This is a genomic window from Paenibacillus sp. BK033 (assembly GCF_004345425.1).
Classification (GTDB): Bacteria; Bacillota; Bacilli; order Paenibacillales; family Paenibacillaceae; genus Pristimantibacillus.
In genome coordinates this window covers 115,343-230,685 of sequence record NZ_SLVP01000005.1, presented here as the reverse complement: position 1 = coordinate 230,685, position 115,343 = coordinate 115,343, and the positions used below count along the sequence as shown (strand labels likewise).

105 protein-coding genes, 2 pseudogenes, 1 riboswitch and 1 other annotated feature (2 of these 109 running past the window's edge) are annotated in these 115,343 nt (G+C 50.7%); of the genes and pseudogenes, 25 read left to right on the top strand and 82 right to left on the bottom strand.

Annotated elements, in window-relative coordinates:
* Window positions 1–106, top strand: partial view of a LysE family transporter gene (locus tag EV294_RS18410; RefSeq protein ID WP_132309363.1) — the 3' portion only. It extends 524 nt beyond the left edge of the window; the window shows 106 of its 630 coding nt (coding positions 525–630); its start codon lies beyond the left edge, outside the window; its stop codon occupies window positions 104–106.
* Window positions 107–177: 71 nt separating this feature from the next.
* Entirely contained in the window at window positions 178–1,512 is a 1,335-nt protein-coding gene (locus EV294_RS18405; RefSeq protein WP_132309361.1) for an amino acid permease, read from the top strand.
* A 21-nt stretch (window positions 1,513–1,533) separates the two neighbouring features.
* On the opposite strand, the gene EV294_RS18400 is transcribed toward EV294_RS18405, so the two are convergent.
* From EV294_RS18400 to EV294_RS18365, 8 genes are all read right to left on the bottom strand, one after another.
* A complete protein-coding gene (locus tag EV294_RS18400; protein WP_165930727.1) occupies window positions 1,534–1,986 on the bottom strand; it encodes a DinB family protein in 453 nt (150 codons plus the stop codon).
* A 156-nt stretch (window positions 1,987–2,142) separates the two neighbouring features.
* A complete protein-coding gene (locus EV294_RS18395; RefSeq protein WP_165930726.1) occupies window positions 2,143–3,183 on the bottom strand; it encodes a phosphodiester glycosidase family protein in 1,041 nt (346 codons plus the stop codon).
* Between the two features lie 231 nt (window positions 3,184–3,414).
* Complete coding sequence (locus EV294_RS18390; protein WP_132309355.1) at window positions 3,415–4,341, bottom strand: YwqG family protein; 927 nt, start codon at window positions 4,339–4,341, stop codon at window positions 3,415–3,417.
* Entirely contained in the window at window positions 4,331–5,194 is an 864-nt protein-coding gene (locus EV294_RS18385) for an imm11 family protein (protein ID WP_132309353.1), read from the bottom strand. Before EV294_RS18385 ends, EV294_RS18390 begins: the two co-directional genes overlap by 11 nt.
* Before the next feature lie 91 nt (window positions 5,195–5,285).
* Window positions 5,286–5,489 (bottom strand): SgrR family transcriptional regulator, encoded by a 204-nt coding sequence (locus EV294_RS18380; RefSeq protein ID WP_132309351.1) that lies wholly within the window; start codon window positions 5,487–5,489, stop codon window positions 5,286–5,288.
* Between the two features lie 162 nt (window positions 5,490–5,651).
* The gene (locus EV294_RS18375) at window positions 5,652–5,873 is read right to left on the bottom strand and encodes a hypothetical protein (RefSeq protein WP_132309349.1); all 222 of its coding nucleotides are present in this window, start codon (window positions 5,871–5,873) and stop codon (window positions 5,652–5,654) included.
* Window positions 5,874–5,887: 14 nt separating this feature from the next.
* Complete coding sequence (locus tag EV294_RS18370) at window positions 5,888–6,646, bottom strand: hypothetical protein (protein WP_132309347.1); 759 nt, start codon at window positions 6,644–6,646, stop codon at window positions 5,888–5,890.
* An 87-nt stretch (window positions 6,647–6,733) separates the two neighbouring features.
* A complete protein-coding gene (locus EV294_RS18365) occupies window positions 6,734–7,585 on the bottom strand; it encodes an AraC family transcriptional regulator (RefSeq protein WP_132309345.1) in 852 nt (283 codons plus the stop codon).
* Between the two features lie 161 nt (window positions 7,586–7,746).
* Between EV294_RS18365 and EV294_RS18360 the strand changes: the two genes are divergently transcribed.
* Window positions 7,747–9,465, top strand: a complete 1,719-nt coding sequence (locus tag EV294_RS18360; protein WP_132309343.1) for a glycoside hydrolase family 2 TIM barrel-domain containing protein — start codon at window positions 7,747–7,749, stop codon at window positions 9,463–9,465.
* Between the two features lie 43 nt (window positions 9,466–9,508).
* On the opposite strand, the gene EV294_RS18355 is transcribed toward EV294_RS18360, so the two are convergent.
* From EV294_RS18355 to EV294_RS18345, 3 genes are all read right to left on the bottom strand, one after another.
* Window positions 9,509–11,239: an alpha-1,3-galactosidase-related protein gene (locus tag EV294_RS18355; RefSeq protein WP_132309341.1), complete on the bottom strand. Its 1,731-nt coding sequence runs from the start codon at window positions 11,237–11,239 to the stop codon at window positions 9,509–9,511.
* A 45-nt stretch (window positions 11,240–11,284) separates the two neighbouring features.
* A complete protein-coding gene (gene dgoD / locus EV294_RS18350) occupies window positions 11,285–12,433 on the bottom strand; it encodes a galactonate dehydratase (RefSeq protein ID WP_132309339.1) in 1,149 nt (382 codons plus the stop codon).
* Window positions 12,434–12,639: 206 nt separating this feature from the next.
* Entirely contained in the window at window positions 12,640–12,888 is a 249-nt protein-coding gene (locus EV294_RS18345; RefSeq protein ID WP_132309337.1) for a YolD-like family protein, read from the bottom strand.
* Window positions 12,889–13,123: 235 nt separating this feature from the next.
* Here EV294_RS18345 and EV294_RS18340 point away from each other — a divergent pair, with 235 nt between their 5' ends.
* On the top strand, window positions 13,124–14,509 hold the full coding sequence (locus EV294_RS18340; RefSeq protein WP_243711718.1) for a catalase: 1,386 nt from the start codon (window positions 13,124–13,126) through the stop codon (window positions 14,507–14,509).
* A gap of 73 nt (window positions 14,510–14,582) precedes the next feature.
* Here the strand turns inward: EV294_RS18340 and EV294_RS18335 are convergent, their stop codons facing one another.
* Window positions 14,583–17,270, bottom strand: a complete 2,688-nt coding sequence (locus EV294_RS18335; RefSeq protein WP_132309333.1) for an alpha-L-rhamnosidase — start codon at window positions 17,268–17,270, stop codon at window positions 14,583–14,585.
* Window positions 17,271–17,446: 176 nt separating this feature from the next.
* On the opposite strand from EV294_RS18335, the gene EV294_RS18330 reads away from it, so the two are divergent.
* Entirely contained in the window at window positions 17,447–18,319 is an 873-nt protein-coding gene (locus EV294_RS18330) for an AraC family transcriptional regulator (protein WP_132309331.1), read from the top strand.
* 15 nt (window positions 18,320–18,334) lie between these two features.
* On the opposite strand, the gene EV294_RS18325 is transcribed toward EV294_RS18330, so the two are convergent.
* From EV294_RS18325 to EV294_RS18315, 3 genes are all read right to left on the bottom strand, one after another.
* The gene (locus tag EV294_RS18325) at window positions 18,335–18,670 is read right to left on the bottom strand and encodes a hypothetical protein (protein WP_132309329.1); all 336 of its coding nucleotides are present in this window, start codon (window positions 18,668–18,670) and stop codon (window positions 18,335–18,337) included.
* A gap of 28 nt (window positions 18,671–18,698) precedes the next feature.
* Window positions 18,699–19,670 carry a glycoside hydrolase family 43 protein gene (locus tag EV294_RS18320; RefSeq protein WP_132309327.1) on the bottom strand — a complete coding sequence of 324 codons (972 nt, stop codon included), beginning with the start codon at window positions 19,668–19,670 and terminating at the stop codon, window positions 18,699–18,701.
* A 92-nt stretch (window positions 19,671–19,762) separates the two neighbouring features.
* A complete protein-coding gene (locus tag EV294_RS18315) occupies window positions 19,763–20,650 on the bottom strand; it encodes an AraC family transcriptional regulator (protein ID WP_132309325.1) in 888 nt (295 codons plus the stop codon).
* Between the two features lie 127 nt (window positions 20,651–20,777).
* Between EV294_RS18315 and EV294_RS18310 the strand changes: the two genes are divergently transcribed.
* On the top strand, window positions 20,778–21,557 hold the full coding sequence (locus EV294_RS18310) for a phytanoyl-CoA dioxygenase family protein (protein ID WP_132309323.1): 780 nt from the start codon (window positions 20,778–20,780) through the stop codon (window positions 21,555–21,557).
* A gap of 39 nt (window positions 21,558–21,596) precedes the next feature.
* Here the strand turns inward: EV294_RS18310 and EV294_RS18305 are convergent, their stop codons facing one another.
* From EV294_RS18305 to EV294_RS18270, 8 genes and pseudogenes are all read right to left on the bottom strand, one after another.
* Window positions 21,597–22,733 carry an NAD(P)/FAD-dependent oxidoreductase gene (locus EV294_RS18305; protein ID WP_132309321.1) on the bottom strand — a complete coding sequence of 379 codons (1,137 nt, stop codon included), beginning with the start codon at window positions 22,731–22,733 and terminating at the stop codon, window positions 21,597–21,599.
* A gap of 79 nt (window positions 22,734–22,812) precedes the next feature.
* Window positions 22,813–23,439: a class I SAM-dependent methyltransferase gene (locus EV294_RS18300; protein ID WP_132309319.1), complete on the bottom strand. Its 627-nt coding sequence runs from the start codon at window positions 23,437–23,439 to the stop codon at window positions 22,813–22,815.
* 21 nt (window positions 23,440–23,460) lie between these two features.
* Window positions 23,461–24,477: a potassium channel family protein gene (locus EV294_RS18295; RefSeq protein ID WP_132309317.1), complete on the bottom strand. Its 1,017-nt coding sequence runs from the start codon at window positions 24,475–24,477 to the stop codon at window positions 23,461–23,463.
* Window positions 24,478–24,547: 70 nt separating this feature from the next.
* Window positions 24,548–25,459 carry an NAD(P)/FAD-dependent oxidoreductase gene (locus tag EV294_RS18290; protein WP_132309315.1) on the bottom strand — a complete coding sequence of 304 codons (912 nt, stop codon included), beginning with the start codon at window positions 25,457–25,459 and terminating at the stop codon, window positions 24,548–24,550.
* Between the two features lie 109 nt (window positions 25,460–25,568).
* Entirely contained in the window at window positions 25,569–25,952 is a 384-nt protein-coding gene (locus tag EV294_RS18285) for an Rrf2 family transcriptional regulator (RefSeq protein WP_132309313.1), read from the bottom strand.
* 135 nt (window positions 25,953–26,087) lie between these two features.
* Window positions 26,088–26,294, bottom strand: coding sequence for a pentapeptide repeat-containing protein (locus tag EV294_RS18280; protein WP_243867465.1), 207 nt, complete (start codon window positions 26,292–26,294; stop codon window positions 26,088–26,090).
* A gap of 115 nt (window positions 26,295–26,409) precedes the next feature.
* A complete protein-coding gene (locus EV294_RS18275) occupies window positions 26,410–26,976 on the bottom strand; it encodes a TetR/AcrR family transcriptional regulator (protein ID WP_132309312.1) in 567 nt (188 codons plus the stop codon).
* Window positions 26,977–27,093: 117 nt separating this feature from the next.
* Window positions 27,094–27,231 (bottom strand): annotated as a pseudogene (locus EV294_RS18270) (3-ketoacyl-ACP reductase); the annotation flags it as partial.
* Window positions 27,232–27,387: 156 nt separating this feature from the next.
* Here EV294_RS18270 and EV294_RS18265 point away from each other — a divergent pair.
* Complete coding sequence (locus EV294_RS18265) at window positions 27,388–29,133, top strand: fibronectin type III domain-containing protein (RefSeq protein WP_132309310.1); 1,746 nt, start codon at window positions 27,388–27,390, stop codon at window positions 29,131–29,133.
* Between the two features lie 61 nt (window positions 29,134–29,194).
* Here the strand turns inward: EV294_RS18265 and EV294_RS18260 are convergent, their stop codons facing one another.
* The 4 genes from EV294_RS18260 to EV294_RS18245 form a co-directional block, all read right to left on the bottom strand.
* Window positions 29,195–30,160 (bottom strand): acetylxylan esterase, encoded by a 966-nt coding sequence (locus tag EV294_RS18260; protein WP_132309308.1) that lies wholly within the window; start codon window positions 30,158–30,160, stop codon window positions 29,195–29,197.
* Window positions 30,161–30,208: 48 nt separating this feature from the next.
* Window positions 30,209–30,736, bottom strand: coding sequence for a cysteine hydrolase family protein (locus EV294_RS18255; protein WP_132309306.1), 528 nt, complete (start codon window positions 30,734–30,736; stop codon window positions 30,209–30,211).
* 69 nt (window positions 30,737–30,805) lie between these two features.
* Window positions 30,806–31,567 carry a sulfite exporter TauE/SafE family protein gene (locus EV294_RS18250; protein WP_481856084.1) on the bottom strand — a complete coding sequence of 254 codons (762 nt, stop codon included), beginning with the start codon at window positions 31,565–31,567 and terminating at the stop codon, window positions 30,806–30,808.
* Window positions 31,568–31,573: 6 nt separating this feature from the next.
* Window positions 31,574–33,043, bottom strand: a complete 1,470-nt coding sequence (locus EV294_RS18245) for a carboxylesterase/lipase family protein (protein WP_132309302.1) — start codon at window positions 33,041–33,043, stop codon at window positions 31,574–31,576.
* Between the two features lie 119 nt (window positions 33,044–33,162).
* On the opposite strand from EV294_RS18245, the gene EV294_RS18240 reads away from it, so the two are divergent.
* Window positions 33,163–34,062, top strand: coding sequence for a LysR family transcriptional regulator (locus EV294_RS18240; RefSeq protein ID WP_243711699.1), 900 nt, complete (start codon window positions 33,163–33,165; stop codon window positions 34,060–34,062).
* Here the strand turns inward: EV294_RS18240 and helD are convergent.
* The 16 genes from helD to EV294_RS18155 form a co-directional block, all read right to left on the bottom strand.
* Window positions 34,047–36,485: an RNA polymerase recycling motor HelD gene (gene helD / locus EV294_RS18235; protein WP_132309300.1), complete on the bottom strand. Its 2,439-nt coding sequence runs from the start codon at window positions 36,483–36,485 to the stop codon at window positions 34,047–34,049. The two genes, EV294_RS18240 and helD, sit on opposite strands and share 16 nt — an antisense overlap.
* A gap of 282 nt (window positions 36,486–36,767) precedes the next feature.
* Complete coding sequence (locus EV294_RS18230; RefSeq protein WP_132309298.1) at window positions 36,768–38,246, bottom strand: Lsa family ABC-F type ribosomal protection protein; 1,479 nt, start codon at window positions 38,244–38,246, stop codon at window positions 36,768–36,770.
* Between the two features lie 286 nt (window positions 38,247–38,532).
* Entirely contained in the window at window positions 38,533–39,138 is a 606-nt protein-coding gene (locus tag EV294_RS18225; protein ID WP_132309296.1) for a dienelactone hydrolase family protein, read from the bottom strand.
* Window positions 39,125–41,200 carry a transglycosylase domain-containing protein gene (locus tag EV294_RS18220; protein ID WP_132309294.1) on the bottom strand — a complete coding sequence of 692 codons (2,076 nt, stop codon included), beginning with the start codon at window positions 41,198–41,200 and terminating at the stop codon, window positions 39,125–39,127. The genes EV294_RS18225 and EV294_RS18220 overlap by 14 nt, the downstream gene beginning before the upstream one ends.
* Before the next feature lie 132 nt (window positions 41,201–41,332).
* Window positions 41,333–41,659: an AzlD domain-containing protein gene (locus EV294_RS18215; protein ID WP_132309292.1), complete on the bottom strand. Its 327-nt coding sequence runs from the start codon at window positions 41,657–41,659 to the stop codon at window positions 41,333–41,335.
* The gene (locus EV294_RS18210; RefSeq protein ID WP_132309290.1) at window positions 41,650–42,375 is read right to left on the bottom strand and encodes an AzlC family ABC transporter permease; all 726 of its coding nucleotides are present in this window, start codon (window positions 42,373–42,375) and stop codon (window positions 41,650–41,652) included. Before EV294_RS18210 ends, EV294_RS18215 begins: the two co-directional genes overlap by 10 nt.
* A gap of 108 nt (window positions 42,376–42,483) precedes the next feature.
* On the bottom strand, window positions 42,484–42,960 hold the full coding sequence (locus tag EV294_RS18205) for a DMT family transporter (RefSeq protein WP_132309288.1): 477 nt from the start codon (window positions 42,958–42,960) through the stop codon (window positions 42,484–42,486).
* On the bottom strand, window positions 42,960–43,664 hold the full coding sequence (locus EV294_RS18200) for a Crp/Fnr family transcriptional regulator (protein WP_132309286.1): 705 nt from the start codon (window positions 43,662–43,664) through the stop codon (window positions 42,960–42,962). Before EV294_RS18200 ends, EV294_RS18205 begins: the two co-directional genes overlap by 1 nt.
* A gap of 37 nt (window positions 43,665–43,701) precedes the next feature.
* Entirely contained in the window at window positions 43,702–44,127 is a 426-nt protein-coding gene (locus EV294_RS18195; RefSeq protein ID WP_132309284.1) for a DMT family transporter, read from the bottom strand.
* Window positions 44,128–44,243: 116 nt separating this feature from the next.
* Window positions 44,244–44,513 carry a hypothetical protein gene (locus EV294_RS18190; RefSeq protein WP_132309282.1) on the bottom strand — a complete coding sequence of 90 codons (270 nt, stop codon included), beginning with the start codon at window positions 44,511–44,513 and terminating at the stop codon, window positions 44,244–44,246.
* A 94-nt stretch (window positions 44,514–44,607) separates the two neighbouring features.
* Window positions 44,608–45,339, bottom strand: coding sequence for a class I SAM-dependent methyltransferase (locus EV294_RS18185; protein WP_132309280.1), 732 nt, complete (start codon window positions 45,337–45,339; stop codon window positions 44,608–44,610).
* A 169-nt stretch (window positions 45,340–45,508) separates the two neighbouring features.
* The gene (locus EV294_RS18175; protein WP_132309278.1) at window positions 45,509–45,973 is read right to left on the bottom strand and encodes a cupredoxin domain-containing protein; all 465 of its coding nucleotides are present in this window, start codon (window positions 45,971–45,973) and stop codon (window positions 45,509–45,511) included.
* Window positions 45,974–45,995: 22 nt separating this feature from the next.
* Window positions 45,996–46,196 (bottom strand): twin-arginine translocase TatA/TatE family subunit, encoded by a 201-nt coding sequence (gene tatA, locus EV294_RS18170; RefSeq protein ID WP_132309276.1) that lies wholly within the window; start codon window positions 46,194–46,196, stop codon window positions 45,996–45,998.
* 15 nt (window positions 46,197–46,211) lie between these two features.
* On the bottom strand, window positions 46,212–46,967 hold the full coding sequence (gene tatC, locus EV294_RS18165) for a twin-arginine translocase subunit TatC (RefSeq protein WP_132309274.1): 756 nt from the start codon (window positions 46,965–46,967) through the stop codon (window positions 46,212–46,214).
* Window positions 46,964–48,685: a GMC family oxidoreductase gene (locus tag EV294_RS18160; RefSeq protein WP_132309272.1), complete on the bottom strand. Its 1,722-nt coding sequence runs from the start codon at window positions 48,683–48,685 to the stop codon at window positions 46,964–46,966. Before EV294_RS18160 ends, tatC begins: the two co-directional genes overlap by 4 nt.
* Window positions 48,686–48,703: 18 nt before the next feature.
* Entirely contained in the window at window positions 48,704–49,477 is a 774-nt protein-coding gene (locus EV294_RS18155) for a gluconate 2-dehydrogenase subunit 3 family protein (protein WP_132309270.1), read from the bottom strand.
* 201 nt (window positions 49,478–49,678) lie between these two features.
* Here EV294_RS18155 and EV294_RS18150 point away from each other — a divergent pair, with 201 nt between their 5' ends.
* Window positions 49,679–50,044: a YmaF family protein gene (locus EV294_RS18150; protein WP_132309268.1), complete on the top strand. Its 366-nt coding sequence runs from the start codon at window positions 49,679–49,681 to the stop codon at window positions 50,042–50,044.
* A 50-nt stretch (window positions 50,045–50,094) separates the two neighbouring features.
* On the opposite strand, the gene EV294_RS18145 is transcribed toward EV294_RS18150, so the two are convergent.
* The 4 genes from EV294_RS18145 to EV294_RS18130 all read right to left on the bottom strand — a co-directional run bounded on the left by EV294_RS18145 (window position 50,095) and on the right by EV294_RS18130 (window position 54,493).
* A complete protein-coding gene (locus EV294_RS18145) occupies window positions 50,095–51,045 on the bottom strand; it encodes a D-2-hydroxyacid dehydrogenase family protein (protein ID WP_132309266.1) in 951 nt (316 codons plus the stop codon).
* A 108-nt stretch (window positions 51,046–51,153) separates the two neighbouring features.
* Window positions 51,154–52,239: an aspartate-semialdehyde dehydrogenase gene (gene asd / locus EV294_RS18140; RefSeq protein WP_132309264.1), complete on the bottom strand. Its 1,086-nt coding sequence runs from the start codon at window positions 52,237–52,239 to the stop codon at window positions 51,154–51,156.
* Between the two features lie 120 nt (window positions 52,240–52,359).
* Window positions 52,360–52,625, bottom strand: a binding site (T-box leader).
* Between the two features lie 57 nt (window positions 52,626–52,682).
* On the bottom strand, window positions 52,683–53,897 hold the full coding sequence (locus tag EV294_RS18135) for a multidrug efflux MFS transporter (protein ID WP_481856081.1): 1,215 nt from the start codon (window positions 53,895–53,897) through the stop codon (window positions 52,683–52,685).
* 29 nt (window positions 53,898–53,926) lie between these two features.
* On the bottom strand, window positions 53,927–54,493 hold the full coding sequence (locus EV294_RS18130) for a cysteine hydrolase family protein (protein ID WP_132309262.1): 567 nt from the start codon (window positions 54,491–54,493) through the stop codon (window positions 53,927–53,929).
* Window positions 54,494–54,622: 129 nt separating this feature from the next.
* Here EV294_RS18130 and EV294_RS18125 point away from each other — a divergent pair, with 129 nt between their 5' ends.
* Entirely contained in the window at window positions 54,623–55,237 is a 615-nt protein-coding gene (locus tag EV294_RS18125) for a TetR/AcrR family transcriptional regulator (RefSeq protein WP_132309260.1), read from the top strand.
* Between the two features lie 60 nt (window positions 55,238–55,297).
* Here EV294_RS18125 and EV294_RS18120 read toward each other — a convergent pair whose 3' ends face one another.
* Together EV294_RS18120 and EV294_RS18115 are read right to left on the bottom strand one after the other, a co-directional pair.
* Window positions 55,298–56,824 carry an FAD-dependent oxidoreductase gene (locus EV294_RS18120; protein WP_165930724.1) on the bottom strand — a complete coding sequence of 509 codons (1,527 nt, stop codon included), beginning with the start codon at window positions 56,822–56,824 and terminating at the stop codon, window positions 55,298–55,300.
* Window positions 56,825–56,902: 78 nt separating this feature from the next.
* Complete coding sequence (locus EV294_RS18115; protein ID WP_132309256.1) at window positions 56,903–58,090, bottom strand: MFS transporter; 1,188 nt, start codon at window positions 58,088–58,090, stop codon at window positions 56,903–56,905.
* 410 nt (window positions 58,091–58,500) lie between these two features.
* On the opposite strand from EV294_RS18115, the pseudogene EV294_RS31110 reads away from it, so the two are divergent.
* The 4 genes and pseudogenes from EV294_RS31110 to EV294_RS18100 form a co-directional block, all read left to right on the top strand.
* Window positions 58,501–58,608, top strand: a pseudogene (locus tag EV294_RS31110) (carboxymuconolactone decarboxylase family protein); the annotation flags it as partial.
* 105 nt (window positions 58,609–58,713) lie between these two features.
* The gene (locus EV294_RS18110; RefSeq protein ID WP_132309254.1) at window positions 58,714–59,616 is read left to right on the top strand and encodes a sigma-70 family RNA polymerase sigma factor; all 903 of its coding nucleotides are present in this window, start codon (window positions 58,714–58,716) and stop codon (window positions 59,614–59,616) included.
* Between the two features lie 115 nt (window positions 59,617–59,731).
* The gene (locus EV294_RS18105; protein WP_132309252.1) at window positions 59,732–60,469 is read left to right on the top strand and encodes a FadR/GntR family transcriptional regulator; all 738 of its coding nucleotides are present in this window, start codon (window positions 59,732–59,734) and stop codon (window positions 60,467–60,469) included.
* A complete protein-coding gene (locus EV294_RS18100) occupies window positions 60,432–61,652 on the top strand; it encodes a CynX/NimT family MFS transporter (RefSeq protein WP_132309250.1) in 1,221 nt (406 codons plus the stop codon). Before EV294_RS18105 ends, EV294_RS18100 begins: the two co-directional genes overlap by 38 nt.
* 51 nt (window positions 61,653–61,703) lie before the next feature.
* Here the strand turns inward: EV294_RS18100 and EV294_RS18095 are convergent, their stop codons facing one another.
* The 5 genes from EV294_RS18095 to EV294_RS18075 all read right to left on the bottom strand — a co-directional run bounded on the left by EV294_RS18095 (window position 61,704) and on the right by EV294_RS18075 (window position 67,920).
* Window positions 61,704–62,012, bottom strand: a complete 309-nt coding sequence (locus EV294_RS18095) for a hypothetical protein (RefSeq protein WP_132309248.1) — start codon at window positions 62,010–62,012, stop codon at window positions 61,704–61,706.
* Window positions 62,013–62,129: 117 nt separating this feature from the next.
* Window positions 62,130–63,659: a UxaA family hydrolase gene (locus tag EV294_RS18090; RefSeq protein WP_207918165.1), complete on the bottom strand. Its 1,530-nt coding sequence runs from the start codon at window positions 63,657–63,659 to the stop codon at window positions 62,130–62,132.
* Window positions 63,656–65,164, bottom strand: coding sequence for a tagaturonate reductase (locus tag EV294_RS18085; protein ID WP_132309246.1), 1,509 nt, complete (start codon window positions 65,162–65,164; stop codon window positions 63,656–63,658). Before EV294_RS18085 ends, EV294_RS18090 begins: the two co-directional genes overlap by 4 nt.
* Window positions 65,161–66,612, bottom strand: coding sequence for a glucuronate isomerase (uxaC, locus tag EV294_RS18080; RefSeq protein ID WP_132309244.1), 1,452 nt, complete (start codon window positions 66,610–66,612; stop codon window positions 65,161–65,163). Before uxaC ends, EV294_RS18085 begins: the two co-directional genes overlap by 4 nt.
* A gap of 12 nt (window positions 66,613–66,624) precedes the next feature.
* The gene (locus EV294_RS18075) at window positions 66,625–67,920 is read right to left on the bottom strand and encodes a Gfo/Idh/MocA family protein (RefSeq protein ID WP_132309242.1); all 1,296 of its coding nucleotides are present in this window, start codon (window positions 67,918–67,920) and stop codon (window positions 66,625–66,627) included.
* A gap of 137 nt (window positions 67,921–68,057) precedes the next feature.
* Here EV294_RS18075 and EV294_RS18070 point away from each other — a divergent pair, with 137 nt between their 5' ends.
* From EV294_RS18070 to EV294_RS18055, 4 genes are all read left to right on the top strand, one after another.
* The gene (locus EV294_RS18070) at window positions 68,058–68,927 is read left to right on the top strand and encodes an AraC family transcriptional regulator (RefSeq protein WP_132309240.1); all 870 of its coding nucleotides are present in this window, start codon (window positions 68,058–68,060) and stop codon (window positions 68,925–68,927) included.
* Window positions 68,928–69,023: 96 nt separating this feature from the next.
* On the top strand, window positions 69,024–70,271 hold the full coding sequence (locus EV294_RS18065; protein WP_132309238.1) for an MFS transporter: 1,248 nt from the start codon (window positions 69,024–69,026) through the stop codon (window positions 70,269–70,271).
* A gap of 166 nt (window positions 70,272–70,437) precedes the next feature.
* Window positions 70,438–77,151 carry a DUF7507 domain-containing protein gene (locus EV294_RS18060; RefSeq protein WP_132309236.1) on the top strand — a complete coding sequence of 2,238 codons (6,714 nt, stop codon included), beginning with the start codon at window positions 70,438–70,440 and terminating at the stop codon, window positions 77,149–77,151.
* The gene (locus tag EV294_RS18055) at window positions 77,148–78,836 is read left to right on the top strand and encodes a DUF11 domain-containing protein (protein ID WP_132309234.1); all 1,689 of its coding nucleotides are present in this window, start codon (window positions 77,148–77,150) and stop codon (window positions 78,834–78,836) included. The genes EV294_RS18060 and EV294_RS18055 overlap by 4 nt, the downstream gene beginning before the upstream one ends.
* Window positions 78,837–78,875: 39 nt before the next feature.
* Here the strand turns inward: EV294_RS18055 and EV294_RS18050 are convergent, their stop codons facing one another.
* Together EV294_RS18050 and EV294_RS18045 are read right to left on the bottom strand one after the other, a co-directional pair.
* Window positions 78,876–80,267, bottom strand: a complete 1,392-nt coding sequence (locus EV294_RS18050; RefSeq protein WP_208403582.1) for an amino acid permease — start codon at window positions 80,265–80,267, stop codon at window positions 78,876–78,878.
* 168 nt (window positions 80,268–80,435) lie between these two features.
* Window positions 80,436–80,626: riboswitch (Lysine riboswitch) on the bottom strand.
* A gap of 213 nt (window positions 80,627–80,839) precedes the next feature.
* Complete coding sequence (locus tag EV294_RS18045; RefSeq protein ID WP_132309230.1) at window positions 80,840–81,823, bottom strand: SLAC1 anion channel family protein; 984 nt, start codon at window positions 81,821–81,823, stop codon at window positions 80,840–80,842.
* A 209-nt stretch (window positions 81,824–82,032) separates the two neighbouring features.
* Here EV294_RS18045 and EV294_RS18040 point away from each other — a divergent pair, with 209 nt between their 5' ends.
* Window positions 82,033–83,136, top strand: a complete 1,104-nt coding sequence (locus EV294_RS18040) for a GerAB/ArcD/ProY family transporter (protein ID WP_165930723.1) — start codon at window positions 82,033–82,035, stop codon at window positions 83,134–83,136.
* A gap of 212 nt (window positions 83,137–83,348) precedes the next feature.
* On the opposite strand, the gene EV294_RS18035 is transcribed toward EV294_RS18040, so the two are convergent.
* The 15 genes from EV294_RS18035 to EV294_RS17965 form a co-directional block, all read right to left on the bottom strand.
* On the bottom strand, window positions 83,349–84,515 hold the full coding sequence (locus EV294_RS18035; RefSeq protein WP_132309226.1) for a Ger(x)C family spore germination protein: 1,167 nt from the start codon (window positions 84,513–84,515) through the stop codon (window positions 83,349–83,351).
* A 38-nt stretch (window positions 84,516–84,553) separates the two neighbouring features.
* Window positions 84,554–86,134, bottom strand: coding sequence for a spore germination protein (locus EV294_RS18030; RefSeq protein ID WP_132309224.1), 1,581 nt, complete (start codon window positions 86,132–86,134; stop codon window positions 84,554–84,556).
* A gap of 129 nt (window positions 86,135–86,263) precedes the next feature.
* Window positions 86,264–87,175 (bottom strand): hypothetical protein, encoded by a 912-nt coding sequence (locus EV294_RS18025; RefSeq protein WP_132309222.1) that lies wholly within the window; start codon window positions 87,173–87,175, stop codon window positions 86,264–86,266.
* A 524-nt stretch (window positions 87,176–87,699) separates the two neighbouring features.
* Window positions 87,700–88,461 carry a glycerophosphodiester phosphodiesterase gene (locus EV294_RS18020; RefSeq protein WP_132309220.1) on the bottom strand — a complete coding sequence of 254 codons (762 nt, stop codon included), beginning with the start codon at window positions 88,459–88,461 and terminating at the stop codon, window positions 87,700–87,702.
* A 42-nt stretch (window positions 88,462–88,503) separates the two neighbouring features.
* Complete coding sequence (locus tag EV294_RS18015) at window positions 88,504–89,499, bottom strand: CehA/McbA family metallohydrolase (protein ID WP_132309218.1); 996 nt, start codon at window positions 89,497–89,499, stop codon at window positions 88,504–88,506.
* Window positions 89,500–89,503: 4 nt separating this feature from the next.
* Complete coding sequence (locus EV294_RS18010) at window positions 89,504–89,968, bottom strand: hypothetical protein (protein ID WP_132309216.1); 465 nt, start codon at window positions 89,966–89,968, stop codon at window positions 89,504–89,506.
* On the bottom strand, window positions 89,965–90,810 hold the full coding sequence (locus tag EV294_RS18005; RefSeq protein ID WP_132309214.1) for an ABC transporter permease: 846 nt from the start codon (window positions 90,808–90,810) through the stop codon (window positions 89,965–89,967). The genes EV294_RS18010 and EV294_RS18005 overlap by 4 nt, the downstream gene beginning before the upstream one ends.
* Entirely contained in the window at window positions 90,810–92,012 is a 1,203-nt protein-coding gene (locus EV294_RS18000; protein ID WP_132309212.1) for an extracellular solute-binding protein, read from the bottom strand. Before EV294_RS18000 ends, EV294_RS18005 begins: the two co-directional genes overlap by 1 nt.
* 57 nt (window positions 92,013–92,069) lie before the next feature.
* Window positions 92,070–93,095, bottom strand: a complete 1,026-nt coding sequence (locus EV294_RS17995; protein WP_132309821.1) for an ABC transporter ATP-binding protein — start codon at window positions 93,093–93,095, stop codon at window positions 92,070–92,072.
* Between the two features lie 131 nt (window positions 93,096–93,226).
* Complete coding sequence (locus tag EV294_RS17990; RefSeq protein WP_132309210.1) at window positions 93,227–94,051, bottom strand: ABC transporter permease; 825 nt, start codon at window positions 94,049–94,051, stop codon at window positions 93,227–93,229.
* A 35-nt stretch (window positions 94,052–94,086) separates the two neighbouring features.
* Entirely contained in the window at window positions 94,087–95,097 is a 1,011-nt protein-coding gene (locus EV294_RS17985) for a LacI family DNA-binding transcriptional regulator (protein WP_132309208.1), read from the bottom strand.
* A gap of 206 nt (window positions 95,098–95,303) precedes the next feature.
* Entirely contained in the window at window positions 95,304–95,951 is a 648-nt protein-coding gene (locus tag EV294_RS17980; RefSeq protein ID WP_132309206.1) for a hypothetical protein, read from the bottom strand.
* Between the two features lie 281 nt (window positions 95,952–96,232).
* Window positions 96,233–96,385 (bottom strand): macro domain-containing protein, encoded by a 153-nt coding sequence (locus EV294_RS30710; RefSeq protein ID WP_243711698.1) that lies wholly within the window; start codon window positions 96,383–96,385, stop codon window positions 96,233–96,235.
* Window positions 96,386–96,521: 136 nt separating this feature from the next.
* The gene (gene abc-f, locus EV294_RS17970; RefSeq protein WP_132309202.1) at window positions 96,522–98,273 is read right to left on the bottom strand and encodes a ribosomal protection-like ABC-F family protein; all 1,752 of its coding nucleotides are present in this window, start codon (window positions 98,271–98,273) and stop codon (window positions 96,522–96,524) included.
* A gap of 493 nt (window positions 98,274–98,766) precedes the next feature.
* Window positions 98,767–99,174 carry a MarR family winged helix-turn-helix transcriptional regulator gene (locus tag EV294_RS17965; protein ID WP_132309200.1) on the bottom strand — a complete coding sequence of 136 codons (408 nt, stop codon included), beginning with the start codon at window positions 99,172–99,174 and terminating at the stop codon, window positions 98,767–98,769.
* A gap of 114 nt (window positions 99,175–99,288) precedes the next feature.
* Between EV294_RS17965 and EV294_RS17960 the strand changes: the two genes are divergently transcribed.
* Window positions 99,289–99,480 carry a hypothetical protein gene (locus EV294_RS17960; protein WP_132309198.1) on the top strand — a complete coding sequence of 64 codons (192 nt, stop codon included), beginning with the start codon at window positions 99,289–99,291 and terminating at the stop codon, window positions 99,478–99,480.
* A gap of 174 nt (window positions 99,481–99,654) precedes the next feature.
* The gene (locus EV294_RS17955) at window positions 99,655–100,542 is read left to right on the top strand and encodes a YihY/virulence factor BrkB family protein (protein ID WP_132309196.1); all 888 of its coding nucleotides are present in this window, start codon (window positions 99,655–99,657) and stop codon (window positions 100,540–100,542) included.
* A gap of 141 nt (window positions 100,543–100,683) precedes the next feature.
* On the opposite strand, the gene EV294_RS17950 is transcribed toward EV294_RS17955, so the two are convergent.
* The gene (locus tag EV294_RS17950; protein ID WP_132309194.1) at window positions 100,684–101,295 is read right to left on the bottom strand and encodes an alpha/beta hydrolase; all 612 of its coding nucleotides are present in this window, start codon (window positions 101,293–101,295) and stop codon (window positions 100,684–100,686) included.
* 219 nt (window positions 101,296–101,514) lie between these two features.
* Here EV294_RS17950 and EV294_RS17945 point away from each other — a divergent pair, with 219 nt between their 5' ends.
* From EV294_RS17945 to EV294_RS17930, 4 genes are all read left to right on the top strand, one after another.
* Window positions 101,515–102,072 (top strand): DUF420 domain-containing protein, encoded by a 558-nt coding sequence (locus tag EV294_RS17945; RefSeq protein WP_132309192.1) that lies wholly within the window; start codon window positions 101,515–101,517, stop codon window positions 102,070–102,072.
* Between the two features lie 198 nt (window positions 102,073–102,270).
* Window positions 102,271–103,704 (top strand): spore germination protein, encoded by a 1,434-nt coding sequence (locus EV294_RS17940; RefSeq protein ID WP_132309190.1) that lies wholly within the window; start codon window positions 102,271–102,273, stop codon window positions 103,702–103,704.
* Window positions 103,701–104,798: a GerAB/ArcD/ProY family transporter gene (locus tag EV294_RS17935; RefSeq protein ID WP_132309188.1), complete on the top strand. Its 1,098-nt coding sequence runs from the start codon at window positions 103,701–103,703 to the stop codon at window positions 104,796–104,798. Before EV294_RS17940 ends, EV294_RS17935 begins: the two co-directional genes overlap by 4 nt.
* Complete coding sequence (locus tag EV294_RS17930; RefSeq protein ID WP_132309186.1) at window positions 104,795–105,892, top strand: Ger(x)C family spore germination protein; 1,098 nt, start codon at window positions 104,795–104,797, stop codon at window positions 105,890–105,892. Before EV294_RS17935 ends, EV294_RS17930 begins: the two co-directional genes overlap by 4 nt.
* A 98-nt stretch (window positions 105,893–105,990) precedes the next feature.
* On the opposite strand, the gene EV294_RS17925 is transcribed toward EV294_RS17930, so the two are convergent.
* The 10 genes from EV294_RS17925 to EV294_RS17880 all read right to left on the bottom strand — a co-directional run.
* A complete protein-coding gene (locus EV294_RS17925) occupies window positions 105,991–106,884 on the bottom strand; it encodes an ABC transporter permease subunit (protein WP_132309184.1) in 894 nt (297 codons plus the stop codon).
* The gene (locus EV294_RS17920; protein ID WP_132309182.1) at window positions 106,881–107,843 is read right to left on the bottom strand and encodes an ABC transporter ATP-binding protein; all 963 of its coding nucleotides are present in this window, start codon (window positions 107,841–107,843) and stop codon (window positions 106,881–106,883) included. Before EV294_RS17920 ends, EV294_RS17925 begins: the two co-directional genes overlap by 4 nt.
* Window positions 107,840–109,006: a hypothetical protein gene (locus EV294_RS17915; RefSeq protein WP_132309180.1), complete on the bottom strand. Its 1,167-nt coding sequence runs from the start codon at window positions 109,004–109,006 to the stop codon at window positions 107,840–107,842. The genes EV294_RS17920 and EV294_RS17915 overlap by 4 nt, the downstream gene beginning before the upstream one ends.
* Before the next feature lie 13 nt (window positions 109,007–109,019).
* Complete coding sequence (locus tag EV294_RS17910) at window positions 109,020–109,553, bottom strand: sigma-70 family RNA polymerase sigma factor (protein WP_207918164.1); 534 nt, start codon at window positions 109,551–109,553, stop codon at window positions 109,020–109,022.
* A 179-nt stretch (window positions 109,554–109,732) separates the two neighbouring features.
* Complete coding sequence (gene metE / locus EV294_RS17905; protein ID WP_132309178.1) at window positions 109,733–112,021, bottom strand: 5-methyltetrahydropteroyltriglutamate--homocysteine S-methyltransferase; 2,289 nt, start codon at window positions 112,019–112,021, stop codon at window positions 109,733–109,735.
* A gap of 102 nt (window positions 112,022–112,123) precedes the next feature.
* On the bottom strand, window positions 112,124–113,032 hold the full coding sequence (locus tag EV294_RS17900; protein WP_132309176.1) for a LysR family transcriptional regulator: 909 nt from the start codon (window positions 113,030–113,032) through the stop codon (window positions 112,124–112,126).
* Window positions 113,033–113,083: 51 nt separating this feature from the next.
* Window positions 113,084–113,629, bottom strand: coding sequence for a GrpB family protein (locus tag EV294_RS17895; protein WP_132309174.1), 546 nt, complete (start codon window positions 113,627–113,629; stop codon window positions 113,084–113,086).
* Between the two features lie 26 nt (window positions 113,630–113,655).
* Window positions 113,656–114,369 carry an AAA family ATPase gene (locus EV294_RS17890; RefSeq protein WP_132309172.1) on the bottom strand — a complete coding sequence of 238 codons (714 nt, stop codon included), beginning with the start codon at window positions 114,367–114,369 and terminating at the stop codon, window positions 113,656–113,658.
* Between the two features lie 12 nt (window positions 114,370–114,381).
* The gene (locus EV294_RS17885; protein ID WP_132309170.1) at window positions 114,382–114,675 is read right to left on the bottom strand and encodes a hypothetical protein; all 294 of its coding nucleotides are present in this window, start codon (window positions 114,673–114,675) and stop codon (window positions 114,382–114,384) included.
* Window positions 114,676–114,722: 47 nt separating this feature from the next.
* Window positions 114,723–115,343 carry the 3' portion of a DUF2935 domain-containing protein gene (locus tag EV294_RS17880; protein WP_207918163.1) on the bottom strand. 177 nt of this gene lie beyond the right edge of the window, so the window shows 621 of its 798 coding nt (coding positions 178–798); the start codon falls outside the window, past its right edge — the gene reads right to left on this strand; the stop codon is at window positions 114,723–114,725.

Below are 115,343 nucleotides of genomic sequence, written 5' to 3'. Positions count from 1 at the left end.
TTTGAACAACCGAGCGCTTAGCTTTATTTCCGTTTTGTCAGGCCTGTCTTTAATAGGCTTCGGGTTATATTTTGGCATAGAAGCGCTTAAACAATTGTTTCTATAAAAGGGTATATTCCTTGCTCGCTCTCCTCACAATATCACTTGTTATAAAGCGGATTAGGGGAGAGATGGCAAATGAGTCAAAGGAATGGCGCGGACAAGCCCCTCAAATGGTGGCAATTATCTCTTATGGGGGTCGCTTGTACAATCGGTACGGGTTATTTCCTGGGGACCGGGGTTGGCATCAGGATCGGAGGCCCGGGGATTCTTTTGGCCTTTCTGCTTGCCGCCTTTTCGACCTTTGTCGTATTTGATTTACTGGCTCGCATGACCGCCGACGATCCTTTGGACGGATCTTTCTGCGCTTATGCGAACAAAGCATTTGGGCGCTGGGCGGAATTTTCGAGCGGGTGGGTATACTGGTCCTCCGAATTGCTTATTATGGGTAGTCAGATGGCTGCGCTATCCCTATTTACTCGTCTCTGGTTTCCGAATGTTCCTCTATGGATCTTTGCATCCGTTTACGCTTTTTTAGGCATTTGTATTATCGCTATTGGGACAAAGGGCTTTGAACGGATGGAGCACGTCTTTGCGGTCATGAAGCTGGCCGCAATCATTCTTTTTATTCTTATCGCCGCATTAGCGTTATTTGGCGTCTTTGGGACAGGCAAGCACAAGCCCGGCTGGCCGGTTCCTTTATTCCCTCATGGGCTAAAAGGCGGATGGTCGAGCATGATCTACGCGTTTTACTCCTTTGGCGGCATTGAAGTTATGGGTCTATTGGCGATACGGCTCAAGGAGCCGAAAGAAGCGCCTAAAGCAGGCAGGGTCATGATAAGCGTTCTTACCGCTTTATATTTGGTTTCGCTTACTCTAGCGCTGTCTCTTGCACCTTGGAGCACCATAGATCATAAGGAAAGCGCTTTTGTCTCCTCTCTGGAAGGTTACGGGATTGCTTTTGTCCCCCATTTATTTAACGCGGTATTCATAATCGCCGGTTTTTCCACCATGATCGCTTCCTTATTTGCGGTGACGAAAATTATGGTTACTTTGGCTAAAGACGGTAACGCCCCCAAGCTGTTTGCCAAAGTCGGCAAAGGAAAACGCAGCATGCCGTACTTTGCCTTCGGTCTAACGATTGTAATGCTGGCCGGGTCTATTCTGATGGCCTTGCTTATGCCGGACAGCGTCTATGAATACATTACGACCGCAGCCGCGCAAATGCTGCTTTATAATTGGATTTTTACGCTAATGACAGCAGGTAAACTTCTCCGGTTAAGCATGTGGGGGCAAATAAAAAGATGGATTGGCGTTGGAATCATCGTATTGGCGGTGACCGGTACTTTGTTTCATCATACAAGCCGACCGGGATTTTTTATCAGCATCGGGTTCCTCGCTTTAATCGGAGGCTTGACCTTGCTTATGCAAAAAAGATGGAAATCCCCCTCTCTTCAGCCTGCTTCAAAGTAAAATAAACCAACTCCCTATCGGCTATTGAGGGAAGATTTGGCCGAGATGATGCTCCAAATGCTCCAGGTAATCTCTTATCAGCCATTCCAGCGTATGCGTCTCGCCGTTAGCAAGTCTGATCTGGCATGACGTTAACGTTTCGACGGGTACTGCCGACATCACTCTAACCATCGATCGGTTCAGGCTTTCCCATAAGGCTATAATCTCTCCGGCAGGCGCCGATGCATATTGCTGCGCTTTAACCCAATTGTCCTGGTTATAAGGAGTAATCACATACGGCCCAGAGGCAGATGGAGCTTCAATGATCCTTCTCATATTATTAATGGCCGAATCGCATAAATGGCCGAGAATTTGAAGACTGGACCATTTCCCGAGCGCTCGCGGCGTTGTCATCCTCTCCTCGGACCAAGCTCTTAAATGCAATGGTACCGATTCAACGTATCTCTCAAGCTGCGCAACCGTTTGTGTAATCATCCTTATCGCTCCTTCTAACGTAGTTGCTCCATTATAACAATGATGGCTCAAGAGCATTAGGGAAAGTATTCGATGGTTAGCTTCAATGATTTTGATATTAAAAAAACCTCCTGAAGGAATGTTTCCATTCCAACCGGGAGGTTTTTCTAAAACAACTTACAAGCCAAGACCTTCAAACGAAGTGACGCTTTTCCCGTCCACATCCACATGAAGGGTATCGCCGGCTTGCGGAATCAAAGCCCAAATATTCGGCAGATAACGGGGAATATTATTGCGGGAAGAAGGAATCGTAATGTTATCGCCGTTAAAATACATCGAAGAGGAAGAACCGCCGTCCATGCACATGGCATTGACAGCTCCACGCTCGTAGAGCAAATCCTGCACTTCTTTGATACTTGCGCCAACCGAACGGGTCTGACGACCGTCTATCACGACAAAAATGATGCTGCCATCCGCTTTTTGGCCAATGGCCGTGCGTGGACCCCAGCCCCAACCGCCGTCTCCTTCAACCATTTTCTGACCGTTTACGATGAGCTGGGGTTTAAAACCCGCTGCATATTGTACGCCAAGGTTGACCAATTCATTCGCGCTGTACTTGCCGGTAATCATCACGCCATCCTTCGTAATCCCGGCTACAAATTCTTTCGTATTCTTATTCTGGCTTTTAATAACGCCGTCTTCAATAACGACACCGGTTGAAGCTCCTCCGTTGCCATGCCCATCCAAATCGACAAACCCGCTCGCGTTAATAGCGGCAAGGGCTTTCGCCCGCTTAGCAATAACAAAGATTTGTTCGCCGTGGTCGCTCAGCTTCGAGCTAACCAGCTTAACCCGATTCGGATTGGAGATCGTGATGACTTTTCCTTTGTAGTAATGCGTAGGATTGGTGTAACGCTCAATCGACTCTACGTGCACGTACAAATCCTTATCCGACTTTACGTCGACCAGGCCGCCTAAATCGCCTGCTCCCGATGCGCTATTCACGTAATTCGGATTATTTATATTTTCCAGCATAGCGTCCAAGTCACTTTGCGGTAAAAAAGTGTACTTCGCCCACTGCCGATGTTGTGACGATAATATGGTCTCCGCCGCCATCGCCCGGAGACGATATCCGGAATCTGTAAAGAACATAAAGATACCCGAGATAATCGCCCATACGAGAATAAAGACCCCTATAATACCAAAAAATTTCTTCACAAGTTCCATCCTTTCTTTGCGGACTTCACCCTTTCGATGATAGCCCATTATAAATGCAACAGCTGCGTAAATACTAGAAGTAAATATTTTCAGTACAACCATCACGATGACTTCCACATCTATCAGACGCAACAAATCGATAAATATGTGCAGTTTTCCGCAATTTTTTTGTTGAAATTTTTTCCATGCAAAAAAGCAGCCTTCGTATCGAGACTGCTTACCGTGATAACTTTATGTTCCTACCCGTTCCGTATAGGCGTTTTTGAACGACAGCTTTTTGAAGTCATCCTCATTAATAAAGAAGTATAGAAGTCCGGACAAATCCCATTCCATCCCCACTTCAGTGTTCGAATCTGCTTGAAATAATAAAATATCTTTTTGGGGATAACCACCGTATTGCAGAGCTGACATATGCCCTAAAAAACGATAACCAATTCCGACGTCATATGTTTCTTGAAACTTAGATTTAAAAATAAGCGAATATTTATCCAGAACGTCTTTCTTTTTAAGAATTTTATTTTGTTGCAAGTAATCCCCGTCCGGAATCGTTAATTCGAGTTTTTTCTGGATTATTCCCGACTTGAATACCTGTTCTTCCGTTAATGCTTCAGGTGAATCCAGTCTTATTAATTGCGAAGTATCCGCGGTATAATAAACCAAATTGTTTTTTCTTTTTTGTGAATCGAATTTCGGGTTATCATACCATAATTCATAATCATGGACGTAGAAGAAATACAAGATCCCGCTTGCGGGATATTCCGGATTCACGGAATCCATAGGGAATTCTTCCAAATTGATTTGTGCCAGAAAGGACATGGGATGCCCTTCCCAGGATGGCCAAACGAAAGAAGACGGTACATCCGGATGCCCGCCGATTTTACTGGTTCCAACCGCAATCTTATCTTCATCTACTATTTGGGGAACCATATAAAAGCCTGGTCTAATCTGTTGCTTAATAACATTCCAATACGAACCTAAACCCGCTTGATCAACCATGGAACCTATTTCGTCTAAGGTTGGATCGAACCTCTTATCGTTGTATAAAGCTATAAAACTGGATCCCATCTCTATATCTCCCTTCGAACAAGATGACATAGAGAAAATCATGATCATCCCTATAACAACAACGGTGAAAAACCTCATAGCCTTATCTTTCATTTTTAAATATCGCCTTCAAAACCCTATCCAATCTGCCAGACTGGACTTGCTCTTTGATCCCCCATACTTGAACGAGCAATACAGGGGGAATAAAGATGGGATATATCCAAGAATAGGTCCCCTCAAGGACCAGCTCCCCAAGTTGAAAACGTCCTTGATCATCCAGCCGTATTGCCCATCGATCGCTGTAGGCGGTTATTTTTCTCTTCTCCACAAACTTTCTTGCCGTTGTATAATCAAATGTTTTTATGCGTTCTTTATTGCTTTGTTCGACCATAGCATTAAACTTCTTCTGTTTGTCTTGCCAGCTAAAAGTAGAATCCCATACTTCAATTAGCTGATAACCCTTCAGCCCCGAGTTAATAATAGCTTCATGAATATGATCGCTGACAAAAGGATAATGAACGACATTATCTCCCTCATGGAATTTGACGCGCATAATATGATGCGGCTTAACAAGCTCCTCATGAAAGGCATACTCCGTGTATTCCGAGATGATATTGCTTCCGTTTAACCTCTTAATCAGACTGTTCTCGGCGTCAATACAGGATACATGGTTAAGCACGTGCAAGAAGTAATAGGTAACTCCTTCAAATTCAAAAGGAAGGAACTCTGCTTCTCCGGCATGAACGGTTGATTCAAATACAGTCTTTGCTTTCTGATTGATAAGGAGAGCTCCATTATGACAACCCATAATGTCACTTGGTTTGCCATAATCGCGCAAATCAACCTCCGGAGCATTCCACCGATCCCCTAACTGTGTTCCATTAAATTGCAAACGTTTAAAATCATCCATATTGTTAATTTTAAAGTTGTTAAAAGAGGGATGATAATCTAACAGCCAAATTTTCAAAGTTAAAACACTCCCAAATATTTAATCAAACACTCTAATTAGTATCGGATTAAGGAATGTTTAACATTATATCCCTGCTGCTCTATCACTATTAATCATGCTCCTCCAGCCAAACATCCTTGAAGTCAATCCAGCCTAACGGATTTAAATTCACGCCGCGTACGGATGGATGCAAATACGCATTTCGAGGCGTGCAGTATAATAATTCGGATACTTCCTCAAGAGTTACCTCGACAGGCCCCACTTGGCCCCCGAAACGTTCATATAAGGTAAGATACCGTTCATCCAGCAACATGTCGTTAGCCCTCCCTAACTTTCCAGGATAAGAAGTTGGGGCAAGTATACACTTCTTCCAAGCGTTTGGGTAGCATGAAGTTCGCGGATTTTACTTTTCGGGATCCGGGCACCATTTTGCAAGAGGGAGGAAACTGACGTACGCGGCTCCGCTTATATGAAGTTACCTATGAATGAACCAGGAGATTAGAAAAAGCAATGCGCCCAAGACGATAACCGTGTAAAAGAAATACGAGAACCACCGTAATGCCTTTGGCAAGCTTTTTAGGTCTGCCCGTTGACTCGGAACCCCCATTACCTTCTGATAATGTTCGGTAGCATCGTTAAAAGATACAACCGTTGAAGCGCTTGTTTCCGTATTCGGTAATTCTTCGTTCTTATTCATATCTTATCTCCTCCTTAATTGGCGGATAGATCTTGGGGCTGGACTCGATCGGTCTTGCTCAGCTTCATCCTATGCTGCCCGGAATCATAGCGGTAATGCCTCACCTCGACAAACGCTTGCCCAGCGCCTTCGCCGCCTGTAACGACAAGTTCGTCATTTCCGGACACCTGGAGCGGATAATGCGGATGCTGGAAGAAGCTTCCGGTCAGCTGTCCCGCTTCATCTTCGAAGGTAACCGGAAAAACCTGCCCGTCCTTCACTCCGAACAGATAAGCTTCAAGCGCATGACAGTCCGTATAACGCGGATAGTACGTAAAAAAATCGGCATCTCCGACCGTGATCATTTGAAGACTAATCATTGCGTCGGTTGGCTCAATAATCTCGAGGTCTTCCGGAAAAGACATTACTTTCACGGGATCCCCCCCGGCTGCAGGCTGCCAAATCGCTTCATAATCTCCCGTCCAGCTTAGATCGGTTTCCAGCCCGTAACAGCTAGGTGCGCCAAGAGAGACAACCGTCGCATGACTTTTTGGTTGGATAATCAATTGGCCAGCCCGGTGGGAGGCCGTCGCTCTAACCGAAAGATCTTCCTTGCTTAAGTCCGTCAAACCCTCGGTTTCGGATGACTCGGTTGTATCGGTTGAATCACCTGGTTGAGACGTTGAAGGGCTATTTTCCGTGTTTACGCTTTCATTGGCTTGCATGCGATGAGTTGCACATGATGTAAGCATCGTCATTAAAATAACGGTCAGAATAAGCAAATTTACTCTCATTAGCAATCTCCCATTTATAAAAATCTCATTTGCAGTTTAGACGGATGTTACAGCCCCTAGGTTGCTTACATGGTATATCGTATTTCGTTACTGAGCAGTCTCCGCTCTCTTCGTGATCCGATAATGGCTAGGGGACATTCCGTTATGCTGCTTGAACATTTTGCTGAAGTGATATTCTTCGAAATATCCGCACAGCTTGGCCACTTGATTGATGGGATAATCGGTAAAGACAAGATAACCGCATGCCTGACGGTTGCGTATATGATCCAAATATTGTTTGGGTCCCATTCCCGTATGCTTCAGGAACATCTTGCGAAGATAGGAAGGAGAGATGTTATGCGTCTTGGCTAATTGTTCGATCCGCAAATTTTCTTTGTAGCTGCTCTCCAAGGTATGCTTGATCTTCTCATAAGATGCAAAAACGCCCGACTCGCCAATATTCCAATCCGGCGCCTTGCTGTGCTGCAATTTGTTCAATAACAGCTGCAGCTGCGATTCGGGAACGCTGGAACCGTCCGCTATTCGGGCAGTCCAGCTCTGATTGATTTCCCGGAACCAAGCATCAAACTCTTCGGCTTGCGTATCACCGTATTGACTTAAGAATGGAAGGTTTAGCTTGCCAATCGGCATGGCATCCTTCCATACCGCTTCATAGACAAGCTCCGCGCAATCAAACAACACCATGGTCATGCGAAGCGGTGCCTCCGGATCCGAACGCATGGACATTTCCAATCCCGGCCTCAAATACGCCAGCATTCCTGCCTGAACCCGATACTCGGTGTTCGTCAGGAAGGTCCCTCTCCCCTCATGAATCCAATAGAAGCTATGTACATTCACAAGATTGCGAATATCCTTCCAGCCGGGATACGTTAATTTATCGAGAATAAGGTGGATATGGACGACAAGATGCTTTGTTGCATGGCCAAGGTCTGCCACCATTCATAACCTCCAAGAATCATTAAGAGATAAACAGGCTCGAAAATGACAAGCGAAACTCGGTTTCTTCCATTCAGCTGCCCGAGTCGTCATGCTATATTATCCATATTATCAGACGATTCACAAGCTGGCTATGAATAGCTGAAGCCTAAGGAGGATCCGCATTGATTCGTACTTTTCCAGAGCATCTCATTCGTAAAACAACGCTTCTAGACGGACCGTGGGACTTTGTCAGAGATTCTGAAAATAAGGGACAGCAAGAAAACTGGTTCGAGCGATTTCCACATGCCGAGAAATCCCTCTATGTGCCTTCCTGCTGGAATAACGAACTTCATTTATATGATTACGAGGGTATCGCTTGGTACAGGAAAAAGCTGCGGACAGACCAAACTCAGCATGTCCGGCTTATTTTCCATGCCGTATTAGGCCATGCCGATGTCTATCTCGATGGACAACACCTAGGATACCATTATGGCGGATATACTCCGTTTGAAATTATCCTTCCCTCCCTGCCTGCCGGTGAGCATGAGCTGGTTGTCCGGACGGACAGTACCCTCGACCGCTTGACCATACCAACGGAAGTTGTGGATTGGTTCCATTACGGCGGTATTATACGCTCCGTTGAGCTTCAGACTGTGCCCGACATCTATATCGATAGCTTCGCAATTAACTATGAGCTGAATGGAGCAAACGCAGACATTAAGGTTGAGGTGCGTCTTCGCTCCCTCTCGCAAGCCGACGGAACCGCTCATTTCGCTTTATCCGAAAGCGAACGGGATATTTGCTCGAAGCAGATTTCCGTCGGAGCCGGCCAAACGGAAGTGCTTGAATTCGAGTTTCAACTGAACGATGTCCGGCTATGGAACCCCGGTCAGCCTGAGCTCTATCTTTTCCGGGCCGGCATCGAGCAAGACGACAGGTATGAGCGGATTGGTTTCCGCAAAATCGAAACAAAGGATCACCGGATTCTAATCAATGGCGCTCCCGTCTATCTAAGGGGCATTAACCGGCATGAGGAGCACCCGGAATGGGGCTTTGCCTTCCCTCCCAAGCTTATGCAGAAGGATCTCGACATCATTCTTGAGCTTGGCTGCAATACGGTGCGCGGCTCCCATTATCCCCAAAGCCCGTATTGGCTGGATTTGCTCGATGAGAACGGGATTATTTTCTGGAGCGAGATCCCGATTTGGGGTGCTGCACTGCCTAACGAGACCGTCTGCGAGCCTCTGTTTCAAGAGCGTGCGTTAACGATGATGGAAGAGATGGTTCGTATGCACATCCATCACCCTTCCGTTGTATTCTGGTCCGTTCACAACGAGATCGATTCGCGGACGCAAGATGCTTACGAGCTGACGAAGCGGATGGTCGGGCTCGTGAGAAAGCTGGATTCCAGCAGGCTTGTTACCTATGCCACCATGCATCCTCTCGAGGATGTTCTGCTTCCGTTATTCGATGTCATCGGCATCAACAAATATTATGGCTGGTATGAAGGCCAGGTTGAAGGCTTTAAGGAAATGCTTCAACAGTTCCATAAACGGGCGGAACGGTTGGGCGCGGGAGATAAACCGGTTCTGATGACGGAATTCGGCGGGGCCGGGATCTTTGGCGATGTCGGTTGGGAGCCGCGGCTGTTCAGCGAGGATTACCAAGCCCATATTGTCACCGAAGCGCTTGGCCTATTTAAAGAGGATCCCCGCGTAGGAGGCACTTATATCTGGCAATTTGCGGATATCCGGGGCGATCTGAAGAGCAGCGGCAAACATTTCCGCGACCGGGCGAGAAGCTTCAATAACAAAGGACTCGTCAATGAATACCGCAAGCCGAAGCAGTCCTTCCGCGAAGTGCGCCGCATCTACCGGGCTTGGAGCGAGCAGGATTCGTAGACAGGAAAAGAGACAGCCGATGCCGGTTGTCTCTTTTGTTCATTTATTGCTTTTGATAGCGGAACCTGTTATCCGCCATTTCAACGCCGCTGCAGTTTTCAAACCGAACAAGCCCGCCTGCGTCTGGCTCTGCCGTACTTTCTTGGCCCATTTGTTCAAGCAGAATATCGTTTCGACGGAAAACAAGCCCTTCCGTGCTCCGCGCCGATAGCAGCGGAGCTTGGGAGACTTTAAACCGGTTATCTTCTATTCTGATATTCCGGTGCACCGGCATCTCTCCCGTAGAATGCTCGTTCTCGGGAGCGATCCGGAGAATGGGAAACTCCGCTCCGCCGCTGAGATCGAATACATTGCCCGTAATGAGCAAATCCGTCACCGCGCCCGATTCATACCATGAATTCGCATCGGCCGAGACCAGAATGCCGCTCATGTGTATGCTTTCGAACCTGTTATCCCGTATAGTCGTTTTTCTTGGCGATGTTACCAATATGCCGCGGGTCGGAATGCGAGCAAAATGGTTTCTCTCAATAACAATTTCCGGGGTCCACGTCAGATTTTCCAGGACATCCTGTTCCCCAAGCAGGGTTGGAGCCGGCTGCTCCAAGGTCAGGAGGAACTCACGCGGATTAAGACTCTCTACCGCGGCAATCCTTCCGGCAGCGTAGGATGCAAGACTATCCGCGCTAACAAAAGCGACTTCGTCGCCAGGGAAGTAAGCCTGGAATCCATACGTTTGCGGATGCATGAATCTGACTTTCACTTGATTGGGTGCCGGTTGGTCAACCATTCGCAAGTAGGTACCATGAACGTTGATCGCATCGTCATGGGCACCGGCAAACTTGCTGTCCGTAATGGAAACAAGCCCACGGCAGCCGGATAAATGAATGAAGTCGGCGAATCCAGCAACCGTTCTTCCAGTCTCGCGGCGCGGCGCCAATTCCAGGCTGGAGAAGGTCAAGTCTTCGCTGAACTGGCCAACAACGCCTAATCCATGCATGAAATGGATTCCCAGCTCGGTCAGGCGAACCCGCCTGCAGCCTGCAATCAGAACGCCAACCTGGTCGCGTATGCCATCCCGCATTTGAACGGTTATCCCGGGCCTGACATCCGGAATGGCATTGTCACCGAAATGGAATCGAAGCCGGCGACTGCCGGTTTCTTCAATGCGCTTTGCCCGGGACGGCCAATCGTCCACCCGCCAGGTGCGGTTTGCGTCTATGTCGCAATGCTGCACCGGCCCTCCCCGGAAAGTCCAGCCCTCGCCTACCCAGGTAAGCCGCCCGTCTTCCAGCTTGTATTGCGAATCCGGATGCACCTGTACATCGAGTTCCTTTTCTCCGATCCGCTCTACCGTCATCTCCGTTACGGTCGGCCGGGCATAATCGAAGCGCAAATTGCGAATTTCAATATCCTCGCAGTTATCCAGCAGCAGCATCGTTTGTTTGCCATGGATAACGAACAGGGAGCCGTTTCCCTCCAGCGTAAGGCGGCGTTGACCTTTCATCAGCAACGCGATCGTTCTCGTGACGTCAGGATTCTCCTCTTCGCTGGCTGTATTGGTAATAGAATAGGCTGCTTTGTCTGCATGCTCCGGATAGAAATGATACGTTCCGTAAGGCACCTCCAGAACCGCTGGGCCAGCATGAGCGCCAGCGGCCTCAAGGGCTAGCCGCATAATCGTCCCCGCGTTCGCTTGCAAATGCTCCGCATCGCCGAAGTCCGTCAGCGGAATCACCTTCACGGAAGCGAAATCCGGATTTCCGTATGTCGTCATGCCATACTCCTTCTTAGGTGTGGTCTGCTCACCGATATTCCGACTCTACCATTCCGCAATGCTGCCGTCCCGATGGCGCCATACCGGATTTCTCCAGTTATGTCCCACCGCAGCCATTTGTCTGACATGGTCTTCGTTAATTTCAATTCCGAGGCCGGGACCTTGCGGGATTGTCACTTGACCGTCCTTATAATCGAATACCGCCGGATCCTTGAGATAATCGAGCAAATCTCCGGTCTCATTGTAATGAATGCCCAGGCTTTGCTCCTGGATAAAAGCGTTATGGGAGGTCGCATCAACCTGCAGGCATGCGGCCAGAGCGATTGGTCCCAGAGGACAGTGAGGCGCAAGCGCCACATCGTAGGCCTCCGCCATCGAAGCAATCTTTTTGCATTCGGTAATTCCGCCTGCGTGCGACAGGTCCGGCTGGATAATATCCACCGCCCCATCGCTTAACAGCTGCTTGAAGTCCCATCGCGAGAACATCCGCTCGCCGGTCGCAATCGGAATCGACGTATGCTTGGTAAGCTCCTTGAGAGCTTCATTATTCTCCGGCAGTACCGGCTCCTCGATAAACATCGGACGGTACGGCTCCAATTCCTTGGCCAAAATCTTGGCCATGGGCTTATGGACACGCCCATGGAAGTCGATTCCGATCCCAATGGATGATCCAACCGCATCCCGTACCGCTGCTATGCGGGCAACGGCCTGGTCGATTTTGTCGTAGGAATCAATATATTGAAGCTCTTCCGTACCATTCATCTTCACGGCGGTAAATCCGGCAGCAACGATTCTCTTCGCTTCTTCCGCTACCTCGGCCGGACGGTCGCCGCCAATCCAGGAGTATACGCGCATCGTATCGCGGCAGGCGCCGCCAAGCAGTTGATAGACTGGAGCATTAAAGAACTTCCCTTTTATATCCCACAGGGCTTGGTCGATCCCCGAGATCGCGCTCATCAGAATCGGACCTCCCCGGTAAAATCCCGAACGATACATCATCGACCAATGATCCTCAATCCGCATCGGATCTTTGCCGATCAAATATTCCATCAGCTCGTGAACGCAAGCTTTTACCGTTTCCGCGCGCCCTTCCACGATAGGCTCGCCCCATCCCGTGATTCCTTCATCCGTTTCAATCTTGAGGAACAGCCAGCGCGGCGGAACTTGGAACAACTCATAGCTTTGGATTTTCATAATGTCCTCCTGGTAAATGAGTGATTGCAATGCAGCAGTTATGAAAGCGGTCGCAATAATCGGGAAATCGGTTTCAGCTAACTTATTCTTCGCCGGTAAGGAAATTCCCCCTTTAGCACAAAAGAAAAACGTGCTCGTCCAACAGGACGGCACGTTTCGGAAGCCGATCAAGATCGATTGGTTCATGGGAGATCAGGCAGACGGGCTCATCTCGGATAGCTGACATTCATAATATCCATAAACGGAACCTTATCCAATCCCGAGGCTGTCTCGACATGGACCCTGCCCGTTCTTGAATCCATCGCCGCAATAACGCCTTGAACCGGTTCTTCCCTGCCCCATACGGTAAGGACGATCGTGGATGTTTCGTAGAAAGCTTCGCTTAACTGATTCCCTATCTCTTCTAATACGAATTCGTCCCTGGTTGGACGCTTTGGCACCTTTGCTTTCGCCATCTTTGTCTATTACCTCCATTAAACCTTTCCGCTTGTTGTCCAATCATAACATATCCCGGGAGGATTCATGCCCCATTGGAGAGAAAAAAATCTTCCATCCGGTATAGCTGTTAAGAGCCAGCAGCCCGAACGCATTTTACTCCGCTCGCGGGAATAGACATAAAGGTGGCGAGAGATTGACGATGGAGGTAAAAGAATGGACAATACTCAAGGTCGTTCTGACAATAATGCCGCGATGCCTGAGCGGAAATCAGCGAAAAAGGAGCATCACCATGGCTTGTCGGCGTCGCAATGGAGCGCTTTAGACAGCCCGGCCGCTCTCCACTCGCAAACCGTAGGCGCTCGCGGCCCGATTCTCGAGCAAGACAGCGTGCTGCATGAGACGATGGAAGCCTTTATACATAACAAAATTCTCGAAAGACCCGTTCATGTCAAGGGCTGGGGTGCATTTGGCTACTTTCAGACCGTGCATTCCATGGCCGCCTACACCAAGCTCTGCTTCTTGCAGCAACCAGGCTATCAGGTTCCCGTTACGGTCAGGTTCTCGCTGGCGGTCAGCAACAAGGGAACACCGGATACCTCCCGCAACGTACGCGGTTTCTCGACCAAATTTTATACCGAAGACGGCGTCTTCGACCTGGTTTTCAACCATATTCCTGTCTTTCTGATCAGAGACCCTATTCGGTTTCCGGAATCCATAAATGCGTTATCGCCTTCGCCTATTAATAATTTAATTGACCCCGAGAGGTTCTGGAGCTTTGTCGCAAGAGCACCGGAATCCATTCATTTTCTGGTATGGCTGTATTCCGACGCCGGGACGGTTAAGAGTCTACGCCACATCCCGGGGCATAGCGTAAATACGTACGTCTGGAGAAACGCGCAAGGCGTCCGCACCTATGTCAAATACCACTGGCTTCCTTACGCCGGTGTTCAAACCATCGATGCCGGGGAATCTGCAGAACTTAGCTGCAAAAATCCGGATTACGCCGGTCAGGATCTGTACGATACGCTTGCTTGCGGAAAAACGGTAGAGTACGGGTTATACGTTCAGCTCATGGATCCTGCGGATGAGGCCAGCCTTCCCTATGATCCTCTCGACGATACGAAAATTTGGGATGAGGATCAGTTCCCTCTTCTTCCGGTCGGCAAGCTTGTCTTGAACCAGAATCCGGACGATTATCGGGAGCAGGTTGAGAAGCTTGCCTTTTCTCCTTCCAATCTGCTGGAGGGCGCCGAGCTGTCTGACGATAAAATGCTGCAAGGACGCTCGAATATATACGCGGACTCCCAGCGTCACCGGATCGGTCCGGATTTCCGTAAGGTGCCGATCAATCATCAGGCGAACTGGACTCCGGGCTCCATGCAAACCAGCGGCAATGGCCGTTATGTTGAAGGGCATCTTGTGAGGTCCGAAATTCCGAAATCCGATGATTTCACGCAAGCCGGACAGTTTTACGATCGTCTGCAGCCGGTACAGAAGGATCATCTCGTCAGCAATCTCGCCGGTGATCTTGGAGCGGCATGCGAGGAAACCCAAGCCATTGTGCTCGGTTATTTGAACAAGGCATCGGCCGAATTGGGGGAACGCGTTGCCAAGCAGATTCACGCGCAAAAAAGCTGACTTTACATGCAAAAACCGCTCCCGAAAAGGGAACGGTTTTGTTTTTGTCACAACAATAGAATAGATAGATCTGTTATACGGTTACTATGGCTCGAGTCTGAACACGGTAGATGCCTGAGCCGAGGGAAAGCACAAGCAATCCGCCTTCCTCCCGGAAATCAATAACGCCGGAAGCCGTGCGAAGATCGGCGCCATTGACCGAGATGGCATCAGGCAGCGCACCTTGCAATCTCACTTCGGCAGTCGTATTGGGAGGAAGCTCAAACTCGTAGCTCACAGCACCGTCCACTCCTGCACTCCACCCGCTGCGGATCAATCCATAAACGGATTTATAGGAGGCTTTCGCGTAAGTAAGGCCGGAATCCGTGCGCGGACGGAAAATAATATGCTTATAGCCCGGCTGGGATTCATCCAGATCAAGTCCGGCTACCACCCTGTACAGCCATTCCCCGATAGAGCCGTAAGCGTAATGGTTATAGGAGTTCATATCGTCGCTCCAGAAGGTACCGTCCGCTTTTATGCCGTCCCAATGCTCCCAAATCGTTGTCGCCCCTTGATGAATGGAATAGAGCCAGGACGGGTAATCCTCCTGCTGCACCAGCTTAACCGCCACGTCATGATAGCCGTTCTCGGACAATACATGACTCAGGTAAGGCGTTCCCACAAAGCCGGTCGTCAGATGGAACTTTTGCTCCGTTACGTAGTCTGCCAGCGTTTTGGCCAGCCTGTCGCGCACCGAACCTTTGACGAGTCCAAACATCAGCGGCAGTACATGAGCGGTCTGCGTATGAGCGGCAAGCCTCCCGTTAGGGGTTAGGAATTCGCGCTCGAAGGCCGCTACAATACGGTTGTAAAGCTCGCGATAGTGCTCGGCATCGTCCGTGCGGCCAAGCACCTCGGCGGTTTTGACGAAGAGTTCCGTGGAATAGGCATAATAACAGGTTGCGATCAGATCTCTTGGCGTTGCGCCGACGTAGTCCCCTTCCTTGGCGTCCAGGCCCAGCCAATCGCCGAAGTGGAAGCCGGTATTCCAGAGGCATTCGTCGCTGCCTTGTTTGCGAATATACTCGACCCATGCCTTCATGCTGTCATACTGCTCTTCAAGCACGCGCTTGTCTCCGTAGCTGAGGTAGATCGTCCAAGGACAGATTACCGCGGCGTCTCCCCAAGCCGCGGAGGAGTGAGAATTCTCGTCCAGCACATGCGGGATAACAAACGGCACTCCCCCGTCGCTGCGCTGATCCGTCTTCAGGTCGCGCAGCCATTTCGCGAAAAACGGTGCCACGCCGTAATTGAAGGCGGCGGTACGGATAAAGACCTGAGCGTCGCCCGTCCAGCCAAGCCGTTCATCGCGCTGCGGGCAGTCCGTCGGAACATCCAGGAAATTGCCGCGTTGTCCCCATGCAATATTTTGCTGGAGCTTGTTTAATAAGGGATGAGAGCATTCGAAAGCACCCGAAGCCTCCATATCCGTATGAAGGACGTGTCCGGTGAATTGATCCAGATTAAGCGCAGCATCCTGCGGCCAACCCTCGATTTTGACATAACGGAAGCCTTGGAACGAGAAATGCGGTTCGTATTCCTCTTCCCCGCCTTTGCAGATATAACGCACCGTCTGCTTTGCTTTGCGCAAGTTGCCGATATAGAAGTTGCCTTCCCGGTCCAGAACCTCGGCATGCTGAATCGTCAGCTCCGTGTCTGGCGGCAGCTCGATGCGGAAATGCAGTCGCCCGACCATGTTTTGCCCCATATCGAGCACGGTTTCGCCGGCAGGGGTATGAATAAGAGCGATAGGCTTCAGCTTTTCGGTTATGCGCACGGGTTCGTTTTCCTGCATCACCAGGATATCCTTCGATTGAGCTAGCTCCGTTACGCCAGCCCAGGCCTGATCATTGAAGTCCGGCCCCGACCAGCCCTGAATTTCCAGCCGGGCATCATAGGTTTCGCCATGATACAGCTCCGACATGAGGATCGGACCGGTTGAAGCGCGCCAAGAGTTATCGCTGACGACGATTTCGGATGTTCCGTCTTCGTAGTCGATATGAAGCTGAAGGAGCAAGGCTCGAATGCTGCCGTAAATGCTCTTCTGGTTGTTCCAGGCAAGATCTCCCTTGTACCATCCGTTTGCCAGAGAAGCTCCGATTACATTGCTGCCTGCCGCAAGCCGCTTCGTCACATCGTAAGCTTGCACTTGAAGCCTGCTCGAGTAACTCGTCCAGCCCGGCGTATATTCCCAATCGCCAACCCGTTGGCCGTTCAGCTCAAGCTCGTATAGTCCAAGCGAAGTCGCATACAAGGTTGCGCGGCGGATAGGTCCGCGAGCCGCAAAGCTTTTGCGGAGCATAAAAATCTCCTCCGACTGCGGATCGATAGATGACGCTTCGGGCGTTATCCATGATGCTTTCCAATCGGCGGCTTGGAGCAACCCCATCTCCCAATAGGCAGCCTCGCTCCATTGCGATTCGTTGCCTTTGTTATCCCATGACTTCACCCGGTAATAGTAACGGCCTCTTGCTTGCAGCGGCTGCCCGCCGTATTCGATCAACGTCGACTGCTCCGATTCTATGCGCCCCGTATCCCATACCAGCTCCAGCTCATCAAACCCGTCCAATCCGCAGGATACCTGAATCCGATAAGCGAGCTGAAGCACATGAACGTCATTTGATTGAAGCTGCCAGCTGATACGAGGCGATGCAACTCCGAGTCCGATGGGATTGCGCAGGTATTCGCTGCGCAAATGGTTTACTTGCAATAAAGACATATTCGATAGTCCCCTTCCCGCAATCTAGTATGCTAAGCATTAACTTGATTGTAGGGCAGGATAGAATGACATTCAGGGGATGATCCGGACATTTTCATAGGGGTATCTGGACATCTTGCAAACGGTTTCGTACGATAGAGACAGATATTTTCCGCAGTTGAAAAGGAGCCTGAGCGATGAGCGCAAAACGAAGCACCTATGTCATGTCGGCTGCGTCTTTTTTCGAGCCTGGCGTACCGCTTTATGTTAACCGCGCCTACGAAAGCTTTGACATGGATGAGCATTCGCATGAATTCGTGGAAATTACTTACGTCAGCGAGGGTGCCGGCGTTCATTATATTGCCGGCGAAGCCGTGCCGGTTGAGCATGGGACGCTATTTTTTATCCCCGTCGGGCAAAGTCATGTATTCCGGCCGAAAACGCCCAAGAAAGACCGGCCTCTCATCGTTTACAATTGCATATTTCCGGCTTCGTACCTGGCCGAATTGCGGAACGGTTTTCCCCCATTCTCGGAGATCTATGCTTGCTTTGCGGATGAGAATTTGACCTGGTTTTCCGTGAAGGATCCTGCCGGCGAATTTCATTCGATGTTCCGCGAGCTCCATCAGGAGTTTGCGGCCAAGCCGCCTGGTTATCTCGTGATGCTCGCCTCTCTTGTTATGCGAATCCTGACGGAACTTTACCGGCACAAACTGCAGAACGGCGCACCTCCCGGAGAACGTCCGCAATGGATTAGCGTCGACGAGGCTATCGCGTATATCGACGCTCACTATTCAGCCGAGCTTAAGCTTGGAGAGCTGGCCGCGCAGGCACGGCTTAGCGAGCGTCAATTCAGCCGCTTATTCCGCCGTCAGACCGGCATGAGCTTTGTTGAATATATGCAGGGCATCCGCATGGATGCGGCTTGCAAGCTTCTGACCTCCAGCCGAAGCAGCGTGGAGGACATTGCCGGCGCGGTAGGCTACTCGGACCTAAAGTTCTTCTACCGCCTGTTCAAGAAAAAAACCGGGGTTACCCCCCGGCAATTTCGCGATGCTAGGCTTAAATAAGAGACAGGAATCTGTTCATAACGGGTTGCCGCTTCCAGATTCCTTTTTTCTCAAAAGCTCATTAAAAATATTAGTTACTTCCGCATAGCCAATTAACCGGGAGCCTTCCTGAAGCTTAATGATTTTCCCAATCCAAAGACTATTGGGATACACTTCAGGCGTAATAAAGGTAATCGTTCCCTTTACTGTTTCCCCCGGTTCAACGATACCGCTCTCATACTGGTGTTCACCTGTCGTTAAATAGTCGGGTTGCACCAGATGGGCTGGCCGATATCCCGAATATGCCGGCCTTTGTCGGCCAATGTTTTCCTTAAAGCTGAGAATCGTAATGAGTGCTTCTATATCAGCCATGCGTCTGTTCACCTTCAAATTCGAATAGTTACTTAAGCCGGAACGAATCCCCTTCGTCCACCGCATCGTACAGCTTGCAGCGGGAATCGGGCATCTTGAACGGAGAGTGGAGAATCAGCTTCCATTCCCCGTCAAACGTTTGGAAAAGCATGCCGTGACCGCTGTCGTCGAAAACAAGCGGCGCCAGCTGCTCCCACGGTCCTTCCAGCTTGCCCGTCGTTGAACGCGCAATGGTCTGGACATAACTCCCCTTATCGTAGGTAGACCATAACATGGTCAGATTGCCGTCCTTGGTCCGGTAGAGTTGGCAGCCGTCGGTTACATAGACCGACGGTGTACCGTCGACTTTATGATCGCCGTTATCCCACGGGGCTTCCGAGCCGTAAAACAAATGGATGGGATCCGATGCCCGATCGCTCAAATCGTCCGTCAATCTTACCGCTTCGACGGTTCCGTCCGCCGTCTGCACCCACTCATGACAATAAACCATCCAAGGCTTTCCTTCTTCGTCCATGTACAAGGTGCCATCGAGCGTCATATGCTCTTCCGGCGGAACCGGAGCATCCCGCTTGATGATCTCGAACGGTCCCTCCAAAGAATCGGATACGGCGATAACGGAGCCGCGCCATTGAAGCGGATACCCCCCGTTCCCCTGTCCTTCCAGTTTCTTATCGTTATTATGCAAAGTAACAAAAAGATAATATCTGCCTTTGTACGCATGAACCTCCGGCGCCCAAGCGCCATGCATCGGATTCGCCCATATTCCGTCTGGAATCGCGAACACCGCATACGGTCCTTCCCAATTGACGAGATCCTTGCTTTTATAAGCGAGCACGCCATAACGATCCATGCCATGAATCCTCGGTCCGCCGCCCGTATACAAATAATAGGTTTCCGTAGTCTTATCCGCTACGACGAACGGGTCATGCGCCGGAATATCGGCCAGCAGATGGCCTGTGCTTGGGTTTGCAATGTCTGAAGCGTCGTTATACACGTTCATATCAACATTCCCTTCCAATTGGTTGTAATCCCTAAGAACAATTCTGTATCGTTCCGGCTATTCCTTTATCCGCTCCAGAGCTTTCCTGCATGCTAGTCCAGATGCCGTCTCCTGTATTCGCCGGGCGGAATCCCCATCTGTTCCGTAAATACGTTCGTAAAATAATGAACCGACTGAAAGCCGGAATCCGCGGCAATTTCCTTGAGCGAAGCGAGGGAGGTTTTCAATAAGATCTCCGCATGCTTTAACCGCTCATTGCGCAAATAGGCCAAGAAGGTATCTCCCCCGTCCATCTGAAACAAACGCGATAGCTGCCTGGTTGACAAATTCATATAATCCGCAACCTCCTCAATCTTGAGCGGCCTTGAAAGATTGTCTCTAATGTATTGCTTCGACTGGCGTAGAACCGCATAACGGGTGGAATCGGTCGACCTGGCCGGGTTTGGCGCGGATGCGTTTCCATCCTGACCGTAAGGCTGCACCAGACTCGAAAGCAGCAAGCCGGCCATTGTGGTCAGGTCCTCGATCTCGTTGTATGGCTGGCAGGACGCATGATGGTACAATCCAAGCCAATAATGGATAGACCGCGTATAATCGGCATTCTTAAATACCACGTTACCCGATTCCAGGTTACTGCCGTAGCGGCGCAATTCCTCTTCGCGCGAGCCATTCGGGTCGAGCTCGTAAGCCACGTAGATAAGCCCCATCCCGTTCTCGCTGCGGATCTGGTGCCAGACACCAGGCCGTGAAACGAACAACGTCCCTGCCTCAAGGCCATAAACGGTATCCTCATCCTGGTATTCGCCTTCGCCCGAAAAGACATAGCAAACTTCATAATAGGAATGTTTATGGATATGGTTGCTGTAATGCTTCGATCTCCAGTCCCAATAGTGAACCCTGAATGCGAGCCCGCTTGCCTTGCATTTCGTAAGCATTTCGTTTAAAAAACGGCTGCCTTTATCAATGGCTTCTATATTCATTTCTTCACATCCTGGCGTAAATTCTTAAAAGGATGGCTTTTTTAGCTAAATACACCTGATGCCAACAATCCTATAATTAGAGTATAAGTAATCGCTTACCAACCATTCAAGCAGAGGAGCGAAAAAAATGATTAATCAAAACGATGTAGAATTTTACAAAGAAAACGGCTATCTCTTGGTTCAAGGCTTATTCTCGCAGCAAGAGGTTGAGGATATGAGAAAAGCCATTGACGGCATTCTGAATCGTGCCGCTCAATCGAAGTTTGATGCCAACCATACCTGGCAAGGGGAGTACTTGCCGCCGGAGCAGCTGAAGAAGCTCGTCTTGAAGGGCTTCCATGACGTTCAATACCATGACGCGGCCTTCATGCGCGCGGCCATTCATCCGAATATGGCTGCCGTCTTATCCCAATTGATCGGTCCGAACGTTCAGCTGCATCATAGCAAAATGCTCGTAAAGCCTCCCGAAAACGGCGCGGCCTTCCCGCTGCACCAGGATGCTCCTTACTTCCCTCATGCGAGCCACACCATGCTGGCGGCAAGCGTTCACCTGGATGATTCCGATATGGAGAACGGCTGTCTATGCGTCATCCCGGGCACGCACAAGAACGGCATGATGCCGCATGTCGGACGCCATTACCTGGATCACCGGGAATATCCCATCTCGATGGCGACGCCTTGCCCAGCCAAAGCCGGGGACGTTCTCTTCTTCAACTATTTGACGGTTCACGGCTCGGACGTCAACCGCAGTACCCGCAACCGCCGCAACGTGCTGTTCCAATACCGCGATCCGATGGATGTCCCGACTTTGGATACGCATGTCAACTGGGGACAAGGCCTTATGATATGCGGCGAAAACCCGATCTACCGCGAATACCATGCCAATCATACCCTGCAAGCGAAGTAATTATAGCGCCAAAAAGGCAGCCCGCGGGCTGCCTTTGCTCTATTCGGCGCTTGGCTCTCCCAGAGCTTTGCGAATTTCATACGGGGCTTCATCCACTTCCGTGTCCAGCCCCAAAGCCAGCTTCGCCAGCTGGCAGCCGATAAACGGGCCGGCCGTTAGACCGGATGCGCCAAGCCCGTTGCCGATAAGCAAATGATCCCAACCCGGAACGGCGCCAAATACCGGCAGAAAATCCGCGGTAAATGGACGGAAGCCTACGCGTACCTCCAGGAATGTACTGTCGGCAAGCTCCGGAGCAAGAGTTAGCCCCTTATTCAATACCTCCTGCATGCCTCCAGGCGTTATCCGCGTATCATAACCGGCAATATCATTCTCGTGCGTCGCCCCAATGACTATTCGCTGCTCGTCGAAAGCAAGAAGATACTGATCCGTTGGCGGCATAACAACAGGCCAGCTGTCAGTCCGGTGCTCATTGTTCTTCAGCTGTACATGCATGATTTGGGCTTTCTGATAGCTGACTTGGAAATCCAGCCCAAGAGGCTCCAGCAAAGACCCTGCCCAAGCTCCCGCGCAGACGACAACCTTATCAGCCCCATAGAAAATGGAACCGCTCGTAACGCCTGTAACCCTGTTCGCTTCGCAGGCCAATCTAGCATCGCCGAAAATCATTTCCGCTCCATTCCGAATAGCCGACCTAATGAGCGCATCGCGCAGCGCCCGGCCGTCCACTCGTGCAGCCCCGCCGATATGCACGGATGAAAAGCCTTCCGCTAGCAGCGGGAACCGCTCCCTCGTTGCGTTCTCGTCAAGGGAAGTTATGCTGCCGATCTCCGGCGCGTCTTTACGCTTTTCGTAAGCCCGCTCCGCCATTTTTGCGATTTTATCCGGATCCGTATGTATGCCGAGGGCTCCTACCCGGGCGTAACCCGTATCGGTCTCCCCTTCGGCCTCCAATTCCGCAATTAACGCCGGGTAATAACGCGCTCCGCCCTTGACAAGCTCGTACCAGGCTTTATTCCGTCTTTGCGACAGCCATGGGCAGATGATGCCGGCAGCGGCATCCGTAGCCTGTCCCTTGTCCTTGCGATCTATAAGAAGAACCTCGGCGCCGTTCTTCGCCAAGTGATAAGCCGTTGAAGCGCCAAGTATCCCTGCCCCGATAACGATAACCTTCATGAATACACTCCTTCCACCTTTTCTATTATAACGGTCTGCAACGCAGAAACGACAGCCGTAGCTGCCGTTTCGCATGTCATTATCGTTTTTGGCATTTTATCATCAAGAATGTAAATGGCGGTTTATTAGGCGCGTGTTTGTTCGGCTCGACCATTTCCGTTATTTCGAACAGCCCATAGTGCCCGAACTCTTGACGAATGGAGTCCGTGTCGTAAAAGAACATCTTGAGACCTTCCATGATCTCATAATAGTCCTTGTCCAGCTGTTTGCCTTTACCGTACATGGGAGCATCCTTCGATATCGTCGTAAAAACCATATAACCGTCAGGCTTTAACTGATTATAGCAAGCCTTGATAAACGTCCCCCTCGCTTCGGGACTCAGTAAATGAAGAAGCGCATAACTGTAAATCCCGTCATACAGCTTGCTATCGTACGGCATATCCTCTACCGAACCGTGAAAGATAGGGACGGTCAGCCCTGCTTTTTTTGCGAGGTCAATGGCGGTTTGGGAAATCTCGATCCCCGTTACCTTTATGCCGTTATCTAGAAATATTTTTGCGTTTCTCCCATAACCGATCCCCGGCATCAAAATCTCCTTCACGCTCTTCTCAAGGAAATAGTCCTTGGTCAGAATCGTCGAGTCGGATGGCTCATAGCCCCACATGGTCTGATTTTCAACAAAGCTTGCTTCCCAAAATTCGGTCATGCCTCAATCTCCTTATTGCTTCTAGGTTGTCAACAGCTTCCGGTACGTCTGCTCATCCGATACGACATATAATCTGGCATCCGGCGGAATCGGATCGTTTAATTTGCGGTTAATGCCAAGATCCCCCCGATCGGACAGAAGCGTTGCTCCCTGCGCCAATGCCCCCTGGAAGGCATCCTTGTAGGTTTTCCATTCCGGTCTGACCGGAATTTCGTATATATCGTCACCAACCTCCCGCCGGATCAACTGGTTTATTATTTCCGAGCTTCCCTGCTGAAGCGCAGCCCGAACCGCCAGCCTGGAGACGGCATCGTAGGACAGGACAAAATCGTTGACATGGACATGCCGGAAATTTTTCGTGTTCTTCTCCTGCGTGATCTCCACCGTCGTATGGATCGCGGGATGCATCCGTTCGATGCTGGAGGCGATTAATAACGTCTTGCCGTCTGCAAGGGCCGGCTCGTCAATCCGAGTATCCGCAAAGATAATAACCGCCTTTGCCTGCTTGAGCATTGCCTTCTCCAGCACCTCCTCCGAGGAGGGATCTCCGCTTATGAAATGAATCTCGGCACGGTCCGTGACGGGATGCTTATCGGCTTCATCGATCACGACAATATGAGAGGCTGGCGAGAAGGACAAAATTTCCTCTATCGCATATTGGGCTTTCTTGCTCCAGTTAATGAGAATGATGTGGTCTTTTCCGTGAAAGTTCAATTTCCCTGCCTCCCAATGTTTATATACGGTGGATAAAAGATCGATGATTTTACCGATAATCAAGCTGAGCAGACCGATGCCGAATACGTAAATAAACAAAGTGAAAATTTTGCCCCAAACGGTTTTCGCGAAATAATCGCCGTATCCTACCGTCGCCATCGTCGTCATGACCCAGTAAAGCGCGTTGAACCAGGTATGAAAGGTCGTTGGCTCAATGGCGTACGCAATGGTGGCGCTGCCGAATACAAAGGCGATGACCACGATGAAGATGGTTCGTTTGGGTACCCGCAATACCTTCATCATCGTCCTCATAAAAAAAGGCAATACGCAGTCCTCCTCCGGATAAATTGGAAATCGTTATCCCAAAGTATTCGGCAAGGAGGACAAAAACCCTTTACAGAAGCTTCCAATTCTCTTCCGTAAGATCGGCCATTACGGCCATAGCCGCCTTGCTGCCCGAAGCAGCGGCATAAATCAATTGCGAAGGCATCACATAAGCGGCATCCCCCGCGGCGTACACGCCTTCAACCGTGGTTTTTCCCATCTCGTTCGTGATAACAGCTCCGTTTTCCATCGTGTCGTAACCTAACGCCTCGCTAAAATCGAGGTTTGGAATTTGTGCCGGGTCAATAAAGCCCCCGCTGCGTTCAATCGACGTGCCATCCGTAAAATGAACCCGTTCCAGCATGCCGTTTTGCCCTGACAAAAACGAGATTGGCGTATCGATAACGGTTATGCCTCTAGCTGCAAGCTGCTCCCTCTGCTCAACATTTAGAGCTTCTGCAGCTCCGTTCGTGCATACGATACAATCGCGGCTCCAGTTCTGAAGCAGCTTCACTTTATGAAAGGCATGCGGTTGATCCGAAATGATAACCAGTGCCTGGTCTCTTAACTCCCAGCCATCGCAGAACGGACAGGCGAATAAGCTTTTCCCGTAGAATTCCCGGATGTCTTTAATCTCGGGCAGTTCTTCTCTCAATCCTCCGGCTAAGATGATCTTGCCCGCTTGAACTTGTTCCCCTGCCGAGGTGTCGATGACGAATCCTTCTTCCGAGCTCCGGATATCCGTCACGCCAATCTCCCAATGCTTAACCGTCGGATAACCAAGCACCTCTTCATAGGCGATACGCCGAAATTCCGAGGGTTTCACCCCGTCCCTCGTAATAAAGCCATGGGAAGCATGCGTTACCCGATTCCTCGGCCTTGCGTTGTCGAATAGGGCAACCGTCTTTCTTGCCCTGCCCAGCACCAGTGCTGCGTTCAGGCCAGCCGGCCCGCCTCCGATAATGGCAACATCGTATTTCATCAATGAATACCCTCCTTGTTCATGAATTTCGTAGACTTTAAAGACTCTTAATGTCTGTGATATAGGCAAAAAAGGACATTGCCCTGAAAAATGCCAAGGCAATGCGGCTTTATTTCATCAGATCCACAAGCTTCGTATTTCTCAAATGCTGTTCCATGGCATCTTCAGCCGTCAGCATCACTTGGTGAATCTGGCATTCCGGATTCCCGCTGCCGCAGCATTCGAAGATCGAAGTAGTCCCCTCAATCGCATGAATAACGTCCAGAAAAGAAAGGTCTTCCTTCTTTCCTCTCAGACGGTAACCGCCATTCGCTCCGGAAGCCGACTCAATCAGCCCCGCTTTTACAAGCTTGGTCAAGATCTTCGAAAGATACGTAGGCGATAAACCCTGCTTATCCGCAAGCTGCTGAACGCCAACCGGTCTGTCCGGTGCAGCTGCAATGAGAAAGGCCATGGTGTGTAAGGCGTAGTTCGTCGCTTTTGAATATTTCATGATGATGAGCTCCTAATCACAGACTTCATGTGTCTATAATAGCTTTGATTAGAATGAACCGTCAAGCGCTTTTCTATTCATCTGCAAAACAATTTTAAATCGTACTGAATAAATAATAGCCCAAACGACGAGCGTTCACTTTATCTTCGCGCCGTGCGACATCGCAAATAAGACGGTTTGCTCGCGGTCCATTCTCAATCCCGCAACCGAGATGGATTTGAAATCCACCCCCTCCATCTTAGCCCCTCTGACATCGGTATCTTGCAGCTTCGCTTTGGCCAGCACGGCCATCGAGAGATCAGAATCCCGCAAATCGGCCTTCTCCAGATTGGCCCCGGTCAAATCGGCTTCGATAGCACACGGCTGTCAAGCCCCGGTGTGAACGCCTCGGAAAGTCAAGCTATTTATTTTTCAGTGCGGCGCAAAACAAAAAACCGCGTGCCCCGCGGTTTCGTGTTTAAAGGACGGGGGCTTGATACATCGTTTTGAAAATATGGCTCAGTTGAACGCTCATATGCTCCGGCGTCTGGCTGAAGCCTTCCTCATTCCATTGGATCAACAGCCCCATGATGGCATTCACCTGATACGCAACAATAAACGAATTGCTCTGCCCTTTTAGCCCGGTGCTTTCAATGATGAGCGCCTTAATTTTCTCGAATAATGAGTAGTAGTAGGAAATGGAGGATCTCTTATCGAACACGATTTCATAGAAGGGCTGGTACTTTTTCACATGATGGAATATCCGGATGGTTCCGGGGTCGAGCATGGTGTGATTCAGTTCCGTCACATGCCGGTAAGGCTCGTAATAGGACTCCTCGAGATCTTTAAGCAGGTTATTCAGATGCTCGTCGAATAACGCCCCTACATCGTTGTAATGCAAATAGAAGGTTCCCCGATTGACGCCGGCCTCCCGGCACAGCATGGAGACGGAGATCGACTCCAGTGTCTGCTTCTTAAGCAAGGCAAGCAAAGCCTCGTGCAAAGCCCTCTTCGTCTTTATAATTCTAAGATCATTCTCGTTCATTATCCTGCTACACCTCATGACTGTCGGTTTATCGCAATTTCCAGTCTTATAAGTATAGCATCATCTGAGCAGAAAAAAAGTTGCAAACCTAAGCAAGTGTTTATTTTAGGATCCGGATTAGAAGCCTGCCGTCCAGCCCGCGTCCGCGGCAAAAACAACGCCGTTGTCGAAGCTCGATTCATCCGAAGCCGGGAACAGAGCCGCCTGCGCAATCTCCTCCGTCTGACCAACGCGCGTGATTATGCCTTGCGTCACAAATAAATCGGTTCGCGCAAATACAGGGTAACCATATGGCGTCACTCTCCGAATGAAATAGTATCCCGGGATCGTACGTTTTTCCTCCTTGAGAGAAACCCTTTACCATTTAATAATAGTTTTGCAAGATAGTTCATGTTTGAATAGGAGGAATTAATGATGAAACTTGCCCAATCTCATCACGCCTTCACTCGCAGACTACTATCCTTTGTTTTGGTGCTGTCCCTGCTGCTGACGTTTATTCCCGCGGCAGCAAATGCGGCAGACCGCGGTACCTGGGCACCCAATGTGTCCTATGCCGTGAACGACACCGTTACATACAACGGTACAACCTACAAATGCATTCAGAGCCATACTTCCTTAACAGGCTGGGAGCCTCCCGTTGTACCGGCCCTTTGGAATCCCGTTCAAGGCGGTGGCGGGGATACGACAGCGCCAAGCGTACCTGGTAATGTCCGGGTTACCTCAACCACCTCATCCAGCGTCACGATCGCATGGAATGCATCTACCGATAATGTGGGAGTAACCGGCTACGATGTCTATCGCGGAACCATACTTGCCGGCAGCACGAACTCCAGCACGCTTGCCTTTACCAATACCGGGCTTAGCGCCAGCACTTCATACTCCTTTACCGTAAAAGCGAAGGATGCGGCCGGCAACGCCTCGGCAGCAAGCACCGCGGTTAGCGCAACAACCTTAGCCCCCACAGCCGACCAGACAGTCCCTTCCGCCCCTGCCAGCTTGCGTTCAACGGCAACCACTTCAACCAGCGTATCGCTTGCCTGGAATGCTTCCACCGATAATGTCGGCGTAACCGGCTATGATGTCTACAGAGGAACCACGCTTGTTTTATCCGTCACAGGAACATCCGCTAACGTGACGGGACTTACCGCTTCTACTGCTTATAGCTTTACGGTCAAAGCGAAAGACGCGGCCGGAAATGTATCCGCGGCAAGCAACGCCTTAAGCGTCACTACAAGTCCAGCGAATACGGGCGGCGGCAGTCTGCCGAAGCATACGCTGACGGGTTACTGGCAGAACTTCGTGAATGGAGCTACTAACGTAAAGCTTGGCGATGTGCCAAGCGAATACGATATTATCGTTGTGTCCTTTGCCGAGATGGATCAGACCAAACCCGGCGGAGTCACGTTCAGCGTGGATTCGGGCTTGTCCTCGGCGCTTGGCGGCTATACCAACGCCAATCTTATTAGCGAGATCAGCCAAAAGCATGCGCAAGGAAAAAAAGTCATTTTGTCCGTTGGCGGCGAGAAAGGCAACATTAATTTGAATAGCGCTTCGCCTAACGTGACTAACTTTGTCGACAGCATGTACGGCCTCCTTACCCAGTTTGGTTTCGACGGCATCGATATCGATCTGGAGAACGGCATGAATGTAGCGAATCTCACCTCCGCGGTCCGCCAGCTTCAGCAAAAAGCCGGCCCCGGCTTTGTTCTGACCATGGCGCCGCAAACCATTGACATGCAAAATGCGAATACCTCTTATATGCAGCTTTATAACAACCTGAAGGATATCACTTCGGTCATTAATGTTCAGTACTATAACTCCGGCTGCATGCTTGGCCGTGACGGCAAATGTTACTCCCAAGGCACCGTTGATTTCCTGACCGCCCTTTCCGACCTTACGCTGCAATGGGTTGCCCCGTCGCAGCTCGGTATTGGCGTACCGGCTACTACATCGGCGGCAGGCGGCGGTTATGTCGCTCCTGCGGTTGTAAACCAAGCCGTTAAATGTCTGGCAACCGGCAGCGATTGCGGCACTTATAAGCCGGTAGCGAAATATCCGGATTTCCGCGGCGCTATGACCTGGTCCATTAACTGGGACGCATCCGGCAATTATCTATTGGCCAGAACCGTGAAGCCGTATCTCGCGACCTTGCCGTAAACCAACAAAAGGAGCTTATGCCAACGAGACATCGTTGAGCATAAGCTCCTTTTGTTCTTTTTTATTCAAACCATTCGCTGAAATGTTCGGCCAGATAGGCCAGCTTGACTTCGGTCTGCCTGCCGCCTCCGCCTTCGTGCCCGTTAAACGGATAAATGACGATCTCTTTCTCCGTTTGAATCCGATTGTAGGTGGCGAAATACATTTGAGCCGGACAAGTCTCGTCCTTAAGCGCAACCGAGGCAAGCACGGGGCACTTAATCCGGTGAGCCAGATTCATCGTATCGAAATAGCTTAAGTTATCCATGACAAGATCGGTTTGCTCCGGATGCCTCTTCAAGTATTCGGCTACCGCGCCAAACGCTCCGTGATTCCCTTCAATGCGGGCGACCAGATTGCTGTTGCTCGGAACGTCGACCATAGCCAGCTTCGGACGGTTATCCAAGGCTACGACCGCCATGCCCAGCGCCCCGCCTTGGCTTCCGCCTTCAATGACAATCTTGTCCGCATCGATATCCGCCTGCGCGCAAGCGAAATCGATGGCTTTGAGACAATCCATGTAAGCATACCGGTAATAATATTCCCATTTGTTATGCACGCCTTTGCTGGCGACATTCGAGAGGAAGCCATGCGTATAGCTGGCGCTGTTGCCCGTTGGGCCGCCCTGGTCCCGGCAGTCCACCGCTAGAACGGCCATGCCCATCATCGTCCAATGCATATGACCGGCAGGCTCTCCCCGGCTTCCCGAGAAGCCATGGTAATGGATAAGGCACGGATATTTTTCTTGCTTCAGAAAGGCGGGGACAATAAGCCAGCCGCGGATTCTTGTCTCATCGAGGCCGTTAAACGCGATATCGTAAACCTTGACATGCTTGCCGGAATAATTAATCTCCGTCCGTTCCGGTTGAAGCGGTACAGCCTTTGCCTGTTCAATTGTAGCGCTCCAGAAGGAATCGAGATCGTCTTTGCCCGTTAACGGAGGAAGATAACGATATAAATCCCTGGTTACTTCTTCAATATAACCCATCTGTCAGATAAACCCCTTCTTCATTCATGTGATTAATGATTAATCCCACTAAATAAATTCAACCTCTGAAGCTTCCAGGAGCTTGACGCGTTCGGCAAATGAGCGGTTGTATTCTTCAATGATCTGTTCGGCGCTGCGGGAGCCTTGTCCGCATGTGCTGTGGGCATCCTTCACTACAATAACGTCGTAGCCCAGTTCGACTGCCCGCCGGCATGTCGCGTCAACGCATAAGTCCGTCTGCAGACCGGACAGGACCAGCTTTTTAATCCCTCTGGCGTCCAGCTCATCCTGAAGATTAGTCTCGCGGAAAGAATCAGGCACGTGCTTTTGAATAATTAGGTCTTGGGCTGCCGGCGCAATTGCGGTATGAATCTCCCAGCCCGGTGTATGGGTTTCCAGGGGTGCTCCCTCTTCCTCATTGTGCTGGACATAGATAACCGGATTATGACTCTCCCGCGCTTTGGCGAGGAGCAATTGAATACGGTTTAACAGCTGTTCCTCTTCATGAATAGGATAATCCTCGAGAAACATGCCGTTCTGAACGTCAATAACCATTAACGCAGTATCCTTGCTCACTTGCATACAGCTCCCTTCAATCGCATTAGGATAAATAAGGAGTTCGCTGAAGACCTTCCGGTATCCTTTTTAAAGGAGCAAAATCGCCGCGCCAAGCATTGGCGTCAACACCATGCAGGTCTTGAGCATAACCGATGGCACGCGTTTCGTGAATTTCGCGCCGATATAAGAGCCAAGCATCGTGCCAATCACAACGGCGATCAGCAACTGAAGGTCCAAGTATCCGATTGAGTAATAACCGGCTCCTCCCGCTAACGCGATAGGCATAATAACAAGCATGGTTGTTCCTGCCGCGAACCGCATGGACATGCCCAGCATGAGCATCAGCCCAAGCTGGATGAATGGAGTTGATCCGATCCCGAACAGGCCGGACAAGGCCCCCGTTACCAAACCGATAGAAGCAGCGGACGCATAGAACCTCATGCCGCTTGCCTGCATCGGCGCTGATGGGCTTTTCCCGCCATGCTTAGCCTGATAAGCCATTCTGAACCAAAGAGCCAGACCGGAGCTGAACAGCATTCCGGAGGTCATCCAGCCTAACCGATCCTCCGGAATAAAGGAAGACCAGCCCGAGCTGACCCAGGCGCCTGCCGCGCCTGCCAGGCCAACAATGGCGCCGGTCTTCAGAATCATATTGCCTTCGCGGTAATGGCTGACGGACCCGGATAAAGAGGAAAAGAACATCGCCGCAAGAGCGGTGCCAAGCGCCGTATGAATCGGATAACCGAAGGCAACCGTCAAGATCGCGATAATAAAACCCGATCCCCCTGCCCCGACAAACCCAAGCAAAAGTCCTAGAAGCAGCATTGCAGCCGTCACTTCAACAAGCATCATTTCTTACGTCCTCCAAACCTGATGCGCGACGGTAATCCCGATTGGCGGCGCAAAGTTCTCTTGAACATAGCTTTCCAGCTGAAGCATCATGACGGATTGATTATTTCCATACTCCGGCCACTCAGGCAGCTCAGAGGTATTCGGGTCACCGCAACGGATGAATGCATTCCAGCCTGCGCGCATCCCGGCAGCTAGACCTGCTGCTTCATCCGCAATGAAATAAGGATCGTTTGCTTGATTGGAGAGATCTCGCGTTGGGTTTTCTACATGGTTAATCAAACTGCCTTCGTAACCGTGAATGGCTCCAAGCCAACCTCCGTACGTTAGCCTGTACATCCATACCTGCGCACCCGAGGCCGCAACCGCTTGCCCGAGCTGCATGCAGCCAATCGCATACAAATGCTCGGTTAACGCTTTGCTCCAGGCCTTTTCCGCGGGAATCGTCCCGGAATGCCGGATGAAGGAATGCCATACCATCTGTTGATTCTCGCCAAACAGTCTATTCAGCGTGTCGGCATGGGGCTGCTGTAAGCCCGGATCGTTGAAAATAAACATGGCCGCTTCGTCCTCGTTTGTTCCGATCAAGAGAGGCGGCAGCTTCTCTGCTTCTGTGAGATAATGGATGGGATCTAAAGGAATAAGAAGGCCGTCCGCAACGGGCCCAAACATATGGAGATTGCCGGCCGTGTCCGGTCCTACCTTCATCTGAGCCTGGATCAGCTGCTCGGCCGGCAGTTCGAGAAGCCGCTCCGCTTCCTCCGGCTTCAACCCTAACGTTTGAAGGAGTCTGCTCGTGGTGACGGCAGCGGTTTTCCTGTCCCTTATGGATTGCGTCGCCCCGCTTTGCGCAACCGCTCGATGGAACAGTCCTTCCGCGGCCTTCATGGTGTACAAGGTTGCCGTACACTTGGCACCGGCGGAATTCCCCATAACGGTTACTCGCGCAGGATCGCCGCCAAAGGCGGCGATATTCGTCTGAGCCCAGCGCAGCGCCGCGATAATGTCCAGCATGCCGTTATTTCCCGATGTCGCGTATTCCTCTCCAAGCACCTCTTCCAAGGCAAGAAAACCCATGGCCCCAAGCCGGTAGTTGAGCGAGACGAAGACCATATCTTCTTCGGCGGCAAAACGGCTGCCGTCGCAGTCCGCACCTTTGCCGGATATAAATCCGCCGCCATGGACGTAAACAAGAACAGGCCGAAGCGCCCCCGCAGCACCGGATGTCCAGACATTCAGATTCAGACAATCCTCCGAGTACGCAAGCTCCGGAAAGGAACGGTTAGGGTCAACATGCTGATAAGCGATTGGGCCAAAAGCGCCGCAGTCCCTGATTCCCTCCCATGCCTGAGGCGCTTGAGGCGGCTTGAATCTCAGCTTTCCGACCGGTGCTTGCGCATATGGAATCCCTCTATATACATAGCAGCCGCTTAATTGAACGCCTTTTACTTGTCCCGATGACGTTTGAATAATCACTAGAGCCCTTCTCCCATCTGTATGGTGATGTGATCATTATAATCTTGAGAATCCATGAACTCTAATATATATTTAGGCATAGCAACTATAACCCTAAGGTTATAACAAGGAAAGAAAAGGTGAATCCATTGGAGCTCCTGCAACTGAAATATTTTCAAACGGCGGCGCGATTGCAGCACATGACGCAGGCCGCCAGGCAATTGCATATCTCTCAGCCTGCCCTTAGCAAAATGATCGCTTCCCTCGAAGCGGAGCTTGGGGTAAAGCTGTTCGAACGCACCAACAAATCAATCCGGCTTAATGAGCATGGCATCCATTTTCTGAACAAAGTGGATATCGCTCTTCAAGCTTTGGAGGATGGAAAGAAAGAGCTGCAGGATTTGGTGGAATCTCCTTCCGATTACATCACGCTGGATGTACGCGTCTCCTCCCATCTCCTTCCAGGCCTTCTTGCCGATTACCGCAAGACGAGACCGGATACGCAATTCCATCTGCTTCAGCACGCTTTGCCCGGCGAACATGCTTACGACTTTGACTTATGCCTGTCAGACGGGGCTGTGCCTCCGCCCGGCTGTCATTCGGTCGCCTTGCTGCGGGAGAGTATTGTCGTTGCGCTGCCCTCCGAGCATCGTCTGGCAAAGCGCGACCGGATCAGCCTGCAGGAATTGAAGGAGGAAAGATTCATCAGCCTTCCTCCCGGCAAATCGCTGCGGGAGACTACGGATGCCTTCTGCCGGCTCGCCGGCTTCACGCCGCCTATTCAGTTTGAAAGCGATGATCCCGCCACGGTCCGCGGTCTCATTCGGGCGGGTCAAGGGCTAGCTTTTCTTCCTGCCGTTACTTGGGGAGGCTCAACCGGACCGGACGTGGTTACTGTCCCTCTGAAGGAAGAATATTGCGAACGTTCCATCTCGCTTCATTGGCCCAAGGGACGATACCTGACACAAGCGGCCGCGTCGTTTCGGGATTGCACCATCCGGTACTTCTCGGAACTGGCCGATGCTTATTCCAAAGCATGAAGCTCGTATAGCTCCCCGCTCAAGGATTGCAGATAAGGCGCCCATTCCCCGCTAATGTAGAGGTGGAGCTGATGCATCGCGCGGGTACATGCCGTATAGAACAGCTTCCTTTCGCTCTCGCGATGATAGGACTCCGACGATGCGTCGTAGATCGCGACGGCGTCAAACTCCACGCCTTTGGCCAGATAAGCCGGGATAACCATAATGCCTGATTCGAAGGTTAACGTTTCCGTTGTAATGAGGCGAATGTCTTCCATTCCGTTCGACGTCAGCGCTTCGTAAGCCTCCTTGCTTTCGGCTGTGTTCTTCGCAATGACGGCGATCGACCGGTGGCCTTCCGCCTGGAGAGACTCAAGATCTTGAACAAGCTGCCGGAGCAATGCCCCGCGGCTGCTAGCCGTCGTGATCAACGGCTTTTTGCCATGACGGTCAAACGGTACGATCTCTTCCCCGCCTGGGAGCATCAGCCTGGTGAACTCCACGATCTCTTTCGTCGACCGGTAGCTTTGCAGGAGCGGAATGAGGGTAGTACTCTCCTCCCCGTACAACTTAAGCAGCGGCGAGTCTTTTCCCCCGAGCTTGGAGGATTGGGTAAAAATCGCCTGCCCGAAATCGCCAAGCACGGTCATGCGGGCATTCGGGAACAGCTTCTTCAGGAACGCGTATTGGAATGGCGAATAATCCTGGCCTTCGTCCACGAAGATGTGGCGGACAATCGTATTCATCCGGGAGCCTTCAATTAATTCCTTAAGAAACAGATAAGGCGTAGCATCTTCATAGAACAGCTCTTTTTTGGCCAGCTTCTCCTTCGTTTGCCTGCAAATTTCCGGCCAGTTGGCCGGCGCTGCCGCACCTTCGGTCATCCGGCTATAAGCCGTTTCGTCTTCGTCAAACAGCTGCGCGTAAAGCCCGTTTACATCGACGAACTTCATTTTCTTCACCATCCGGCGTAAAGGCTTGAAATGCTCCTTCACAATCATTTGGCGCAGCAGGTCTTCCTGTTGTTCGGAGAAGTCGAAGATTTGATCCTCTCCCTGATTCGTAAACTTGCGGGCGCGGTCCAGCGCTTTCGCATAACGCTCGGAAACGTCAAACAGCTCTTCGTCGCGCTGGAATTTCTTCAGGATCTCGCTGTAAACCTCCACGTATTGCTCGTTATCAAGGTAATCAAGCTCTTTATCCACCCACTCCGCCGACAGCTCGTTGCGCGCGAATTTGCGCAGCTCCTTCAATACCCATTCCTGCAGCAGGATAACCCGATTGGCGAGGCGGACGGAAGGATCGTAACCGTAAAATTGCTCGGACAATTGCCTCGAAGTAATGAGCTCGCGATCCCGGAACCGTATGCTCTTAAACAACATGCCTTCCCGGCTTAGCCATCCTGCGTACTTCTGAAGCGCATGAAGGAAGGCTTCCGATGCTTTGTACCGGATCCCGTCAACCCGTGCTTCATATCCATCAGCCGCTTCCTGCGTGAGCACGTATTCGATCTGTTCGAACGGGTCCTCCAGCTGCATGGCTGCCCCCAGCCAGTAGTCCAAATATTCCTGGAAGGTCGTCTGCTGCATGTTTTCCTCGCCAAGCTCGGGAAGAACGGTTGAAACATAACTATTAAACATCGGATTAGGCGAGAAAAGCACGATCTGGTCGGCCGTCAACCGCTCTCTGTGCTTATACAGCAAATACGCTGCCCGCTGAAGGGCAGCCGAGGTTTTCCCGCTTCCGGCCACTCCCTGCACGATCAGCATCCGGCTGGTATCGTTGCGGATAATCGCGTTTTGTTCCTTCTGAATCGTGGCCACTATGCTTTTCATCTGGTTATTGGCGCCTTGCCCGAGCACCTGCTGCAGCATGGAATCACCTATAGTGACGCTTGCATCAAAGAAATTTAGAAGCTCCCCGTCTTTAATCTGGTACTGCCGTTTGAGCTCCATCCTTCCTGCGATCCGTCCGCCAGGCGTCGCGTAGGAAGCAGGACCCGGAGAATAGTCGTAATACAAGCTTGCGATCGGCGTCCGCCAATCGTAGACCAGAAAGTTCATTCCGTCCGATGCCAGGAAGGACGATAAGCCGATATAGACCTGCTCTGCCTCATTCACGCCATCCTCTTTAAAGTCAATGCGCCCGAAATAAGGGGATTGTTGAAGCCGTTTCAGGCTTTTCCACTGCTGGCGCCTTTTCTCGTGAGTCCGCTCCCGCTCGGATAATAACGCGGCCTGCTGATTGATGCTGAAGAACGTTTCTTCGAAATCTTCGTCCGAGCTTGTATTGACGGTCACTTCCTCCCAAAAATGCCTGCGTATATTCGAGGCCTGACCGTACAGCTGATCCACTTCCGGCTCGAGCTCCGCAATTTTTTCTTTCAGCTTAACTTTCACTTCATGAAGGCGATTTTGCTCCTGATCCCATTCTTTCTGCATCATAACTATAAACACACTCCTTCTCGAATTTAAAAAAAATCTCGAAAATAAACGTTTGACATTTGACAACCGCATGCGCCGCATGATATTATATAAGTGTAGATAAGATGTGTTTAGTGCGACCATACATATGAAACTCATGCAGAGGTTTTATTACTATAGCATGATTTTTTTTGATACGCAATCGTAAATTCCGCCTCGTTGTCCATACGAGGCTTTTTATTTTTATCCGTCATACAGCAAGGCCGCCCTTCTCTTAAACGAAGGGCGGCCTTTTTTTGTTTGTTAAAGCTCAACGATTTTAGTCGCGATATTTTCGCAAAATGCCCGGTCATGCTCGACAAACAGAATGGTTGGCGCATGCTCCAGCAGCAGCTCCTCGATCTGCATGCGGGAGATGACGTCGATAAAGTTCAAAGGTTCATCCCATACATGAAGATGCGCTTTCTCGCTTAAGCTCTTCGCAATTAAGACCTTCTTCTTCTGGCCTCCGCTGAAGGCGGAAATATCCTTCTCGAACTGAATCCTGGAGAAGTCCAGCTTGCGCAGAATAGCTTTAAATAGACTCTCGTCGATTCCGTGCTCTCTGGCGTAATCCGTCAAATTGCCCCGCAGGTGGGAAGTATCCTGGGACACGTAAGAAATTTTGAGGTTGCTTCCCTTGCGGAATGTCCCGGTATAAGTCAGGTCTTCTCCGACGATCAGCTTAAGAAGACTGGATTTGCCGGAGCCGTTACGGCCGGAAAGTGCGATGCGATCTCCCTGCTCGATCGTAAAGCTGACGTCCGTGCATACTTCCTTATCGCCATAGTAAACCGAGACCCGCTCCAGCTCCGCGAGCTGAGGCTTATGGTAAGTCAGCTGCTCGAGCTTCAAGCTGTCGGAAGACTCGATATTTTTCAATAGCGTGGATTTCTCGTCGATTGCCGTTTGCTGACGCTGCTCCATCGACTTCGAGCGCTTCATCATTTTGGCTGCTTTATGTCCGATATAACCTTTGTCTACCTTGGAGCCGGAATTTCTCGTGCCGTTCTTTGTCTTCTCGACTTCATGAGACCAGTTATTCGTGCGTTTCGCCGCATCCGACAGCCGCTTAATATCTTTTTTCAGCTTATCATTCTCCGCCAGCTCGTATTGATCCTGCCGCTCCTTGTTCTCCCACCAGTCAGAGAAATTGCCCTTCTGAATTTCGATATTCGTTCGGTTGATGGAGAGAATATGGTCAACGCAATGATCCAGGAAGGTACGGTCATGGGAGACTAGGATAAATCCGCTCTTGCTGTTCAAATATTGGCTGACCAGCTTCCGCGCGTTCATGTCCAGATGGTTGGTTGGTTCGTCGATAAGAAGGAAGCTGTCCTCTTTCAGGAATAAGGCGGCAAGCAGCACCTTTGTCTGCTCACCGTTCGAAAGCGTATTAAACGGCCGGTACAGAACATCATCGGATACCTGTAGCAGCGTCAATTCGCGCACGAGCTCCCATTGCTGGTAATCCGGATAAATTTCCTCGACGACATCCGCCGTCAAATATTCCGGATGCTCTACCCGGAACGGAAAATACTCGAACGTTACGTTCGCCGAAATATGTCCGCTGTATTCGTATTTACCAAGCAGCAGGTTCATAAAGGTTGTTTTTCCCCGGCCGTTGCGACCGGTAAAGCCCAGCTTCCAGCTCGTATCAATCTGAAAGCTGACATTCTCAAAAATATTATCGTAGCTGCCCTCATGGGCAAACGTAAGGTTCGAGACATTAATCAATGACATGGAAATTCCCCCCGCAATCAAAAAGAGCTGCAAGAAAGTTACCTTTCTCGCAGCTCAAATGAATACGGCAAATCCGGCCCTTGGATACCGTCCAAACGGGTCGGAAAAGGATATTCGCCTGAGTGAAAAAGAGGTAGTAACTCTCTTGCGCATAGAAAAATAAAACAATCGAAACGGATCGTTATCGTTCGTTTTATTCTTGTCTACCGTCGCAAGAAAATCCTACATATCTTTTTCAACCCCAATCCTTAAATTACAGGTATCTTAACATACCCTTTTTTGAAATTCAACCAATGGAATTGAGAAAATCCGTCATTCGACCAAAGGCTTTTTCCGCCGATGCTTGGACATACCGCGGAGAATAAGGATCCGCAAAGCCATGATTTCCGCCGAATTTGCGGATTTGGACCTGCGTGTTGCCCCGTAATTCGGCTATCAACTCATCCACGTTAAACGAGGGCTCGGCTTCCGGATAAAACAATAACACCGGGCAGGCAAGATTGATCTCCTTATAACTACGGATTCGGGAGCCATAGTAGCCCACCACCGCCGAGATATCGGGGCTCATGCCGCACATCCAGGATGCGGTTGCCCCAACGCTGAATCCAACAAGGAATAATTGTCGGTATTGCGGCTTTAGCTGACCGGTTAATGTTAGTATGGCGGAAGATGCTTTATCGAATCCGACATGCTCCGTAAAATTTCGGTAAGCCTCTGGCTCTTGTTCATAACCAAAAGGCTCTTTCCGGTCGAGCAGATTCGGAGCATATACATCATACCCCTGCTCAGCCAATTTTGTACACATCGTTGAGATATGCGAATTCAGACCGTAGATCTCATGGACTACGATAACGGCCTTATCCGAATGCTGCTTGATCTCAATCCTCGTCATTTTTGCCTTCTCTTCCCTTTCCTTTGCCTTTATGCTCGTCTGACGGCCCTTTCTTCGGCTTATCTTTCTCCGGTTTATCGTGCTTCGGTTTTTCGCGACCCGGTTTATCGTGCTTCGGCTTATCCTCTTTCTCCTCCTGTTTCTTCCCGGTATCCTTTGGTTTCTTCGAAATCCCAGGCGCTTTCGCAAAGGCCATTACCGGCTCGCCTTCAAGAGCTTCGCTCATCAGCTTCTGGAATACGGCTGCTGCTGCCTTCGAGGTTGTCGTCAGGTAGTGGCTGGCATCCGTATGGTCATAACCCAGCCATACCGCTCCAACCAACTGCGGCGTATACCCGACAAACCAATTGTCCTTCATCCCTTGTCCGCCGGTTCCCGGCATTTCGGTAGTACCCGTCTTGCCTGCTACCTGGCGATCGCCAAGGGCCGCTGCGTCGCCGGTACCTTCCTTGACGACTCCTTCAAGCATCGCAGTCATCGTCCGGGCAACGGCAGGCTCCGTCACTTTCACGCTGCCGTTGGAATCGAATTGGGCTGTTGTCTCCCCTTCAGCCGGCTCGATCCGAGTAATGGCATGTGCCGGAATCCGCGTTCCGTCATTCGCGAATACGCCAAAAGCTTCCGCCATGGCGAGCGGCGAGACTCCTTCCTGCAAGCCGCCTAAAGCAAGTCCCAGCGTCCGGTCCGAATCCGTAAGCTCGATACCGAACCGCTTTGCGGCTTCCATCCCTGCATCAATCCCCATCTCATTAAGCAGCGATACCGCAGGCACATTATAAGAATGAATGAGTGCTTCATAGATCGATACTTCGCCAAGATAGCTGCCGCCCGCATTTTTGGGCTGATAACCTCCGAAATTAACCGGTTCATCCATTAAAGTACTGTCCGGAGTATACCCACGCTCCAAAGCCGGCGTATACACCGATATCGGCTTCATCGTAGAGCCCGGCTGGCGTTTCAGCTGCACCGCCCGGTTAAAGCCGCGGAACGGCTGCTCGCCGCGGCCTCCGATGAGAGCCCGTATCCCGCCGTCTCTAGGATCTACAAGCACAGCCCCGCTTTGAATCAGCTGATCCGAGCTGCTCGACGGAAAGAGGCTGTCCTCCGAATAGACTTGCTCGGCGGCTTCCTGCATCTTCCTATCCAGAGTCGTATAGATCCGGAATCCTCCGTGAAGCACTTCATTTTCCGTTAATCCATATTTCTCGCTTGCCTCTCGAATGACCTGATCGATGAAATACGGGTATTTAATGGCGTCACTGCTGCTTGGCTTCGAGCTTTGAATATGAAGCGGCTCCTTTACCGAGGCCTCATAAGTCGATTGATCAATCTTGCCCTGATCCTTCATAAGCTTCAGCACGACGTTTCTGCGGGCTTTCGCTTCCTCCGGATGGCTGTAGGGCGAGAGTGCCGAAGGCGCCTTGATCATTCCGGCAAGCAGTGCCGATTGCGTAAGCGACAGTTCGTTCACCGGAATGCCAAAATACACCTCGGAAGCCTTCTTAATCCCCCAAGCCCCTTCGCCAAAATAAATCTGGTTCAAGTAAAAGGTTATAATCTGCTGCTTATCGTAATTTTTCTCGATTTTCTCGGCGAGCAGCAGCTCCTTCCACTTGCGGGTCCAGGTCCGTTCCTGGCTAAGAAACACGTTTTTCGCCAGCTGCTGCGTAATGGTGCTTGCTCCCTGTACCGTCTTGCCATTAGTCAGATTGGTCATCATGGCACGGGCAATCCCTTGCAAATCCGTGCCTTTATGCTCGAAGAACCGTTTGTCCTCTACGGCGACTACCGCTTCGATCAGTTGCTCCGGCAGGCTGTCATGGCTGACGGCTTCGGCTTTTTTCGGCGAAATGCGAAGCGCTTCTTCGTTATTCTGATCGTAAATGATCGTGGAGGCAGGCAGCGGCTCCTCCAGCAAGGACACATCCTGCCTCGCAACCATGAATTTAAATGCAATTACTCCCACTACGGCGAAAAAAACGCAGGCAATCATAACAAGAAGGACAAGCTTCTTCCATAGTCCTCGTTTTTTTGCTTTTTGATAATGCATCTCTGATCTCATTTCAACTTCCTCCAAGCTTGCTGCAACAACCTGTTACTTTTGTCTTGGATAATCATTCGCAGTCAAGACCCGTTTTCTGTACGTAGGATCTAAACAAATGCCATTATAAGAAAAAGTCTGCGATATACGGACCTATAATATCAACCGCAGCATCATGACGGTTACTACGCCCGTGATAATCGTGCCAAGCAAGCTGCGCGTGAATATCGCTACCAAGAAGGTGGGCAGCGCGGCAAACAGCTCGATGTTATCCTGCAGAGCGGTAAGCTTACCGCCGGTCATCAGCAGTTCATTGCCTAATAAGGCTGCCATAACCGCAACCGGTATATAGCTTAGCCATCGCATCGCGAGATCCGGGATTTGCAATCGGCTGAGCACAACAAGCGGCAGCACCCTGGGAACAAAAGTAACGATTGAAGCACCTAGTATAATGGCAAGAATATCCCATCTTATTTCCATCGTTCAATCAACACTCCTATTGTTGCCGCGCTTACGGTAGCGATAATAACCGCCACGCTTCCCGAGGTCACCGTGCTTGCACCTACAACGATAATCACCGCGCTTACGACAACGACCATATCTCTGAACAGCTTCTGGCGGCCTAATAGCTGCAAGACCAGCAGTCCAATAAACATCGCAGGCAACGCGAAATCGAGCCCGAACTTCTCCGGATTCGTAATCCATTGCCCCAGAAAAGCTCCCGCCATCGTAGCAAGTATCCAATTGAGATAGGCCGTTACATTCAGACCGTTCATCCAAGATTCGCTAAGCGCCCTCGTGTTTGCGGCTTTGTTCATAGCCACTCCAAAAGTCTCGTCCGTCAAAAGCGTACCGATCATCACGGTCTTGAACGCCGTCAACTGGCGGAAATAAGGAGACAATGCCGCGCTTAGCAGCAGATGCCGAAGATTAACGATAAATACGGTAAACACGATTGCCGCTATGGAGCCTTGCGAGGCTACCATACCGGCGATAATAAATTGCGCGGAGCCGGCATAAATAAGAATCGACATCAAGGTAATTTCCAGTACGCTTAACCCCGAGGTATGACCAACCACTCCCGCCGCGAATCCGATGCTTAAATACCCCAGTAAAGTAGGTACGCAATCCTTCACCCCTTGAAGGAAGCCGTTCTCGTCTCTTTCCATTCTAAGCTGTGCGTTCTCTTGCTGCATGTACTTCCCTCTCTTAAGATAAGCTATCCCTTTATCTTAACATAAAAAGAAGCCACGGAACGCGGCTTCCTTAATCCTTTTCAAGATGCATTTCCGTCTAATCGTTTGTTACGATAATTCATGCCGCACCTCTCCAAGCTGTCGATTCTCCTTAGGCTTTGACTTGAACAAGAGAATTCCTGCCAGAAGCGCAGCTATGCCAATGGCTTTCTGCGGCGTGAAAGGCACCCGCTCGAGTCCAAACCAACCGGCCGAATCCCACCATAAAGCGCAAAGCAGCTGGGAGGCCATTACGATCGTTGTCCCATAGCTTGGGCCCAATAGCCTTACTCCCTTTACGACGCAAGTGACTACGCCGATGCCAAGCAAGCCGCTGAACCAGAACCAGACGGGCATCGGCTTCCAGCTCAGCAAATCCGCTCCTTCAAACAGCAACCCCATGCCTAACGAAGCCATAAAGCCCATTCCAAGCACTAGAGCCGTAGTTGTATGCGAATTCGCGGCCGCATTGACTTTATTGTTGAACAAATTCTGCACGCTGACCAGCGAACCCGCCATCAATGCCAGTAATATACCTGTCAACATCATTTCTGCTCCTTCCGGTCCCCATTCTCGTAAATATTTTTTCCGGCAGTCTCTTCAAGTCCCTTGCGGTCTTTCACGAGAAGCGTTCCCCGGCTGCGCTCGATCAGGTTCATGCCGGTGAAGCCGAGAATAATGCGATTCAAGTGCCGGTAGCTTGTTCCGATAAGATTCGCCATATCCTTCAGATGAGTCGTGCTGACTATAGCATCCTCCGGGGTCGTTACGGACAGCAAATAGCTTGCCAACCGGACTTCGACCGGGTACAAGAGATTAAAGCTAAGCGACACCGACTTGTTATAAAACTTTTCGGTGACGAGATGCAGCATAAATTGCAGGAACGGTACTTCTTCCCGATATAGCTTCAGCCAACGCTTGTGAAAAACAATGGTCTCCACTTTGGTTACCGCGGATACGGTATTCAAATTTTCCAATTCGTTCAGGCATTCAATCTCGCCGAGCACGCCTAGCGGGGAGGTAAAATTAATAAGCAGCGTCTTGCCGTCTGCCGAGGTCGTGTACACCTTCACTTTTCCAAGCATGAGAAAGAAGATATACTCCGGTATTTCGCCTTGCTTGCATAGCGTGTCGCCCGGTTCGAACCGGTATAACGCCAGATGCTGCCGAAGCGAGCTTGGGAATACATCGTCTAACGCGTATTGGGTTAGGTATTGATCGATCCTTGCATCATCCAAAATTTCTTTCAACGGGCGGCCTCCCCTTTCTAATGGATATTTTATCCGGTCAGAACGATAAACATAAGATTCCGGTAATCATAAGGGCAATGCCGATCCATTGCGGGGCTCTTAACCGGATTGCCGCATTCCCGAACCAGCCGGCTTTTTCCATTCCTAATGTAACCAGGATCTGGGCAATCAGCACGGACGATACCGTAATGGCTGCTCCGTTATGGTGAAAAGCCGTAATGTTGCTGAATATGATAAAAGCCGCAAACGCTCCTCCGAACCGGTAGCGAAGCTTCACTTGATTGAGCTGCTTCCACGACCGGTCGCCTGTGAGCCATACGATTAACAGTGCGGCAGCAAAGCCCGTCCCTTGCGTCAGAACGGCGGCCTGCCAGGTGCCAAGCTGCTCGCCAATCGCTGAATTGGCAGTCCCTTGCAAGGTTAGAAACACACCGCCCAGCACGGCAAATAGAATGCCTCTCATCACTCGTCATCCTCCTCGTTCGTTTCGCTCTTCTAATTAAACGACGAGAGTGAAAAAACAAAAAGGACATATGTCCTAAACTCTTGAAAGACAAATAAAAAAAGCATCATTGCCTCTTAAGCAGCGATGCCTTCCTTATCTTTTTCCGTATACTCTTCGTTCTTGCCTTGCATTTGCTTGTTCATCTCGCGAAGCTCTTGCAGCATCGTATCCAGCTCGGTGCGCAGCTGATGAAGCTCGTTTTTGCAAAGGAATTGAAGCTTATCCAGTTCGCTTGTGCTCATATTGCCCATGCGGATCTGGTAAAGCAGCTTGTATTGCATCGATTCGCTTTCGCTGATTCGGTACTCCGGCATTCTTGCAGGTTCTGTTTTTTGGGCTTTCATCGCTTTATTTGGCTCCTTTATCGTTTGTTCTACCGTTAGCATAAAGGAGCTGTATTAAGGATGTATTTAGCCAATGTTAGATAAAAATTAATTTTCAATCCAAATGTAATTTCCGTGCTTTGATAATCAAGAACCAAGGATTAGTCATTAAACGGCCGTACCAACGCTTATACCAGTCTTCCGCTTCCGGGATATCCTCCTTGGCAGGCTGCGGTTCGATCATTCGATCCAGTGTAAAATATTCCGTCGTCGCGTTAACAATATCCATCATGGATTTATGATAAAAGGTTACCTCCACGGGTCCCGTCTCCTTCTTATTCCATACATCCGTTAATAATTCATGGGCGAAATAGTTCGTGCGTTCAAACTCACGGAACACCATAAACGGATGATGGACCGAGAATTGCAATGTACCGCCCGGCTTCAGCACGCGTCGCATCTCCCGGAAGACGGTTCCCCAATCCTCGACGTAATGCAGGGTAAGCGAGCTGACAATAAGGTCAAACGATTCGTCCTCAAACGGCAGCGTCCGGCCAAGCTCGCAGACCAATACGTTTGCTTTATCCCCTACTCTTCTCTTGCATGCCGCAACCATCTCCGGGCTAAGATCTATGGCTGTGACTTGCGCTCCACGTTCAACGAATTGCGCGGTATACCAGCCTGCAGCACAACCCGCATCCAGAACCGCCATGCCGGACATAGAGTCCGGCAGCAGCTTCATCATCGCCGGCCGTTCATAATAGGCATTATGCCCGCTGCTTTGATCGACGGACTGTTCGTACGCGATGGCCAATCGGTCAAATGCCTTCGAGACTTTTTCATTCATTATGCGTCACATCCTCTTGTGGACATTTCCTTTATTCACGAATGCTTGCGCGCCTTCCAGATGCAGCAGCTCCTTTTTCATTTGAAGCCCGCCTCTGTCAAACAAGACCATCTTACCACCCCGTAAACAAAACAAAAAGCCGCGAATTTAGCGGCTTCCTGCAACGACCTTATTCAACGATTAATTTGCCAACCATCTTGCTGTGGCCTGCGCCGCATACAACCGAGCAATGGAATTCATGCTCGCCGGCTTTGTCGGCCGTAAATTCCGCCGTACCGTTGTTTTCCTTGATATCGACGTTATAATCCGGAATCGCGAAGCCATGGAAGCCCTCGGCGTTGTTCAAGGTGATCTTTACTTTGTCGCCTTGTTTGACGCGGATTTCCGGCTGATCAAATTCGAAGTTCTTCGCTTTGATTGTGATCGCCTTCGATCCGCCACCGCCTGCGGCATTATTGCCGGCATTGGTCCCTGCGTTTGTTCCGGCGTTTGTTCCCGCATTGGTACCGGCGTTATTGCTTGCGCCCGTGTTGGCATTATTGTTGTTCTTGCCTGAGTTTGATCCGCATCCCGCAGCCGTTCCCATCACGGTTACGGCGAGAGCGGCAATCATAAGCAGCTTATGGATTTTCATTGCGGCTGTCTCCTTTTCGCTTTTAATTTTTTGTCTGTTCCAGCTCGATAACGTTGGATTTGACTTCCGGTTCGTCATCGGCAATCCCTTTTGTTGAATTCCGGAACTCGCGCAGCGTATCGCCAAAGGCCCGTCCAAGCTGAGGCAGCTTTGCCGGCCCAAAAACAATCAAAGCGATAGCCAAAATAATAATCAGCCCTGAAATTCCTACGTTGTTAAACATACGATCCCTCCACAATCAAGTCGTTTGTACAGCAAACTTCCGCCTATAATAACGCGCCGATATAAAAGCGCTGATCTCGAAGAGCAGAATGAGTGGAACGGTCACGGACAAATGGGATACAAAATCCGGAGGTGAGATAAGTGTTCCCACAACCGCCAGACCTACATACGCAAATTTTCGCACCTGCTTCATTTTGCCCGGAGTCAGCATCCCGATTCGGGTAAGAAATGTCATAGCGAGCGGCATCTCGAAAGCAACCCCCATCGGAAGCAGGAAGCTGATCAGAAAAGACATGTAATGCTGGATGCCGTACACCTCTTGAGCTCCCATCGACTGATTCAGCTTGATCATGAACCGGATCATCATCGGCAGGGCTACGGTGTATCCGAATAACACGCCGCCAACGAACAGCAAGGACGAGGTCGGTACATAGACCAAGGTGCTTTTGGCCTCCGCGTCCGTCATGCCCGGTCTTGCGAATGCCCACAGATGGTACATGAGGAAAGGAAGCGTCAGGATAATCCCTACGAGCAGCGCGCATTTCATATACACTGCTATGCCGTCCGAGAGAGCAAAGACGCTCCATTCCACCTCAATGGCTCCCAAATGTCCTTTGACGAAGGTCAATATTTTCGGCGCCGCGTACAGCCCCACGCCTAAGGATGCCAAAAACCAGCCGGCCACATAAATGAGGCGTTTCCGAAGCTCGGTCAGATGACTGATCAGATCGCTGCCGACAGTCTCAGCCGCTTCGCCATGCTGATTGCTCACACGAGTGAACCGCCTTTATCGATGTACTTCTGAACCCCTTCCGCCGTCCGGTAAGCCAGCGCGCCAACCGTTGAGGTAGGGTTATATCCGCTGTTATGCGAGAAGTTGGATGCACCGCAGATGAAAACATTTTCCGCATCCCACATTTGCAGGTAATTATTGACGACGGATGTCTTGGGATCCGTTCCCATTATCGTTCCGCCCGTGTTATGGGTAGACTGATACGGAACAATGTTGTATTGCTTGAGCGAGTCGTGAATTTCCGTCTTTGTTCCGCCCATTTGATCGGCGATTTCCTTCGTCTTCTGCGCGATAAATTTGACAAGCTCGCGGTCCTGATCCTCGAAATCGAAGGTCATCCGGATAAGCGGCAATCCAAGCGCATCCTTGTATTCCGGATCAAGATCGAGGAAGTGATACCGGTTCGGCATGCTGGCGCCTTGCCCGGTAACCGACAACACGCGGTTTGAATTATGGATCGTCGCTTTTTTGAACTCGGCTCCCCATTTCGGCGTACCGGCCGGGACCGGCTGATACTGAATCGGGCGGAGACCGGTCTGCGTAAACCGGATGTTGGCGCCATGCAGAAACTTGAGATCGCTGTGATCAAAGTTATCGCCGTTGAAATCATCGATGCTGCTCCCAAGCGCGCCCGCGCCCATAGCCAAGTTAAATTCGCGATCCTCGTAAAAAATGCTCGTGCTGGCACCGTTTACTTGGTAAGCGTAATTGCGTCCGACAGAGCCTTTTTGCGACTGCGGATCATACGGTTCGCCTAGCTTGGAAAGCAACAGCAGTCTTACATTGGAGAAGACGTAGCTTGCAAGAATAACGACGTCGGCAGGCTGTATATATTCTTCTCCGGTCGGGGTATGCACGTAAGTGACGCCGGTTGCTTTTTTGCCTTCATGATTGATTTTGATCACGTTGGAATGGGTGCGGACCTCCAATTTCCCCGTCTGCTTCGCAACCGGGAGTACCGTGACAACGGGATCGGCTTTCGCGCCGTATTCGCAGCCGAACCTCTCGCAATACCCGCAGTATTGACATGGAGCACGCTCAACGCCATCCGGATTTTTATAAGGCTCCGACAGATTGGCCGAAGGGATTACATAAGGATTGTAGCCTAGCTTCTTGGCCGCATCCTCGAACAGCTTCATTCCCGGAGTCTTCTTCATGGGACCGGTAGCAAATGGAGTGGACATTTTCCCGATATTGGACGGCAGCTCCTTCTCTCCCGATATCCCCGCCATTTGCTCGTACTTCACAAAGTAAGGCTCGAGCTGATCATAGGTAATGCCCCAGTCGCGAAGCGTCATATTCTCCGGAATTTTTTTCTTGCCGTAACGCTCCACCGTCTTGCTGTAAATCTCGAAGTCGTAAGGGAGGAACCGATAGTATTGACCGTTCCAGTGAACCCCGGCCCCGCCTAAACCGTCGCCAAGCAAAAAGGAACCGTATGTACGCATCGGCAATGCTCTCATCTTCATGGTGTTTCGAAACGTTACCGTTTCTTTGGACAAATCCTGCATCAGTTCATAACGGGCAGCGTAGCGAAGCTCGTCATGGACATGGTAATAATCCTGCGTATCACGGCTTTTGCCGCGTTCCAATCCAACCACGGAAATTCCGGCTTTGGTCAGCTCGGCGGCGATGATGCCGCCAACCCATCCCATTCCGACAATAACAACGGGAACCTTTGGTAGTGTAGTTGCCATCTATGCTTCACCCCTTATCTATCCGAGCTCAAGATGATCGTGCAAGCTTAACGGATCAAGTTTGACAAACTCGTCTTTGTCTACGTATTCGGTATAACTCATCTGGTTGCCGGGGAAATTTCTCATCTTCCAGCCTGCCATATTCCGGTTGCCCCCATATAGAGGGTCAGCATAAGCTCCTTCCAGCGTCAGATTGAGAAACATCGCGAAGAAGTTCGACGCAGGGAAATCCTTTATGCTGGTATCGTTCTTTTCAAAAGCGGTCAGAACGGCATCCTGATCCTCCGGCGCAATTTCGACAAACGGCTTCTGGTATTTGGTATTGCTGTATTGATTCAGGGCATCCAATCCTAACGCGATTAGTTCTCGACGTTTGAAGATGAGCTGATAGCCCTGCGTTTCCTCCGCCTTGTAATAAGGCGGGAGCATATAATCCCGGGCATTATAGCCGTATTGACTGACCATCTGGTGGTCGATGAAAAAGGCTACCCCCAGCTCCTTGGCGCCAGGACCCAAATCATCCTTCGGAAAGAGCCGTTCCGCTGCGGCTTCCGCCGTCAAGAACTGATCCTGACTAAAAAACATCAGCGCCTGATTATAGTCTCTATCCTCTGGTGCAGTCCCCGACTTGCCCGGTTCCGGTGCTGTTTCCTTCACCGTCTGCTTCATATTCGAACCTACAAGTCCTCCGATGACCCCGCCTAGCACTACCCCGCCAAGCGCTGTACCGGAATATTTAAGGAACCTTCTGCGCGATTCGTCCTGCGGCTGATTCGGTTTATCGTTCGCCATAATCGTTGTCTCCTTACTACCCGATTTAGTAGGTTTTCTAATTTTCTTCCAAGTGATCTTAAATTATTCATGAATTATTCCAATTGAGGAAACAGAAAAAAACCCGCCCTTTTTAATAGCGAGTTTACTGATAGCCTAGAACGGGTCGATCCTTACTTTAATACCATGGAAGCAGTTCTATCATTAGGAGGATTGTTAACTATGTTTAGAAGAAGAGCGACAATTAACAAAAAAGCTGCACCTTGTTACAAGGTGCAACGTCATGTCCATGAGTTTCTGGGCAGCACTCAGCTTGCCGAAGAAGGAAATGATCGTCATAATCATCGCTTCGCAGGTGTTACCGGACAGGCGATACCGCGAGGAAATAGCCATGTTCATGAAATTGACTTGACCAATACGGATTTCTTTAATCATTTTCATAAATTAAAAAAAATTACGACTGGTCCTGCTATCCCCGTCGGAAGAGGCAAGCACGTTCATTTTGTAAAAGGCCAGACGACCTTCAACGATGGTCATGTTCATCAATTTAAATTCTCGACTTTAATTCAAGCGCCGCTGGTTAAATAAAAATAAGATAGACTGTCGGCATAACCGGCAGTCTATCTCTTTTTCTGAAACTATGTTAATACGTTCACCGGCGAACCTGCCAAATACGCTTCGATATCTTCTACAATGCCCTTGTAGAAACCGCGGTACGCCGCTTCCGTTACGTAACCGATATGCGGGGTCGCAAGGACATTCGGGAGCAAGCGGAACGGATCGTCTTGAGGCAGCGGCTCCTGCTCGAATACGTCGATCCCTGCTCCGGCGATTTTGCCGCTCCTAAGAGCTTCAAGCAAAGGCTTCCGCTCCACAATAGGGCCGCGCGAAGTGTTAATGAGAAAAGCTGTCGGCCGCATCCGCTCCAGCTCTTTTTCACCAATCAAGCCCCGGGTACGATCGCTTAGCACCAAATGTATCGAAACGAAGTCGCTGCTCTCCAGCAGCTCTTCCTTGGAGCCAGCCAGCGTAACGCCGGCTGCCGCAGCTTTCTCTGCCGTCAGGTTCCGGCTCCACGCCGTCACCTTCATGCCGAAGGCTTGTCCGATCCTTGCCACATTGGTTCCGATATGGCCAAGTCCCAACAAGCCAAGCCTCTTGCCATGAAGATCGACGCCAATCGTGCTTTGCCAGCCGCCGTTTCTAACCGCTTCGTTCTCCGGCACCAGCTTTCGGGCGAGACCGAGAATAAGCGCCCAAGTCAGCTCGGTAGTCCCCTCGCCTCCCCCTTTTGTGCCGCATACCGTAATTCCCTGTTCGGCAGCTGTGGCCAGATCAATGGAAGCGTTGCGCATACCGGTTGTTACGAGAAGCTTCAGGTTAGGCAGCCGCTGCAGTAGCTCCTTGCGGAATGGCGTTCTTTCCCGCATGACGACAACAATCTCGCAATCCTGTACGGAAGCGATAAGCTCGTCCTGATTCTCGAAATGATGATTGAATACTTGAACCTCGATCCGATCCGTCACTTGCGACCAATCCGCCATACGTAATGCAGCGTTCTGGTAATCATCCAATACGGCGCATTTCATTTGTTGTTCTCCTCCTTCTCTTAGAAAGCAAATAGAAAGCAAATAGAAAGCAAAACAGCAAGCTCCTTACCCGCTATTCTGGGGGGAGCTTGCTGCAAACAATCTCTATTATTTCGGTTGGATATAACCTTCCGCCTTGAGCAGTTCCGCAATCAATACGGCACCGCCGGCCGCACCGCGGAGCGTGTTATGAGACAAGCCAACGAATTTGAAATCGTACAGGGTATCCTCGCGCAGACGGCCTGCGGATACGCCCATTCCTTTTTCAATGTCGCGGTCGAGCTTCGTTTGCGGTCTGTTCTCTTCTTCGAAGTACGTGATGAATTGCTTAGGCGCGCTTGGCAGACCCAGCTCTTGCGGACGGCCTTTGTACTCGGACCAACGCGCGAGGATCTCTTCCTTCGAAGGCTTGTTCTCGAAATTCACGAACACCGTAGCAAGGTGACCGTCCGTTACCGGAACGCGGATGCACTGCGTCGTGATCAGCGGAGCGCTTGCTTTCACGACTTCGCCGTTCTCAACGCTGCCCCAGATACGGAGCGGCTCCTGCTCGCTCTTCTCTTCTTCCCCGCCGATGTAAGGAATCACGTTATCCAGCATATCCGGCCAGTCCGTAAAGTTCTTGCCTGCGCCGGAGATCGCTTGATACGTCGAAGCTACGACGGTAGTTGGCTTGAATTCGCGAAGAGCATGAAGCGCCGGTACATAGCTTTGAATCGAGCAGTTCGGTTTTACCGCGATAAAACCGGTCGTTGTACCGAGACGTTTTCTTTGGGCTTCAATAACTTCAAGATGTTCCGGGTTGATTTCGGGAATAACCATAGGAACGTCCGCCGTCCAGCGGTGAGCCGAGTTGTTGGACACGACAGGCGTACCCGTCTTCGCGTAAGCTTCTTCGAGCGCCTGGATCTCTTTCTTAGGCATATCTACCGCGCAGAATACAAAATCAACGCCCTCAGCAACCTCTTCGACCTTCGATGCGTCCTGGACCACGATATTTTTAACCGCTTCAGGGATTGGAGTGTCAAGCTTCCATCTGTTTTGAACCGATTCCACATACGTTTTGCCTGCCGAGCCTGCGCTTGCGGCAATAGCCGTTACTTCAAACCAAGGATGCTGATCCAGCAATTGCACGAAGCGCTGGCCAACCATGCCCGTTCCACCAACAATACCAACTTTAAGTTTTTGCGACATTTGTTCTTCAAATCCTCTCAGTCTGATTTTGTATGCCGTACCTTATACCTTACATGTATGCGGTACAAATCCCTTTGCTAGCCGCGAAAAATAAAAAAATCCCACCCCCAAGACCGTAGTCTCAGGGACGAGATTTGAATACCCGTGGTACCACCCTAAATTCGCGGATATGTCGCCATATCAGCCTCTTCAAGTACGGCATTGCAGTCCCAATGCTTATACTCTAGCTCTATAACAGGAGCTCCTGTCACACCATCCCCAGCCTTGCCGGTTCCGATGCGCTGCTCAGAGTCTTTCTTCAATAAATCATTCTTTACTCCTTTTCAGCATGCCGGAGCTCTCTGGAAAAGAATTGATTTATCTACTCGTCTCGTCATTGCATTTCATATTGCAGTTATAATAACAAAAAACGAATCCGAGGTAAACCCATTTTCGCAAAAAAATTAACGGCTGGCTGCCGCTCTGAGATTGAGCGTCTTGTAAGCTTTCGCGTAGACCCATAACGCGTTCAGCAGCAGGATGGCTCCCGTTGTCAAAAAGACTGCCCGGATGCCTAACCACGCCGCTATTTGCCCGCCGAGAATCGAACCGATGAAAACGCCTAAATAACCGGCAGACATTGTAAAACCAAACATCCTTCCCGTGAGAGCATCCGGCGTGATTTTTTTGATCAGAATATTAACCGACGGATTTAGTCCACCAGCCGCCAGTCCCAATAAAAATCGAAGCGCCATAAGCTCCCAAGGCTGATGGACCAATGCCTGCGGTATAAACAACAGTCCGGCAACAATCAAAGCGGCCAGCATCACTTTGTGCGCGCCAATCTTATCCGAAAGCCTGCCGAGCCTTGGCGCGGCGATCATGTTGGCCAGCCCGGACGCGGAAAATATAAACCCGGCCAGCAAAGCCACATGCTCGGTACTGCTCGTTAAGCTTGTTACGTACACCGTTAGCACGGGCTCAATGGAATACATGGCGAGAGTCAAGGCAAAATACGTCACGAACAAAGTGATCGTCAGGTTCTTCTCGGGGATACTGCCCCAGACTTCCTTCATCTTCTGCGCTTTTTGGTCTATGCGCGTGAAATTCTCTTTCACAAACAACAAGGTTGTTAGAAAAGCGAACAATAAAAGAACTCCGGTAATAAAGAACACATTCCGCATGCCGAAATGCAATTCTATGAAACCGCCGATCGACGGACCTAACAAGGAACCCGCAATCCCGGCCGTAGACAAGGTCCCAAGCGCCCAGCCGGCATGGGCTTTCTCGGTCTGCGTTGCAATCAGCGCCGTGCAAGCCGAGGCGTATCCTGTAATGATTCCCTGCAGCAGGCGAAGGCCAATCAGCTCATACACGTTTTGGGCAAAGCCCATGCTGAAAATAACGATCGCCATGCCGAGGCTGGCCCGCAGCAGCATCGGCTTTCGCCCGTATTTGTCCGCCGCGATTCCCCATATCGGGGAAAACACGGCGGACAGAATAAAGGTAATCCCAAACGCTAAACCGGAATACTGCTCTACCATTCGGGTATCGGAAACGCCCAGATGGTGGATGTACAAAGGCAACACCGGGGCGATCTGGCTCATGCCGATGCTTGCGACGAATACGCCAAACCAACAGACGAACAGGTTTCTTTTCCAAATAGGCATACCTGTCATCTCCCTTCCTCCTGCTGCTGCCGGGTGCTCTATCCCAAGGTCTCGATCCAGGCCTCAACCGTCTTCACGTCCGCCTGACGCGGGAAGACCTTCTCGGTTAGGACGCGGTGAACTTCGGGATCCGCATCCAGACAGGCATCCTGCAATACGGTAATGGCATAATCCTTGTCTGCCGCCTCGCGGATCGTAGACAATACAACTCCGCTTGTCGAGATGCCGCAGAGAATAAGATTCTCGACCTGCTTCGCGCGAAGAATAACCTCCAGATTGCTTCCGGCAAAAGCGCTGATCCGGAACTTCGTAACGACCGGCTCGCCCGGCAGCGGCTTCACCGATTCGTGAATCTGCGTGGCATCGTCATGGATCGTCATGCCGCCGTGCTGCGCAACCACCGAAAATGACTTATTGCGGGGGCTTACTTCCGGATAGCCTTCGTTAAAGCCGACACGGACAAAAATAACCGGAATCCCATGCTTCCGCGCAGCCTCCAAAGCTTTCTGAAAAGGTTGAATAACCTCTTTGTTATCCGCAAACCGGGATACGATTCCGTTCTGCAAGTCCATGATTACAAATGCGCTTCGTTTCGCGTTCAACATCGGTTGTACACACTCCTAACGGTTATGTTAATATAAGCGGAGAACTCTCCTCTTGATATTAAACGGAGACCTCTCCGGTTGTCAACCAAACCTAAAAATCATGTTTCGCAGATAGGAAGTGATCCGGTCATGAATGAAGAATCAACGAATCACCCACTGAAGCCCGAACGCCGGGATGCCGCCGAGAACCGTCAGCGGATATTAAATGCGGCTCTTCAATTGTTCGAACAGCATGGCGTGGAGCAGGTCAGTATGAATCAGATTGCCGCCGAAGCGCAAATCGGGCCGGGTACGCTATACCGGCGTTACCGCAACAAAAGCGAGCTGTGCCTGGATCTTATGAAAGACAATCTGGTAATTTTATTCGAGGATATTTATGCCTACCTCGAAGATCATCACTCCGACTCGCCAAGCTCCAGACTAAAGGGTATTCTTGGCTTGTTTATCAAGTTCCGCGAAAAGAAATCACAGCTGCTGCGCGGCGTTGAGGATTCTTCGCAAGCCAACCGGCCGAGCACCCGGCAAAAAGGCCCTCTCTACCATGAGCTGCATGAAATCCTTGTTCAGCTGTTTGACGAGATGCTTGCCGCTGCAGGTAAGCCCGAGCCGAACAGCGTATTCCGCGCCGATATGCTCCTCAATGGCGTAAGCAGCGAATCGTATCTGTTCCAGCGGGAGGTCCGCGGTTATACGCCGGAAGAGATCCTCGCGCATCTCAGCGCAACTTTTATCGCCGATAAATAGGCAGCACGAAAAAACCAGCCCTATCCCTATGACTAGGAATGTGGGCTGGTTTTCGTTGTTTCACAAGCGCACTAAAGGCTTTTCCGCCGGTCCTTCGACAACTTCGCCGGTAATCGAGAAGCGCGAGCCGTGGCAAGGGCAATCCCAGGTCCGTTCCCCGTTATTCCATTCCACCTCGCAGCCCATATGCGTGCAGGTCGTATCGACGAGAAAGAGCTGACCGTCTTTATCCCGGTATCCTCCTGCACGGCGGCCTTGAATCTGCACGACGCTGCCTTCGTCCTTTTCAAGCTGCTCCGGACGTTTCTTGACATACTCCAGCTTGCCGGAAATCAGATGCTTCGCAACATCCGCGTTGTCCGAGATCAGCTTGCCGACTGTTTTCCATGACAGGGACCGGGAAGGCGTAAACAGCTTCGCGTACGGGTTATCCTTTTCCATAATAAGATCCCGGATAATGAGGGCAGCCGCCGTACCGTTCGTCATCCCCCATTTGCGGAAGCCCGTAGCGACAAAGACGTCGGGATGAGACGCCGTAATGCGCCCGATAAACGGTATTTTGTCTCCCGTAACCAGATCTTGGGCAGACCACCTGTAGGAAATTTCTTTAATCTTGAACTGATTCTCCGCAAACTTCCGCAGCTCATCATAATGATTGATCGTGCAGATCCCTTGTCCCGTCTTATGGCTTTGCCCGCCTAGAATAATCAGCTTATTCCCGTCTTCGAGCGGGGCATAACGCACGGAGCGCTTCGGATCCTCGGCACTCAGATACATGCCGCCCGGATACTCGTCTTCCACCTGCAAGCCAAGCACATAGGAGCGATCCGCGTGCATTCTTGCAAAATAAAAGCCTTGACCGTCGTAAAACGGAAAATGGGTACAGGAAACAACATATTTGCACCCCACCCGATGTCCGTCGCTAGTCATCACTTTCGGCGTATCCACATGCTCCACGTCTACGGCGGTTGTCTGTTCATAGATTTTGCCGCCCGCCTTCAGAAATTCCCGAACAAGCTTCAGCAAATAGTTGAGCGGGTGAAACTGCGCTTGCGCATCCATCCGAACAGCGCCGAAGAGCGGCAGGTTAAGCGGAATTTTGTCCAAATAAGCACCCGGAATGCCTAGCTCCTGATAAGCTTTCGCTTCGTTTTCCACTTTGACGACATAATCGGCATGATGGGTATAGACGTAGGCGTCCTGTTCGGTATAACCGCAATCAATCTCATGCTTGCCGATCGTTCCGCGGATGAAGTCCATGGCGTCCTTCGCGGCCCCGTAATAGAGCGAAGCTTTTTCCTTGCCTTCCGTGCGGATGAGCTCGTCAAAAATCAGATCGTGCTGCGCCGTGATTTTTGCGGTAGTGTGAGCGGTCGTTCCGTTCAGAATCTCTCCCGCTTCGAGCAGCACAACCCGAAGGCCCTCCTGACTCAACAAATAAGCGGTTGTTATACCGGAAATCCCTCCGCCTACCACAACCACATCGGCTGCCTCGTCTGATTCAAGCTTCGGAAACTTACCCTTTTCATGCTGGGATGCAGTCCAATAGGACTCGGGAAACTGCGGCAGATCTTTATGGTATGACATGGTTGTCGGTACCCCTCTCAACGGCATTTGGATTTCCTTAATTTGCACGTTTGGAAAGAATTTATGTGCAGGCCTACCCTATTTATTCGGTTGACGTTCTCGAAGCTGCCGCAAAATAAGCACGCCTGCCATGATAATAACGCCGCTTAAGGCGTAGACGGTCGACAACGAGAATGCGTCCTTCAAATAGCCCGACAAAAACATGCCGACAACCATCATCCCCATGAACGCAGGCATAATAGCCCCTGATACGCGTCCCATCAAGGCCATCTCGGTGTTGCGCACGATGAGCGTTTGAATGCCTCCTTGAATGGCCGGATATACCAATCCGCTAATGATCAATAAGAGGATGGTCAGCCAAATCAACGCGGAGATGCCGATGCCAATCGTGCAGATCGCCGTAGTTAGCAGACCGGCGATGAACAGACGCTGCGGCTGTATTTTTTTCGCTACGCCTATCATCGCGGCACCTCCAATCAGCATGGCGGCGCCGTTTGTCATGACGAGCCATTGCAGAAAGGCTTTTGACTGTCCAAGCTGTTCCACCACGATAAAAATTTGGAGCGGCTGCGTTAGACCGGAAGCGAATCCGACAACCGCAAAGCTAAGGCACAAGGTTCGCAGAGTCTGGTTCGACCATACGTACTTAATGCCGGCTGTCAGCTCGCTCATAAAGCCGGATTGAAAGCCGGAATGCCGTTCGATCGCATCCCGGGGCAGCGTTGCCAGAATAAGCGATGATCCAAGGAATAAGACGGCCGTCAGAATAAGGGAGACATGAATGCCAAGCTTCAGAAAAATAAGCGTGCCAATAACCGGCCCAAGAACCGTAAAAACCGCGGCAAGGGTTTGGGACATTGCCATGACGCCTTGCAGCTGCTCGCCCGGAACATGGCGTTTGTATAGTTTCATTGCGGATGGCTGGGAAAATTGCGACAAGCTCGCCGATATAAAGGATCCGATCAACAGGGCGATCCATCCGCCGTTGATCAGCGCAAGCAGCACGCCTGCAACGGAGAGCGCCGAGAGCAGATCGCTCCCCACCATCGTCCGCTTCGGACGCCATCTGTCGGCAAAGGTGCCTCCGATTAAGGCGAACAGGAAGATAGGGGCAAATTCCGCCACCGAAATAAGAGAGACATAAACCGGATTATTGTGAGTGAGATCCGTAACATACAGCAATACCGCGTAATTTCGAATCCATATCCCGAGATGCAGCAGCACCCGGGAACCAATGATCGTACGCACATAACGATTGGAGAACATAACAACTACCTCGTGATTCGTAAGATTTTTTTGCATTGGCGATGGGATCGAGAAACGATCCCTAGTGTCATTTCGACGATACAACTGAGCTGCTGTACTCACCTCTTTCCGATTGATTGCTGCTAGCTTAATCATGGATTTCCTATCGATTGCGTTTAATCATATGATCGTATTTACTTATTTAGTAATTTACTAATTTACTAAATAACTGGTGTTAGTGTAATCCGGATTAGCGGCCCGCGTCAAGGCATTTTTTATAAACTTGGCCAGCTCTTTCCCCACCTATGAACTCAAAGACGGGAACAAAATTAATAAATCTTTTCTTCGCCCCCTGTCACAAATCCGGCCGTTCGATTGTCTTAGATACGAAACCGACAGATACGAGATAAATGGAGGAATCATAAGATGCTTTTACCGAAGAGGAATATGTAGGACTCCTTTTAGCCATAAACGCAATCAACAGCTGGAACCGCGTAGCGATTGCAACAGGCATGTTCCCTGACTGTTTCGTGAATTAAGCGTCACCTTTAATAGCCAAATAAACCACTCCTCGGGATGAGGGTGGTTTATTGCCGTTCGTTAGAGTATGATCAAAATAGTTAAATTTTGGAGGTCGATAAGATTTGACGGCTAGCGATACAGCTTTGGATATTGAACAGCTTTACCGGGAGTATAAACCGCTTCTAACTTCCATCGCCTACCGGATGCTGGGTTCGATGAGTGAAGCGGAAGACGCGGTCCAGGATGTGTTCGTTACCGTAAGCAAGCTTAATGGCATCGACATCTCGCATCCAAAAGCGTATTTGGTCAAACTCCTCACCAATCGAGTCTTAAACGTAATGAAATCGGCTCCGCGCAAGCGCGAGAGCTACCCGGGACAATGGCTGCCCGAGCCGGTCAGTGACGGAACCCCGGAATCCTCGCCTCTCGATAATGTGATTCAGCATGAACAGTTGGGCTATGCCCTACTCGTGCTGCTTCAGAACTGCACGCCGCCCGAGCGTGCCGTATTTGTCCTGCGGGAATCCTTCGGTTATGAATACTCGGAGATCGCCGCCTTGCTGGATAAATCCGAAGCGGCCTGCCGGAAAATATTCAGCCGTGCGTCCGCCAAGATCGGTCACTCTTCTTCGCGAAGCGAAGAGAATAAGGCTACGCTCGATGAATCCATGACCCGCTTCGTGCAGTCCTTCTCCGAAGCGATCTATTCGGGACGGCTGGAAAGCTTCATCCATCTTCTTACCGATGACGCGGTCATGCTGACGGACGGCGGAGGCATCGTGCGCTCTGCGCTTAATCCGATTATGGGTCCGGGCAGAATTATCGCCTTTTTGGAGGGCATTGCGAGGAAAGGCGCCTTTGAAGGAAGCTGGCAGCCGATTATTGTCAGCGGACAGCAAGGATTGCTGCAAATCAAGGATAACGAGCCCGTTAAGGTCTATCTGTTCGAACCTGATGAACAAACGGGTAAAATTCGTTCCGTATACTCCATCTCCAATCCGGAGAAGCTTACAAGAATCCTTTAAATACCCAGACCGTTTCCCTCCTGCCGGGAAATGGTCTTTTTTATTGCAAAATGTTTTCTTCCGGTGTAAAATAACCAAACATCCTACGTTTGAACGTTTGGGAAGGAGCAATGCTATGCTAAAGCAAACAAAGCGACTAACACTGGTTGAACAAGTGGCTGAACAGATTGAAGGATTAATTGCTTCCGGTCAATGGGCGGTTGGCACAAAGGTTCCCCCTGAGCCTGAGCTGATGGAGCAGCTGCAAGTCAGCCGCAATACGCTGAGGGAAGCGATCCGTGCCTTAACCCATGCCGGATTGCTGAAAACAAGACAAGGCGACGGCACTTACGTCAGCTCCTCCAGCGCGCTTGGACCCGTACTAAAGAAGCGGATTCAACGATCCAGCTGGCTGGAAACGCTGGAGGTCCGGCATGCCTTGGAAAAAGAAGCGGCTAGTCTCTCCGCTGAGCGGCGGGACGAGGAGGACTTGGAACGGATGGCTTATTGTCTGGAGCAGTGTAAAGAGGCTATTCACAGGACGGATGCCGACGGTTACGCCCATTGGGATATGGAGTTCCATCAGGCCATATTCGCTTCCTCGCGCAACGGGCTGCTTATCGAGCTGTACGATTATATTTCCGACAGCGTACCTCCTATTCTTGTGGACATGTTTAACAGAGACCGGTTCCACGGCTTCCATGACAACCACGCACGGCTGCTTGAGGCGATTAAAGAGCAGGACAGCGCCAAAGCGGTAGAGATGGTACACCAATACATCGGAGAAACACAGCAGCATTTTCAGAATGAAGATACCACCGGAGGACTAGAACAACATGGAACAAATCAGCAAAATAACGAAAGCAGACCTTAAGAAAATTTCCGGTCTGCTGCTCGCTTTAAGCCTTATTTTCGTAGCTGCCAATCTTAGGGCTCCCATCACTTCGGTCGGACCGTTAGTCAGCTACATCCGCGAATCAACCGGAATCTCCAATTCCGTTGCCGGACTTTTGACAACCGTTCCTTTGCTCGCGTTCACGTTTATGTCTCCCTTCGCCCCGCAGCTCGCCCGGCGATACGGAGTGGAACGCGTCATATTTATCGCTTTGATTTTTATCGGAATCGGTACGTTATGCCGCTCCATTTCAAGCTCCGTTGCCCTGTTTGGCGGGACGATCCTGATCGGCTTGTCCATTGCCGTCTGCAACGTCCTTATTCCCAGCCTTGTAAAAAAAGATTTCTCAAACAAAATCGGCTTAATGACCGGTATATATTCGGTATCGATGAACCTATGCGGCGCTCTTGCTTCCGGCATTAGCGTACCGCTTGCCCGCGATGCGGGCTTTGGCTGGCAAGGCGCGTTAAGCTGCTGGCTCGTGCTGACGGCCGTGGGCATCGTCTTCTGGCTGCCTAGAATGAACCAGTCCCGTCAAACGGCTACTATATCCCAAGCGAGTACGGCTGCGGGTGAAGCCAAGCCTTGGCGCTCCTCACTTGCTTGGCAGGTTACTTTGTTTATGGGACTGCAATCCTTTATCTTCTACAATCTTGTTGCCTGGCTTCCGGAAATTCTGAACAGCCGTGGCATGACCAATGATACCGCCGGCTGGATGCTGTCGCTTATCCAGTTCTCGATGCTGCCGTTTACGTTTGTTATCCCAATCATTGCAAGCCGGATGAAGAGTCAACGAGTACTCGTCGTTATTACAACGGTGCTGTACCTGGTTGGCATAGGCGGCTTGCTGCTGGACGGAAACGGCTTGGTTCCGTTATGGTCGGTGCTTATCGGCGTTGCCGGCGCAGGCTCGTTTAGCCTCGCGATGCTGTTTTTCACCCTGCGTACCCGCACTTCCCATGCCGCGGCGCAGTTGTCCGGAATGGCGCAATCGGTCGGCTACCTGCTGGCGGCTATCGGCCCGCTCGTCTTCGGGATGATCCACGACATGACCCATCGCTGGACGGTATCGATAGGTATGCTCATTGCCGCAAGTTTGCTTATCTTTATGTTTGGCATGGGTGCTGCCCGGGACCGCTATGTGGGCGATGAACGATCCTAAGTTAACAAAAAAACCAACTCCGCTTTTCACATCTCGGAGTTGGTTTTTTATCTAGCCTTCCACGATATCCGCTTCCAGCTCGCTTGCGATTTCGAGCATTTTCGGAACTACCGCCTCATTGCTTACTGCCACATAGAGATCGCCGCTATACAGCCGGAAAGGAATCTTAACCTCCCCATAGCTCCACATAAAGAAATCGCCCTCAATGGACATCGTGCTCTCCGGGCCTTTTACCGTAAAGACCGTGGTGTATTCGAAATCCGGCTTGGCTGCAAACAATTGCTTGCATTCGTCTAACGTCATATCCTGAACGTTGCCTGTTTCCTTCAAAGATCTAGTAATGCGGTAACGCTGACTCATCGTAATAGGCCTCCCGTAAATCTTATGTAAGTGCCTATTAGTATACATGACTTCCGACCCGCCTTCAAAACGGAAAAACCAGGCTGCCCATTAAGAGACAGCCCGGTTCATAAATGACTATAGAATAACGCCGTCTTTAAAAATCGCAATCTCGCGGAAGCCGTTACGCTCGTTGTTCGTCTCCCTCTCGCCTGAAGCAAGCTCGACAATCTGGTGAAGCAGCTCTTCCTGAAGCTCCTCCATCCGCTTTCCTTCGATCAGCTGACCCGCGTTGTAATCGATCCAGTTCTTTTTTCGTTCCGCCAGCTGCGTATTTGTCGCGATCTTGACCGTTGGAACCGGACCGCCAAAAGGCGTGCCGCGTCCCGTCGTAAACAACACGATATGAGCGCCCGCAGCCGATAAAGCCGTAACCGATACCAGATCATTGCCGGGCGCTTGAACGAGATTGAGGCCCGGTTTTCTTGACGGTTCCCCATACTGGAGAACGTCGGTTACCGTTGCATGGCCGCCCTTTTGCGTGCAGCCAAGCGACTTTTCCTCAAGCGTCGTAATCCCGCCGTCCTTGTTGCCCGGTGACGGATTCTCGTAGATCTCCTGGCCATGGCGGATAAAATAGCCTTTAAAGTCATTAACGAGGCTAACTATCCCGTCGAAAACTTGCTCATCCGCCGCGCGGTCCATTAGAATCGTCTCCGCGCCAAACATCTCCGGCACTTCCGTTAACAGCGCCGTGCCCCCGGCAGCCGTAATCGCGTCCGCGATACGGCCCACCAGAGGGTTCGCCGTAATGCCGGAAAACCCGTCCGAACCGCCGCATTTCAGGCCAATCCGCAGCTTGGCAAGAGGCAGCTCCTGACGTTTGAATCCGCTGGCGTACCGGACCAGCTGTTCGATCAGCTTGAGCCCTTCCTCCAGCTCATCCTCCACCTCTTGGGATTTCAAGAACTTAACGCGGTCCGGATTATAATCGCCAATCGCTTTCTTGAAGGCTTCAATCTGGTTATTCTCGCAGCCGAGACCGATGACAAGCACGCCGGCCGCATTTCCGTGCCGGACAAGCGCGGACAGCAGCTTCTGCGTCGCCGTCAAATCGTCGCCAAGCTGGGAGCAGCCGTACGGATGAGGGAAATGGTACACGCCGTCAATTCCTTGCCCTTCGAACTGGCGGCCAGCAAGCTTGGCCAGCGTCTCGCAAGTTTTGTTAATGCAGCCAACCGTGTTGATAATCCAAATTTCATTCCGTATTCCGATCTCGCCGTCTTCGCGAACGTAACCTTTGAAAGTTGACGGCCAAGACGGACTGACCTCTGCCCTAGCCGTATCCGTCTTAGGCTTGTATTCATACTCCAGAACCTCGCCTAATCCGGTACGGAGATTATGCGTATGAACCCAGCTGCCAGGCGTTATATCTTCTCTGGCAATTCCAATCGAGTAACCGAATTTATGGACATGAGCGCCGGCCGCAACAGGTTGAATCATAATTTTATGCCCGCGCGGCACTGCTTTGTCCACCGTAACCGATTGCTCGCTGCCGTCGGCCGAAGGCCATCTGACGATCTCGCCGGGTTCGATATCCCTCAGAGCGATAACGACATCGTCCTGCGGATGAAGCAGCGTTGCGTTTGTAATCGTAGCATTTCTCATGCTTGTTCCTCCAATTGCGCAAACTCGGACGTTAACCGGTCCGCCAGGCCGGCTAATCCGTTTAGATCCGTTCCCCACCATGCGTCGCGTCCGAGAACAGTCTCCAGCAGCTCCTTCAAGCTGAGCTCGCCGTTATCCACCCTGTTCCAAAGGGAGGCAAGCTCCGCCAGCATCGCGGCTTCGTCGCGTATGAGCAGCCGGCTTCCATCCAGACGGCTGCCGGCATAAACGCCTTCCTCCGATTCCTTTACTCGGTACAGCTTAAGCAAGGAGGCGAATGCCTTTACAATTAACGGAGGCAAATCGCCAGTTCGCTCGTGATAAGCCATTAGAGTCGGCAGCAGACGCACCTTGAATTTGGATAAACTGTTCATCGCAATATCAATCAGCTTATGCCGCACGTAGGGATTGGCGAACCGTTCGATAACCTGCTCCGCATAAGCCTTCATCTCCGCTTCCGGCAGCGGAACGGATGGCACAATCTCATTGAAAACGACTTCGCGCAGTTGTGCGCCGTACTCCGGATGCTCGATGACTTCGCGAACTTCATTTAGTCCCTTCAGCAGCCCGTATGCCGCCATCCAGGTATGCGCCCCATTCAGGATCCGTACCTTCCGGAGCTGATAGGACTGCAGATCGTTTGTCCATACGACGTTTAATCCCGCCTTTACGAACGGAAGTCGTTCGTCAAGCTCCTCTTCCCCTTCAATCGCCCAAATATGATAAGGCTCAGCCGCATTCAAGAGAAGGTCCTTGATCCCCCATTCCGCATAACGCTCATTCGCTTCTTCGGCCGGGAAGCCCGTTACAATGCGGTCTACCAGCGAATTCAGGAAACGGTTATGCTTCCGGATCCACGCCAAGAACGCTTCTGGCAGCTTCCAATCCGAAGCATGCTGCAGCACGATATCGCGCAGCTTATCGCCGTTACGCTCAACAAGCTCGCAAGGCAGCAATAGAAGACCTTTTGCCGGATCGCCGCCGAAATGCTCAAACCGGCGGTACAGAAGCAGCGTGAGCTTACCCGGGTACGATAAAACCGGCTGATCCGGCGCCCATTCCGATGTCTGGTAGACCAGACCCGCTTCCGTCGTATTGGACACGACAAGCTCCAGGTCAGGGTTAGCCGCAAGCGCGAGGAAACGGTCCCATTCCTGATACGGATCAATAAAGTCAGAGAAGACCGAGATCAGCTCGCGGCGATCAACGAGCTCCCCTTCATGCAGTCCTCTGATCCATTGATAATACAGACCGTCCTGCTCCCTGAGCTCCCGCAGCTTCGCTGCGCCCGTTGGACGAGGCTGGGATACCGCAATGCTGCCGTTAAAAAGCCCCTGTTCATTGCAGCGGTGAATCATCCAATCCACAAAGCCGCGAAGGAAATTGCCTTCGCCAATCTGCAGCACCTTTACCGGATAAGACTTCATCCGGTTATAGGATGAAGCCTCTCCTTCCTTCAGGCTGGCATAATTCAAGGATGGCAGATTATTCGTCAGAGCGCTCATTGGGCAACCTCCGCCTGAACCTGAATGCTCGCCGATTCCGAACCAAAACGGAAATATTGCTCCGCGTTGCGGTAGCAGATGCCTTCCACGATAGAACCAAGCAATTCCATATCCGCGGGCACTTGCCCGGATTCCACCCAGTCGCCAAGCAAATTGCACAGAATCCGGCGGAAGTATTCATGGCGCGGATAAGACAGGAAGCTCCGCGAGTCGGTTAGCATGCCGACAAACCGGCTGATCAAGCCCATATTCGCGAGCGATTTCATTTGGGCAAGCATGCCGTCGATCGTATCGTTGAACCACCATGCCGAGCCAAGCTGGATTTTTCCAGGAATCGTGCCGTCCTGGAAGCTGCCGATAATGGACGCAAGCACGTCGTTATCCGAAGCATTCAAGGAATAAAGAATCGTGCGCGGCAGGCCTCCGTTATTTTCCATGCTGTCGAGCAATCGGACAAGCGGCTCTGCCAACGAACCCGTGTTAATGGAATCATAACCGGTATCCGGACCCAGACGTTTCATCATCGCTGCGTTGTTGTTGCGATGCGCGTGAATATGAAGCTGCATCGCCCAGCCATGATCGGCATACAGACGGGACAGGCAGACCAGCGTGAAGGTCTTGTATTGCGCTTCTTCCTCCAGGCTTACCGGTTCGCCGCGGAGAGCTTTCGCAAAGATCGCAGCCGCTTGCTCTTCCGTCGCATCCGCATACAGAACCGTGTCGATGGCATGGTCGGACAGCAGACAGCCGGTCTGATGGAAGAATTCCACTCTCTCCTTCAGCGCTTTCAACAGCAGGCTGTAGTCAGAGACTTCATAACCGCTTGCCTCTTCCAGACGGCTGATCCAAGGCAGGAACGTCGCGCGGTTGATCTCGAGCGCCTTGTCCGGACGAAACGACGGCCTAACCTGAAAGCCGTGACGGTCTTCCTCCCTCAGCTTGATGTGATACTCCAGCGAATCCGCCGGGTCATCCGTTGTGCATACGACGCGCACATTGGAAACGCGCACCAGCTCCTGCGGCGTCATCCCCGTACCCTCAAATACGTTATTCGCTTTCTCCCAGATAACAGGAGCATTCTTCTCGTTAATTATTTCATCTATTCCGAACAGCCGCTTTAGCTCCAGATGGGACCAATGATACAGCGGATTGCCGATCGCCATCGGAACGGTCCGGGCATAAGCGAGAAAACGGTCATAATCGCTGACACCCTCGCCGCCCGTCACATACTCCTCCGCAATGCCGTTAGCCCGCATCGCGCGCCATTTATAGTGATCGCCATACAGCCATACCTCGGTCAAGTTACGGAACGGCTTATTCTCGTAAATCGCTTTCGGATCGAGATGGCAATGATAGTCGATAATCGGCATCGGCTTTGCGAATTGCTCGTACAACCGGGCAGCGGTTTCGCTGTTTAATAGAAATTGATCATCCATAAAAGCCTTCATCCGAAATTCCCCCTATTCGTAAAAGCGTACCAGGTCATCGACTTTCACCGATTGGCCCGTACGGATCGATTTGTTGGCCGCAATGCCTGTCAGGATCGAACGAGCGCCGTCAATATGGTTAGCCGCGCGCTTGAAGCGGTCCTCCACCGGCACGCCAAAGATATCGTTCAGCAGAACCGGATCGCCGCCTCCGTGGCCGCCTTCGCCTTCTTCGAATTCCGCCGTATAGGCTTCGCCAAACATCGGGAAGACGATGATGTTGACGCCTTGAACCGCGCCTTCCAGGGCTTTATCGCCGCCGGAGTTCACGTAGGACTGTTCGATTACCGTCATTTCGATGCGGCCTTTGGTACCGTTGAACGCAATCCGGTAGCCTTCCCAAGGCAGATAAGCATTAAGAGAATACGTCAGCAGGGCTTTGTTCTTGTAACGAACCATGACGCTCATCGTGTCTTCGATCGAGATACCGTCGCCAAACACGCTTTGATCGCGGCGGTAGCCGTCTTCTTTCTCCGCGTCGTAATACATCGCTTTCAGATGCTCGTTGTTGTCGAGCGGCAGCGCAAACGGATCGTTCTCCGCGTTTGGATTGCCGGTCGCGCGGTCATAGAACTTGGTAACGCCGCGCTTCTCGGCATTTTCCCGGCCGTAGAACAGCAGGTCGCCCATCGCGAATACCGTATCCGGCTCCGAACCAATCCAGAAGTTCACGAGATCGAAATGATGCGTCGATTTGTGAACAAGGAGTCCGCCGCTGTTGCGTTTGTCGCGGTGCCACCTGCGGAAGTAGTCCGCGCCGTGCTGCGTATTCAGCAGCCATTCGAAGTGAACAGAGGTTACATCGCCGATGGTACCGTTTTCAATAAGCTCGCGGGCTTTTGTATGATGCGGAGCATAACGGTAGTTGAACGTTACGCGCACTTGGCGGCCCGTCCGCTCTACCGCGTCCAGAATCTCCTGGCATTTCTGTTCGTCTACCGTCATCGGCTTCTCCGTAATCACATCGCAGCCAAGCTCGAGAGCACGGATAATATATTGATGATGCGTGCGGTCTACGGTCGTAACGATCACAAATTGCGGCTTGATCTCCTCGATCATGCGTTCGAACTCGTCGCTCCTGTATGTCTTCACGGCCGGGTAATCGTATTTGTCCTGCAGAAGCTTGTTCGCGTAGTTCATGCGGGTCTGGTTAATATCGCAAAAGGCAAGCAGCTCCGATGTTTCGCGGTAGGTCGTGGCAATCGCTCCGTAAAAAAATTCCGCGCGCCCCCCGGTTCCGACTTGCACGTACGTTTTCTTGTTAGACATTGGTTTGCACATCTCCTTATTGGCTGTTATTGGATTTCTTATAATCCAAATGTACAGCAATATCTGCTCAATATCTCCGCAATCTATGCTAGAATTAATTCTATACCGCATATTTTGTCATTCGGGGGTCTTTGATCATGAATTTAAGCAATGAATTATTCTATGGAGATTCAGAGGATCTTTTCTTTCTGGAATATAACAAGCGCAAGGGTCATTTCACGATGTCCGTTGAGCATATCCACGGTCAATACGAGCTTTATTACCTGTTCAGCGGGGAACGGCAGTACTTCATTAAAGACCGCAAATATCCGATTGCTGCCGGGGATCTGGTCCTTATTCCGGCCAACGAGCTTCACAAAACCTCGGATACCGGCGTTCCGAACCATGCGAGAGTTGTCCTCTATTACAATGAAAAATATTTCGAGCAATACGGCAAGGATGAGGCTGAGCTGCTTCTCTCCCCTTTCCTTGGCTCGCGCCGTGTCTTCCGGCTTGCCCATCAGGAGCGCCTTCGCTTTGAACAGCTCTTGTATGGCCTTCTTCAGGAGGTGCAGGAGCGCCCCCCTGGACATGAAATGCCGATTCGCCATGCGGTTGCCGAAGCCCTTCTGTTCGCGGCGCGCCATGCCATTCATACCGCGCCGGAGTCAAGCGACGGCTCCGTTCCCCCTTCCCCGGCGGCAGCCAAAGCGATGGAAATCGCCAGCTATGTTGCCGATCATTTCCGTGAGCCGCTTACGCTCGACAGCTTAAGCAGGCAGTTCCATCTCAGCGCCAGTTACTTGAGCCGCACGTTCAAGAAGTACACCGGCTTCGGGCTGACGGAATATATCGGCATTACCCGGGTGAAGGAAGCGCAGCAGCAGCTTCGCGAAACGGATGAACGAATTACCGAAATCGCGGCGGATGTCGGATTTGAAAGCCTGTCGCAGTTCGAGCGCGTTTTCAAGACGCATATCCGGCTCTCGCCCCGCGATTACCGGAGCCAATACGGGCAAAAGGGATAATTTGTTTAGCACAAAATATCCTTCGTCTTTTCCGTCTGCCTTAAGGTATAATAGAAGCCTTGCAACTAGAAAAACATCCGGGAGTCAGTAGCATCCATGAAATCACTGTCGCATTATCCAAAAGAAATTAAAGTGTTCCTTATCGCCAGTCTTATTAACGCCATTGGCAGCGCGCTGATGTGGCCGCTCGTCACGATGTTCGTCTTCGACCAGCTTGGCCGTACGATGTCCGACGCCGGGCTGGTCATTCTCGTTCAGTCCATCGGCGGAATTGCCGGACAACTGCTTGGAGGCGCGCTGTATCACCGGGTTGGCGTAAAAAAGCTGATTATCGGCGCACTCGCCTTAAATGCCGCGGGACTGCTGCTTCTGCCGGTTTTAAGTCATGCCTGGACCGTATTTATAGTCATGATGGGCCTCATCGGACTGTTCAACGCCTTGTCGATGCCCGCTATCCAGGCCTTTATCGGCTTCCGATTTGCCAAGCAGCGCGGAGAGCTCTTCAATATCGTCTATATCGCCAACAATATCGGCGTGGCGGTTGGGACCGCGCTAAGCGGCTTTCTGGCCGATGTCTCTTATTCGCTTAGCTTTGTCCTGAACGGCGTTACATCCGGCGTATTCGCCTTGTTCTTCCTCTTCTATCTGCAGCGGGTTGGTACGGGCAGCGGGGATCATGCGGCGGAATTGATTCGAAAGAAACGAGCTGCTAGCGGCGCAGGCCTATGGCAGCTCCTTACCGACATTCGGCTTTACTTGTTTATGGCTCTGGGCGGAATGCTGATCAACCTCGGCAACAGCATCTGGAATACCGGCGTCTCGCCTTTTATTATCGAGCAAGGAATGTCGAAGCAAATGTTTGGCTATCTCTGGACGCTTAACGGCATTCTGATCTTTGTCGCCCAGCCGGTGACCAATCTGATCAAACGGCTGGCTGCAAGCTCGATTAAAGCCCAGCTAACGGCTAGCGCCGTACTGTATTTGAGCGGTTATGCCGTGATATTGCTCATGCACAGCTTCCCGGGCATGGTAATTGGCATGATCCTGACGACGTTAGGCGAAATGCTGATCGCGCCGGCCATTCCCGCGTTCTTAAGCGAGAACAGCGGCAAAAACGCTCCGTTCTATTTGGGCTTGACCGGCGGAATCGGTTCGGCCGGACGCGTGATCGGCCCGTATATGATGGGCGGACTTTATGACGGCGGCGGATTAACGCCCGTTGCTTGGCTTGCGGTTATTACCGCCGCGTTATCGGCAGGCTCCTTCCTGATTCATTCTTTGGTCAACAAAAAGAATCAGGGACCTGCCAAACGCTTGCAATCGGGCAGCGTCGGCGCTTCTTGAACAAAAGGCTTGAACCCATGATGGTTCAAGCCTTTTTTTAATTACGGTTGTATATTTAGGAAAGATGCGTAGTTAAGCCGGAATATGACTCATATGTATGAAAAGGATGGCCATAATACCGCTGTTTCTGCCCTCATTGAAACTAAAATGATGCGAACTCGAGGGGGTGATACCGATTCCTCTTGTCACTCGTGCGACATTTAACGCTACCGGAGCAATTACCTTCACCGGGAATACGCTTGGTTTAAGCCGTTCCGAGACGGCCGGCGTTCCGGGAACCCAGGATAGCATAGGGGCTTTTTCGACGATCAATACCGCATCTGTTTACGGTACATATCCTGCCGGTACGACAAGCGCTTTTGCCAGCAACAGCTCCTCGGCGGTCCTGACCCTGCCGACGGGCAGCACCATTCTTTACGCCGAGCTGATCTGGGGCGGCTCCTATATTAACGGAACGACGGACCTAAGCGCGTTCATTAATAACCCCGTTTCCTTCACTACGCCAGCCGGAACGTTTACGGTCTCGCCGGATTCCGCAACGAGCAATCAGGTCAATCTGGGCAATGGCGCCTCGGCTTACGTACGGTCCAACAATGTAACTTCGCTTATATCGCAAGGCGGCGCAGGAACGTATACGACCGGCAACGTGGTTGGTACCATTGTCATCACGGGTGATTCTACCGCCAATCATTGCGGCTGGACGTTAGGCGTTATTTACCAGAACCCGTCCCTGCCCTTCCGCAACATGTCGCTGCGCGCCGGAGCGGTGCTCGTGCAGGCCGATTCCGGTCCGGTTTCCACGACCTTGACCGGATTTGCAACCCCTATCTCCGGTACGCTGGGAGGCAGGGCTTTGTTCAGCGCCCAGGAAGGCGACGCCAACCGGACCGGCGACCAGGCCTTGTTTGGTCCAACATCCGCAACAGCGGTTGCGTTATCGGGCCCAAACAACTTTGCGAACAACTTTTTTGCTTCGCAGATCAACAACGATGCAGGCAACCTGAATATAACGGGCACCTTCGGCAGCCGCAACCAGACGAACGGCGCTCCGGGCACCAATATTATCGGCGGCCGGCAAGGCTGGGATATTACGAACGTTGATGTGTCCGCTCGCCTCGTCAATAACCAGTCTTCCGCCGTGCTTACATTGACAACCTCCGGCGATGCTTACGTTGTCAACGGAAACGCCATTCAGATCAATATCAACTCGCCAACCATCAACGTCGTCAAAAGCGCAAGCGTCGCCGGTGCCGTCGTTGGAGATACCATTACGTATACCGTAACGGTCAGCAATACGGGTACGGCAAATGCGGCCAGCGTCGTTCTCACCGATGCTTTGCCGGCCGGGCTTACTTTCGTAAGCGGGAGCGTCACGGTTGGGGGGATACCGCGGCCTACTTACGATATCATTGCCGGCGCACCGCTCGGAGCCTTGAACATCAACGGCTCCGTTGTCGTTACTTACCGAGCCGTCGTCAGCTCGCTTCCGAGTACCTTCCTGCTGCCTAACAGCGCGCAAGCGGCCTTTACGTTCCAGATGGTCGCGGGCGGCAACAATATTACCGGCGTTATTCCTTCGAATACCGTATCCGTACCGGTCTACTCGCCAATTATCGGCATTACCAAAAGCTCGAACCGGACGACCGCAACCGTTGGCAGTACGGTTACTTATACCCTATTCGTTGCAAATACCGGTAATCGGGCCGCTAACGTTACGCTAACGGATAACATTCCAACGGGAAGCTCCTTTATCAGCGGAACCTTTCGGGTTAACGGCGTAGTCGTTGTTGGAGCCAACCCTGCCGCCGGCGTAGCGATCGGATCCGTTGCCGCAGGCGCGACGTCTACCGTTACCTTTGACGTACAGGTCAACGCTTTGCCGACTCCGCCGCAATTCGTGGACCAAGGCACGGCGGCTTATACGTTTTCGCCGCCCGATGGCCGTACCCTGTCCGGTTCGGCAGCCTCCAATACGCTAACCCTGCCCGTCTCGCTTCCGAGCATAACTTTAACCAAGTCCGTGAATGTAACGGATGTTGCCGTTGGAGAAACGCTTACCTATACTTCGGTCATTGCGAATAACGGAACGGAAGCCGTAACGAATGTGACATTGACGGATGTGCTCCCTTCGGGAGCAGCCTTTGTTGCGGGAAGCGTAACGATCGGCGGCACGCCGAACGCGACGGCGAATCCGGCAACCGGAATTGCCGTCGGAACCGTAGCGGCTAACAGCTCCGTTACCGTTACCTTGCAAGCATTGGTCAGCTCCATGCCGGCCAGCGCTCAGCTGGTGAACCGTTCCAACGTTTCTTACACCGTAGGTACCTTCTCGGGTACGGCCGCTTCCAATACTACAACAACGCCTGTCTACCAGCCCGTCATTCCGCTGATCAAATCGGCAAGCACAACCAAGGCTACGGTTGGCGATACCGTTACGTATACCATCCTTGCCCGCAACACCGGCAACCTGGCTGCGACCGTAACGCTGTTCGACAATATCCCTGCCGGATCGAGCTTTATTCCGGGCTCCGTAACGATTAACGGCGCGGCCAGCCCGGCTTCATCGCCGATCACGGGCATTGCGATCGGCAGTCTGGCGATTAACGCCCAGACAACCGTCACGTTCCAGACGTTGCTGAACGCCTTGCCGTCTCCGCCCGTTCTGAACGATCAGGCAACCTCAACGTATTCTTATACCTTGCCAAGCGGCAGGACGTTAAGCGGCAGCAGCAGCTCCAATACCGTGTCCATAACCGCTTCCTCGCCGAATGTTACCGTATCCAAAACGGTCAACGATACGGCAGCGGCCGTTCAGGACGTGCTCACATATACCGTACTCGTCACGAATAACGGGATAGCGCCGGTGACTAGCGTCGTATTGTCCGACCCTATTCCTCAAGGAGCAGCCTTTGTTTCGGGCAGCGTTACGATTAACGGAACGCCTTCGTCTCTCGCTAATCCAAACGCAGGTATTTCGCTTGGCACGATTAGCGCCGGTACTACCGTCACGGTGGCTTTTCAGATTCGCGTCACATCGCTTCCTCCGTCGGGCAGCCTCAGCAATGCGGCGAGCGCGGCTTTCACTTCCGGCGCGTTTACCGGCAGTTCAACCTCAAATACCGTTACTACGCCGATCTCGCAAGCCGTTGTTACGGTAAACAAATCGGCAAGCACCGCCAATGCAACGGTTGGCGATACGTTTTCTTACAGCTTTGCTTTTACCAATACAGGCAATGCCGCGGCAAACGTTACGTTGTCGGATACGGTTCCGAGCGGAGCCGTTTTTATTGACAACAGCGTTCTTGTTAACGGAGTGCCTACTCCGAATGTCGGTCCGGCAACCGGCATTCCGGTTGGCGTTATACCTGCCGGAGGATCCGCAACGGTCAGTTATGTGGTAAACATCGTTTCTTATCCGGCTAGCAGACAGCTGGTCAATACAGCGACTGCAGCTTATAATTTCACGCTCTCCAACGGACGGGTCATTAACCGCTCCGCCTTATCCAATACGGTTACCGTTCAAGTTGCGCTGCCGAATGTTTCCCTAGTAAAAAGCGCCAGCCGAGCCGTTGTCGTAGCCGGCGATACCATGACTTTCGCGTCCGTTCTGACGAATAACGGCATCGCGGCGGTGAACAACATTGTTTTGCGTGACCCGCTTCAATCGAATGCGGCTTTTGTACCTGGAAGCGTGTTGGTTCAAAATGTTTCTCTGCCGGCAGCCTCTCCCGAAGCCGGCATATCACTCGGTAGCCTGGCGCCAGGAGCATCGGTTACCGTATCCTTCGAGGTGATGATAACGATGGCAATCCCTTCACAGATTACGAACCAATCGACTGCCAGCTTTACTTCCGGCACCTTCTCGGCAACATCCGCATCCAACACGACGGTTACGCCGGTCACACAGCCGCAAATCTCGGTCGTCAAAAGCGCCAGTACGAGCAATGCCACGCTTGGCGACTCCATTATTTACACGTTAATGGTATCCAATTCCGGCAATCTGGCAGCGGCGACGATTGTTACGGATACCATTCCGGCCGGCACTACCTTCACCGAGAATAGCGTTATCGTAAACGGAACGCCGATGCCGGGGATTTCCCCGGTTACCGGGATTGATATCGGCTCCCTGGCTCCCGGCGCAACAACAACGATTACTTTTGGCGTTGTCGTTACTTCTCTCCCGTCTCCGCAAACGATAAGCAATACGGGAACGGCATCTTACGCGTATACGCCCGCGGATGGCCGCACCTTAACCGGTTCCGTTGATTCCAATACGGTCACCTTCCCGGTATCGGCCCCAAATGTCGGGGTAGCGCTAAGCGCGAATTATACCGTCGTAACGGTCGGGGATACCATCACTTACACGGCTGTCATTACGAATAACGGGATTGAAGCGATCAACAACGTGCAGTTTACCGATCCTGCCCCCCCGGGAACCTCGTTTATTCCGGGAACGGTTACGGTTAACGGCACGCCGGTTCCGGGAGCCAGCCCGATTGGCGGTATCCCGGTTGCCTCTATACCTCCCGGCGGCACAGTCACGATTACGTTCGACAATAGCGTCAACTCCGTACCGGATCCCGCCGTCCTTAACAATACGGCTTCGCTTACCTTTACTTCGGGAGCTTTCTCGGGTACGGCATTCTCCAATCAGGTATCGACGCCGGTAGATCTGCCCGTCGTTTCCGTAGTTAAAAGCGCCAGTACGTCGAATGCTTCCGTCGGCCAGACGGTCACTTACACTTTAACGGTATCGAATACGGGGAATTATCCGGCTACCGTTACGATAACCGACAATATTCCCGCCGGTACCTCCTTTGTGCCAAACAGCGCTTTAGTGGGTGGCAATCCCGTGCCAGGCGCTGATCCGGTAACCGGAATTCCGGTTGGCTCCGTGTCAGCCGGCGCATCGGTCAACGTCACGTTCTCGGTCGTTATCGATTCCCTGCCGTCGCCTCAGCAGCTGTCCAATACCGGCACGGCCGGCATAACCTATACGCTGCCGGACGGCAGGTCCTTTAACCAGACAGCCGTGTCCAATACGGTGACCTTCCCGGTCTCCGCGCCTAACGCCACGGTTGTCAAAAGCACACCGTCTACCGCCGTATCGGTTGGCGATACGGTCGTTTATACGACAACCGTTACGAACAGCGGCATCGCCACGATCTCGAACGTCCTATTCACCGACCCGATCCCTTCGGGCTCCAGTTTTGTTCCAGGTTCCCTTACCGTTGACGGCGTTGCGAGACCTGCGGCGAATCCTGCTACGGGCGTCATCATCGATGCCATCAGCCCGGGAGCTGCAACTACCATTGTATTTAACGTCCTTGTGACCTCCCTGCCTTCGCCGGCTGCGCTGAACAACCAGTCTTCCGTCACCTTCACATCCGGTACGTTCTCGGGTGTTACCTTCTCGAATAGCGTGACAACGCCGGTCTATCAACCGATTCTTAGCGCGGTCAAAACGGGCAGTACCGCAAATGCTACGATTGGCGATACCATAACGTATACGGTGGCAATCACCAACACCGGCAACTACGGAGCGGACATTACGCTGACAGACACGATCCCGGCAGGTACCGTCTTTGTTCCGAACAGCGTAATTGTCAACAATCAGCCTGTTCCGGGCGCTGACCCGTCTACCGGCATTCCGCTAGGCAATGTAACAACGTCGGCTACCGTCTCCTTCTCCGTGCTTATCCAGTCGCTGCCGCCGGGACAACAGCTTACGAACCAGGCATCCGCGACTTACGCGTATACGCTTCCGGACGGCCGCACGTTAAACGGATCCTTCACTTCAAATACGCTGCTTATTCAAGTCTCCGCGCCAAACGTTGCGGTAGTCAAATCGGTTCCGGTCACAACAGCCGTGGTAGGCGATACCGTTACCTACACGATTGGGGTAACCAATAACGGCATTGCGCCAATCAATAACGTTTTTGTTGTTGACCCTATCCCGACGGGTTCGGTATTTGTCGCCAACAGCGTAACCGTAGACGGGCTTCCGCGTCCCGGCGCATCGCCGGCTGCCGGCATTTCGCTTAACGCTATCGCTCCCGGCGTAACGTCAACCGTGACGTTTAATCTGACGATCACCTCATTGCCTTCACCTGCTCAGCTTAGCAACCAAGCAAGCGCAACCTTTACTTCCGGCGCTTTCTCCGGAACGGCATTCTCCAATACCGTGGTCCTGCCGGTGTATCAAGCGATTATCGGGATTCTGAAAGCCGCGGATACGTCCAATGCTACGGTTGGCGATACCGTAACCTACAATCTGATTGTGAGCAATACCGGCAACTTGCCGGCACAGGTTACGATTACGGACCCTTCTCCAACCGGCGGCGCGTTTGTGCCGAACAGCGTGCTTGTTAACGGCGTGCCGCAGCCCGGCGTTAATCCTTCCTCCGGTTTCTCCATCGGCACCGTTAACCCTGGCGATTCCGTTGTGGTATCCGTTTCGTACGAGGTCATTATCCAGACGCTGCCGCCTTCCCAACAGCTCGTTAATACGGCCAGCGGCAATTATTCGTATACGGCGCCGGACGGCAGAACGATGACCGGTACGGTCAGCTCCAATACGCTGTCGATCCCGGTATCTTCTCCGGATGTATCCGTCGTGAAAAGTACTACCGCAATCGATGCGGTTGTTGGCGATGTCATTACGTATACGATTGTCGTCACGAACCTTGGCATCAGCCCGGTCAACAACGTCATCCTGGTCGACCCTGTTCCTACAGGTACCGTATTCGTGCCGGGCAGCGTAACCGTGAACAGCATCCCGGTGCCTGCGGGTAATCCGAATACCGGCATCTCCGTCGGAACGATTGCATCCGGTGCGTCTTCGACGGTTACGTTTAACGTGCAGGTGGTCACGATATGACCCCGCCCCATGCATTCAAGCTGCTGAACCAGACGCATGTCCGGTTCAGCAGCGGCATTTACGATGGAGTCGCCTATTCCAATACGGTGCAGACGCCGCTTGTCGGGCCCATTATTACGGCGGATAAATCCGCTTTCCCGCAGAAGCTGAACCGGAATCAGTCCGTTACTTTCAGCATTCGTATTTCCAATACCGGCAACCGTTCTGCGGAATTACAGCTGCAAGACTTATTGCCGGCTGGTTTATCCTTTATTCCCAATAGCGTTCTGATCAACGGCTCCCCACTGCCGGGCGCTTCGCCGCAGGCGGGGATCCCGCTAGGGAGCATTCAGGTTGGCAGCACGGTTCAAGTCCTTTTTCAAGCCATCGTTGTGTTTATCCCTGACTCGCATCTATTCGAGAATGAGGCCACGCTGCTTTACTCGTTTTCTACCCAGGATGGCAGAGTCGTTTCCGATTCCGTATTATCCAATAAAGTCACGCTTGAGGTTGTGCCGTTTCAATTGGACGCGCACGCCAGCTTGAGTACGCCGGTCACCTTCCTCGGTGATGTCGTCTTCTATGATCTGATCATTCGGAACGACGGCCTGCTTCCGATGGAAAATGTCATGGTATATCTGCCGCTGCCCGAGGGATTTGAATTTGTGCCGGGCAGCGTTGTGATCGACGGCGTGCTTGTGCCCTGGATTGATCCCGCCTCCGGCATTTATATCGGATACCTGGCTCCGGGCGCGGTTGCGTCCATTCGGGTAGCGATCCGGCTTGCCGCGATGCCTGCCGAGACGCAGGTTCCGTTTCAGGCGATTATCGAGTATACCGTTAACGGTACGGTGTACCGCGCGCTGGCCAATCTGCTTATCTTAAACATTACCGCCCCTTCCTTTTCCGTAAGCTTGGGCGTATACCCTGTCCGGGCTTCGGCATGTTCCAGCTTAACTTATACGGTAACGGTCAACAACGAGAACAGCTTTGCCGTCGACGCGTATCTCATCCGGCTTATTCCGCAAGGAACGGTTTTTCTTCCCGATAGCATCATGATCGACGGAATTCCCCGCAAAGGGACGAATCCCGCTTCGGGTCTTTCTCTAGGCACCTTATTAGCAGGATCAACTGCCGTAATGACTTATCAGGTCCTGCTCCGGAACGGGAAACAGGAAACCGGTTATCCTCAAATCCCGAATCAAGTCGAAGCCATTTATACGTACAGGTTGGCGGACGGTCGGGTAGTCAGGCAAAATGCCGTATCCAATCCGGTTGCAACCGATATTTTCGGAGCGGTTATTTCCGTTCGGGCTAGTGCAAAGCCGATGTATTACGAGGTGGAGCGTTCCGTCCGCTTTACCGTCTGCGTGCAAAATTCGGGTAATCTCGCAGCCGAAGTGACCTTGTACCGAACCGAATATCCGAAGGGCTTCTATCTGCTTGACCCGCAGGTGAATGACAATCAGGTCCCTTCCTTCGGGGTATCGGAAGGCTTGAATCTCGGTCTCCTTGCTCCGGGTGCAACCGTAAAGGTCAGTTATTGGATTTACGTCACCGACTCCGAAGACATTGCGAACGAATTGCTCACGCAGGTTGCCACACGATTCACGGCCCGTTTCAGCTCCAATTATGAAGACAGCACCTGCAGCGGCGAAAGTACGTCGAATGAACTGATCCTGCCGGTTGATCAGGATATCGAATAAAAAAAGCAGAGGCTTCGGCAGCCTCTGCTTTTCCTTCTGTTACTCCACTGTAGGATCAATATTACATTCTTCAAGCTTTAAAAGCTTGGTCTTATACTTCCATTTGTATCCGAGCCAAATGGCAAGGAAAAACGGAATCCCGATATAGGAAGCAAGCATAAACGTCCAGTCTACCTTGCCGTCCGAGAACGCGCTGAAGCTTTGACCGATAATAACGATCATGCACATGACGCCCGCGAGAATCGGACCAAACGGATACCATAAAGAACGGTACGGCAGATCCTCTACTTTGCGTCCTTGCGCCACGTAAGCCTTGCGGAAACGGTAATGGCTGATCGCAATGCCCAGCCAAGCGATAAAGCCGGACATACCGGACGCGTTCAGCAGCCAGACGTAGACTTGTCCGTCGCCGAAGAAGGAAGCCAGGAAAGCCAGCATGCCAATCGCCGCCGTAGCAAGCAACGCATAGACCGGAATACCGCGCTTGTTCAATTTCGCGAAAATTTTCGGAGCTTTGCCTTCCTTCGCGAGTACCCATAACATACGGGTCGAAGCATACATGCCCGAGTTGCCGGCCGACAGTACCGAGCTCAGGATTACGGCGTTCATAACGGATGCGGCAATGCTGAGACCTGCTTTTTCAAAAATAATCGTAAATGGACTAGCTGCTACGCTGTCATCCGCAAGCGTGTCGGTTGTGTAGGGAATCAGCATCCCTACGACGAAGATCGCCAGGATGTAGAACAACAGAATTCTCCAGAATACGCTGCGGATCGCGCGCGGAACGTTCTCGCGGGGATTCTCGGATTCCCCTGCCGCGATACCTACCAGCTCCGTTCCCTGAAACGAGAAGCCTGCAGCCATACAGATCCCCAGGACCGCAAGCCATCCTCCCGATATGGGAGCATCGCCGGCCGTAAAGTTGCTAAAGCCAACGGCATCGCCTTTCCAGATTCCCACGATCATCAGAAGGCCGATGCCGATAAATACAATGACGGTTACGATCTTTATCATGGCGAACCAATATTCGGATTCACCGTAGCCTTTGACGGACAGCAGATTAAGACCAACCATTAAGACCAGGAACAGCGCGCTCCACAGGAAGGAAGGGCTGTTCGGAAGCCAGAATTTAATAATCAAGGTTGCGGCCGACAGCTCCGCAGCAATCGTAATGGCCCAGTTATACCAATAGTTCCAGCCGAGAGCAAAGCCCAAGGATGGATCCACGAATCTTGTCGCATACGTACTGAAAGTACCGGATACCGGCATGTAAGTCGCCATTTCGCCAAGACTGGTGACAAGAAAGTATACCATGATGCCAATAATGAAATAACCAAGCAATGCGCCGCCCGGACCGGCATCGTGAATCGCACCGCCGCTCGCGAGGAACAGCCCCGTGCCGATTGACCCGCCTAGGGAAATCATCGCCATATGCCTGGACTTCAGGCCTCTGCGTAATTTGTTCTCTTCTTTCACGAACTCATACTCCCCTTATCTACGTTTCCAATAGTGTCCCGATAATAGCAGCCTTATAAACGCAAAAAAGCCGCCTCTCTTTGCAAAAACAAGAAAGACCGCCTCGTCTTCCTCCATTCCAACTATCAAGATAGCACAACATATTGCCGTTGATTGAAGCAATATGACAGTTCCGTTCCTGTTCGGAGACGGCCCCAGCCCGTGACGGTCAGTAAACCGGACGGCTTCGGCGATGATGCCTTTCGTTCGGGATCCACGGTCTTACCGGACCTCCCCCTGATCTACTGATCAACATCGCGACCTCTACCTCATCGAATTGGATGAGGATTTACTATTTAATTTGACTGACATTGTCTTATATTAATGACCTAAGACCGATAAAGCAATGGATAAACAAACCAATTTTCCGTTTTGAACAAACGATTATACCAGGCGCAGGATACGACGATAGACGGTTTACAAAATTTCATCTTTCACCTTTTAAACTCATGAAAAACGGCAGCCATTTGGCTGCCGCTTGCTTCTTCTTATCCTTTGAGAAGTTTTCCGTTAAACAATATATTCAACGTGCGAATAAAGAGTACGAGCAGCACGGCGCTCAACAAAGCCAGAACGATAACGGCAATTGCGGTTAACGGCCATGAGTCGGCGTAAAGCGCGTACTTTAAAGCGGCATTGCTCAGCGCAGCCATCGGGAAGCTTACACCCCACCATGAAGCGCCAAACGGGATTGTTTTCTTGAACACTTTAAAGAACAGGACAAGGAACAAAAACAGGCCGAAGTAAAACAAGATGGACGCGAAGGAATCAACCCGCTGCTCGAAATTCGTGTAACCGAGAAATCCAACTTCGAACGGTGCAATCATAATAATCATGGAAGGCACTAGGCCGGCCGGCATCGGGGCGTGCTGGATCAGCCTGGATAGAATCAAGGTAAAGTAGACTAATGCCACAAATCCACCGATTGCAAGGGATAACAAGTTCACTTCGTGCGCCCAAGGAAAAGGCATTTGCCCGCCGGCAACGGAAATATCCAGGGTTCCCACCACGGGAACCAGCAAGGCTGGAACCATATTTTCAGGTTTGTGATTTCCGTTCAACAAGCGTGAAACGAAAACTAAACTTAGGACTAATGCCAGTACAGTCCCTATTCCCCAAATCACTTGTCCTGCCGCCTGACTATAGCTTCCAATAACCGAGGAAAGCAGAAGAATGGCAATCGTAATCGTACCAAAAAAATTCCCAAGGACGGGATGACTAAATTCGTTCTTTACTTGCTGAGGATATAAAACCCACTTTAAGAGGTAGCTTATGCTTAATACGATAAAGATGACAATAGCCAGAATCCCGATGGCATCCGCGATGACGGTGGAGGTACCCCATAGTTGGTTTGCTTCTCTCCAAGCGAGAGACAGACCGGATATCCCCATAACCGATGCAAATAGATTAACGGGCAAAAATTGGATGGAACCGATGCTTCTTTGTTTATTGACGGCAGTCATGGATTGCATCAAACGGACACCACTTTCTATAAGTTTTAGCGGAGTGCAATCTGCATGCCGATCAACGATCTCCTATTCGCTCATTGTATGAAAATCGCAACCATTGATCAATACCGTTGTTTCTATGATAACGATAGATAAAAACAATGATCTGTATAATTCCTCCATACACCGTCAATACTTGGAACACCTTTGCGACGAAATGGAGAGCAGCCAGGATGAAAGCGAGCGAAAAAATTACGGGAAATCAACTCAGTTTTCTGTTATTTACGTTTATTATCTCTACGAACTTATTAACGGTCCCTTCCTTCATGGTCATGTTCAGCATGCAAGACGCGTGGTTGTCCGCCCTGTTGGCACCGGTCACGGGAATCGTCAGCATATTGGTGATGATTGAACTGGCGAAGCGATATCCGGGTCAGACCCTTACGCAATACTGCTCGAAAATTCTCGGTAATGGGTTAGGAAAATTAGTAGCGGCCAATTACGTTTATTACTGGTTTGTTTCTATCACGACCATTACAATGCAGCATACGGGGTTTATCAGTACGTTATTGCTTCCGAAAAGCCCTGTCCTCATCATCAGTCTGACATTTCTTGTCGTATGCGGTCTGGCTGCTCATCTTGGTATTGAAGTAATCGCCAGAAGCAACGAGTTTCTTACCATGCTGCTGCTTGTTTTTTTTGTGCCTCTTTTGATTCTAACCGTAAAAGAAGCTAATTTTAACGAGATTAAGCCGATTCTAAGCGATGGCCTCTTTCCCGTCTTAAGAGGAGCAGTCAACCCTGCAGGAGGCTTCATGAATCAGGTCTTTATATTGGGATGGCTCCTCCCTTACTTAAATCAGCTTAAGGCAGCCCGTAAAGTTTCATTTATTGCGCTTTCCGGCATTTCCCTGATTTCTGTCAGTATCGTGATGCTTACGATTATGATTTTTGGTCCGTTAACGGGCAAACTGACCTATTCCTTTTTGAGCGTTGTCCAATACATCGGAATCGAAGGCTCGTTCGAGCGCCTGGAGGCTATCGCGGTTTCCACTTGGGTAATAGGCTGTTTCGTTAAGGTTTCCGTGTCCATGTTTATTTTTAGCCTGTGCGTAAGCCAGCTATTTGAACTGCGCAATTACCGGAGCATGATCTTTCCGCTTACCCTGCTGTCTCTGGTCGGATCCGTCTGGATCTTCAGGAATAGCGCCGAGCTTCTGAATTATCTAGCCTTCACATTTCCGTTGTTAGCCTTCATGAATCAAAGTCTGATCCCTTTATTGCTGCTGTTGATCGACTCGATGAGAAAGAAAATGAAGCGTTCATTATTTCAATAAACCCTCCCCGATCGGCTCGAGCCAGATTTGAAATGCCAGAATAAAACTCGGTACCTTAACTTGAGCAATCAGCAGCGAGCCTACCAGCATGGAAAGGCCTAAAATCCCCCCGCAAACAACGATCTCCCTCGTCTCCTGCTTCCTTCGCAGGGTCCTCATGAAGTAAATAAACCAAGCTATCACAAAAAGAGCGTAACCAACGATACATGCAGTCAATGGATAATCTCCTTCCCGCTTAATTGCAGAGGAGGTCCAGCCATACCGGCGCCTCCGATGGACAGCTTCACGTCAATGGCGACCTCCGCTTCGGAAAACTTGCGGTCCCATTGCGCTTGTAGGGCATTCCATGCCTTCGGCTTATTCCGGTAAAGCTCCCGTCCTAAACCAACGGCATCGGCGTTATATCGCTTTTGCAGCTGAACAACGGCATCTTTGATTTGTTTTTCCGCCGCTTTCTCTACTGCCTGTTGGACCAGCATAAGATTTTGCGGCCGAGTAACATCCAGAGTCGAATTATTCTCGATGAGGGTGCCTTTTGCATGCAATATAATTTTAAATTTAATGCGTTCCCCTTGAACGTCCGATGTAATCGTGCGATTGGCATGCGTGACGAGTACTCCCACATTCCCTTTGCCATCAGGCAGCTCCGTATTGATTCGGCCATCCTCCATGTGATCTCTCGCCCAATTTAAGCCATTCGCCTCGTAACTATTCAGCATGCCGACTAATTTCATATCTTTAAACACGGCTGCCCCGGACAGCTTGAACACGCTGGTTTTGCTCTGGCCTATGCCTTCCGAATCCGCCTCAATGACTCCCATAATGGGAGTAACCCCTTGGCTGGTTGCCGCCATGAAGAAATCCCTCAAGGTTACGGCGATTTCGCTTTGCTCAATCTCCATCTCTTTGACAGCTTCCATCGGCACCTGATCAAAGGGATACTGCGCTTCCAGAACTTGTTTAGCCTCTCCCCCTTTTACGGCCATGATATATGTTTTTAAGCGTTGACGCGGATCGTGGGCGAATACGTCCAGCACGTCGTTAATCCCCTTCCTGCCCAATGACTCGCCAATGAAAATCACGCTGCGATGGGAGGTGAAGAGCCTCCTGGAGCTCTTTTTTTGAATTTTTTCAAACGCGTCGTTGACATTCATGCCCGTGGCAGACATGACAAAAAATTTTTTGTGCTGATCCCCCTTCCCCCCCGTCTGCGAAGAAGACGGAAGGGCAAGCTGCAGGGTCAACATGCTCTCGCCCTTCTCCGTCAAATCAAATGCCGAACCCGTTATAAACGCAAGATCGTTAATTTCCGTACGATCCCAGCAACCGCTGGTAACTAAGAGGAGTAAGACTAAGCAAATACGAAGCAATGGTTTCATCTTAAATCCTTTCTCTTTCTTAACCGACTGGCCATCAGCTACTTACGTTTATTGCGGTAGGGACTTGGCTTTTGTCCGGCAGGTTCCCGAACGGGATTGCTCCCTCCTGTTGCCTGCGGCCTGAATCTTCTCGACCAGATCGGCGATCGAATGAGGATATCCTTCAGATTGGTTGTTGTAATCGGGCCTAGCGGCGTCAAATACGGAACGCCAAACGAGCGCAAGGAGGCGACATGCAAAACGATGCATAAGAAACCAAGCACGATACCGTAAAGCCCTAGCGTTCCCGCCAAAAAAAGGAGCGGAAAACGCAGCAGCCGGATACCGCTCGCGAAATTATAGCGCGGAATGGCAAACGTGGCGATGCCCGTTATGGATACGATAATCACGACCGGAGCGGATATAATGCCTGCTTCCACGGCAGCCTGTCCGATAACCAATGCCCCCACGATGCTGATCGCTTGACCGATTTGCTTGGGCAGACGAATACCCGCTTCTCGAAGCGCCTCAAAGACAACCTCCATAGAGAGCGCTTCGAACATGGCGGGGAAAGGTGCGGCCTCTCTCGAGGATGCAATGCTCAATACCAAATTTGTCGGAATCATCTCTTGATGGAAGGTGGTTATCGCCACGTATAAAGAAGGAGCAAAGATCGCGATGAAAATAAACAAGAAACGAATCCAACGGACAAAAGTGGCAATCGGCCAACGTGTATAATAGTCCTCGCTGGCTTGAAGCCCGGTCCAGAAGGTCATAGGAACAATTAACACAAACGGGGTGTTGTCGACTAGTATGGCTATTTTGCCTTCCAGAAGCTCGGCAACTACGACATCCGGGCGTTCCGTGCTATGAACCTGCGGAAACGGCGAGTACGGTAAATCCTCGATAAATTCCTCGATGTAACCGGAATCAAGAACGCCGTCAATTTGAATGCGGCTTACCCTATCGCGGACTTCTTCAATTAGAGAATCCCCGGCAATTCCAGCCACATAAGTGATGACAACCTGCGTCTGCGTCAAATCGCCGATTACGACGGACTCCGTTTTCAGCCTTGCTGATTTCAGTCTTCCCCGTATTAAGCCCAGGTTCGTTGCTATATTCTCGATAAATCCATCTCGTGGTCCGCGAATAACCTGCTCGGAGGAGGGCTCCTCAAGACTTCGGTGTTTGACGCCGTTTGCCTTGACCAGCAGAGCCTGACCGTCCGAGTCGGTTAAGACGGCTGCATAACCATCAAGCACCTGTCGAACGATCTCCTTCACTTGAGACGATAGCTTTGTCGCCCCCGCGGAGATGATTGATTCGCTTAATGCCGCCGCTCCCAAAGCTGCAGGCTCCGTCTCTTGTTTATTGCCGCTCTCGAATAACGGCTTCAGAATATGATCGTCAATGACCTGCTCGTCGACGAGACAGGCAAGATAAACAACAAGCGAATCTTGTCCGGCATAACGCGCTTTTCGGAATACAATGTCGGAGCAATTCTTGAATATGTCTCGGAAAATCGTCTCATTTTGCTCCAGAGCCGAGGAAAGCTCCTCCCTCCCGACATCCTCCGGCGACACTTCGGCTATGGATGGAAATTTGGGTTTTGCCCGCATCCATTTCTTGAACCGTTTCACTTGAAATGCCCCCTTAACAGATCCCACGGTATGGATATAGCTTCCCAATTATTGCCGTCTAATATTCCAACAAACAACATAAAACCATGAAGCTCAGCTCCATGGTTTCCTGATCTGTTGTGGGATATCTCAAGTTCTTGGCACAAGTATCGCATGATTATTTCTGATCTGACGGTAGGCAGCCGAGATACACATCAATAGGCCTGTTGTCACAAATACGCCAACCGGAAATGCCCATGTCCCCCAATCCGGGACGATAAGAGGCATTAACGATACGCCGAAGGCAACGGGCACAGGGGTTTTGAATACCTTGCAGAGAATAAAAGTGATCAGCACGTTAATCGCGCCGCTCCCAATCACTGAACCCGGCAACAGATGATACACGCCAACCGCAAGTATTGCCGTTAGAGTCAATACCGTCAAACGAGGCGATATCATCCTCCAATGGAATTTCTCCGTATGAAACAGCTCGAATATGAGGGCAAACACAGGCGGAATGATGAGTACATTTAATTTAGTTGTGAAGGCGAATCCGATCCAAAGAGCCAGAATCAAAGTTATAATGACCGTATCCTTCATCTTGCGAGCATCATTACTTGTCAATTTTGCCGGATCTCTGAACGCAAACGCGGCAATCATAATCACAAACGTGAATATAGCCGTAGAGATTGCGAACGTATAATCGTGCAGACCCAAAAAAATAGGCAGCAACGCAGCGGGAATCGTAGGGCCGAAATTAACGCGAAATACGTGCATCAGAATGACGATTAGAATTAAACCTAACCAGATCTTTAACAAAGGCGGCATTGACATATAGTTCAAGGAAGTTCCGATGAAGGCGCCCAATGTTGGGGAAAGCCATAAGTGAACGGGATTTTTGATCCAATGCGGTACCGGAAACACCATAACCCCCATTGCCATGCCGGCGATTTCGGGAAAAAGTATATCCCGCTGATTGGATACGGCAGCCACCGCAAGCATGAGACAAACTAAAAGGTATGCCGTTAAAAAACGCCCGGATTTAAGAGAATCCCAAAACATTTCGATTCGTCTCCTTTTCAAATCATCGCTTCGTTTCAGATGCTCCAAGACATCATCCCTAATATCCGCCAGCTTCTTACTTCCTATACAGATTATTGTAGCTATTTATTTCAAGAACCTAATTCGGGAAATCCACGTCCGGAGGTGGCATTTGAATGAAGGAGCAATCGGTTCGAGAATGACGTTTGCCTCGTATCCAAACATACTCCCGATCATATTTTTCCAATAAGCCCCCGCCCGTATATCTCTCGTTCAGAACTACCATTACGTATTGGCCGAAAAACAAAGCATTATCAAAATCCGCGTCAAATTGAAGGCGATTTTGATTCACGGTTATCCCATCCCTCTCTTTTCAGTACCTGTCTCGCACCTTCATTCTATGAAAGATGCTACGATAGATCAATATCGTAATCTCTATGCATACGATAGATAGAATTGATCGTTATTTCAAATTTGAATACAAAAAAGAGGTGTCCCATCGTCATTTCTCATGACTCAATATGGGACACCCCGATTTGAATTCGTTAGACCAAAGGCTGCTGATGCTGAAATACCTTCTTCACGTGCATGATCGAAGCAACATTACGCGTTGTGATGGAATAAACGCCCCACTCCGCGTATTGGCGCATCAGCGTTTCATCCTCGACGGTCCATGCATATACGGGCAGCCCCTGCCCAGCTGCATATTCCACAAACTCTTGCCGCAGGATTCCGTGATAAATATTTATTCCCATGCAGGAGGCTTCTCTGGCGTCCGCACAGGTCTGAATCATCGCTTCCCTGTACGGCATGGTCTTGAATAGTTCGACATTGACGTTAAGCAGCTTGCTCATATCCGGCTGCAGCCGCTGCGCGAGAAGCGCTCGTTCCCGTTCGCAGCCCGAGAAGAAGGCTTGCTTCAGCAGGCCGAATTTTTGGACCAGCGCCGCAGCAGGCTCAATTGCCTCATCAACCTTCAAGTCCAAATTTATGATTTTGCCGGAAGCTTGTACGAGCGGCAATATATCTTCCAGCTTAAGAAGGGGCGGTACTATCCCTATCTCCGGCTCGGCTTGCAGTTTGGTTAGCTCCTCGTAAGTCCTATCGGCTATATTCGCATGAAACCGTTCAACGGTAAGCCATTCATCGTCATGTGCCAGCACGGGAACCCCGTCCTTGGTCACCCGGATATCTTCTTCCAGCACGTCGGCACCAAGCTCGAGTCCAATCCGGACCGAACGCAGCGTATGCGCCTCCGTGTTCATGCTGCCTGCGTGGGCCGTTATTAGCGGAAAGCTTCGCGTCATTCTTGTCACACTCCCAACCAGCGTCTTTATTTCATCATAAGCTTATTCGGATACCGCGTAAATCGCATTCGTGAAAGCAATCATCGTACGCACACCGCGTACGTTCCCTTTAAGCTCTGCCCTAACCCACTTTAACCCATTCCCTGGAACCTCGAAACGATACCGCTCTTGATCCGGGCTTGCATGCTGCTCTCCGATAACGCCAAGGTTGCTTGTTAACGAGACCGAATAACGAGCTTCGGGAAACTCCCATAAGCCTGCTCTAACTTGAAAATCAATACTCACGGCAGCCTCGTAGCTATGGCTTCGTTCCTGCTCCGCCACGCGATCGCCAATCGTGTAAACCATCTTGTCGGAACGCAGCTCCAGCATCACTAACGGCCCCATTGTCACCGAAGCTCTTCCGGCGGCAAGCGCGCGAACGGCTTGTTCCGTTATGCTGCCTTCGCTGTCGTCGAGCTGCAAATACGTAACCGATAAAGGTTCGTCCGTCTGTTCCTGTGCATGCCAATCCCTTCCCGATGTTGCCGCAATCCGGAAGCCGTCGTTTAACCGCTCGGTCCATAGGCGAAACGCCCGGGAATTGTCCGTCTTAATCGAAGGGAACGTGCCCGACCATACCTCGATATAATCGAGCTGGTTCCAGTCCCGAATTTCAAATTCCCAGAAGCAGCCCGTGCACATCGGATTGCCGACGCGATAAGGATGCGCCATGCCGGCAATCCCGCCAAACGCATGGACCTGCTCGATCCCTTCGTGAATATCGTGTGGACCCGCGGGACGCCAGTCCACGAAGTCCGTCAGCCCGATCGTCACCATATGTCCGTGGAACGTTGTCCATTCCATGCCCGAAATAATGGTCAGTCCCGTCTCCTTCTCGACACTTTCCCTATCCTTTAAACCCGTCATCGTATTATGGTCGGTCAGTGCCACGCAATCAAAGCCAAGCGCCTTCGCCCCTTGCGCAAGCTCCAGCAGGGATTGCCTGCCGTCGCTGTGATTCGTATGACTGTGCAGCTCGCATGCCATCCAGCGCATCCTGTTAAGCCTCCTCATGATGAATTCGCAAGCGGTACCGGCAATCGTCCGTTACAATCTCATGGAGACTTAACGTAACCCTCCACAACCCTTCGATCAGCTCGCCGCTGACGAATCCCGGAGACGCATCCTTGCCTTCGATATACAGCAGCTGTTCCGGATCATGCCGATGACCGGCGCCACGATGCCGTTTGGGGTCGTCGACGGATACGGTAATCAGGTTTTTAAGAGGAAGAAACGACTCCCAATTCTCCAGCAACCGATTGCGCTGCGCCGGTTCCGTGTATTTGTTGATGCCGGCCGCAATTAATGGTCGAGCTTGTTCGCGGTCCTCGAGATTTTTAGGTGTGTAAGCGAATTCGATCCAGAGCTTTCCGCCCTGTCGATCCAGATGAAAGCTGTAGGCAATATGCGTCTTGGAGCAGACCGGAGTCACCCGCCCCTCCGCTTCCAGAACAAGACGTTTCATGAAGAACGCGCCCCCTCTTCCTTAATCATGCTGCGAATGTAGAAGTAACCCATGAACGAGCATAGCAGGAAGGTAAAGAACGCCAGCGCCGAAGCCTGCTCCTTCTCCTGAAATACGCCGAATATTTGTTCCATCGATACGCCAAGCATTTGCGGTGCATTAGGCCCAAGCAGGAACGGCGCCGTGAACGAGCCGATTACGCCCATAAAGACGAAGGTTACCGCGACAAGCAGCGTTTTGTAAGTGAGAGGTACGATAAACCGGGTGAAGATTCGGAGTCTGCCCGCACCTACGTCTTTCGCGCTTTCCATCACCGAATCCGGTATCGCCGACAAGGCAGACCCGAGCAGCATGGTCGTGAACGGAATATTGAACCACAGATTCGCGATAATAATGCCTTTCATATCGAAAATAATACGCGGGATTCCGCTCCCGCCAAACAGCAGCACCCACCGGGCTGCCCAGCCGTGGTTGCCCAACAGCTGAATCAAGCCGTACGTGGCAATGACCGACGGGATAAACATCGGGATCATGTACATATTCCGGATCCACCCGACTAACCTGCCTTTGTTGAAACGCATGTAAGCAGCCAGCGCATAACTGACAAGGAGCACGATGACGACCGAAATAACCGTTACTTCCAGCGAGAATACGATGTTGGAGCGCATGAGCTTGTCGGTAAACAGGAACTTGTAATTCGACAGGTCGATGCCGCCCTCCTTATTGGTCAGGCTCTCCTTAAATGATACGGCGATTGGGATGACGACCGTGACGAACAGCAGAAGAAAAGAGGGGATGACCAGAAGCAAGCCCAGTATCCCCATTTTTACTTGTTTGCTCATCATTGCGCCGCTACGTCGCTTTGCCAGCGTTTGTTGATTTCATTGCCCAGGTCGCCGATGTTAAAGGTCCGGAAGCCTTCAGCCACGCCTTTGAAGGAATCTTGAATGTCCTGCGGCATGTTCGACAGCTGGATGCCAGGGAAACCGTGCATTTTCGTCACCACGACCGACTGCGCTTCCGGAGACAGAACGAAGTTCAGAAACTCGTTAACCGCGTCCTTCTTATCGGACAGCTTCGGTACCATCAAGTAAGTCGGACCGCCGTTGAATCCCGGCGTAATTTGCGCGATTTTCGTCGTAGCCGGCAGCTGGCCGTTACCGATTTGCTCTAGCGCCATATCCGACCAAGCCGGGATCATGTCGACTTCGCCGCTGATGAGCAGATCCAGCGTGCCTTGGTTTTTCTTCGGATAAATGCCTTTGCCGTACACGTATTTGCCAAGCTCCTTCAGCGTGTCGAAGCCTTTGCCCCACTGCTCCTCAATGCTTGGATCGGAATTATGAATCGCCTCTTCCGGAAGCTTGTCGTACAGCGTCGTTGTGACAAACGAGCTGCCGGCGCCGCCCGTGGAAGGATCGTTGTAAGCGAAGCGTTCCGGATTGGCTTTAATCCAAGCGAACAGCTCGTCCAGCGTCTTCGGAGGCGTCGGCACTTTCTCGCTGTTGTACGCGAGCACCACGGCGGACGAACGGTACGGGACGGCCAGGTTGGATACGTCCTTCATCGTATTCGCGTCAATGGAAGCAAGATTGCTGATTTTAGCCGGATCAAGCGTTTCCCACAGATCGTCTTTTTGTCCTTGGGTTACGTTGCTCAGCCCGTCCTCGTACAGATCGATGCCGCCGGAGCCTTTGCCCGCCTGCTTCGCCGCGAGAATGCGGTCATACGTAGGCTGCGCGCCGGTACCGGACGGAATATACACCTCTTTGACCTTGATGTTCGGATGGTCCTTCTCGAACATAGGGATAATCGTGTCCCAAAGATTCTTGACGTTCTCGGAGCCCGTGAAGTAGAAGCTGAACTCGACCGGTTTGGCCGACGTGTCCGCCGAGGCCGTATTGCTGCCCGCATTCGTAGCGCCGGCGTTAGATGCCCCGGAATTGGCAGTATTCGTATTATTCGAGCTTCCGCAACCCGTGAGAAGAGCGGCGGTAACGGTTGTTACAGTCAATAAAGTTAGGGTGGATTTTTTGCTTAACATGCTTGTTTGCCTCCTTGGCATTGAGGAATTGTTGGTCATGCAGGGCATTCGACAGGCTTAATCTTCCGGATACGCAATGACTTTTTTGAAGCTGACATAAATCTGATCGCCTGAATTCATTTCCTTGACGGCATCCCGCGGCTGAAACGCGCGGATAACGCCATAATCCGGCAATTGAATGGAAACTTCCGCATAATGACCTAGAATCATAATCTGCTTGACGAAGCCGGGCAGCCCTTCTTGCTCTTGTCTCGACATGTTGACATCTTCGGGCCGAATGGCCAGCCATACTCCGCCGGACAACGATTTCGAGTTTGGAAACCTCAACTTCCCTACCGTTACTTGGCCTTCCGAAACCACCCCTTTCAAAAAATTCATCTTGCCGATAAATTGAGCGACATACAGCGTGTTCGGCTGATCGTAAATCTCCTGCGGCGATGCGATCTGCTCGATATTCCCATGATTCATCACCACGATGCGGTCGGAGATAGACAACGCCTCTTCCTGGTCATGCGTAACGAATACCATCGTGAGGCCGGTCTCTGCCTGAATCTCCCGCAGCTCCTCCCGCATCTCATGCCGAAGCTTAGCGTCAAGCGCCGAGAACGGCTCATCGAGCAGAAGAACGGCAGGCTTCAAAAGCAGAGACCTGGCAAGCGCTATGCGCTGCTGTTGACCGCCCGACAGCTGACCCGGAAATTTGTTTTCCGCGTCCGGCAACCGTACGAGCTGGAGAACGTCTTCGACCTGTTTACGGATGTCGGCTTTCTTCATTTTTCGTATTTTAAGACCGAATGCCAGGTTATCGAACACCGTCATATGCGGCCATAGATTGTAGCCCTGAAAGACCATCGAAGTCGGACGTTTCTCAGGCGGCGATTTGAGCACGCTCACGCCTTCGATGAGAATGTCCCCGGAATCCGGTTCGAGAAACCCGCCGATGCTGCGCAATACCGTCGTTTTGCCGCAGCCGGAAGGCCCTAGCAGCGTAATGAGCTCGCCCTTACGCACATCTAGCGAGATCGAAGTTACGCCTTCGCCGGTTTTATACCGTTTCGAAAGCTGTTGAACGGATAGCTGGATTTCCCGGCTGTCCCGAATTGGGTGAACTTCTTGCTTGTTACGTTGAATGCTTTGATTCTCTTGAATGTCTCGCATGCTCTGAACCATAACCGTAATAGCCTCCTTTGTCTTGCGATAATGGCCTTGCCTCGTTACTTCAACGTAAACCCGCTGGACATGACATCCGAGCTGACGAAACGTTTGGCGGCAAGCAGCAAAATAATCGTTGGCGCCGTCAAAATGATGGAAAACACCGCGCCGGCAAAGGCTGGATAATCGCTGATAATGGAATACATCACAATCGGCATCGTTTTGTAATTCGGGATACCGACCAGGAACGTTCCTTGCGCTTCGTCCAGCGAGTTAAGGAAAGTGAAGATGGAAGCGACGATAATGCCCGGCATAGCCATAGGCAAAGTGATTTTAAGGAATACGCGGAACGGTCCCGCTCCCACGTCTCTCGCCGATTCTTCCTGTGCTTGGTGCACGTTCCGGAACGCGGCGGTTGGAATCCACGTCATGAACATTAGCACGTTGATCATATGAATCAGGACAACGCCAAGCAGCGTGTTCATCAGACCAAGCTTGTAGAAAAGCACCGCGATCGACACATACAGCCCCATCTTCGGAAACGCATGGGTTAAGAGGAAGGAAAACAGGAAGAAGCGGCTGAACGGGAATCGAATGCGCGCGAACGCATAAGCTGCCGGAATGCATAGCACGATAGACAGCCCCGTTACGATGGCGGCGATCATAAAGGACAAGCCGATGGATTGCGGAATGTCCTCCTGCTTGAAGACGAAAGCCCACCATTTCATGGACCATTCCGTTGGCATAACGTCGGGATAGCTCCATTTTCCGGTGAAGGCCAAAATAGCCAGGTTCAGCAATGGTCCCAGAAAGAAGACAACGAAGATGACAAGCACGATAAATTCAATGATTTTTCTTGTTCCGAGTGCTTTGAAATACCAGCGCATGAAGGGTAATCGCTCCTTTCGGTATGAATTTACGGTTATTTGGTAGACTGTCTGACGACTAGCCGTGGCACCAATTGATTGGGAAGCTCCTTGCTTTGTTCCTGCCGGATCAATCGGTCTAACAGCCGGACGGATTGCGTACCCATCTCCCCGGCATCCACCTTGACCGTCGTTAAGGATGGCGAGAACATGGCGGCAAAATCAACGTCATCGAATCCGACAACCGATACTTGCTCGGGAATCCGAACCCTTTGCTCCAGCAGAAACTTCATTGCGCCCATTGCGAGCATGTCATTTGTGGCGAAAAGAGCCGTATACGCGCCTTTCCGAAATTGATTCCACTCCCGGCTCATGATCTCGTAGCCTTCTCCGAAAGTCGAAGTCGCCGCGGATTGAATGGACATATCCGACTGCTGGAGACCGGCTTGCCTGATAGAGGTCATGAATCCTTTCAGGCGCAAGTGGTGGCTCCGATGGCTTTGCGGCCCCGCAACGACGAATATCCGTTCATGCCCGGTTTGCGTCAAATGTTCGGCAACAAGCCGCCCGCCTTCTTCATCTTCGTTGACGATATGGATAACGCCGTCCACATCCGTCGAACCGTTCACCATGACGAACGGGATGCCGAAGTTCGTAATGTGATCAATCACGTTCTGCTGCAGCCGGCTGATGAGAATAAGCCCGTCCACCCGCTTCTCGATCATGAAGTCGGCCGATCGATACGACATATCGTGATCCGTTGTAACGAATATCGAATAATTCAGCCGTGCCGCTTCCAGCAAGACGGCATCGACGATTTTCCCATAGAAGGGATGTGAGGCAATCGGAAGATCCCTTCTATACAAAAGCACCCCAATGTTATGCGTTCTTTGCGACACCATAGCTCTTGCGACCGCATTCGGTTTGTATTGCAATTCTTCGACTAGCCCAAGTACCTTATCGCGAGCTTCCGGACTGGAATATCCATTCCCGGAAATAATCCGCGAAACGGTCGATTTGGACACCCCGGCACGCCGGGCGATTTCTTTGATGGTCGGATTATCCACGGGTGCACTCCCTTTCACAGCTGTGAGACCGTTCCCATATGGGATCGTTCCCATACGTATAGATTAAAGAGCGGATGTTTTATCTGCGTTAAACCGACCCTAAGGAATTGTAAATCCAGCGGCATAAATGTCCAGAAAAATGGAAAACCGCCGAATCATGTCATGATTTCGGCGGTTTTGTGTAAAATGTAAATTTATTCGGTTATTTATTTCTTGGGAGTATATCTATCTGGATAATTGAGCATGGCTGCAACTTGACCGTTAAAAAGGATGGTCCCGAATAAAGGGCTGGTCTTATCTAACGTTAATTGACAGCTTGTAATCGGTTTGTTTCCGACATTTATTCCTTTACCTAATGATTCGTCCGTTACTTCGACTCCATTATTGCGATAAATCTCCTCAACCTTAGCCTTCCATTGTTCATTATGCTCAAGTGTATCGTCTTTCCAGGTAACGCTTAACGGTTTACTTATTGCGGTATATCGATATTCCCCTTGGCCGCGCTGTTTGGTTAAGTTTTGCTCGACGTCTTCTATATCTTCCGGTTTAAACTTAGCGGTAATTCCAATTAAAACAGGTTCGGAGAAATAATAATCAAACGTCAAACTGTATTCAGCAGGCCGGCCACTTATCATTATCTTTCCTTTGCCGATGAAAGTGCTAGTAGTACCAAGAGTTGTTTTGGTTACATCCTTTTCTGAGATTCCTAGGACATGAAAGGCCTCGGTTACGTTCATACCCCATTTAAGCTTTTTTATAGGCGGAGGAGTTCCGTATGAAGAGTGTCGACTGCAACCGGTAAAAATAAGCACAAGTACCGCCATTAACATGAAACATAGGCCACATTTACGCAAATCATTACCTCCTAATGCTCTGTTTGCGATACGTTATACCCCGTTTTTCCCACACGGCATTATACGCTGGGCAAACCATAAATGTTGCGCTAAAAAAGGCAGCCGTAATCCCTCAGCTGCCTCACTTGATGTTCATAACGTACAAACTATCATTTCAACCTCCGTATCATCAAAAACTTCTTTGATAATCTCTCTTACTTTTCCCCATTGAAGCTTATCAAGGCCGCATCCTATTTGCGGCATAGCAAGCTTGGATATTCCTTCAGATAAGCAAAGTTCTCTCATCGATACAACAGCTTGAGTAAGGGATTCGTATGTGGGTTTATTTCAGCCGCAATTCCTGCACCCATTTTTGCATCCGAAGAAATGCAGTGAGCTAAGTAATAATCCTCTGTCATCGTGAACAGGTCTCTTTTTATTTCTTTAAAGTCCATGCATGCCGCCCCCATCCAGATCAATACGAAATGTCTTAATATAACATTACCACATCTTGGAACTTAACTGACCTATGTTTCAATGAAAATGGCAGCTGATCCTCTCACCAGCTGCCATTTTGCTACACGTCATTGTTCAAGTACTTAACTGCTTCTTACGAGAGAGTAGCTGTTTGTACTCTTCATCAAGCTCAACATACCGGATGTCAGTTGGCTTCAGCATGCTTAGTTCCGCAAGCACCGAAACGATGCGATTCGCGATAACCAGCTTCTCCTCTTCCAACTGCTGTTCGTTCCTGTCGCCCGAACCTAGTACACTCTGCGTCCGCTCGCGAAACGCTTTGTAGCCGGATTCAATCCGCTTAATATGACCGTCCTCAAAAACGAGCAGCTTCGTGCAGATTTTATCCATCAGATATCTGTCATGCGAGACTACGATAAGCGTACCTCGATACTCCGACAGTGTCTCTTCAAGCTGCTCGCGGCTTGCCAGATCGAGATGGTTGGTCGGCTCATCCAGGATGAGCAAATCCTGCTCGCGCTGCATAAGCAGCGAAAGCTTGATCCGCGTGCGTTCTCCAAGGCTTAGCTGAGCTATCGGCTTTTGAAGCATAGACGCATCGAAGCCCATATTGGCCAGCAATGTCCGTGCTTTCCCAATATCGCTTCGGACTTCATGACTCTCCTGCAAAAGCTCGAGAACGGTTTGCCGCTGATTGAGATCCGATACATCCTGCGTTAAATATGCGACTTTGGCAGTTGGACTCATCCATAGCTGCCCGGAATCGACCGTTTTTTTGCCCAGCAGCAGTTGAATAAGCGTTGTTTTTCCGCAGCCGTTCGGCCCAAGCAAACCGATCTTCTCCCCGCGTTGCAAATAAAAAGAACTATCCTTAAACAAGGAGCGCATGCCGTACGACTTGCTAATCCGCTGTGCTTCTACGATTCGCCGGCCGCGTTTGTCCGGGTGATCCCACCCAAAGAACACCTTAGCTTCCTCATTAGGCTTCTTCACGCCTTCAAGTTCGATCTTTTCCAGGCGATGAATGCGGGATTTGATTTGCTTATCCATGCTTTTGGCTTTGCTGCGGTAGAATTCCTTCACGCCTGCGCGCATCTCAGCCATTTTCCCAACCTTGCCTGCTTCGCGATGCGCTTTCTCGGACCAGCTTTTCAACCGTTTGATTTCCGCTTCAATCTTCTGCTCGTATTTCTGCCGTTCTTCATACTGATGCAGTTGACTCTGGAAGCGACGGGACTTTTCTTCCCTATAGAACGTGTAGTTACCCGGGAACGACGTCGACACGCCATCTTGCAGCTCAATGATCCGATCCACCGTTTGATCGAGAAAATAACGATCATGCGATATGACAATTGTCGTCCCGTTGAACCGTCGCAGCTCTTGCACGAGGGAATCTACCCCTTCGAAATCCAAATGATTCGTTGGTTCGTCGAGCAGTAAGATATCTGGCTTTGAGGACAAAATATGTGCAATCGCCAGCTTCGTCTTCTCTCCTCCGCTCAATCCCGCTAAACGCGCTCCGTCCCACTCCTTCACCTTTTGCAAGCCGAAATGGCTTGTAGTCTTTAGAAACTGCTCGGTTTCATGGGCCAATTCGGAATGATCTATCATGTTGCTGAAGGTATTAACGGTATACGAAGTCGACTGCAGCAAATAACCGATTCGAAGCTGATCCCGGTGGAAGGTGATCTTGCCATTGTCAGGAAGAATCGTACCGAAAATCAGGTTGGCTAGCGTTGTTTTTCCCGCCCCGTTCATCCCGACCAGGCCGATACGCTCACGGCTTGCTAAGTCGGCGTCTACGTTCACGAGCACATTCGTGTCGCCGAAGCTTTTTTTAATTCCGCGTAAAGTTAATATTGTCATTCCAATCACCACTTCTAGTTTAGTTAAACAACTGACAGGGGTTATGATTGTCGAATGACAAGGTGAAACGGCTACCGCCGTCCGTGGTGGCGAGCGCGTTTCAATCCGGTGAATTCTAAGCCATGTTTATTAGCACAGCTTATAAGCGCTTAGAATTCAAAAAAACCGCAGGGCGCGCCTGCGGCTAAGGATATGCGGATATAGGAATAGCGTGAAACCACCCCAAATAGACGCCAATAGATGGCATCCACCAAGGTGGAAGGAGATCTCTCCAATAGACACACGTATCCTAATCCGCTCCGCGCATAGGCTGAGCTCTTATCACTTATCGTCATTTTCGAAAATCATGATCGACAGGAAATTAGGTCCACATGATGTCTGATTAGATACCTCCAATAATTTAAGATAACCCATTATAGCATGGCAATATCGCGCTTGCACCCCTCTATTTTCCAAAAGGGTAATAGGTTCCATTCTCGGTCTTCATCTATAGCTAATGAATCGTCTCAAAAAACGCAAGATCAATTTGAAGATCATGAAGTTGTTTTAGATGGATTTCGGATATATGCTCCAAGAGTTCGAGTCCTTTGTCTGTTAACGAAAGAAGAATACTTCTCGCGTCATCCGGATTCGGCCGGCGCTTTATTAGTCCGGATTTCTGACAGCGGGATACTAAACCCACGCAAGCATGATGCGTAATTTGAAGCTTTTCAGCTGCCTCGGAAATAGTCGCGTAGTCACGTCCCGGATAGCCCTGTATGACAAGGAGTAATTGATGTTGCTGCGGCGTTAAACCTACCTCCTTGGCAACGTTTTCACTAAAATGCATAAATACACGCAATTTATACCTGAAGCTGGCCAATTGCTCGTACAAGGATTTTGTCATAATTTGAGTTGACATTAATACATGCTCCTCTACATATTTATATCGTAATACGATACAATTTTCGGAAAGTTGAGGTAAGCCAGTACTATTAAAGGGATTAATAATCCATTTTAGATTGGGGATGAGCTTATGAAAGCAATGGAGATTTTCAAATCCATTTCCTTCGGAATATTGATTGCTGTATTTGCTCTTGGGCTTTTACCGTTTCTAGTCGTATTTAGTTTAGCAGACATGTACGGGTTACCTGAAAATTACGAATGGCTTGAGCCCCCTTCACTTTTGTTCATGCTCCCAAGAAAGAAGAAGGTTAAAAAAGAATAGTTGTTATTCTTTATTTGTGAAAGTGAATTTGTATTCCCAACTGCCGCAAATTATGAAGCCTTCATTCTGCAGACGATAGAGTCCCTCCAACTGCCCGGATCCCTTGTTTAAATAATTACTCCTGTTTAGAGTCAGGCCTCTCTTGTTTATCTTCTACTAAGAGGAGTGAGGGCTATGAAACGAGTTTCGAAGATTCTTCCGTTTTTCAAAAATCTGTACAGCCGCTTTCGCGATGATGACGTTCCTGCTCTAGGAGCGCAGCTTACGTATTATTTTATTTTGTCCTTTTTTCCGTTTCTAATTTTTGTGGTGAGCTTGATGAGTTTTGTCCGGCTGTCTGGAGATAGTGTCGTCGCTGAGCTAATTCGCTTGATGCCCGGGCAAACAGGCGAAGCGATCCAAGCGATTCTGGGGGAGGTAACAAACGACAGCAGGGGCACTTTGTTATCGATCGGCATGATTGCTACGCTCTGGTCGGCCTCCAATGGCGTGAATGCGGTCATTAAAGGTGTTAACAAAGCTTATGATGTCGAAGAAAACCGCCCGTTTTGGAAGGTTCGCGCGATTTCGCTTGCGGCTACGGTTGTGTTAGCGCTTGCTATTTTGCTGGCGATTGTTTTGCTGATTTTTGGAGAGGTGATCGGTGAGTTTCTGTTTGATTGGTTCGATTCCCCTGTAGGCTTCGAACTCATCTGGGGCACCTTGAAATACGTCGTTCCCATTTCGTTTATGATTGTTGTTTTCTCGCTGCTGTATTGGATTGTCCCCAATCGTAACATTCATTTCAAATCGGCCGTCCCGGGTGCTCTGTTTGCGACCTTCGGCTGGATTGCTTCATCGCTTCTGTTCCAATTCTATATTAACAACTTTGGGAACTATTCCAAGACGTACGGAAGCATTGGCGGCATTATCATCCTGCTGATCTGGCTGTATATCAGCTCAAATATTATTATTCTGGGCGGAGAGGTCAATGCTACACTTACAGCCGCGAAAGCAAGGCCCTCTGTTCATAACGCACTGCCGAACGGCAGCCGCAAGCAAAAACACTCTCTAAATCTGTAGTCCGACGAGCGGATTCAATAAAGCGACTAGCCAAGGGGCGCATGGCGCTTCCCCGATACAATGATGAAAACAGCAGCCGAACTTAATTAGCCGGCTGCTTTCATATGTCAGCACTCTATGCCTACGATGATTTCATAGCCATTATTTTGTAAATGCTTCTTTATAAATTTCAATGACCTTCGTAAGTATAGTAAGGTTATTATCTATGCTTCCGCATTCTAATCCATGATCGGCATTCGGAATTTCAAACGCCCTTTGATTGCTTTTCATTTTGAGTGCATGTTCCCTAGTAAAGTACGGATCGTTCCCGCCATAAATGACGATTCCCTCTGATGTATTTAGAAATGGAATGGTATCGACTAAAGGGGTTAAGTAGATATGCTTTATCTTTCTCTGTAAACTTCTGTATACTTCACCTGCTACAATGGTCCCCATGCTTTTGCTAATAAAAATGATTTCATTATAGTTATCTATTATTTTTTGAATGGAGTCTAAACATTCCTCTACAACTCTTGATAAATCCTTCATGTCTAAACCGGTTCGAGCGGCTTGATAGCCGTATTCCATTATAAATAAATCATTATGGTATTGAAGAGCGGTATTCCCTGCATAGTAAAGAAGCGGTAGTTCACAAGAGTAATTTTTACCCGGGAATAGAACCACAAGTTTATGGTTTCGTTCTTGAACCGAAATAAGTTTTTGCTTTAAATCTGTTCCCCAATAGGACGGAACCGTAATCATCTCTAACTTCATTTCTTTTCAATCCCTTCGTATAACCGTTTATATGGCTATTTCCACCATTGTATGTCTAATGCACAGGTGAAAGCAAAGGAGGTTCACTTCAGTTAAATATCGCCTCGAAATAGTCAATAAGATTTCGCTATTTAGACATTAAAGCCTGATTGCTGTATGACAAAACCCGTCTATAATGAAGCCATTACCATGTGGTTGGAAAGGAGCTCTCCGGATTAAATGAATGAAAAGCAACAAGCACCGCGGCAAGCCGGCAATAAAAATTATACGGCTGCCATCGTCACGATTTCGCTGATCGCAAATATCGTTATACTTCTCTTGTTCTTCTCGCCGATTGGCTACAAGGGAGATATCGATTTCGACCTTACCATCTTCCCCAGAATCAATGGGCTATTGAACAGCTTCACCTTTATCTTCCTGCTGGCCGCGTTGATCGCGATTCTGCGGAAGAACGTTAAGCTTCACAAAGGGTTCATTCTCGCAGCCTTTTCTTCAACCTTGTTGTTCCTTGTCTCCTATTTAACCTTTCATTATATGTCCTCGGAGACGGCGAGCTTTGGCGGAGAAGGCGTAATCCGGCCGATTTATTTCTTCATCCTTATCTCGCACAGCTTTCTGGCGGCCATCATCGTTCCGTTAGCTTTGTTCACGCTCGTATGGGGATGGACAAACCAACTGCATAAGCATCGCAGAATCGCCCGTTGGACAATGCCGATCTGGCTTTATGTCAGCTTGACCGGGGTTGTCGTGTTCCTTATGATGGAACCTTATTATTAAGTTAATCTTAACCATAGAGGGTTGTTGAAGATCATATCTTCGACAACCCTCTTGCATTTATCTCATCCCCTTCATTCCTTCATAGATTTTTCCTGTCCATATTGAGACCATAAGCCCTTTATCTAATCCCCGCATGCCACATAATTTTTCCATTCAATGGCTATAGTAAGGAAATCAATGGCATAGGAGGAGATCCATGTGAACCCGTCTGTAGCAGCATCAGAGCAATACTTCAGCCGGCAATTCTTCGAACAAAGCGATTTTCAATCGAAAAAGCTGTTGATCGGCGGAATAGAATACAGACTATTCTATCTGGACACCTTGATTGATTCCTCCCATGTTCAGGAGTTTATACTGAAACCGCTGCTCTCCCGGCCTATGAGTGAGGTTCGCGAGGTTATATCGATTCTCGACTATGCCGAGACCGATCGCCTCGAAGAAGCCGTTCAAGCAATTGTATGCGGCAAGACGGTGCTGCATCGCAACGGGGAGAGCAAATTGTATCTGCTTGGCGCGGATCTGAAGAAGGAACGCACCATTAATATTCCGACGAATGAACGTGTTCTTCGCGGAGCCAATGAAGCATTCATAGAGAATCTGGATACCAATCTTAATTTGATGCGCAAGATGATTCCTTCAACCGAGCTTATTGTCAAGACGTATACGATAGGACGATTATCCAAGACGAAGGTATCGGTTATGTACCTGAAGTCGGTCGCTGAGCCGTCACTTGTTGCAGAATTGGACAAGCGCCTGCTAAGCATCGACATCGATTATACGGATGCGCCAGGTTTTATTGACGAGCTAATCCGTGACAAGAAGTTCAGCTTGTTCCCTCAACTCTTAATTACCGAACGTCCTGATCGCGCGCGCGCGTATTTAATGGAGGGAAAAATGGTTATCGCGACGTCGGGATCGCCGGATGCCATTATTTTGCCGGTCACGTTCTGGTCTTTTTTCCAAAGCCCCGACGATTACCATATTAGCGCGATTCTTGGAACCTTTTTCCGGCTTCTTCGTCTTGCCTGCTTCCTGCTGACCATCGGGCTGCCGGCCTTTTACGTGTCAGTCAGTTCCTTTAATCCGCAGCTGCTGCCGATTAACTTCGTGAATACGCTGCAAAGCTCATTGAAATACGTAACTTTCCCACCGTTAGTCGAGACGCTTTCCATGATGCTTTTGCTTGAAATTTTAAGAGAGGCCACCATACGTCTAGCCAGTCCAGCCGGTCAAACCATAGGCGTTGTCGGCGGTATTGTTATCGGAACCGTAGTGGTACAATCCAATCTGGCGTCCAACACGATGGTTATCGTCGCCGCTTTAACGGGCTTGGCTTCTTTTGTTATTCCATCCTACGAGATGAGCAGCGCGGTAAGACTGCTCGGTTATCCTGCGATTTTACTTTCTTCGGTCTTTGGGCTGCTTGGTCTGGCTTTCTTTTTTATGTTGATGATTATTTACCTATGTCAAATGAGCACGATGGGACAGCCTTACTTTACTCCCCCTTTCACTTTAAGCGGGATAAGGGATACACTGATCCGCTCACCCATTTGGAACCTGCGTAAAAGGCCAAACGGAACAGCATCATATAATCAAACTAGGCTGCGGCATCCAAGGAGTTGGAAGAGATGATGAAGGAAGAAGCGATCACCGGAAGACAGCTAATCACCTTAACCATAATGGCTCAGCTTGGCATCGAGGTTCTATCCCTCCCCCATGCGGGAGCCGAAACTGCCGGTCACGATACGTGGCTGGCTGTTTTGATTAGCGGATTAGCCGCGCAAATTGGAATTCTACTAATCTGGTGGCTGGGCAGCCGGTATCCGAACCGGAACTTCTACGCGTATACGCGAGAAATTGTTGGCAGACCTATCGGTATTGCTCTCAACCTTTTGTACGGATGTTATTATGCCTTCTCGGGGCTTCTCATTACAGCCCTATACGCCGATATTTTAAAACGTTGGATCTTTTTGTTTACTCCAAGATGGCTGATCTTCCTTATGCTGTTTATCCTTTGCGGATACGCAGCCACTTCTACGCTAAAGAGACTGGCCTTCATCTCGCAGACCTTTATGATTTTCCCCGTCATTTGCTTTCTCCTTATTGCGTTTAGCGGCATTTACGGGTTGGATCCAAGGAATCTTCTCCCGGTCTTGTCGGGAGGCTGGTCGCCTGTAATAAAAGGAGTATATGTCGCCTTCAGCGCTTATATCGGCTACGATCTGCTTCTATACGCTTATCCCTATGTGCATGCCGGCAAGAAAAAGATTCTGCTTGCGATATCCATTGCCAATGCTTCCACGATCGTCTTTTATGTAACCGTCTGCCTCGTCTGTACCACGATGTTTGGCCAGAAGCAGCTGATTATCGTGCCGGAGCCGATAATTTTTATATTAAAAAACTATCGCATTCAAATATTGCAAAGCCTGGATATTCTGTTTCTTGTCTTTTATGTCTTTGTAGTCTGCCCCACGATCAATGTGTACTTTTTTCTCGCTTCCAAAGCCTTTGTGCATTTGCGCACCGCAGGACTAGGCAAGCGGTATATCTGGGTCTGGATTCTTATTGCGGCTTGCTTTATTGCAAGCTTCTCTCTGACAAAGCGCATTGATATATTGCGAATCGCTTCCTTCCAGGATCGGTTTTCGATTCTCATCGTCGCTGCATTCCCACTTCTCCTGCTCCTTATTTCCGGGATACGGAGTGCCGGGAGGCATCGGGCATGAAGAGAACCATGATTGCCTTACTCATCTGCGTTTTTATTACAGGCTGCTGGGATCAGCTTCAATTAAAAAAGCTGCTTTTTGTCGATATTATCGGGATTGATTACGAAGGCAACAGCAAGCAGCTTAAAGTGGATTATGTCATCTCCGCCCTTCGGGAATCCAATCAAGGCGCTGGCAGGCCGACTTCCCTGCACATGGAGGCAACGGGGTCCAATCTGTATGACGCCGTTGCCAATACGAACAAGGAAATTCCAGGCACACTTTCGGTTCTCGAGACGAGGCTTTATCTGATAAGCTCCCGCTTCGCGAAGGATGAACCGCTGCGGCATCTGGACATTGCCAGCCAATTTGCTTCCAATCCGTTATACGCTTATTTGGCTGTATATGACGGTGATCTCTCAAAGCTGCTGGACCAAAAAGGGATGAAGGATCAGACCGTTTCCAACTACCTTATCGGTCTTCTTGATGACGAGATCCGCAGAGGAAAAATTCCTTCCAATAAATTGCTTCATTACATTCTCGGAGGTGACCAGTTCATGAACGATTTCGCCTTGAACAGGTTCGAGCCCTTTAAAGGCGATGCACGCTTGACCGGTACGGCCTTATTCAGCGACGGTCGTTATACCGGCAAAAATCTGAACAATGAGGAAACGCAGCTTGCAACCTTGATGGAAAGCCCGGCCGGGAAAAACCAATTGCTCTCCGGCCAACGGAATGGCAAGTCCTATTCGGTACTCGTACAATCTGCCAAACGCCACTTTCATATGGTTACGGATGCAGACAAGCTCCGTGAAATTGAAATTGCCTTGCAGCTGCAGCTCAAGCTGGTTGAGGATGGCTCCGAATTCAAGAAGCATACGGATAAGATGCTGCAGGAGATGGAATCCGCTATAGCAGCGGATCTTACGACAAGAATAACCAAGGTTATGGCCGCTCTTCAGCAGGCGAATTGCGATTACTTGCAGCTCGGCCATGAGGTCGCCGTCTATCATCCAAGCCTATTCAAATATCTCGACTGGCGGGAGCAGTATCCTTCGCTTAGCATTAAGCCGAAAGTAACCGTAAAAATTCTGAACACTGCGATTTTGGAGTAAGAGAACGTCAGAGTTCGCCTGAGCCGTTCCAAGCGGACATAAAGACAAATGGCCCCCATTAAGGGGACCTGGCTATTTCGATAGTTGTACATGCAGACTCAAAAGTCCTTCCGTCGAATGGCATACAAACCTGCCGCAAGGAAAACCGCGAAATAGACGGCGGTGTAATATAAAAAAGCGTCCGATGGCGGATTTACGATTGAAAAATAACCTAATGAATCTCTGGAAGAAAACGATTCGCCCAGGTCTTTAACCTGGAATAAATCCGATAGCATCCGCTGCTGCAGCGCGTCGGTTGGTATAAGCAAACGAATCAGACCCGACACCATCTCCATCGTATCGGCTGTTTTCGTTGATTCATTCGACGTAAACATCCCCGCGGCAATAACCCGGTCGAGCATGGTACCCAGCCAGCCCATTCCGAAGAGCAGCACCATGGCAACTCCGTTGCCAAGCGGCGCAAGCCAGCAGGAGGCAAGCATCGTCAAGGTAACCATCAGCAGTACCGGAGTGACGAACAAAGCAAGCGCCGGACCAATGGCGGACCAATCCGGGTGAACACCCGTCGCATACGTTACGATCCCAAGAATGGAAACGAATAAAATAAGCGCATATGCAAGACAAAACGTAACAAATCCGAGCCAGCGGCCAAAATACCAAAACGCGCGTTTTATCGGCCTCGCGAATACCGATTGCAGCACCCCATGCTCCGCTTCTCCTGTAATGGCAGCGACAGAGCTGAATATAGCCAGAAATCCTGTTGCAAAGGAGGCAAAGAAAAAACCGATCCATAGCAAAATAGCGCTTCCCCTGAAGCGGTCAATTAAATTATCCAAGCTTATAATGCCGGAGTCGTAATGCGATACCGATGCTCCGGCGCTTCGCGCGATAAAATAGAACGCGATCCAGAACAATATCGTAAGCAGCAAAGTCATCAAGGTGACTTTCTTGCGTATCAGCTCTTTCCAGGTTAACATCCATACGGCAATCACCGGTTTTCCCCCCTATGCTCCAAACCCGATACTGCCTGCAAAAACCATTCATCCAGGCTTGACTTCACTTTCCGTGTCTCGTATAAAGCCAGGCCCTGCTCAATCAGCAGACGGTTAAAATAGCCAACCTGCTCGTCCTCGGCAAGCTCGGCCTCCAGCCATTGCTCTCCCCAAGCAGGCGTGTCGCCGCCTTCCCAAGGTATGATGTCTACCGGCGCAATCATCGCTTCGCGAAGCCAATCCAGCAGCTCGGGAGTCATGCCGCCTACCCGGAAGCGCCATCTTGTTGAAGCCCGAAGCACGTCCGATACGCGCCCGTCGGCCAGAATTCTGCCATTGTTCAGCAGCGCCACATGATCGCACAAAAGCTCCACATCCTCTAATAGATGGGAGTTCAAGAAGATCGTTTTCCCTTCCTTGCGCAGACGCTGGAGCAGCTCTCTTACTTCATGACGGCCAACGGGGTCCAAAGCGGATGCCGGTTCGTCCAGAAATACGATGTCCGGATCGGCCAACAGCGCGCAGGCAAGGCCAAGCCGCTGCTGCATTCCTTTGGAATATCCTTTAATCCGGTCCCGTCCCCGCTGTCCGATCCCGACCTCGTCCAGCAATTGGTTAATCCGGCGGTTGACCTCTGAGCCTTTCATTCCGCATAGCTTGGCATGAAAACGCATCGCCTCTTCTCCGCTTAACCATCCGGGATAACGGAATAATTCCGGCAAATAGCCTATGCGCCTCCTAGCCTCCACCGAACCGGCCGGTTGACCGAACAATAACGCCTTCCCTTCCGTTGGCGTCGTTAACCCTACCAGCATTTTGACAATGGTGCTCTTGCCGGCCCCGTTAGGGCCAAGGAAGCCAAAGGCTTCCCCGGCAGGAATGCGGAGCGTGACATCGTGACAGCCGCGTCCGTTCCCGTAGTTTTTCGTTAAGTTGAATGTTTCGATGGCATAACTCATTGTGCGATCAATTCCTTCACAATCCGTTCGGCTTCTTCGCGGGAAGCAGCGTCATACATTTGAACCTGCGTAACTTTTCCGTTCTTCAGCCAAGTGGCGTTCCAGCCATTCCAATCATTTTTGCTGTTCTCGAAATAGACGTCCGTACCGTTCACGACCGATTTCGTCACGTTGCCGTTCGTAATAATCGGGAATGGTACCTCTCCTTCGGAAATTCGCGTGCTCTGCATCAATACGTTTTTCAGGTTAGCGGGCAGAACAGGGAATCGGATCAATGCTTCATAAGCGTCTTCCGCCTCAATAGACGGGTCCATTTCGACCACCGGAACCGGAATGATGTTGACTCCGACATAATGCGATTTCTCGTTTGAATCCACGAAGCTGTAATCGGCGTTGATTCCTTCGCCCATCCGCAGCGTGATCGCTTTGCCGTCAACGGACGCCGGCAGCAATTGCTTCGCTCCGAGCTTTTTCATCACATCGTTAATCTCATCCACATCCAAGCGAAGAGTAAGAGCCTGCCCTTGCTGGGCGTAAATTTGAAGCTCGGCTTGCTTCCCGTACGGCGGCAGATCCAGCTTCTCCTTAAGCTCAATCCCGTACTTCTCGCGTACTTGCCCTACCGTTAAATCGGAGGCGTCTTCACCGGTAAAGGTGCGCTCGAATTGGCCAAACTTGTTGCTCGATTCCGCAGACACATCGGCTCCGAAGAAGCCCTCCAATGCCGTTTTGAAATCATCCTCCTGCACAACCGCAACCTGATTCATCTTAAACTTGCCCAGAATGGAAGCCAGCGCTTCGTTTGTAGACGGAATCGCGATTGCGGCGCAGATCAGTACGGCAGCCGCGGCAACGCCCGTCTTCACGCCATGCTTCTTCAACCAGCCGCGATATGGGGATGGAACAGGCTTCGCCGCGCGGCGTTCCTGTTCTTCGAGGGCTCTCTCTGGATATGCGGAATGCTCTTCTCCGGTCATGGCCGTTAAACCTGCCGCTTTATGCTCCGTATCCTCCGCGGTTACGCCTTCCTTCGTCCACGCCGCCCAAGCCGTAGAACCCTCATGCTCTTTCAGCTTAAGCGCAAGCTTGGCCCAAGCGTCGTTCGTCTCTTCCGGAGTAGGCAAGTTTGCTTGCTTCCGTTCATCAATTGGATGATTTGTCATCTGCTCTCTCTCCTTATTCATGCGACCATTGATTTTCGTGCTTTAATGCTTGCTTTCTTAATCGTTCTCCCGCCCGCTTCAGCAGCATGCCTACTTGAGGCTGCTGCACGTTTAATTCCTGCGCGATCTCCGAATAGCTGTATCCCGAGTAACGGAGCAGCAGCAAATCTCTGTCCCTTTCGGGCAAAGCGTTCAGCCAGCCTTGAATCTGCTCTTCCTCATCCTGCCGGATTACGGTCTGCTCTCCGGATTGGAAGGTCTGCGGCTCCGTCATCAGCTGCTTCTCCTGCCGCTGCACCAGCATTCGTTCTCTTGCCTTCTGATCCAGATAATCGTAGGCGCTTCTTGTTAGAACCTGATGCAGCCAAGCCCCAACGGCTTCCGGCCTTGACGGCGGATTCTTGTATAATTTCAGGAATACCTCCTGAGCCAAATCCTCTGCAGCCGATTGATCCCGCAGGAGTGCTATTAATTTTCGAAGTACGGACGGATAATGCTTATGAAAGATATCTTTAAACAAATCCGGCGCCGGATTGGAAATATTCATTCTCCATTGCCTCCTTGATATTCAATTGCCTTAACGCTTGCCCCGGGCTTAACGTTGACATGTATAAGACGGCTATCGACTCTATTTTGTAACACCTGTAGCCCAAATATGAAAAAAAAGATAAAATGACGCAAAAAGAGACTCTACCAATCGAGCAAGTAGAGTCTCTCTAATGCGTCTTAAGCCTTAACGGTAAACTTGTCGCGCGCCAGCTTGGTGGCTTCCACCATGTTGCTCAGCGAAGCGATGGTTTCATCCTTGCCGCGCGTTTTCAATCCGCAGTCCGGATTAATCCAGAACAGCTTAGGATCAAGAACTTGAAGCGCGCGGTCAATCATGTTTGTCATTTCTTGAACATCCGGTACGCGAGGGCTATGAATATCGTAAACGCCAAGGCCGATGCCATGCTTGTACGTATTCACTTCAAAGCTGTGGATCAGCTCGCCGTGACTGCGGGAAGTCTCGATGGAGATAACGTCCGCATCCATCTCTTCGATCGAATCAATCATATCGTGGAATTCGCAATAGCACATATGAGTGTGAATTTGCGTGGTGTCCTGAACGGTGCACGTTGTCATGCGGAACGCTTTAACCGCCCAATCCAGATAAGGCTTCTGCTCCTCTTCCTTCAGTGGAAGACCTTCCCGTACAGCCGGCTCATCTACCTGGATCATGCCGATGCCGGCATTCTCAAGCGCTTCTACTTCCTGGCGAAGAGCATAAGCAAGCTGATAAGCGATTTGCTCGCGTTCAATGTCGTCGCGGACAAAAGACCAGTTCATAATCGTGATCGGCCCCGTAAGCATGCCTTTCACCGGACGGTTTGTTTTGGATTGCGCATAGACGGTTTCTTCAACTGTCATAGCTTCCTTGAAGGCAACATCCCCGAAAATAACCGGAGGCTTCACGCAACGGGAGCCGTAGGATTGCACCCAGCCGTTTTGAGTGAACGCAAAGCCCTCAAGCTTCTCGCCGAAAAATTCAACCATGTCCGTCCGCTCAAACTCGCCGTGCACCAGTACGTCAAGTCCGATTTCTTCCTGATAGCTGATCCAAGCATCAATCTGATCTTGGATAAAGCTCGAATACTGCTCGTTGTTCCATTCGCCTTTGCGCCACGACTGGCGCGCTTTGCGTACTTCCGTCGATTGCGGGAAGCTTCCGATCGTTGTGGTCGGGAACAACGGCAGCTGCCATTTCACCTGCTGAGCCGCATTGCGATCCGCAAACGGGGATTTTCTTGCCGGTGCTTGCGATGCAATGCGCGCTACCGCGGATTGAACATCCGAACGGTTCCGGGAAGCGGACTGCTCTAGCGCCCCAACGTCCGATTGGTTAGCCTGAAGCGCTTCGGCAACGGACGCTTCGCCATTGTTCAAGGCTTGCGTAAGCAGCACGACTTCGTCCAGCTTTTCATCCGCAAAGGCAAGCGCATTCTTAAGCTCGGGCTGAAGCTTGGTCTCAGGCTTTGTCGTAACAGGGACGTGGAGCAGGCTGCAGGAAGTTTGGACGAGCAGCTTGTCGGCCGGAACAATTCCTTGCAGCTCCTTCAAAAGCTCCAGCTTCTTCGCAAGCGATGCCTTCCAGATGCCGCGGCCGTCAATCACGCCGGCGCCAAGCACTTTGCCGGCCGGGAAGCCGTATTGGCGAATCGCGGACAGGTTGCCTTTTAATCCATGCACGAAATCTAAACCAATGCCTTGCACAGGCAGATTAACAATTTCCTTGTATTGATCCACGGATTCAAAATAAGTCTGCAGCAAAATGTTGAGACCAGGCACTGCTTCGGCAATTTTGCCGTATACCGTTCTCAGACGGGCCAGGTCGTCATTGCTCAGCTTGGTTACAAGCACCGGCTCATCGATTTGCACCCATTGAACGCCTTCCGCCGCAAGCTCTTGAAGCACCTGCACATACAGCTTAAGGAGGATCGAGAGCCAGGAGTCAACCTCGGAGCGGCCGTATCCCTTCGACAGCTTGAGGAAGGAGAACGGGCCAAGAATAACCGGTTTGCCTTCGATCCCGAGCTTCTCTTTCGCTTCGCGGTATGCGATAAGCGGTTTATTTTCCGTAAGAGCCGGCTGTGCGCCATAGAACTCCGGAACAATGTAATGATAGTTCGTGTTGAACCATTTCGTCATTTCGCTTGCCGCAGCGTCTTTCGTGCCCCGGGCGATGCCGTAATAGACGGAAATGGGAACCGGACCGCCGTTATAGGAAAACCGCTTCGGAACGATACCGAACATGGCGGCCGTATCCAATACCTGATCGTAGTAGCTGAAGTCATTCACCGGAATGAAATCGATGCCTTTGTCCTGCTGTTTGCGCAGATGGTTCAAGCGAATATCCTGCAGCTGTTTGTGAAGCTCGGATTCCTCCAGCTTGCCTGCCCAGAATGCTTCCAGCGCTTTTTTCCATTCGCGGTTTTCACCGATTCGAGGGTAACCCAATACACTGCTCTTTGCCATCTTGCAACAACTCCTTAAGCTTTTGTTACAAGAAAGATATCATGGATTTCGAGTTATAGTGTAACTGTAAAATACTATATCCAGCTATAGCCAATAGCTATATCAAGGAGCAGGAGCTATCGCTTGATGCAAAGCCTCGATATAAGCGGTTCCAAGCTTGGATAACGCGGTGCTCCGGTGCGCAATCCAGCCTACGTTAATCGTCTCGTCCGTCTCAAGCGGCACGGGTATAATCTCGTTTCCGTTCAGGTCCGCGCTAAGCACGCCGGTTGAGATCGTGTAGCCGTTCAAGCCAATCAGAAGGTTGAACAACGTTGCGCGGTCGTTGACCCGGATGCTTTTCTTATGCGATAAGGTGCTTAGAATCTCCTCGGCGAAGTGGAAGGAGTTATACTCTCCTTGGTCAAAGGACAGATACGGAAACTCGTCCAGCTGGTCGATCGTTACCTTGGCTTGCTTCGCGAGAGGATTCTTGATGCTGATGAAAATATGCGGCTTGGCCGTAAACAGGCTCGTGAACTGCAGGTTCGAGTCCTTCAGCAGCTTATTGATGACTTTGCCGTTGAATTCGTTCAGATAAAGGATGCCAATCTCGCTTCGAAGGCTTTTTACGTCCTCGATAATTTCGTAGGTCTTCGTTTCCCTAAGCGACAGCTCGTATTCCTCTTGGCCGTATTCCTGGACTAGACTTACAAAGGCATTTACGGCAAAAGCATAGTGCTGCGTGGACACCGAAAAATGCTGCGGAGACGGCTTTTTATTCAAGTACCGGCCTTCCAGCAGCTCCGCCTGCTCCACCACCTGACGGGCATAGCCGAGGAACTCTACTCCCTCCTTGGAGAGGGATATCCCTTTATTCGAGCGCTCGAATATGGCCAGCTGCAGCTCTTCTTCCAGATCCTTAATGGCGTTCGACAGCGTTGGCTGCGATATAAACAGCCTCTTCGCCGCTTCGTTAATGGAGCCGCGGTTCGCGACTTCAATGATGTATTTGAGTTGAGTTAAAGTCATCTTCGCCTCCCGATTGCTGTTGAAGCTTAAGTTTCTTCCTATCGCGTATGCCTACCTGTCCGTCTCGCCCGGCTGCCAGCCGGTATCTTGCGACCAGAGATGCGCTCTATGCAGAATGTCCCATACGATGGGGGCTTTGCCTTCAACATACTTGATCCGCTCATGCTTGTGCAATTCCATCAGGCGGTGCTTCTCTTGCCCGTAACGCAGGCAATCCTCCGGGTGCTGCCGCAAATAATCGCGGAGCAACAGGTTCATCTGCTCCGAGAAGCTTCCTGCCTGCCTCACGTGAATATGGGTTCTGCGAGTACCGGGCGCTTCTCTGAGATACCTCTTTGATAAATCCGGATTGTCATCCCTATACACGAATCCGAGCTGTTCAATATTGGGTTTATAACGATCCAGCTCGTCCAATCGGGAGACGGAGATTTGAATATCGATGATCGGCTTCGCATCCAAACCGCTAATCGAAGTTGATCCAATATGATCAATTCTTAACGCAATATCACCTAAAGCTTCCCGCAAGCTTGCGGCCGTCTCTTGGAACATGATCGGCCACCTCGGGTCATGCTCCGCAATTCTCCATTGGTCCTCCACGCTTACGACCTCCCTCCTGCCTTGAATCAGTCTTCAAACAATTCTTTGAGCACCGTCTTCCGGTTCTCGAGAAATCTGCGCGTCACAATATAGTGCAGCGTATCTTCATATGCGATTTCCTCAACGGGCTGTTCATCGAAATTATAAATTTGCGCTTCCGGATACCCCAGAAGAATCGGAGAATGCGTTGCGATGATGAACTGGGCCTCCTCCGATAAATCTTTAATAACGCGCATAAGCGCAAGCTGCCTGGCCGGCGATAACGCCGCCTCGGGCTCGTCGAGGAGATAGATCGCTTTTTTGCCGAACCGGTGCTTGAACAGCGACAGGAAAGCTTCCCCGTGCGATTGCTGGTGCAAGGAACGGCCGCCGTAATTGCGTAACACATCGGGATCAAGAGTGTCGATATAAGAAGCAAAGTGATAAAAGGTTTCGGCGCGCAGAAAAAAACCGTTCGTCACCTTGGGCATCCAGGCTAGCCTTATGGCGTTGCCCAGTATCGCCGATGAAGCCTCTACTTCATAAGCGTTATTCCTGCCGCCTCCTGCCGTATGGAAGCCGCATTGATAGGCAATCGCCTCAAGCAAGGTCGATTTGCCCGATCCGTTCTCCCCAACCAGAAACGTTACGTTTGAACGGAAATGCAGCCTTTTCATCGACCGGATTGCCGGTATCGTGAAGGGATATTCCCGCTTGTTTATGTTCTCGTCCCGCCTGATCTCCACGCTTCTTAGAAACACAAGCTTCAACTCCTAGCTCTGAATACTTGAATGAGAGTTCTTGTCTATGTAATAAGAGGGATCCGCAATCATTAACTCTTTGAGATCATTTTCGCTTAAGATATGAATCTCCTGCGCATGAACGCCTGTTCCATAGCCTTTGGTCAAAACAACGATAATTTCATTATCGCCGTCCTCATTCAGATCAGCAACCTCTATTACCGGATAATACGCAGGATTGGTTACATTGGACCATGGGAACGACTTGGACGCGTACGATGCGCTGACAGAGATCCTTGAACGAATCTCGGTTTCCCAATGTTTCATTCCCCATAAAAAAACGACTATCTCGTCAGGAGATAGTCATTGCTTCGTCAGGGCTGCACACGCGGCTTATCCGCTTGGCAATTCGGGCTTGGAACCAGCCCCAGCTGGGCCAGCTTCGTAAGATAATAGCATTCTTCCCGCATCATATGATCGGGCATTAACGGACTGATCCGGTCAAGCACCTCATCCGTAACTTCCAGCTCCTCCAGCTCCTTCAGAAAGGCGACAAACAGCTTCATTTCCACATCCACTTCTTTATGGAGCCGCCTGAAGGCGGGAAAATCCTTCAATTCCGTCCTCATGTAACCTGCCATTTCCACGCTTTTTAAATAAAGCTCATTAAACCGTACTTCGAATAGCTGCGTCCGCTTGATCATCGGCTTCTCGACAAAATCGAGGTCGCTGCCGATCGAAGCGGCATGCCCTGCTGCATCGGGCAGCCACAAGAAATCATGATGAAGAGCATCAAACACAGGTACCGGCTTGCCGGCGGCAAGCTCCTTCAAAATTCGAAGATACTCCTCCAGCTCATTCACCATATGGTTGAGAAAAGTCGGAGTCAGCATAATCTTTACTTTCCCAAACAAGGCTCTTTCCAGCAAATTCAGCTTAAAAGACCGCATTTCGATCGTTAAATCAAGCGCTTGCCTGCTAATGGACAAACAATC

What these genes read in the sequence shown, in the direction of transcription:
- EV294_RS18405 (WP_132309361.1), top strand. Translation starts at nt 178, where the DNA reads ATGAGTCAAAGGAATGGCGCGGACAAGCCCCTCAAATGGTGGCAATTA.
- EV294_RS18400 (WP_165930727.1), bottom strand. Translation starts at nt 1,986, where the DNA reads ATGATTACACAAACGGTTGCGCAGCTTGAGAGATACGTTGAATCGGTA.
- EV294_RS18390 (WP_132309355.1), bottom strand. Translation starts at nt 4,341, where the DNA reads ATGAAAGATAAGGCTATGAGGTTTTTCACCGTTGTTGTTATAGGGATG.
- EV294_RS18380 (WP_132309351.1), bottom strand. Translation starts at nt 5,489, where the DNA reads ATGTTGCTGGATGAACGGTATCTTACCTTATATGAACGTTTCGGGGGC.
- EV294_RS18375 (WP_132309349.1), bottom strand. Translation starts at nt 5,873, where the DNA reads ATGAATAAGAACGAAGAATTACCGAATACGGAAACAAGCGCTTCAACG.
- EV294_RS18370 (WP_132309347.1), bottom strand. Translation starts at nt 6,646, where the DNA reads ATGAGAGTAAATTTGCTTATTCTGACCGTTATTTTAATGACGATGCTT.
- EV294_RS18365 (WP_132309345.1), bottom strand. Translation starts at nt 7,585, where the DNA reads ATGGTGGCAGACCTTGGCCATGCAACAAAGCATCTTGTCGTCCATATC.
- EV294_RS18355 (WP_132309341.1), bottom strand. Translation starts at nt 11,239, where the DNA reads ATGACGACATACGGAAATCCGGATTTCGCTTCCGTGAAGGTGATTCCG.
- dgoD (WP_132309339.1), bottom strand. Translation starts at nt 12,433, where the DNA reads ATGAAAATCCAAAGCTATGAGTTGTTCCAAGTTCCGCCGCGCTGGCTG.
- EV294_RS18345 (WP_132309337.1), bottom strand. Translation starts at nt 12,888, where the DNA reads ATGGCGAAAGCAAAGGTGCCAAAGCGTCCAACCAGGGACGAATTCGTA.
- EV294_RS18340 (WP_243711718.1), top strand. Translation starts at nt 13,124, where the DNA reads ATGCCTGAGCGGAAATCAGCGAAAAAGGAGCATCACCATGGCTTGTCG.
- EV294_RS18335 (WP_132309333.1), bottom strand. Translation starts at nt 17,270, where the DNA reads ATGTCTTTATTGCAAGTAAACCATTTGCGCAGCGAATACCTGCGCAAT.
- EV294_RS18330 (WP_132309331.1), top strand. Translation starts at nt 17,447, where the DNA reads ATGAGCGCAAAACGAAGCACCTATGTCATGTCGGCTGCGTCTTTTTTC.
- EV294_RS18325 (WP_132309329.1), bottom strand. Translation starts at nt 18,670, where the DNA reads ATGGCTGATATAGAAGCACTCATTACGATTCTCAGCTTTAAGGAAAAC.
- EV294_RS18320 (WP_132309327.1), bottom strand. Translation starts at nt 19,670, where the DNA reads ATGAACGTGTATAACGACGCTTCAGACATTGCAAACCCAAGCACAGGC.
- EV294_RS18315 (WP_132309325.1), bottom strand. Translation starts at nt 20,650, where the DNA reads ATGAATATAGAAGCCATTGATAAAGGCAGCCGTTTTTTAAACGAAATG.
- EV294_RS18310 (WP_132309323.1), top strand. Translation starts at nt 20,778, where the DNA reads ATGATTAATCAAAACGATGTAGAATTTTACAAAGAAAACGGCTATCTC.
- EV294_RS18305 (WP_132309321.1), bottom strand. Translation starts at nt 22,733, where the DNA reads ATGAAGGTTATCGTTATCGGGGCAGGGATACTTGGCGCTTCAACGGCT.
- EV294_RS18300 (WP_132309319.1), bottom strand. Translation starts at nt 23,439, where the DNA reads ATGACCGAATTTTGGGAAGCAAGCTTTGTTGAAAATCAGACCATGTGG.
- EV294_RS18290 (WP_132309315.1), bottom strand. Translation starts at nt 25,459, where the DNA reads ATGAAATACGATGTTGCCATTATCGGAGGCGGGCCGGCTGGCCTGAAC.
- EV294_RS18285 (WP_132309313.1), bottom strand. Translation starts at nt 25,952, where the DNA reads ATGAAATATTCAAAAGCGACGAACTACGCCTTACACACCATGGCCTTT.
- EV294_RS18275 (WP_132309312.1), bottom strand. Translation starts at nt 26,976, where the DNA reads ATGAACGAGAATGATCTTAGAATTATAAAGACGAAGAGGGCTTTGCAC.
- EV294_RS18265 (WP_132309310.1), top strand. Translation starts at nt 27,388, where the DNA reads ATGATGAAACTTGCCCAATCTCATCACGCCTTCACTCGCAGACTACTA.
- EV294_RS18260 (WP_132309308.1), bottom strand. Translation starts at nt 30,160, where the DNA reads ATGGGTTATATTGAAGAAGTAACCAGGGATTTATATCGTTATCTTCCT.
- EV294_RS18250 (WP_481856084.1), bottom strand. Translation starts at nt 31,567, where the DNA reads ATGCTTGTTGAAGTGACGGCTGCAATGCTGCTTCTAGGACTTTTGCTT.
- helD (WP_132309300.1), bottom strand. Translation starts at nt 36,485, where the DNA reads ATGATGCAGAAAGAATGGGATCAGGAGCAAAATCGCCTTCATGAAGTG.
- EV294_RS18230 (WP_132309298.1), bottom strand. Translation starts at nt 38,246, where the DNA reads ATGTCATTGATTAATGTCTCGAACCTTACGTTTGCCCATGAGGGCAGC.
- EV294_RS18225 (WP_132309296.1), bottom strand. Translation starts at nt 39,138, where the DNA reads ATGACGAGGATTGAGATCAAGCAGCATTCGGATAAGGCCGTTATCGTA.
- EV294_RS18220 (WP_132309294.1), bottom strand. Translation starts at nt 41,200, where the DNA reads ATGAGATCAGAGATGCATTATCAAAAAGCAAAAAAACGAGGACTATGG.
- EV294_RS18215 (WP_132309292.1), bottom strand. Translation starts at nt 41,659, where the DNA reads ATGGAAATAAGATGGGATATTCTTGCCATTATACTAGGTGCTTCAATC.
- EV294_RS18210 (WP_132309290.1), bottom strand. Translation starts at nt 42,375, where the DNA reads ATGCAGCAAGAGAACGCACAGCTTAGAATGGAAAGAGACGAGAACGGC.
- EV294_RS18205 (WP_132309288.1), bottom strand. Translation starts at nt 42,960, where the DNA reads ATGTTGACAGGTATATTACTGGCATTGATGGCGGGTTCGCTGGTCAGC.
- EV294_RS18195 (WP_132309284.1), bottom strand. Translation starts at nt 44,127, where the DNA reads ATGAGAGGCATTCTATTTGCCGTGCTGGGCGGTGTGTTTCTAACCTTG.
- EV294_RS18190 (WP_132309282.1), bottom strand. Translation starts at nt 44,513, where the DNA reads ATGAAAGCCCAAAAAACAGAACCTGCAAGAATGCCGGAGTACCGAATC.
- EV294_RS18185 (WP_132309280.1), bottom strand. Translation starts at nt 45,339, where the DNA reads ATGAATGAAAAAGTCTCGAAGGCATTTGACCGATTGGCCATCGCGTAC.
- EV294_RS18175 (WP_132309278.1), bottom strand. Translation starts at nt 45,973, where the DNA reads ATGAAAATCCATAAGCTGCTTATGATTGCCGCTCTCGCCGTAACCGTG.
- tatA (WP_132309276.1), bottom strand. Translation starts at nt 46,196, where the DNA reads ATGTTTAACAACGTAGGAATTTCAGGGCTGATTATTATTTTGGCTATC.
- EV294_RS18160 (WP_132309272.1), bottom strand. Translation starts at nt 48,685, where the DNA reads ATGGCAACTACACTACCAAAGGTTCCCGTTGTTATTGTCGGAATGGGA.
- EV294_RS18155 (WP_132309270.1), bottom strand. Translation starts at nt 49,477, where the DNA reads ATGGCGAACGATAAACCGAATCAGCCGCAGGACGAATCGCGCAGAAGG.
- EV294_RS18150 (WP_132309268.1), top strand. Translation starts at nt 49,679, where the DNA reads ATGTTTAGAAGAAGAGCGACAATTAACAAAAAAGCTGCACCTTGTTAC.
- EV294_RS18145 (WP_132309266.1), bottom strand. Translation starts at nt 51,045, where the DNA reads ATGAAATGCGCCGTATTGGATGATTACCAGAACGCTGCATTACGTATG.
- asd (WP_132309264.1), bottom strand. Translation starts at nt 52,239, where the DNA reads ATGTCGCAAAAACTTAAAGTTGGTATTGTTGGTGGAACGGGCATGGTT.
- EV294_RS18135 (WP_481856081.1), bottom strand. Translation starts at nt 53,897, where the DNA reads ATGACAGGTATGCCTATTTGGAAAAGAAACCTGTTCGTCTGTTGGTTT.
- EV294_RS18130 (WP_132309262.1), bottom strand. Translation starts at nt 54,493, where the DNA reads ATGTTGAACGCGAAACGAAGCGCATTTGTAATCATGGACTTGCAGAAC.
- EV294_RS18125 (WP_132309260.1), top strand. Translation starts at nt 54,623, where the DNA reads ATGAATGAAGAATCAACGAATCACCCACTGAAGCCCGAACGCCGGGAT.
- EV294_RS18120 (WP_165930724.1), bottom strand. Translation starts at nt 56,824, where the DNA reads ATGTCATACCATAAAGATCTGCCGCAGTTTCCCGAGTCCTATTGGACT.
- EV294_RS18115 (WP_132309256.1), bottom strand. Translation starts at nt 58,090, where the DNA reads ATGTTCTCCAATCGTTATGTGCGTACGATCATTGGTTCCCGGGTGCTG.
- EV294_RS18105 (WP_132309252.1), top strand. Translation starts at nt 59,732, where the DNA reads ATGCTAAAGCAAACAAAGCGACTAACACTGGTTGAACAAGTGGCTGAA.
- EV294_RS18100 (WP_132309250.1), top strand. Translation starts at nt 60,432, where the DNA reads ATGGAACAAATCAGCAAAATAACGAAAGCAGACCTTAAGAAAATTTCC.
- EV294_RS18095 (WP_132309248.1), bottom strand. Translation starts at nt 62,012, where the DNA reads ATGAGTCAGCGTTACCGCATTACTAGATCTTTGAAGGAAACAGGCAAC.
- EV294_RS18090 (WP_207918165.1), bottom strand. Translation starts at nt 63,659, where the DNA reads ATGAGAAATGCTACGATTACAAACGCAACGCTGCTTCATCCGCAGGAC.
- EV294_RS18085 (WP_132309246.1), bottom strand. Translation starts at nt 65,164, where the DNA reads ATGAGCGCTCTGACGAATAATCTGCCATCCTTGAATTATGCCAGCCTG.
- uxaC (WP_132309244.1), bottom strand. Translation starts at nt 66,612, where the DNA reads ATGAAGGCTTTTATGGATGATCAATTTCTATTAAACAGCGAAACCGCT.
- EV294_RS18075 (WP_132309242.1), bottom strand. Translation starts at nt 67,920, where the DNA reads ATGTCTAACAAGAAAACGTACGTGCAAGTCGGAACCGGGGGGCGCGCG.
- EV294_RS18070 (WP_132309240.1), top strand. Translation starts at nt 68,058, where the DNA reads ATGAATTTAAGCAATGAATTATTCTATGGAGATTCAGAGGATCTTTTC.
- EV294_RS18065 (WP_132309238.1), top strand. Translation starts at nt 69,024, where the DNA reads ATGAAATCACTGTCGCATTATCCAAAAGAAATTAAAGTGTTCCTTATC.
- EV294_RS18055 (WP_132309234.1), top strand. Translation starts at nt 77,148, where the DNA reads ATGACCCCGCCCCATGCATTCAAGCTGCTGAACCAGACGCATGTCCGG.
- EV294_RS18050 (WP_208403582.1), bottom strand. Translation starts at nt 80,267, where the DNA reads ATGGCGATGATTTCCCTAGGCGGGTCAATCGGCACGGGGCTGTTCCTC.
- EV294_RS18045 (WP_132309230.1), bottom strand. Translation starts at nt 81,823, where the DNA reads ATGCAATCCATGACTGCCGTCAATAAACAAAGAAGCATCGGTTCCATC.
- EV294_RS18040 (WP_165930723.1), top strand. Translation starts at nt 82,033, where the DNA reads ATGAAAGCGAGCGAAAAAATTACGGGAAATCAACTCAGTTTTCTGTTA.
- EV294_RS18035 (WP_132309226.1), bottom strand. Translation starts at nt 84,515, where the DNA reads ATGAAACCATTGCTTCGTATTTGCTTAGTCTTACTCCTCTTAGTTACC.
- EV294_RS18025 (WP_132309222.1), bottom strand. Translation starts at nt 87,175, where the DNA reads ATGTTTTGGGATTCTCTTAAATCCGGGCGTTTTTTAACGGCATACCTT.
- EV294_RS18020 (WP_132309220.1), bottom strand. Translation starts at nt 88,461, where the DNA reads ATGACGCGAAGCTTTCCGCTAATAACGGCCCACGCAGGCAGCATGAAC.
- EV294_RS18015 (WP_132309218.1), bottom strand. Translation starts at nt 89,499, where the DNA reads ATGCGCTGGATGGCATGCGAGCTGCACAGTCATACGAATCACAGCGAC.
- EV294_RS18010 (WP_132309216.1), bottom strand. Translation starts at nt 89,968, where the DNA reads ATGAAACGTCTTGTTCTGGAAGCGGAGGGGCGGGTGACTCCGGTCTGC.
- EV294_RS18005 (WP_132309214.1), bottom strand. Translation starts at nt 90,810, where the DNA reads ATGAGCAAACAAGTAAAAATGGGGATACTGGGCTTGCTTCTGGTCATC.
- EV294_RS18000 (WP_132309212.1), bottom strand. Translation starts at nt 92,012, where the DNA reads ATGTTAAGCAAAAAATCCACCCTAACTTTATTGACTGTAACAACCGTT.
- EV294_RS17990 (WP_132309210.1), bottom strand. Translation starts at nt 94,051, where the DNA reads ATGCGCTGGTATTTCAAAGCACTCGGAACAAGAAAAATCATTGAATTT.
- EV294_RS30710 (WP_243711698.1), bottom strand. Translation starts at nt 96,385, where the DNA reads ATGGACTTTAAAGAAATAAAAAGAGACCTGTTCACGATGACAGAGGAT.
- abc-f (WP_132309202.1), bottom strand. Translation starts at nt 98,273, where the DNA reads ATGACAATATTAACTTTACGCGGAATTAAAAAAAGCTTCGGCGACACG.
- EV294_RS17965 (WP_132309200.1), bottom strand. Translation starts at nt 99,174, where the DNA reads ATGTCAACTCAAATTATGACAAAATCCTTGTACGAGCAATTGGCCAGC.
- EV294_RS17960 (WP_132309198.1), top strand. Translation starts at nt 99,289, where the DNA reads ATGAAAGCAATGGAGATTTTCAAATCCATTTCCTTCGGAATATTGATT.
- EV294_RS17955 (WP_132309196.1), top strand. Translation starts at nt 99,655, where the DNA reads ATGAAACGAGTTTCGAAGATTCTTCCGTTTTTCAAAAATCTGTACAGC.
- EV294_RS17950 (WP_132309194.1), bottom strand. Translation starts at nt 101,295, where the DNA reads ATGAAGTTAGAGATGATTACGGTTCCGTCCTATTGGGGAACAGATTTA.
- EV294_RS17945 (WP_132309192.1), top strand. Translation starts at nt 101,515, where the DNA reads ATGAATGAAAAGCAACAAGCACCGCGGCAAGCCGGCAATAAAAATTAT.
- EV294_RS17935 (WP_132309188.1), top strand. Translation starts at nt 103,701, where the DNA reads ATGATGAAGGAAGAAGCGATCACCGGAAGACAGCTAATCACCTTAACC.
- EV294_RS17930 (WP_132309186.1), top strand. Translation starts at nt 104,795, where the DNA reads ATGAAGAGAACCATGATTGCCTTACTCATCTGCGTTTTTATTACAGGC.
- EV294_RS17920 (WP_132309182.1), bottom strand. Translation starts at nt 107,843, where the DNA reads ATGAGTTATGCCATCGAAACATTCAACTTAACGAAAAACTACGGGAAC.
- EV294_RS17915 (WP_132309180.1), bottom strand. Translation starts at nt 109,006, where the DNA reads ATGACAAATCATCCAATTGATGAACGGAAGCAAGCAAACTTGCCTACT.
- EV294_RS17910 (WP_207918164.1), bottom strand. Translation starts at nt 109,553, where the DNA reads ATGAATATTTCCAATCCGGCGCCGGATTTGTTTAAAGATATCTTTCAT.
- metE (WP_132309178.1), bottom strand. Translation starts at nt 112,021, where the DNA reads ATGGCAAAGAGCAGTGTATTGGGTTACCCTCGAATCGGTGAAAACCGC.
- EV294_RS17900 (WP_132309176.1), bottom strand. Translation starts at nt 113,032, where the DNA reads ATGACTTTAACTCAACTCAAATACATCATTGAAGTCGCGAACCGCGGC.
- EV294_RS17885 (WP_132309170.1), bottom strand. Translation starts at nt 114,675, where the DNA reads ATGAAACATTGGGAAACCGAGATTCGTTCAAGGATCTCTGTCAGCGCA.